This window comes from Piscibacillus halophilus (assembly GCF_900110685.1).
GTDB classification, from domain to species: Bacteria; Bacillota; Bacilli; order Bacillales; family Alkalibacillaceae; genus Piscibacillus; species Piscibacillus halophilus.
In genome coordinates this window covers 1-115,343 of the sequence record NZ_FOES01000006.1, presented here as the reverse complement: position 1 = coordinate 115,343, position 115,343 = coordinate 1, and the positions used below count along the sequence as shown (strand labels likewise).

Sequence of the window (115,343 nt, the reverse complement as noted above, 5' to 3'; positions counted from 1 at the left end):
TGAGGACTTTGCCGCATCATATTCCTCAACAAAATAAGGGAGTGAACTTAAAGTTTTTGGGTTTTCCAAGAAATAATGAGTCATAGCGACTAATCGTTCGCTTCGTTTCATCTCCGTTCACCTCAAAACCGAATATTCTTAGTAGACTATACCACGAATGAACGGTTAAATCCATACATTAGCGTAACATTCGGACTGCGTATACTTCCGAACAAAAACCGCGAAGACTATTATAAATCCGATCAGCTTTTTCTTCTTTAGCTACAAGTGAGAAAACAGTTGGTCCACTACCACTCATCAAAACACCGTCTCCCCCTGTTTTCTCCATCCTAGACTTTATTTGTAATACTTCTGGGTGCATGGATGTCGTGATTGGTTCTAAGACATTGCCTAATGTTGTACATAAAGTTTTGAAATCTTGTTGCTTTAATGCACTGATTGCCTCTTTGGTAGCAGGGTGTCTCATATCATCAAACTGTACTTTACTATAAACATCCTTTGTAGAAACACCAATATTAGGCTTAGCTAAAACCACCCAACACGGAGGCGGAGAAGGTAAAGGGGTTAATTTCTCACCACGTCCTGTTGCTAGAGCTGTCCCACCCATGACACAGAAGGGTACATCTGAGCCAATCTCAGCCCCTATTTCTTGCAATTCTTCTTGACTTAACTGAAGCCCAAACAAACGGCTTACACCTCGCAATGTAGCAGCTGCGTCACTGCTTCCACCTGCTAATCCAGCTGCGACAGGTATCTTTTTATCTAAATGAATTCGTACTCCCTCTTTGATGTTATATCGTTCTTTTATTAAAGTTGCTGCTTGATATGCTAAGTTACGGCGATCATTTGGAACAAATCGATTCTCTGATGCAATAACGACTTGATTTGAGTCCAATTTTTCAAAAGATAATCGGTCAGCTAAATCAATCGTCGTCATGAGCATTTCCACTTCATGATAGCCATCATTTCGTTTATGTAAAACATCTAAGGTTAAGTTGATTTTTGCCGGTGCTTTCTCATAGATCACCATGTCTCACCTGCCTACGCTTTTCTTTACGATTGTACCACAAGATTGTTGACTGTATAAGTAAAAAAGGATAGGTCATTACGACCTATCCTTTGTCATTTGCTCTTGTGCCATCTCTACAGCCCTTTTGACCATATTTCCGGCGTCGCGAGACTTAATGCCTCCCCATCCTTCTTGTTGCACCGTGTCGTAAAAACCTAACTCCTTTGCGATCTCTTCCTTCAAACGATCTGACATAACGCCACGTCGTCTTCCCATCGGTTGATTACAACTCCTTTTGTCGTTGTTTACGACACTCTTAGTGTATGTAATTGCTGAAAAAAGATGTTGGAAATGGATGGGGTTGGCTTATCTTTATGCCATCTTGGTGACTTCATCTGTGAAGGTAATTTCTACCGTCTCAGTTAACACATCTGTGTAACTATAAGACACTCTTTCAAAGTTGTGCTCTTCTTGGTCAAGCTCAACGATAAAGACTGAAGGGTATGTCTCCGCCAGAACGCCAGAACGTTCAATGGTTTTACGACGTCCTCCGTTTGCTTTTAACGTTAAACGCTCCCCAATTCTGTGATCTAAAACTTGCTTGATTTCCGCTAAGGTTTTTCCCATTAGACTCCACCTCACTATTGATAATCATACCACACCAATCGCCAAAAAGTCAAATAAAGTTAAATATTATATCAACTGGCATGTAAACATGTCAACATAAATTTTTATCTTTTTTAATTTTACCTAGAATTATTTAAACATACATTTTATTTCCAAAAAGTTTTAAAGTGTGGCTAATACAAAAAAACCAATCATTATATTCTATTCATCTTTTGACTTTTCGTTCGTAATTGGTAATTCTTTCATGTAAGGAAGTCCAACTCGAAATAGACCTCTTGTTTCAATTCCACCGATCCCTTTTTCTCGAGTAATCGTTTTACTTACAACATCATAAATGTTCACTTTTTCCATAAATGGGGTATATCCGGCTTTTGCCACTACATACACTGGATCTAGAGCATGAATGTTAATTCGTGTTGGTGAGCTCGCAAAGTTTGCCCCTGCTTTAATCAGGGATTCAAAATGTGATTGGCAAGCACCTGCAAAAATGACTAATTGATCTAGGCTAGGCTGAAACCTTCTTGCCTCGCGAACAGCTTCAACAAAATACTTGCTGTTGCGATAGGCTCTGATATCTTTTTCATCGCCTTTTTGTTTTGAATAAGAATCATGTCCAGTAATGACTAAAATATCTGGTTGCACCTTTTCCATTAACTCTTTAATTTTCTCTGGCATCTCTGATTCTTCAACATACATTCCATGAACCTGAAGGCCTAGTCGTTTATATAGTTGGATACATTTTTTAAGAAATAAGGAATCCCCATCAATATGAAGTACTTTCGGGCATAACCTAAACTGTGAAATGTTCTGTTCTTTCTCATGCGTTGGCTGTGCATAATCTCTAAATGAACGTAAATAATAATCTTGATGAAACATTCTGTATGATAAATCTTCATTTTGTTTCATTTCTTTACGACGTAAAAAATGGTCACTTTCGGTAACTTTTTTAAGGTCATCTAACGGTGCATCAACCTTTAAACGGAAATCCTCACCAAATAATATCGCATGCTCTTTGCTTATTTTTTGCACACGAAATAATAAATCATGTTCATATGAGTGTCTTGTAACGATATCGCCTATTTGCCAATTCATAAAAAATCCCCTTCTCAAATACCTTCTCTTATACGATATTGATCAAGGGGTTTAAATGTGCCTATTGGTTCAAGATCTTATAACAAACATTTGATAACTTCGCGAATTCCTCTATCGACAACGATTCTCCTCGTCTTTGTGGTTCAATTCCAGATTCCTCAAATATTTGCTCAAATTGTTTTTGACTTAAGCGATCTTTAAACTCTCGTTGTAAGTTATTTTTTATTGTTTTACGTCTTTGTCCGAAACTAGCTTGGACGACCTCGAAAAATAATGCTTCATCCTCAACATATATTAATGGTTCATCACGTTTTGTCAGTTGAAGAATCGCAGAATCTACATTCGGCTGAGGAATAAAACACGTCTTCGGGACATTCATGACAACTTTTGATTCAGTATAGTATTGTACAGCAATCGATAGCGACCCATAATTTTTGGTATTGGGTTCAGCCGCCATACGATCAGCTACTTCTTTTTGCATCATTACCGTCATTGAATGAATTGGAAGCTCATCTCGAAGTAATTTCATTAAGATTGGTGTCGTAATGTAATAAGGCAAATTAGCAACAACTTTAACCTGATAGCCTTCTTGATATTTTTCATGTAAAAATGTTTCTAAATCTGCTTCTAATATGTCTTGGTTAAAAACCGTAACGTTCGAATAAGGGGATAATGTATCGTCTAACACTTCCATTAATCGCTGATCAATCTCAAAAGCATACACGTGCTTCGCTTCATGTGCTAATTGCTCTGTTAACGCTCCGATACCAGGGCCGATTTCAATAGCAATCGTTTTCTCATCGACTCCTGCTTTAGCGACGATTTTTTTTAATACATTTGCGTCAACCAGGAAGTTTTGGCCTAAACTTTTCTTAAAACCAAGGCCATACTTCTCCATAATGGCTTTCGTTCGCGTAATCGTGGCGATAGGTTTGGTCAATTTGTTTCCTCCTCTATAATCTCTTCCATAGCTTTTTCAAATTCCTCTGGGTTTATTTGAAACATCGTAAGTCGTTTCCCTAGTTGTTTTCCGTTAGCATATCCGATATTTAGACGTTCACCTAATTTTTGACGGCGTTCTTTTGCTTTTGGACCACCAATTAACCCGTATTGAAGTAAATAAGTCTGCCAGTCTAGTGATTCCGATTGATCCACTAATTCATGAACTTGGCTTAAGGCAGCTTGGATGTCTTTCACACTTGCATGCTCAATCCCAAGTCCATTTTTCCCAATTGCCTTCTTTTTCGGTAAAAAAGCGTGTTTACAACCTGGCACATGTTCATCAATTAGTCGACGTAAACGCTCACCTGGGTAATCAGGATCCGTAAACACAATGACGCCTCTCTTTTCTTTAGCATGACGAATTTGCTTATATATATTTGCATTAATGGCTGAACCATTCGTTTCAATCGTATCAGCGTCAACTGCTAATTTTATTTTTGCCGTATCGTCTCGACCTTCAACGACAATGACTTCTTGTATTTTCATGTTTAAAACCTCTCTAAAACAAAAATAAAGGATAATCCTTAGTATAACAGGATTATCCTTAAAGATTAATTACTTACCGCTTCTGATGACTTTCACTTGAACACTGCGGTGTCCCCATCCATGCGCTTCACTTTCTGATGAGACAAGGATGTCGATTTTTTTACCTTGAACGGCGCCACCTGTATCTAATGCGATCGCTTTAAAACGATCGTTAGGTGTTCTAACTTCAACGATGGACCATAGTGGAATAACATTAGGATCTACAGCGATGACTCTCATACCATTGTGATAAATAGAGTCTTTAACATTCACACCGGTTGCGGTATAGCCTGAACAACCACTACAGTATGGTGAATATTTAGTAGATGTAAATGTCGTCCATTCACCTGAACTATTATCTGAACTGCTACTTGAGCTACTACTTGAACTACTGCTATTACTTGCTTGCTGTACAGGAGCTTTAGTACCTTTTGCCACAACGTGGTTAACACTTTCTTCTACGATTTCTTCATCAATTAACTCACGCGATACTTCTTCTCCGTTTTCTTTCGTCACTTCATAAGTTTCAACTTTTTTACCTTCTTGACCATACGTTAAAACTTTACTTTTTCCTTGTAAAAGATTTGAATCTTCTTTTGTTTCAGTTTCATAAGGAATTTCAATTTCATTTGAAACTTTTTCTTTTGTCACACGTACTATTTCTATAGAACGATTATTTTCGACACGATCGTCTAAGTCGGCATTTAGTCGGTCGTGTTCTTTTAATTCAATATCTAAATCTTTTAGCAAGTCACCAACCGTTTGGTTCGTCACCATGGCCGTCTTCTCTTTTCCGCCATCATTAACCGTGACCTTAAATGCTTTATCGATTGTGAAAGCAAGACCGTCTTTTATATCTGTATTTAAATCAACGGAAACTTCATCATGTTCTGAGAGGTTAATAGATTCATCCTCTAAGAACTGTTTGACGTTCTCTGTTGTTGTGTAATAGGTTTCAGTTTCGTCATTAATGGTAACCTTGACTTCATGGGCTTGAGTGTACTCAATGACCATTCCATCTGTTACTTTTTCATCTAGATCCACGGATAAATCATCATGTTTGGAAACGTCAATTCCTAATTCATCCATGACACCACTAACATCATTAGCTGTTGTTAACGTACTCATTTCTTCTCCGTTTTGAATAACTGATACTTCAGCTGTAACCGTCTCGAATGCTATGTAACTCACAGTTGCAACGAAAACAAAGACAGTTAACAAGGTTAGTAGAATTTTTTTGAAGCTAAATCGCTTCTTATTTGGGTTAGCACCCCACTTGACGCTCATATTCACGCCTCCTTTTAACTCGCATTTGATTATATGGGGGATTTTTATTAAAGTCAATCAACTTTCAAACTATCAGACTAGTAAACAAGCTCTATTCCCCATATGACAAGGATTCTAGGTAATATTAAGATTTTATTACAAGGTGTAAAGAAACTGAAAATTAAAAAACACGCGTATGGTTATAAAAGCATCTTGGCCAAACTCTGCCTCTTTTATACCTACGCGTGTAAATTTATTTTATGTCCATGTTTTATTTGATCGAGAAGACCTTTTTAGCATTTTCTGTCGTATACCTAGCAACTTCATCCAACGAAATACCCTTTAATTCGGCAATTTTTTCCGCGACTAATTTGACATAAGCTGGTTCATTACGTTTACCTCGATTCGGATGAGGAGCTAGGAATGGACAGTCCGTTTCGATAAGGAGACGGTCTAACGGGACTTCCTCTGCGACAATCTTTGGATCTGTCGCATTTTTAAACGTCACTGGGCCACCTAATGAAATATAGAATCCTAAATCCAAACATTCTTTTGCATGGTCTACTACATCGTTATAACAATGCATAATCCCGCCACATTCCTGTGCGTTTTCCTCTTTTAAAATGTGAACGATATCTTCCGTTGCTTCACGATTATGAATGATAATTGGCATGTTGACCTTTTTAGCTAACTGAATCTGTTTTCTAAAGACCTCTTTTTGTACATCGTGAGGTGACTTGTCCCAGTGATAATCGAGTCCCATTTCACCAATGGCTACTACTTTAGGATGACGGCATAATTCTTCAATCCATTTTAAGTCTTCGTCCGTCATATCGATGGCATCAACTGGGTGCCAACCGACCGCTGCATATATAAAATCATATTGTTCAGCAATTTCAATAGCAAGTGGAATGGTTTTCCGGTCAAAACCAACTACCACCATATGTTCAACACCCGTATCAAGCGCTCGTTGAATCACTTCATCACGATCTTCCATAAATTGATCGGCATTTAAATGGACATGTGTATCAAAAAGCATTTCGTTCACTCCTATTAATTGGGATTTCTTATCGACACGTTTATTTTTACTATCGTCATGTTTTCCGTTTCTATCGGCTCGTTTTTCATTTCTATCGACATGTTTTCCGATTTTATCGGCATGTTTTTCATTTCTATCGACATGATTTACGGTTCTATCGTCATGTACTAAAGAAAAGGGACGAATGACTCCGTCCCCTCAATAAAGTTATTTAATTTTCGATCCGTTTGGTAACGTCTGGTCAACAGAGGCTAACGATAAGTTACCGTCATTGTCTTCCCCTGCTAAAATCATCCCTTGAGATAACTCACCACGTAGTTTAACCGGTTTTAGGTTGGCAACTAGGACGACTTTTTGTCCTACCAAATCTTCTGGTTGATAGTGTTGAGCAATTCCTGAAACAACCTGTCGTTTTTCAGCTCCAACATCTAATTGTAGCTTAAGTAGTTTTTCCGCTTTTTTCACTTTTTCCGCTTTAACAACTTCTGCAACTCTTAGGTCTACTTTAAAGAAATCATCGATCGTAATTTCATCAGATTCCTCTTCTTGTTCTTCTTCAGGCTCAGGCTGTGTTTTTGCATGATTGCTCATCATATCTTTAATCGCTTGAATCTCTGTTTCATTATCTAAACGAGGGAAAATAGGTGTCCCTTTTTTCACGACTTCACCATTTGTAATGACACCAAAGTCTTTAAGGCTGTCCCAAGTTTGTAAGCTTTCATCTTGGATCCCGAGCTGATCAAAGATGTTCTTAGGAGTTGATGTTAAAAATGGTTGAAGCATAACCGCGATTTGTCGTAGAGATTCGACTAGATGTGCCATTACATTTCCTAAGCGGTCTTTCTTCGATTCATCCTTCGCTAATACCCAAGGTTCGTTTTCATCAATGTATTTATTGGTACGGCTAACAAACTGCCATAATGTTGAAAGTGCCACTGAGAACTGCATGTTTTCCATTGCTTCTTCTACCTCATCACGAGTTTGCTCAGCAAGCTGTTTTAAGTTCTGATCGTATTCCGTCTCATCCACTTCAATGGCAGGGATATGACCGTCAAAATATTTATTGATCATAGCGACCGTACGGTTCAGTAAGTTACCTAAATCGTTAGCTAAATCATAATTCGTACGCTCAACAAATGCTTCTGGTGTAAAAACACCATCAGAACCGAATGGAACTTCACGTAATAAATAATAACGTAAAGCATCTAATCCATAGCGATCAATTAAATCAACAGGGTCTACTACGTTCCCTTTCGATTTCGACATCTTACCATCTTTCATTAATAACCAACCGTGTGCGAACACTTTTTTCGGTAATGGTAAATCTAGTGCCATTAACATAATTGGCCAGTAAATCGTATGGAATCGCACGATTTCTTTACCGACTAAATGAACGTCTGCAGGCCAATATTTTTGGTAACTCTCATCGTGATCCGTATGATAACCAAGCGCTGTAATATAATTGGTTAATGCATCAATCCAAATATAAATAACATGCTTAGGGTCACCAGGTACTTTAATTCCCCAATCAACCGTTGTACGAGATACGGCTAAGTCTTCTAAGCCAGGACGAATAAAGTTATTTAACATTTCATTTTTACGTGACTCTGGTTGAATAAACTCAGGATTTTCATCGTAAAATTCAATTAGTCGATCGACATACTTACTCATTTTAAAGAAGTAAGACTCTTCTTTTACTTTTTCAACAGGTCGGCCACAATCCGGGCAGTTTCCATCTTCTAGTTGACGATCCGTAAAGAAGGACTCACATGGAGTACAGTACCAACCTTCATATTCATCTAGATAAATATCACCTTGTTTCACAAGACGATCAAAGATTTTTTCAACCACTTCTTTGTGACGATCTTGAGTGGTACGAATAAAATCATCATGAGAAATATCTAATTTATCCCATAGTTCTTGAATTCCGGCTACAATATTGTCAACGTATTGCTGTGGTGTTACACCATCTTCTTCCGCCTTACGCTGAATTTTCTGCCCATGCTCGTCTGTACCCGTTAGATACATGACATCAAAACCTCTTAAACGTTTATAGCGTGCCATCGCATCACCAGCGACAGTCGTATAAGCATGGCCGATGTGTAAATTTCCACTAGGGTAGTAGATTGGTGTGGTGATATAGAATGTATTCTTTTCTTTTGGCATGGAAGTTAACCTCCTTATTGAGTGGTAGTTTTTTGAAATGTTTTTGTTTTCTATTTTTTCAGATATTTGTTAAACTATTGAACAGATGCTAGATACTATTGTAACGATTTCAATTTATTATTTCCATAAGTAAGAAAAAATTCAACTGTTACTATCTGATTAAAGAGACAGAATATTATATTAAAATTTGGTAACAATGGAATTTACTTAATTGACTTCCAAAAACAACAATGGTAATCTATCATCGATAAGATAGCGAATTATGATCGAGAGGAGAGAAAAGAGTAATGAAATCGACTGGTATTGTCAGAAAAGTAGACGAGCTAGGACGTGTCGTCATCCCGATTGAACTTCGTCGTACACTAGATATTAATGTAAAAGACTCATTAGAAATTTACGTTGATGACGATAAAATAATCCTTAAAAAGTATAAGCCTTACATGGCGTGCGACATCACAGGGGAAATCGCCGACACCAATGAGCCAGTAGGCGATGGTAGCATCGTACTTAGTAAAGAAGGCGCTCAAAAACTCGTTGAAGAAATCCAAAAGAAATTCAACTTATAATGAAATGAACGATTAGGTTACAGTGAATGCTGTAACCTTTTTTAATACCTTCCTATTGATGATACTCTTGATAGACTTCTCTTTTCGCCTGCCCTCTCTCTTTAGAAACCATTTTAATCGCATCTTTCGGTGTTTTTCCTTGTTCTACATAATAGTCAACATGTTCCACTATAGTTAATTCCTGCCACCAAGCAGAAGATTCATCCTGAAACTCTAATTTTCCTTCTATAATGATGCAAAATTCCCCTCTTAACTCTGCATCATTGGATTTCATATATAGGTTGACCTCTTCCAGCGTGCCGTAAACATATTCCTCAAATTTTTTCGTTAACTCTCGGGCAATTGTTGTGTTTCGGTCATAGGAATACGTTTGATGAATGACATCAATAGTCTGTTTTATTCGATGAGGAGATTCATAAAAAATCAACGTATGATCCGTCTTCCCTAACTTGTTTAACACTTCTACCATGTCTTTCTTTTTTCTTGGCAAAAATCCATAAAACGTAAAGGTCTCTGAAGGAAGCCCTGACCCTACAAGTGCGGTTAATGCTGCGTTAGCGCCGGGTAAAACTGTTACTTTAAGCCCTTCTTCTCTTGCTCGTCTAACTAACTCAAAACCTGGATCCGATACAATCGGCATACCCGCATCACTGACTAAGGCGATCTTTTGTCCTTCTTTTAATTGTTGAATGATCCGATCTTCACGGTCGTACTTATTATGCTCATGATAACTAATGAGCGATTTTTCTATTTCAAAATAATGAAGTAGCTTCTTCGTTTGTCTTGTATCCTCACAAGCCACAGCATCGACCATTTGTAAAGTTTTTACCGCTCGGTAGGTCATATCATCCAAATTACCAATAGGGGTTGGTACGATATAAAGACTCGGTTCTTCCTGATCAAAGCTTTTTTGAATTTGAACCATGTAAACGGCTCCCTTCTTCCCCATATAATATCTTAGCCACCTCTTCTGTATAATTCCCATCATCATCATGAATATAAATAGGTGGCAATACCTTCATTTCAGGATGACCATCACGTATAAATTCTATTAATACAATGTTAGACTCTCGATCTCGTTTAGGATGAACAAATTGAACCCGTTTCGTTTCTAATCGATATTCCTTGGCAGACTCCATAATCTCTGCTAAGCGGTTAGGCCGGTGAACCATTGAGACTTTCCCGCCTGACTTTACCAACTCACTACAGGATTTCAAAACATCCTCCAGCGTACAATATATCTCATGTCGCGCAATGGCTAAATGTTCATTATTATTTCGTTTATCCAAATCTTCCGTCCTAAAATAAGGAGGATTACAAGTGACTAAATCATATCGGTGATAACCAATTTTTTTGGCTAGTCCTTTTAAATCTTCATTTAACACGTCTATTTGGTCTTCTAGTTCATTCAGTTGGACATTTCGTACTGCCATATCATATAAACGTTCTTGTATTTCCACGCCTGTCATCGGCACTTTTGACCGCTTCGATAAAAAAAGTGGTATGACACCGTTCCCTGTACATAAATCAATCAATTTACCTCTTGTCAATGGGAGGTAAGTGAAATGGGCTAATAACACGGCATCAATAGAAAACGCGAAGACAGATTGACTTTGAATAATTCGTCTTTTTTGATCTGCCAATAAATAATCGATTCGCTCATCGTCTCGTAACTCTACCATAGTTGCGTTCCTTCCATAATTGAATTTGTTTGTTGAAACCTTGGATAGATTTTGTTGATTTCAAAAAGGACATTTTTCAAGAAATTGATTATAAAAACGAAACACACCGTTCGTCATTGACGTCGGTGCGTTTCCCCAAAGTTTATGTCTGCGATCCTAACCAAAGAATTTTAAACAAAAGATACAATCCTCTTCTTCACGAGGTGTTCCAAAGTAGACATGACAAATATGAAAACCTTCCTCATAGATCCTCGCAAGATTATCATAACCTTCCCCAACTGACGCATCATCAGAGTCCTGATTAGATTCTGGTTTTGATAATTCTTGTTTAGCAGAATCAGGTGTTAAATCATCCAATCGCTGACGTAAATGATGATTTTCATGTGCCAACTGATGATTTTCCTCAACAAGCTGAACTAAATCTTTTTTTAGTGCCCCGAAGTCTTCTTGGAGATCTTGGAATCGTTTTTCTAATAATGAAAACCGGTCTAACATTTCTTTTTTGTTCAAAACATCCACCTCATTATTCTGTGGCTGGAACAGAAATAGCTCCTTCTTCTATCAGTTCATCTAATGTATATTCAACGACGCGTTCTAATTCGAACAGCTCAACTTGTACTAACTTCTCAAGCATATTAAGGCCTACAACTTTGCCTTGTCCGTTAGATGTGTTAATAACTTCGCCAATATCTGGTAGTTCACGTTTAGCTTCTTCATACTGATCATTTTCATACTTTAAGCAACACATTAAGCGTCCGCATAACCCTGAGATTTTAGCTGGATTTAAGGAAAGGTTTTGATCCTTCGCCATTTTAATTGAAACAGGTTCAAAATCACCTAGAAATGTTGAACAGCAAAGCATACGTCCACAAGGTCCAATTCCACCTAACATTTTAGCTTCATCTCGAACGCCAATTTGTCTTAACTCAATTCGCGTTTTAAAGATCGCGGCTAAATCTTTGACTAACTCGCGGAAATCAACACGTCCATCCGCTGTGAAATAAAAAATAATTTTATTTCGATCAAATGTATATTCAGCATCTACTAAGTTCATATCTAAGTCATGCTGTTTGATTTTTTCCTGACAAACTCGGAAAGCTTCTTCGGTTTTCTCTTTATTTTCGCTAACCGTCAATTTATCTTTGTCATCTGCTAATCGAATGACTTTTTTAAGTGGCAATACCACATCTTCCTCATCAACTTGCTTGTTCGCAATGACGACTTTACCGAATTCGACCCCTCTTACAGTCTCTACAATGACATAATCCTCTGTTGTCATTTGGACTTCACCTGGGTCGAAATAATATATTTTACCCGCTTTCTTAAAGCGAACACCTATCACTTCTACCAAAACGTTCACCTCACCTTTGTAACTGAAGGATTAAGTATTCCATTGCCAATGTCGGATGTACGTTTTGTGCTAGTTTTCGTTTTGTGTTTAATATTTCATATATAAGTGTTTTGGCTTCCGACAATGATACAACATAATGGAACTGCTCTAATCGCTCGAATTGATCGACTAGAACAATTGAATCTCGCTTATCTAAATGGAGCGAAATGATGTCTTGGAACCACATAAGCAGTAATTCCAAACCGTATTCTAACGACTCTCGCCCCTGAAAATGTTTTAAGTAAACTTGATGTAAAAAAAGGTATCCTTCTTCACTTGAATTCATAACCTTATCCATTAATTGTACCACTATTTTTCTTGCTTCGGCAAACCACTCGTCTCCATTCATTTCAATAGCTTGGTCTACATTTAACTTCATCGATGCAAATAATTTAGAAGTCGATTCAGGCAGTCCTTGATCGACTAATCGAGTATAAAGATGATGGTCTGACAAACTATGGAATTGGATCCTTTGACAACGTGATACGATCGTATCTAACATTTGCCCAATGTGTTCAGTCATTAAAATCGCAACCGTCTCTTGGCTCGGCTCTTCTAAAAATTTAAGCAAACGGTTGGCTGCATTTACAGTCATTTTTTCTGCTTGCCTAACCACATAAACTTTTTGATTGGATTCAAGACCGGTATATGTAAACTCTTTTTGTAAGTATTCAATTTGTTCTTTTTTAATCGACTGACCATCTGGCTCGATCCAATGTAGGTCAGGATGGTTGCCTGACTGGATTCGTTTACAAGATATGCATTCGTAACAAGGTTCAGCAGAATCAATTTGTTTGTTTTCACAAAAATATCGCATGGCAAACAAAAGACTGGCCTCGTGCTTGCCAGTCCCTGATGGCCCATGAAATAAATAGGCATGTGCGATTCGGTCCCTCGTAATGCTATTTTGTAACATTTTAACTGCGACCGGTTGAGAATCTTTTAGTTCAATCCATGACGTCATATGTGTTCATCCTATCTATCTTATACCTGTAAATTAAGCAAAAGACCCTTAATCTCCCCAATGACATCCAATATATCAATCGTTGACTTTTGTTCGTCTAACAGGTCATCCGTTAATTGAATGAGGTGTTCATCAACTTGCTTAATCAGTGTTAAGTTTCGATTGTCACCGTTCATACTCCAGCTTCTAGACTGTTCAAGAGAGAGACCATTTTGTACGGCCTCATCCATAAACTGACGAACCATTCGCTTATATTTGGCCAAATCTTGGAACGAACGGAATCGCGCAACTTTTTCACCCTGGGCTGTTAAATCTTTTAATAATTGTTGAAGCTGTGACTCTTGTAATTTTTGTTTTTCTGAACTAACTGTCTGCTGAAACGATGTGGTTGAACCTTTTCGTTGATGCGCCTGAACTTTTGTTGGATCGATGGTCGATTTAATATCTTGATTCACCTTCATAACTAGCGCACCTCTTTAAAAATGATGGAATGCATCGACTGGTAAGACGAAGACTGTTGCGCCACCAACTTCAACTTTCACTGGTTTTGGAATGTAAGAATCCGCATTTCCGCCCATTGGTGATATTGGGGCGACCATTTGTTCACGCTTGCTGCAGTTGTCACGAATAACTTCGAGAGCCGCATCGACGTAATCATCTTCCACCCCGATCATTAATGTCGTATTACCTTCCTTTAGAAAACCTCCACTAGATGCTAACTTCGTTGTTTTGAATTCTTTTTCAGTTAACGCATCTTGTAGACGATTCACGTCTTTATCTTGAACGACAGCAAGGATTAGTTTCATCCTTTTCCTCCTTCAAACGTCTTTTATATTATTATAACAAGTTGTCAGACGATTTAGCAGTAATTTAGATATGAAAATTTTTCTTTATTTAAGAAAGATAGCTTTGAATAAGTTTTAAGCACGCTTGTTGTACGTCTTCTTGAGGTTGTTGGGCATCTATGGCTTGAATACGATTCGGGAATTTTCCTTTTAAAATTTGATACGCTTCAGCTACTTTTTCATGGAATGATAATTTCTCTAAATCTAACCTATTCTGTTCTCTTCCTTTATTATCCGAAATTCGTTTAAGCCCTATTTCAGGATCCAACTCAAACAATACCGTCACATTCGGCATGCATTGTTCAATCGCAAATTCATTAATTTGATAAACTTCATCTATACCTAACCCTCGTGCATAGCCTTGATAAGCTAGACTACTATCGATAAAACGGTCGCATAACACGATCGTTCCTTTTTCTAAGGCTGGAAGCACCTTTTCAACTAAATGTTGCCGTCTAGCCGCTGCATAAAGTAAGGCTTCTGTTCGCCCGTCCATAGCTGTATGCTGTTTATTTAATATTACTTCACGTATTTTTTCTGAGATTTCAATCCCACCAGGTTCACGTGTATGGATGACGTCATAGCCTTGATGTTGTAACTGTTCATATATATATGATAAAACGGACGATTTCCCCGCCCCTTCGACTCCTTCAAATGTGACAAATAATCCACTCACTTCAATAACCCCTTATTCTGTTAAAATTTCTATACCTCGAAATAACCGATCCCCTGGATACTGAATATATTGACCTTTACTTAGAGTTTTTTGAATTGCATCCACGTGATATGGCTGAATCAGCTCACCTTTTAATAATACTGGAATTCCAGGCGGATACGGAATAACAGGATGAGCCGAAATCTCTCCCAGCGCTTTGTCCCAACTCACCCATTTCGATTTAAGATCCCTTAATTCTACATAACTTTTATCAAAAGCTTGTACGTTCGGTTGTTCCATTATTGTACCATGTTTAATGGGTTCCTTAAGATTAAATTCAAGATCTTTTAATTGAATCCAATCCATTGAGTTCGCTTGAGGCTGCAAACCCGCGACCAATAACAGTTGATTGTTTTGCACCATCTCAGGATAGACATATAAACGATGAAGAGCTGCCTCTAATTGTGTTATATCCATAACATCTGAGGTAATAGTGATTTTTAACGGATCATCGATTCCCTCTTTAACAGGGATCACATTTATACTTGGAACTTCATTTAAGGCAACTCTCATCTTATCAATATCTTTTATAATCGCCTGTACTTTTTCTTCATTTAAATGAGCTGCAAATTTTCTTGCGAGATCAAGCGACGCCATAATTGGATATGACGGGCTACTTGATTGTAACACTTGGAGGAAATATTTAACTGTTTCATATGAAACATGTCGATTTTTGATATGTAAAAATGACCCCATCGTCATCGCTGGTAACGTTTTATGAGCTGAATGGACCACGATATCTGCACCCGCTTCTATAGCGGACATCGGAAATTGATGACTTAACGGAAAATGTGCCCCGTGAGCTTCATCAACTAGCACGGGAACCTGATGACGGTGAGCCACTTCCATAATCGACGTTATATCATAAGTGGTCCCGAAATAATCCGGATAAGATAACACAATCGCTTTAGCCTCTGGGTACTCTTCAATTGCCTGTTCAATATAAGCCGACTCTAAATGTGAGTATCGTTGAGTTCGATTATCGTAACTTGGTGCCACAACTATAGGTTTTCCCCCAGCTAATTCTAGTGCGTTAAATATAGATTTATGACTATTGCGCTGAACAATGATTTGATCACCCGGTCCACATACACTTAAGATCATGGCCAAGTTTCCAACTGTCGTACCATTAACTAAAAAAAAGGTATAATCAGTTTGATAAAGGTCAGCTGCTAATTGTTCAGCCCGTTTAATCACCCCATCAGGTTGATGCAAATCATCTAAATCTGGAAGCTCAGTTAAATCGTAAGGCAGGATTTGACGAAAATTCTGCGCTGCTTCGTCGAAGACATGACCATTCTTATGCCCCGGGACGTGAAAAGAAGTTGGATTGTTTTTTATATGTTCAACTAATGCTTCATATAAAGGCGCTTGATTTTGATTCATACTCATTCTCCTCTAAAAACTTCACTACTATCTTATCACGGACATCAAAAAATGCCATGAACGACAGTAAATCTATGGGCATGTTGACTGGAATATTAACATTTTACTTTGAAAAGGAGAATAAAGCCTGTTAAGTAGATAATAAATCTTTAAATTTAGATAATAAACCTTAAAATATAGATAATAAAGTTTTGATTTTAGATAATAGTAATTGAAATATAGATAATAAAATCAATGAATTAGATAAAAAACTCCCGAAAATAGATAATAAATATTTCAACCAAAAAAAGAGCGTTATTAAACGCCCCTTAAATTTCTGTTTATTGTATTAGTAGATTCGAAACCTGACTTCTTTTTAATCGATCCACGTAATATTGGTAACGCTCATCGGTTGGATCTGTCTCTAACATCTCTTGTTCACAGCTTGTGCAAATAAAAGATATGAGTAAATAAATGCCGTCTTCTTTCCACTCTTCGCAAACCTTACATTGTTTCATAGATTTTTGTGCCAAGTTTCCCACCTCCATCAACTAGGATGGACAGGTGAATCTAGTTTTATACTTAAATCTATGAAAAAAATTATGATTCTTTTACAACAGGAATCAAGATGTCAAAGTGCTGATCATCAGGGTCTTGATCCGTCGGGTAATACTCATGCTTAATCGGCAAATACGGATCGTAGTAAGTTACACCAGCCTCTTTTAATGCTTGATACTCACTGTCATGAAGCCATTGATGTAGATTGTTATAAGTCTGTACGACATTTTCGCCTTTCTTATGCTTAGTATACATATACGTCCATTCTGGAACTTGAATCTCAACCATCCCATCTAGCACATTTTGATCGTCTGTTACTTCAAATACTGAGTAATGAGCAAAGCCATTTTCAACAACGTGATAGGATAAACCTAACTGTACATCACGATTGACTGCGTGTTCTAATTCATCCACCCGCTGACGCATTTGATGAATGACTTTTTTTAATTCAGGTACTTCTTGAAAAGTCCCTTCCCACTTCATTCCAACAGCACGATAGGCAGGACGCGTCACAATTCTCCAATCCGACAATGTATTCCACTCCTTAAATATAATTTATTCGCCCAAAACCGTCAAAACTCCTCTTGATTACCCATGCAATGATGACAAAAAAATAACCACAGATAATCTGTGGTTACATTACCTATGGAATAATCATTAGATGGATTAAAACTAACGCCCCTACTCCAAAGAGTCCTAAAAATCCCGCAATGGCGGATGTAATCAAATTAATTGGAATGTGTAATCCAAACATCGCCCCAAATACATTGGCAAAGAAGATAAACAATGCGCCAATGACCAGTTTGACAACACCTACTGACGTCCAGCGCACTATTTTAAATGGTGGGCCAAAGAAAAGTAATAATACCATAATCGCAACAATCGCTAAAATGATGACTATTGGATCCATACCGAATCTCCTTTCGCTTGTCCTACTTTAACGTATGCGTTTAATAGTTAAAGTAGAACTAGGAAAAGAGGATTTTTCTATAAATCGCGTCTTCCTTCTAACGCCTTAGATAACGTTACTTCATCTGCATACTCTAAATCTCCACCAACTGGTAAGCCGTGTGCGATTCGTGAGATGCGGATTCCTGAAGGTTTGACGAGACGGGAAATGTACATCGCCGTCGCTTCGCCTTCGACATTTGGGTTGGTCGCTAAAATTAACTCCTCAACTTCTTCATCTTTTAACCTTTCAATTAAGGAAGCCACATTAATGTCTTCCGGACCGATCCCATCCATTGGTGAAATCGCACCGTGAAGAACGTGATATTTACCTTGAAAATCTTTCATTTTCTCCATCGCGATAACATCTTTAGGATCTTGAACAACACAGATCAATGAACTGTCTCGCTCTGTATCATCACAGATTCTACAAGGGTCTGTATCCGTTATATGTCCACACACACTGCAATGCGTAAGTTCACGTTTGGCATTCACTAAGTTTTTAGCAAAATCCAACACATCGTCTTCTTTCATATTTAACACAAAAAAAGCCAGGCGAACTGCCGTCTTCGGCCCTATTCCTGGCAATTTAGTAAAACTGTCCACCAGTTTGGAGATAGGTTCAGGATAATACATGGTGCAAGCCTCCTAGAAACCTGGTATATTCATCCCTTGCGTGAATTGCCCCATTTTATCGTTTGTAGTTTCATCCACTTTACCTAATACATCATTCGTAGCCGCAATAATTAAATCTTGAAGCATATCGACATCATCGGGATCTACCACTTCTTCGTTTATTTCAATATCGGTGATTTCCTTTTTTCCATTTGCAACCACTTTAACCATACCGCCACCAGCTGTTGCTTCAAACGTCATTTCATGAAGTTCTTCTTGAGCCTTCATCATTTTCTTCTGCATTTTTTGCATTTGTTTCATCATATTGTTCATATTACCCATGCCTTTCATATTAAAACCCTCCTGTATATTTTAGAAGTTATTCTTTTATTTCTAACAACTCGTCTCCAACCAATTTTCTCGCTTCAGAAATAACTGGATCCTCTTCAGGTTCTGACTCCTGTTTCTCCTCAGCTTCTTCAGACGGCTGTTGTTGACTTAAAAAATCTTCTCGAATCGATTGCCACTCTGAATCTGGAATCGGAATAATCGTTAACCTTTTACCAATATATTCAGATAAGGCGTTTTCGATCATTTCTTGATTTTCTAGCACTAATGCACAATGAATTTCATATTTAAACGACAAAATTAATGACTTAGCAGATGCAGCCCTTGGCGTACTGTCTACTAACTTTGCCCGAGCTGGAGGGCTGGTCTTCTTTAACCCTTCCATAAAAGCTGCCCAATTGGACTTCACATTTTTAAGGTCATCTTTTGTCGCTTCAGATAATGTGTGACGAACTTTTTCATAAGGAACTTTATAGCGATTTCCACGTGATTGTGGTGCTCGACGCTTCGGAGTAGATGACTCTTGAGTTTGTACCTGCACTCCTTGTTCCTTCATTCGATTCAGTTCTTTTTCTAACTGAGAAATCTGTTGGACGAGTTCATTGGAAACAGAACCTTGTTCATTCGGAGAATCTTGTTTAGTTTGTAGCTCTTGAATATTTAATAATGCAATTTCTAGTAAAACTTTTGGACTGTTCGTCCACTTCATATCCTGTTGAGTACGATTGAGAAGGTCAATCGCTTGTTCTAACCATTGACTAGAGACCTGTTCAGCAACATGTTTGAACTTGTCATCAGGTATGGCTCGAACTAAAACATCTTCCATGTTCTCAGCACTTGAGTACATATATAAATCACGTAAAAAGTGAATGAAATCAAAAATAAAGCGGTTCGGATCTTTTCCTTCTTGCATGCTGGCTTCTAAATGATTAAGAGCTTTTTTCGCTTCACCATTTCGTAAGGATTCCACCATATCTAATAATCGATCTTGAGGAATTGATCCCGTTACAGCCAATACATCGTCCATTTGAATATAAGTGTCATCACTATAAGCAATAGCCTGATCTAATAAGCTTAAGGCATCTCGCATACCGCCTTCAGCCGTTAGCGCGACATGGATTAAAGCATGTTCATCATATTGAATGCCTTCTTCATCTAATATATGCTTAATTCTCTCGACAATCACCTGGTGTGTGATCCGTTTAAAATCAAACCGCTGACAACGTGATATAATCGTTAACGGAATTTTGTGTGGTTCTGTAGTAGCTAAAATAAAAATAACGTGCCTCGGCGGTTCTTCAAGCGTTTTTAATAACGCATTAAAAGCACCTTGAGACAGCATGTGAACCTCATCTATAATGTAAACTTTATAATCCACAGCACTTGGAGCATATTTAACCTTATCACGAATCTCTCGAATATCGTCCACACCATTATTTGATGCAGCATCAATTTCAATGATATCCGATATCGATCCGTCTTGAATACCTCTACACGCATCGCATTCTCCACAAGGTTCTTTCACTGGTGCTTTTTCACAGTTGATCGCTTTAGCAAAAATTTTCGCCGCACTAGTTTTACCAGTACCACGAGGTCCAGAAAACAAATAAGCATGTGCGACTTTCTGCTGTTCCATCGCATTTTGCAACGTTCGAGTTATATGTACTTGTCCGACGACATCTTCAAATTTCTGTGGTCGCCACACACGATATAGAGCCTGATATGCCATGGACAAACTTCTCCTTTAAGGTTTCTTCTTCATTATAACCGATACAGAAGTAGGATTTCAAAACTAATTGTATGAGGCCTTAAAGATTAAAATTATAATGTTGATTCTAAAGGTTTGTGGTAAAGGTTTAATGGTGAAAAAAGTGAAGAACGTAAAAAGAAGTATTAAAAGGTAGGTATATATATGTAACTGTGCACCTATCTTCGATGAAGTGACCCGTAAGCGTTACGTAAGATCACAGCTCAATCTAGGCGACCCTACGACACACGAGAATGACCGCTTACTGCTGCTTCCTTCCGGACCTGACAGGGTTTACGGGTTCTCGTTGCATAGGACCCAGATGTCAACACTGCTCACTTACGGCAGACCTTAAAATCACTTCACCTTGGATAGGGCTTCAGCCCCACTATAGCGGATTGTGGGTTACAGGGCACCGCTACCTCCCCACCTAGCACAGCAATTACAAGTATATTAGGTTTTTTAGTAAAATGCAATATGTAACTCATTCCATATTCTGTTAGCCATTATTCTTTTATAAAAATAACTTTTGTTTAGTCCTTATAATATAGGGTATAAGAGAATTATAGAGTAGTTCGGCCCATTTCTAGGACTTGCATTATAATTAAAAGTACGTTAAATTCGCAAAGGTACACTATTTAAATCCACACAGTTTAATCATAGGGTAAGAACATCTAATCATATTTAGATGTTTTTTTACGTCAAATATTGGGTTATGAGCTAGTTATTCTATTTTAAATATATGAAAGGGAGAGTTTTAGTTTTATGAGAGAAAAACCAAAAGGGTTAACTTCGTTTAATGCAGCGGTTAAAACACCTGCGTTTATCGTGTCATTAATAATCGCTGTGATTTTTTTAGCTTTCGGTGTTTTTCTAGATGATTTCGGAACTTACGTCGACAATACATTTGATTGGGTTGTCGAAAAGCTAGGTTGGTCATTCATTCTTGGTGGTAGTGTCTTCTTGATTTTAGCCATTTATTTAATGATCAGCCCGTTAGGTGAAATAAAGCTTGGTGATGATGATGAAAAACCAGCTTATTCAACACCAGCTTGGTTCGCCATGCTATTTAGTGCTGGTATGGGAATTGGCCTATTATTCTGGGGAGTTTCTGAGCCGATTAACCACTATATGTGGCCACCAAGTGGTGAAGCAGAAACCGCTGGAGCTGTTCACAAAGCGTTACAATATTCATTTTTCCATTGGGGACTTCACCCATGGGCTGTTTACGCCATTGTCGCAGCAGCATTAGCTTATTTCTCATATCGTAAAAACTTACCCATGTTACTAAGCTCAACACTTGAGCCAATTTTAGGACGTGACGGCATTAATGGTGGTTGGGGTAACACCATTAATATTATTGGTGTTATTTCCACTTTATTTGGTATTTCTACTTCACTCGGTTTAGGTGTTATGCAAATTGGTGGAGGTTTTGAAACATTATTCGGAATACCAAACGATACGGGGTTATGGTTAATCATCATTGCTGTCGTTACTGGACTTGCGATTCTTTCAACAACCTCCGGAATTGATAAAGGAATTAAATGGCTTAGCCAAACGAACCTTGGAGTGGCAGGGTTACTATTGTTATTCGTATTGATTCTTGGACCAACTTTATTTATCTTAGAAGCATTAACTCATTCAACAGGAACATATATTCAAAATATCTTCCAAATGTCATTTGGAATTGATGCAGCTGGTGAAGGAACAGAAGGTTGGTATGATGCATGGACAATCTTCTATTGGGCATGGTGGATTTCTTGGGCTCCATTCGTAGGTGCCTTTATTGCTCGTGTTTCTAGAGGACGTACAATTCGTAGCTTTACAATTGGTGTATTACTTGTCCCTACAGCTGTTAGTATCGTATGGTTCAGTGTATTTGGTGGTTCAGCACTATTCTTAGAACACTTCCAAAACAGCAGTATTTGGGAAGCTGTAAGCGTGGACGAAGCGCAAGGTTTCTTTGCATTACTTGATACCTTCCCATTATCAAATGTATTAATAGTTGTTGCGATGATTTCTTTAACCGTATTCTTTATAACATCTTCTGACTCTGGTACGTATGTCATTGGGATGTTAACTTCTAAAGGTAATGTTAATCCACCATTAGGATTACGTGTCATTTGGGGTCTTATTGAAGGTGGATTCGCGGCCGTATTACTTCTAGCTGGAGGTTTAGGTGCTTTACAAACCGCAGCTGTCGTAGGTGGTTTCCCATTCATGTTAATCATGTTCCTCATGGTTGGTTGCTTAATTTGGGCATTACACAAAGAACTCAGAGATGGTTCCTTACCTCAAGAACGTGCTAGGATCTACGCAGCATTAGAAGACTTAAGAGAAGAAAAGAAAATTCGCAAAGGCATAATTCAAGAGCAAAACCCTGATAAAAAAGAATAGTTATTAAAAAAGCTCTCACGATTAAACGTGGGAGCTTTATTTTTTCCGCAATTTTTTAAAAAAGTTTTTTAATAACATGGCGCAGTCTTCTTCTAACACACCTTGTTCAACGATTGCTTGATGATTAAACCTTGATTCATCTAATAAGTTCATTAAAGTGCCCGCACAACCGGCTTTAGGATCACTTGCCCCATAAACAACATGAGGTATACGAGATTGAACAATTGCTCCTGCGCACATTGGACATGGCTCTAGTGTGACATATAAAGTGCATTCTTCTAATCGCCAGCTACCAACTGCCTGGTTCGCTTTTTTGATAGCAATCATCTCTGCATGAGCATCACTTTGTTGTAATGTTTCCCGTTGGTTGTAGCCTCTTGCAATAATTTCCCCATTATGTACAATGACTGCACCAATTGGCACTTCATTGATTATCTCTGCCTTATTAGCTTCCTGTATGGCTTCTTTCATAAATTCTTCATGCATGGCTGTCACCTCTCATCATTAGTATCATACCATAATCATGAATGGCATAAGCCTAATTTTTACACATACAGTGTAGTTAGAGGATTAGAAAGGAGTGAACCGTTTTGTTAATCCATGTTGTGCAACCTGGGGATAGTATTTATGATATCTCCAATCGGTATGAGACCTCAGTCGATGAGTTGGTACAAATCAATGGCCTAGACCGTCCGGAAGATTTAGTTGTAGGCCAATCTTTAGTCATCCCTACTAATATTTACGTTGTTCAAAATGGGGATAGTCTATCCAGTATTGCCAATCGCTTTAACATGTCTTACGAACAACTAGCATTATACAATGAAATCAGCCCTGACTCCATTTTACAAATTGGTCAGGAGATCGAAATTCCTCAGCCTGAACGGATCGATATTACAAGCAACGCCTATGTAGAGCCAATCGGAGACAGTGTTAGCCCTACCCTTGAACAATCAGCAAGAGCTAGAGCTCCATACTTAACATACCTTTCCCCGTTTAGTTATGAAGTCAATCGCGACGGCACATTAAGACCACCATTACTAAATGACTTTCCTGCTATTGCAGCAGAGAATAATACAGCCCTTATGTTAACGGTGACCAATATTGAAGAAGGTGAGTTTAGCGAAGAGATTGGTCGTTTAATCGTAACCGATGAAAATGTACAGGACAAATTATTAGATGAAATCATTCAAACTGCCCAAGAAATCGGTTATCAAGATGTTCATTTTGATTTAGAATTTTTACCAGCAGATACTAGAGAAGATTATAATCAATTTTTACGAAAAGCTAAAGAGCGTTTAAGTGCTAATAATTTAATGCTCTCTACAGCTCTTGCACCTAAATCGAGTGCAGAACAAACGGGTCAATGGTATGAAGCACATGATTACCAAGCTCATGGAGAAATTGTTGATTTCGTCGTTCTAATGACATATGAATGGGGATATAGTTATGGGCCACCAATGGCCGTTTCACCTATTGAACCAGTAAGAGGGGTTGTCGAGTATGCATTGACGGTGATTCCACCTGAAAAAATTTTACTTGGGCAGAACTTATATGGTTATGATTGGACATTACCTTTTCAAGAAGGTGGAGACCCTGCAGAAGCATTAAGTCCAAACCAAGCCATCCAAAGAGCAAGAGAAAACAATCAAGATATTGAATTTGATCAGGAAGCTCAAGCCCCTTTCTTCTTTTACTGGGATGAAGATGGGAATCAACACGAAGTATGGTTCGAGGATGCCCGTTCCATTCAAGCTAAATTTGACCTTATTAGAGAACACGGATTATTAGGAATTAGCTATTGGAAGCTAGGTCTCGCTTTCCCACAAAATTGGTTTATGTTGAATGAACAATTCAACATCCGAAAAATTATATAAACCAAAAAAGCTTCTGTTTGTGCAGAAGCTTTTAACTTTAATAAGATATGATAACACTTCGGACCCTCTCAACTGATTGACGATATGCTTGTTCTAACCCCTTTTCTTCAACCTCTTCTTCCGTTAATTCCTTATAAGGAATGGACACTTTAAAAGGAGCTTTAAAGGGAAACGGCTTCAACTCAATAACCTCTTCATCAACCCAGTAGGCTGTGATCTTATTATTTAAACCTGAAAAACACTGCCTAAATCCTTCTCTGAACATAAAATTTTCTTCTTGTTTAGACACATTAGGCTTGTTTAAACAAATGTATAATGATAAATCATCGCAAAATTGAAGAAGTTTGAAATGAAAATCCATTATTTCCTCGTCAGATCCTATACCTAGCTGTTCTCTAATCTGATTTTGTCTGTCAATTTCCCGGGAAATGAATCGAGAAATGTCTGAGTCTGTCGTCTTTTCTTTAAAAAAAGACAGGAAATGAAGACTATTTAATAGTCCAGCATAGGGTGATAATTGTTCCACTTCATCAATGCCTTTTGTATATGCTTCCAACTTCGGTTTCTGCGGATAGTCCATAAATGAATGAGGTAACTTTTTATCAGCATTCCAAATAGGCGTTTGATCTAAAGGAATCCAAGCACGATCATGTTCACGAACCGCCAGTTGAACATCTTTAAAATATTCTGCTCCGATAAACAACTGATCCTCCCAATAAGGGACAAATTGACCGCTTAATATAGAATGGTTATGTTGGGTAAATAATTGATAACGACCATCATGAGCGGAGACAATCATCCAATCATCCTTTAACATGGCATTTTTAATATTGTATGTTAAAAAGCCCAATTTGATAGCAAAAGGCTCAAACATTAATGTTTGAGCCTTGTTGTCATTATGGTTACTTTTCTAACACTTTAAGTGATTCTTTGTTAAATGCAGGTATATCATCCGGCTGACGACTTGTAATTAATTGATCGTGGCATGATACCACCTCTTCGTCTTTGAAGTTAACACCGGCATTTTCCATATCTACACGTATTGATTTATACCCTGTCGCTGTACGACCATCTAACGTTTTTGCAGTAATTAGTAGTTGTGGTCCATGGCAAATAGCGAACACTGGTTTATCTTGCTCCATGAAGTGTTTGGCAAACCATACAAATCGTTCATCGCCACGTAAAATATCTGGTGAAAAACCACCCGGAATAAATAATGCATCAAACTCTTCAGGTTGAACTTCATCAATGCTTAAATCAATCTCAACTTCAGCTTCGCCTTGCTTACCTGTGACGATTTTACCTTTTTCCTTTTCAATCGTCACAACAGTGTGTCCTGCTTCACGATAAGCATTAGCAGGTTCCGTGTACTCACTATCTTCAAACATATCTGTTAATAAGCATGCAATCTTTTTACCCATGATGAATGCCTCCTTTAGACATATTTATAAGATTTACATTAATGTTCATTCCCTTTCATCATTAGTTTAAACATTTTATATTTTAGGTGCAAACCTTTGAAATGTTTGAGGTTTCTTTAACTTAAATCGTTCTTCTCCAGTTAAATCATTAATGATTTCCATATTACGTTGAACGGCCAAACCTAGGTTCGTAGCAGCTGTCCCATGAGAGTGTTCGAGATTGGTTACGATATAAAATTTGTTGGCTTTAGGCTCTTTAAAGGTCAATTCGTAGTTCCGCTTCACCTTAAATAAATGCTCGTCTTCCCAAACAATTTCATCTTCATATCGTTCTAAAAACCACTCTGGAATATTCGGTTTATATCCAGTCGCAACAATTACTTTTTCAGTTTGGTAAACAAACGCCGTTTCTTCTTGCCATTGTTGACATTTTAATAAATAACCTTGATCATGCTTCTCTATATTATTGACTTCCGTTAACGGCTGTATTGTTATTTTAGGATCTTCCTCGCCAACCGAATAATGATATAACATGTCATAAATACCATTTAATGTAGAAATGTCGATTCCATGACGTAGTGGATCCAGAGTGTCCAAAGCTTCTTTCCGTTTGTCTAATGGAAGCTGGTGAAAATAATCAATATAATCAGGTGAAAAGAATTCTTGTCCTATTTTAGCCGCTTCTAACTGGAAAATTCCTTCAGACCGTGTCAGCCAACTTAGATGAAACTCGTAATTTTCTCGTTCTTCTAATAAATCATAAAAAATTTCAGCTGCACTCTGACCAGACCCTACAATGGTGATATGATCTGATTTCATCAAAGCCTCTTTCTCATAAAGATAACGACTCGTATGAATAACATCTTCATTTGGAAATCCTTGCATATTATCTAATAAAAATGGTTCACTACCTGTTGCCATGACCACATGTTTGGCATAATACCTCTCTGTTTTATGAGTATCCATATCAAGAATGACTAGCTCATAATAAGCACCTTGATCATCTGAGTGATCCACCATATCGACTACTTTTTTTCCAAAATAAACACCGCTGATTTGGTCGGTTGCCCATTGTAAATAATCATTATATTCATTTCTAGGTACCTCTAATTTTTTAAAAAAGAAAAATTTATATAATCGATCATGTTCCTTTAAATAATTTAAATAACTGAAACGACTAGTTGGATCGGCAAAGGTCACTAAATCTGCCATAAAAGGGACTTGTAAATCTGTACCTTCAATTAACATGCCTGGATGCCATTCCATTTTGGGTGTCTGATCAAAAAATATACGGTCTATATCTTCCATATCTTCTGTTAAAGCCGCTAAACTTAAATTATAAGGTCCAACACCAATTCCTATAAAATCATAAATTTTCTGATCCAAAACGATCACCTACTTTAATTAACTTATTTATATTATGTACTTGATACCTCGTTTCTATCTTCCTTTTTCCATAACTGTTCAAAAATAACGGCTAACACGGTTCCTACTAACATTCCGTTACTAATCACCTGGCGAACCGTTCCTGGAAGTTGTGCAAAGCTTTCAGAAGGAATAAACATCAATCCTGATCCTAGTAATAGCGAAACTGTTATGATCGTTAAACGTCTCTGATCTAATTCTTCCGCCATTAAGTTCCTTAAGCCTAATCCCATTAATTGAACAAACGTCGCTAATAACGCTGCATTAGCAATTGGTGAAGGAATTCCGGCAAGAAACGAAATAATTGGTGGAAAGAAAGCGACTATAATAAGAAGCAATGAAGCCCACATAAAAGGACTTTTGCGTTTCTCTCCAGTTAATTGTATAAAGCCGGCTGATGAGGCAAGTGGCACCACCGCAACCCCTGAGAACACACCTGAGATGCCATGGTTTACACCTAACATAAAACTCCCTCGATTCATCTGACTCACGGTAAATCTAGCTTTTCCATCCATAACTTCAGTTGCAGCCGATAAGGATGCCACAATATTCGATAATAAAATAAGCCCTGTTAGAACTGCGACAGGCACAATACTCCAATCAAATTGAGGGGCGCCCCAAGCAAACCATTCTGGAATTGAAAGCCACGGTTGCGAGGATACGGTTTCTTTCGGCTGATCGATTAATAATTCAAAAAGGATCCAGCCTAATGCAATTCCTAACAACACCGCATAACTTTTAACCCAGCCATGAAAGAAGTTAGAAAACAACAAGACCGCTATAAAAGTGATTAATGCGATTGAAAAACCGCCCATTTGTGCTTGTTGTACCTGATCAGAAATACCAAACATACCTTGTAAAAAAGTGCCACTCAACTGAAAAGTCAGTAATGTTAAGAATACACCTGTCACTAACGGGGTAAAGTACGATATGACTTTTCCTGATAGTCTAAATACCCCAAATATCATTAATAAAACACCTGTTAAGATCATCGCCATCTCTAATAGTTGTAGCGCTTCAATTCCAGCAGCACCTGTTGAACCAATGCTTGCAGCAAACACTGCAAACGTACTAACCCATAATCCCGCGGGTCCATCGACAATCTGCAATTTATGACCTAACCAACCTTGTAAGAAACACGCCAATCCAATTATAAAGAAGGTCCGTTGCATAAGTAGCATAATTTCCATAGCTTCCATGTGAAAAATTGACCCAATGACAATTGGGATGGCCACCGCATTGGCGAGTAAAAATATAAACCATTGAATAATTGAGAACATAAGATCACTGCTTTCTTTGTATTATCTAGAAGTATAAAAATACAAACACCCTTCATAAAAAAGGGTGTTTAACGTTATTAAAATATAATTTCTAAGACAGTTAATATTATAATCCATCATGCGTTTCATCGGTAGGATAATGATCTAACGTTTCTAGTTCAACATCCAAAATCTCAGCATACCGACTTAAAAAATCAAAACCTTGCTCGTAAGCATGTAATGCTTCTTCATAACTTAAATCGGCCAGTTCATTTAGTTCTTCTATAGTTTGAGTTTTTTCATTTGCTTTATTGATTAATTCGTCTTTAAAATCAGTGTTCTGTTCCTTTTCTATTAACTCAGAGAGCTCTTCTAATTCTATTTCGTCTTCTTCTATAAGACTTAAATAATAGTAATAATCGATTTCCGCATAAATTCCTCGCTCTGCATGGTCAAAAAAACGTTCTTTGTATCGCATGGCTTGATCTAATTCCATTTTTGCCGCTGCAAAATCTTTATGTAATTCCAGATTAATCAATTCACTTCTAATCCTAGCTTGCTCGTCAATCAAATCCTCGATGATTTCCACATCATCTAATACCGAATAATCTCCACTAAACATAACATCAATTTCTTGATCAATGATTTCATTTTGATAGATCATACTATTTAATTGCCTAATGTTTGTATCTATTTGATCTAAATTCTTATTTATTTCCTCAATCTCTAGGTCGTTAACATCTTTTTTGACATTGCTTAAATCCACATCTCGATAATCTCGATTTAAACGGATTAATTGTTTCTCAAAATTATTCTCGCGAATTAATCCCTGATAGAATTCCATGATATATAGATGACTGGATGAATCCTTCATAGGCCCTACTTCTAGTTTTGACTTAAATTCTTCAACCGACTGCTTAAGGCTTTCATACTCTCTTTTATAGCTTTTGACCATTTCTTGTTGTTTTATATAGGCGTTATAGCTATAAACACTGATGGATATTAGAACAATGATCATCACGAATAACAAAAACTTCTTTTTCACCTTTGAATTCAAAAAACCACCTCTTATGATTAAACGCTAAAAACCCTGAAGCAATCAATGCTTCAGGGTTAGAAATGATTACTCTTCTAATGTAGATGTATCGCCTTCAGGTAGACCTAACTCACGAGCTTTAAGAAGACGACGCATAATCTTACCACTTCGCGTTTTTGGAATGGTATTCGTGACTTCAATTTCTCTAGGAGCCGCATGAGCTGCTAGACCAGTCTTAACAAACTGTCGAATGTCTTCTAGTAATTCTTCAGATTCCTCATATCCCTCATTTAATGAAATGAAAGCTTTTATGATTTCTCCACGTTCTGGGTCAGGCTTACCAATAACACCCGCTTCAGAAACTGCTTCATGTTCAATTAATTTACTCTCAACTTCAAATGGACCTACACGTTCACCAGACGTGTTAATCACATCATCTAAACGACCTTGGAACCAGAAATAACCATCTTCATCTCGGTATGCGCTATCACCTGATACATACCAGCCGTTTAAGAAATAGCTTTCATACTTTTCAGGTCTCTTCCAAATCGCGCGCATCATCGACGGCCAACCTTTTTTAATCGCTAGGTTACCCATACGATTTGGAGGTAACTCATTACCTTGGTCATCAACGATTGAAGCAACGACACCTGGAATCGGTTTACCCATTGATCCTGGACGAATATCCATAGAAGGGTAGTTACAAATTAACTGTGCCCCAGTCTCAGTCATCCACCATGTATCGTGAATACGACGGTCAAACGCTTTTAATCCCCAATGAATAACTTCAGGGTTTAACGGTTCACCAACACTTAAGATATGGCGAACAGAAGATAAGTCATATTTCTTCGCTACTTCTTCTCCAGCGCTCATTAATTTACGGAATGCGGTTGGTGCCGAATACCAAACGGTTACATTATAATTATCTAATGCTTCATACCAAGCATCTGGAGTAAAGCGTCCACCTACAATTACGTTTGTGACTCCATTTAACCATGGAGCAAAGATACCGTAACTCGTACCAGTTACCCAGCCTGGGTCAGCTGTACACCAGTATACATCGTCCTCTCGTAAATCTAGCACCCACTTACCAGTTTGATAGTGTTGAATCATGGCATTGTGAACGTGATAAACCCCTTTTGGTTTCCCGGTTGAACCAGATGTATAGTGAATCACCATTCCATCTTCTAAATCAACCCACTCAATGTCGAACTCATCACTAGCTTCTTTTATTTCCGCATGATAATCAATATAGCTATCATCTATATCCTTTGAATCCCCAACTAAAACGACTTTCTTTAAGTCAGGTAATTGATCTTGGGGAACACGGTATAATAAGTCAGGCGTCGTGATGAGCATCGTTGCTTCACTATCTTCCAAACGATCTTGGACGGCTTGCTCCATAAACGCTTCAAATAATGGCCCAGCAATCGCTCCAACTTTTAAGATTCCTAGAAAACTAGCATAGAATTCAGGAGATCTCGGCATGAATAAAAAGACACGGTCTCCCTTTTCAATCCCTTGATTCTTAAGGACATTTGCAAATTGGTTACTTTTCTTACTTAATTGTTCAAATGTTAACTTCTCTTCACGATCTGGCGCCACGTAATGAAGGGCAACTTGATCCTTTTTATTTGGATCATCTGCATATCGATCGATAGCTTCATAGGCAATATTGACTTTACCGGTTTCATACCATGAAAAAGCTTTTTTAGTTTCTTCCCAGTCAAAGTTCTCGTAAGTATGTTCATAGTTGTCCAAGTTGTGTTTGCCACTTGATGCTTGTAATTCTTTTACTTCTGCCATTTCTATCACCTCAACTATTTTTTATTAATTTACCTATTACATTAAAATGAATTTGTCAAATCAAAATTTTCTTATTATGTGAAAATTCTGTTACTAACTATTGTAAACGAGAAAGCGCTTTTTTTAAAGTGATAAAAATTCACCTTAAAATAATTTGCTAAAAATTGATTTTTTTTAGAAAATTTGATAGATTTATATACATTAAATTAAATATTTTTACATGTCATCATGAAGGGGGTTTGTCATTTGAAATTATATATGTCAGTAGATATGGAAGGAATAACAGGGTTACCAGATTATACTTTTGTCGACTCTCAGTTACATAATTATGAAAGAGCTAGGCGGATTATGACCGAGGAAGCTAACCACATTATTGAAACCGCTTTTAAATATGGTTGTGATTATTTTTTAGTTAATGATAGTCATTCAAAAATGAACAATTTGCTTGTTGATGAATTATTTGACGAAGCTGAACTCATTACGGGTGGGGTAAAGCCCCATTCGATGGTTGAAGGGTTAGATGAATCTTATCAAGGAGCTATTTTCTTAGGTTATCACGCAAGAGCTGGTCAACCAGGCGTGATGTCTCATTCGATGACATTCGGAGTGCGGAATTTTTACGTGAACGATGTCGCTGTTGGTGAACTTGGTCTAAACGCCTATGTAGCAGGTCACTACGAGGTTCCAGTTATTTTGGTAGGTGGAGATGATGGTGCAGCGAATGAAGCCGAACAATTAATACCAAATATTGTAACAGCTGCCGTTAAACAATCCATCACTAGACAAGCTGTCAAAACGCTAACACCGAAAAAATCCGGGGAATTATTAAGAGAAAAAACGATCGAAGCCATTGAAAATCTAGATCAAATTAAACCGTTAATCCCTCCGAAACAACCGACATTTAGAATCGAATTCAATAACTACGGTCAGGCAGAATGGGCTGCACTAATGCCTGGAACCGAAATTGAACCGAATAGTTGTGTGGTTAAATTCGAGGCTAAAGACATTTTAGAAGCATATCGTGCGATGCTAGTTATGACTGAACTTGCAATGCAATCGACTTTTAATTAAGGGGGGGCGGGCATTATGTTTAAATACATAATAAAACGATTTTTTATGGCGATTCTAACCATTTGGATTATCGCGACTCTTACATTCATTTTAATGATGTCCATTCCTGGTTCCCCGTTTAATGATGTATCTGATAAAACTTCAAATGAAGCGGTACAAGAAAACTTAGAAGCCCATTTCAATTTGGACCAACCACCGGTTATACAATATGTTTATTACTTAAAATCAATCGCAACGTTTGATTTTGGACCTTCGATTAAGAAGCCTAACGATACAGTTAATGAATTGCTAGGAAGAGGATTCCCTATATCATTTGAACTTGGGATCTTATCCATCATTGTTGCCTTAATATCTGGTATTGCTTTAGGCGTCTTAGCCGCTTTAAAACATAATAAGATCATCGATTATATGGCGATGACCATTGCTGTTTTAGGGATATCTATTCCAAACTTCGTACTGGCAACATTATTAATTCAACAACTAGCTGTTAACTTAAATATACTACCTGTTGCAACATGGAAGTCTCCAGCTCACATGGTTCTGCCTACGATTGCATTAGCCACAGGTCCAATGGCCATTATTGCTCGTTTAACTCGTTCGAGCATGCTTGAGGTCTTAACCCAGGATTATATTAAGATGGCACGAGCCAAAGGTTTATCCCCTTATAAAGTTATTATTAAGCACGCTCTTAAAAACGCTTTGATGCCTGTTGTAACCATATTAGGAACCTTGCTTGCAGGTGTTCTCACAGGCACATTTGTTATTGAAAAGATTTTTGCTATCCCAGGTATGGGACAATATTTTGTCCAAAGTATTAATGAACGTGATTACCCTGTCATTATGGGAACAACTGTTTTTTATAGTGCATTCTTAATTCTCATGCTATTTCTAGTTGATATCACTTACGGCATTTTAGATCCAAGAATCAAGATACACGATGAGAAAGGGGATTAATCATGGATAAACATACGATTAAACATTCCCAAAACAATCATATAAACCGTGAAGAGATCCCCGCTGAATGGTTTCAACCGCTTGATCAAACACAGTTAAATCAAGAAGAGGTTGTTCGTCCATCTTTATCTTACTGGCAAGATGCTTGGCTACGTTTAAAGAAAAACAAAATGGCCATGGGCGGGCTAGTATTTTTAATTTTATTAGGTTTTATGGCCATATTCGGGCCATACATGACACCTTATACAGTTAGTGAACAAAACTTAGCAATGCAAAACCAAGCACCGTCCCTCACCCATTGGTTTGGGACTGACGATTTAGGAAGAGATATGTTTACTAGAACATGGTATGGAGCTCGAATTTCACTTTTTGTGGGGTTAGTGGCTGCTTTAATCGATTTCTTTATCGGTGTCATTTACGGAGGCGTTTCAGGTTATAAAGGCGGACGTACCGACAATATTATGATGCGTATTGTTGAGATTTTATACGGTTTACCGTATTTATTAGTGGTAATTCTTCTATTAGTTGTATTAGGTCCAAGCCTATTTACCATCATTCTAGCTTTATCGATTACCGGCTGGGTTGGTATGGCAAGGATTGTCCGTGGACAAGTACTACAAATTAAGACATTTGAATTTGTTCATGCATCGAAATCTTTTGGTGCCAAAACAAGTCGGATCATACGAAAAAATTTATTACCAAACACGATGGGACCGATCATTGTACAAATGACCTTAACTGTTCCAACAGCCATTTTCGCAGAAGCGTTTCTCAGCTTTTTAGGCTTAGGTGTATCCAGTCCATATGCGAGCTGGGGAGTCATGGCCGATGATGCTTTAACAACGATACTTTCAGGACATTGGTGGCGCTTATTTTTCCCTGCTTTCTTCATTTCAGCAACCATGTTTGCTTTTAATGTGTTAGGTGATGGGTTACAAGATGCGCTTGATCCAAAACTGAGGAGGTGACACCAATGAATAAAATACTTGAAGTCAATGACCTTCACGTTTCCTTTTCTACATACGGAGGAGAAGTTAAAGCCGTCAGAGGCGTTTCATTTGACTTATATCAAGGAGAAACTCTTGCCATCGTTGGGGAATCTGGTTGTGGTAAAAGTGTAACAGCAAACAGCATTATACAATTAATCCCTAAACCCGCAGGCAAAATTAGTAATGGTCAAATCCTATTTAAGGATCAAGACATCACTCATTATACTGAACGTCAAATGAGAAACATTCGGGGTGTTGATATCTCGATGATTTTCCAAGACCCTATGACAGCGTTAAATCCAACATTAACAATTGGAGATCAATTGACTGAGGGAGTAAGGCAGCACGAAAATCTATCATTAAAGGATGCTAAAGAAAAAGCGATAGAAATGCTTAATCTTGTAGGTATTCCCAATCCTGAAGAACGATTGCAGCAATACCCTCACCAATTCAGCGGAGGAATGAGACAACGTATTGTCATTGCGATTGCTTTAATTTGTGAACCTGATCTACTCATTGCTGATGAGCCAACAACAGCCCTTGATGTAACCATTCAGGCTCAAATTTTAGAGCTTTTTGAAAAAATACAAGAAAAAACAAACGTCGCGATTATTCTCATCACTCACGACTTTGGCGTCGTAGCAAAAATCGCTGACCGAATTGCTGTTATGTATGCAGGAAAAATTATCGAAAGTGGCTTAAAAAAGGAAATTTTCTATAATCCTAAACATCCTTATACGAAAGGGTTACTTCATTCAATTCCTAGACTAGATCAAAAGAATGAAAAGCTAATCCCGATTGATGGAACACCACCAGATTTATTTTCACCACCAGTTGGATGTCCGTTTACAGCAAGATGTCCACATGCCATGGTGGCGTGTGAGAAGGTTTATCCTCTCCGTCATGAAGAAAGTCAATCCCATTACGTCGATTGCTGGCTCTATGACGAGAGAGTGAAACATATTACGAAAATTAATATAAAACCAAAGGAGGAGTACAAATGAACAGAAAGTGGTTATTAAGTCTATTAACCGTCCTATTAACCCTGTTACTCGTCGCTTGTACCACATCAACAGGCGATGAGGAAGGAACGAACGATGATGATAACAACACAGAAGAAAATGAAAACAATACTGATGAAAATAATGATGAAAAGAAGATTTTGTACCTTAACAATGATTCTGAACCAACATCTTTTGACCCACCAATTGGGTTCAATGCGGTATCATGGAATGCACTAAATAACTTATTAGAAGGATTAACCCGTTTAGATCAATCTCATGAGCCACAACCGGCCATGGCTGAGGACTGGGATGTTTCCGAGGATGGTTTGGAGTACACTTTCTACTTAAGAGAAGATGCAAACTGGTCTAATGGTGACCCTGTCACGGCCCAAGATTTTGTTTATGCTTGGCAGCACTTACTAGATCCTGAAACAGCTTCATCAGCCGCATTTTTAGGTTACTTTATCGAAAATGGAGAAGCTTATAACGCTGGAGAAGCAGATGCAGACGACGTAGGGGTTGAAGCAGTTGATGACAAGACCTTTAAAGTCACACTAGAAACTCCAACTGGATTTTTCTTAGATTTAGTTTCCAATCCTGCCTTTTTCCCTGTCAACCATCAAGTTGCAGAAGAAAACCCTGAATGGCATGCCGAAGCAGATACATTTGTTGCGAACGGTCCATTCCAATTAAAAGAATGGAATCATGACCAAGACATGGTTTTTGAAAAGAATCCTGAATATTGGGATGCTGACACGGTTCAACTAGACGAAATTCATTGGGCAATGGTCAATGATACTAATACTGAATATCAAATGTACCAAAATGAAGAATTGGATACTTCATCTATTCCATCTGACTTAGCTGATGAACTGTTAGATGGCGATGATGTAGCATATGAAGAACAAGCTGGCGTGCACTTTTATCGTTTTAACGTTACAGAAGAACCTTTCCAAAACAAAAAAATTAGAAAAGCGTTTGCTTTAGCTGTTAATCAAAAAGAAATTGTTGACTATATTACGAAAAACTTAGAAAAGCCAGCACATGGTTTTGTATCTTATGGATTTACGGATCCAAATGGAGAGGACTTCCGTGATGCTAATGGCGACTTAATTCAAACAGATACAGAACAGGCAAAACAATTATTAGAAGAAGGTATGGCCGAAGAAGGTTATGATGAGCTTCCTGAAATCACATTATCATACAATACAGATGATACGAACAAAGCGGTTGCTGAGTATTTACAGCAAGTTTATATCGATGTATTAGATGTTGAAGTAACATTAGAAAATACAGAATGGAATGTATTCTTACAAGACCAAAAAGACTTAAAACACCAGTTCTCTCGTAGTTCATTCCTAGCTGACTATGCAGACCCTTATAACTTCTTAGAAAGCTTTGTAACAGATTCATCTATGAACCGTACTGGCTGGTCAAATGAAGAATACGATCAATTAATTGAAAATGCAAGAAATGAAACGAATGAAGAACAACGATTTGAATATTTATATGAAGCAGAGAAACTTTTATTTGAAGAAATGCCACTTTTCCCTATTCACTTCTATAATCAAGTGAACCTAGAAAATTCTTCTGTAAGTGGCATTGTCCGTCACCCAGTTGGTTACTTAGAACTAAAATGGGCTGACAAAAACTAAATGATATAGGAAAAGGGGCATACATTGTTATGCCCTTTATCCTAATTAAAGGAGTCTAATATATGATTCTACCAAAGGCTATACAACCAGGAGATACTATTGGTGTTATTGCTCCTGCAAGTCCACCAAACTTATCTAATCTAAAAAAGGCCATTCCTTTTTTTGAGAACCTTGGATTAAAGGTTAAAGTAGGCAAGTATGTCGAAAAAGTGCATGGATATTTAGCCGGCACAGATGAACAACGCCTTGAAGATTTACATAACATGTTCCTTGACCAGGAAGTTGATGCCATTATTTGTGCAGGCGGAGGTTATGGCACTGGACGAATCGCAGCATCTATTAACTATGACATTATTAAAACTAACCCTAAAATATTCTGGGGGTATAGTGATATTACATACTTACATACAGCCATTAGGCAACAAACAGGTCTTGTCACTTTTCACGGGCCAATGTTAGCTTCCGATATTGGTAAAGATGACTTTCATCCACACTCTAAAGAGTCATTTAACCAATTGTCAGAGCCCGAAGAAATTATATACGATGAATCTTATTCAAAGCTAACGACCATTTGTGAAGGTGAAGCAGAAGGGCCAATTGTCGGTGGAAACTTATCTTTAATCGTTAACTCAATTGGTGGCGACTATGAGATTGATACAAGAGGAAAATTGCTTTTCATTGAAGATGTCGATGAACCACCATATCGCATTGATTCCTTTTTATCTCAACTGAAACATGCAGGTAAATTAGATGATGCAGTTGGTGTGATTGTGGGGGACTTTAATAATGCCAAACCAAAGAAAGACCGTCCTTCTTTAACCTTTGAAGAAGTACTGGATGACTATTTTAAACCACTAAATAAACCAGTATTAAGCGGATTTAACATTGGGCATTGTCAGCCACATTATGCTATTCCACTTGGGACTCAAGCTAAACTATGTACCCACACGAAGACATTAACAATTGAACCTGGCGTAATAGGAGGATCATCTTGAACATAAAGCAGATTGAGACATATCAAGTTAAAATTCCATTAAAGAAGCCATTTAAAACAGCACTAAGAACCGTTATTAATGCTGAAACCATTTACGTCAAAGTCACGTTAGAAGATGGCACCGTCGGCTATGGAGAAGCACCACCGACCCTAGTTATTACAGGTGATAGTCTTCAAAGCATTAAATACTGTATCGAAGAGGTTTTTAAACCGATTTTAATTGGCCAATCGATAAAACAAATTCACCGTCTACTCGAAAGCGTTCATCGCTCAATCGTTCGTAACACAAGTGCAAAAGCAGCAATGGATATGGCTTTGTTTGACTGTCTAGCCCAAGTTGCCAACCTTCCACTTTACCAATTTCTTGGTGGTTACCGCGATCAAATCGAAACCGATTTTACGGTGAGTGTCAATGAACCAGAAGAAATGGCCAATGATGCTCAAGACTATATTGATCAAGGTTTTTCCATTCTAAAAGTAAAAGTTGGTAAAGACGAAATTGAACAAGATCTTAAACGAATTCAGGCAATACGTGAGCAGATCGGACCTAACGCCACTATTCGTTTAGATGCCAATCAAGGCTGGTCGGTAAAAGAAGCTATTTATGCCATTCAAAAAATGGAGAAGCTCGGATTAGACATAGAATTAGTCGAACAACCCGTAAAAGCCGACGATATACGTGGTTTAAAAGAAGTTACAACTCAAACCAAAACACTCATTATGGCAGATGAAAGTGTTTTTTCACCTGATGATGCTAGAAAAGTCCTCGAAACCAGGAGTGCTGATTTAATTAATATTAAACTAATGAAATCAGGTGGAATCTACCATGCTTTAAAAATTAACCATATGGCCGAAACATATGGGATTCCATGCATGGTTGGAAGTATGATTGAGACGAAGCTTGGTATCACAGCAGCTGCACACTTTGCTGCTAGCCAACCTAACATTACACGATATGACTTTGACGCACCGTTAATGCTAAAAGATGAAGGCATTTCTGGTGGAGTCGATTACACCAAAAAAATCATTACACTTCCTAATACACCTGGATTAGGCGTTCATGGTATTAACAAAAAATATATTCTCTAATTGAAAGGATTATGTTCTATGAGTCAACAACCAAACACCTGGGTTTGTAATGTTGCTGTTGCAACCATCTGGACAAACCCTGAGTCACCAAGAGAAATTGATGCAGATGGTTTATCTCAACCTGTCCTTTTACAAAACTGGTATGACACACTTACTTCTAAACAGCGGTCAGACCTATGTTATGAAAATCGCGTCCAATCACAACTTTTATTTGGAGAAGAAGTCATCGTTGACCAAACAGATGGACAATGGGCGAAGATCATTGCTATTCATCAGCCATCTAAAAAGGATGATCGCGGTTATCCAGGTTGGGTTCCTCTTAAACAACTAAAATTAGTAAATCAACAAGAATGGGATAAATCATCCATCGCATTAGTAACTGCTAAACAATCTATTCTTTATGATTCAAGCAAATTACCGCTTATGGAGTTAAGTTATGCCACTTACCTACCCGTCATTGAACAGCAAGACGCTTGGATGAAAGTCCAAACGCCAGAGGGTGAAGGTTGGCTTAAGAGTAAGGACATAACCGTCTATCCAACGATGAAAGATGTCCCAACTGGTGATGGCAAAGCGATTGTTAAATGTGCAGAACAATTTTTAGAGCTTCCCTACTTTTGGGGTGGCATGAGTGCCTTTGGCTACGACTGTTCAGGTTTTAGTTACAACATGCACAAAATGAACGGCTACCAAATACCACGTGATGCATCGGACCAAGCCGTTAAAGGGACACAAGTTCCTTTTAATCAGTTAGAAATTGGTGACTTGCTATTTTTTGCTGATCAAGATGGTAAAGGAAAAGTCAATCATGTTGGGATTTATTATGGCGATGGAAAGATGATACATTCATCCATATCGAGTCCAGGAATTGAGATCCGTACACTTAAAGGATCTAAATATGAAAAAACTTTATGTGAGGCTAGACGGTACTTTCAGGGGGAATCTTCATGACGAATAACATACTACAAGTTGAAAATTTAAAAAAATACTTTAATGTAGGTCGAAACCAAACATTAAAAGCAGTTGATGATGTCACGTTCACCATTAAAGAAGGGGAAACATTTGGAGTGGTTGGTGAATCAGGATGTGGTAAATCTACTCTAGGAAGAACGATATTAACACTTTATAATCATACAGATGGGAACGTTCAATATGATGGGACTAATGTCCATGATATACCTGAAGAGGAACGCTTTAAGTTATTCCGACAAATGCAGATGATTTTCCAAGACCCTTATGCTTCTTTAAACCCCAGGTCAACCGTTAAGGAAATAATTTCGGAACCTATGGAAGTACACGGTCTATATAAGGACAAACATGTACGCTTAGAGAAAGTTTACGAACTACTAGAAGAAGTAGGCCTAAACCGTGATCACGCCAACAGATATCCACACGAATTTAGTGGCGGGCAACGTCAGCGTATTGGAATCGCTAGAGCTTTAGCATTAGAACCCAAATTTATAATCTGTGATGAGCCGATCTCCGCTTTAGATGTATCCGTTCAAGCACAAATTATAAATTTATTAGAACGGTTACAAGAAGAAAAAGGGCTTACGTACCTATTTATTGCGCACGATCTATCAATGGTCAGACATATTTCAGACCGCATTGCCGTTATGTATTTAGGACATATCGTTGAATTGACCGACAGTAAAACATTGTACGATGAGCCGCTTCATCCTTACACTAATGCTTTACTATCAGCAGTGCCAATTCCAGATCCAGATCTAGAAGAAAATCGTTCACGAGTTGTGTTAGAAGGGGAACTACCCAGTCCAATTAATCCACCTTCTGGTTGTGTGTTCAGAACACGTTGTCCATTAGCACAAGACATATGTGCCCAAAAGAAGCCAACTCTTACGGAAGTCGAAAATGGACGCCATGTCGCTTGTCATTTATATGACCCAGAGATTTACGATATGGACTCAACTGATTTAACTAAAATGCATAGCTAATTTAACAGTCGAATGTTGAGTTTTTACAACTCAGCGTTCGGCTTTCATTTTAAGTTAAGTCATTATTGTGGAATCTAGGTTGACGGCCATGACTGTTTCCACGTACACTTGCACTCATTTCACGTACACTTTCGCCCAGTTCACGTACACTTTGCCCCATTTCATGTACACTTTGCCCCATTTCATGTACATTTGCGCCCGGTTCACGTACATCTTCGCTCATTTCACGTACACTTACGCCCGGTTCACGTACACTTTCACGCTTTTGACAGACACATCAACGCATTTTACGCTACATTTCTTTTAATAAACAACAAAATATAAGAAAAATAATACGCTAATGGCGATCGTGAAAAGTGATACTAACCAAACGATCCTATTAGATGGCTGGAAGGTTTGCTCGTTAATTTGTCTCTTTTTAATTAAGTAACTATATGTCGCAAAAACAATAATGATTAATCCTAAAACAACTGAAAAAATACCGATGATTTGAGCAAATTGGTCCGCGGCTTGAGAGGTGTCATTTAATGAAAAATGAATATTAACAATTAAGAAGCCAATCCCCACCATCGCCAACGCTGTACGTATCCATGCCAAATACGTACGTTCATTAGCTAAATGCTGTTGTATGTATTTTGAATCAATGGTCTTCTCCATCGTGACCCACCTCTTTTACTATTTAATTTAACCTAAACCTGTACATTAAAAACTAAAAATAAAAAACTCACCTAATCTAGAGGTGAGCTCATCATGCTGCTATAAGAAATCTAACCAGATCTTAACCGCTGATGCTAAAATTAATACAGCGAGGATCAGATGTAGATATTTTGTATTTATTTTCTTACCTGCCTGGGCACCTAATGGTGAAGCAATTAAGCTTGCCACAATCATGATGATGGCAGGGACTAGTAACACTTGTCCTGTCATAATTTTACCCGCAGTAGAGCCAATAGATGATATAAATGTTATAGCTAGAGATGAAGCAATTGTCATTCGAGTAGGAATCTTAAGGACAATAAGCATAATCGGTACTAACACAAAGGCTCCTGCTGCACCAACAATGCCTGCTCCAATTCCGACTATGAATGCTAAACTGGATGCTAATGTTTTATTGAACGTCACTTGATCTAGCGCAACATCATCTAAGCCTTTCTTTGGCATAAACATCATCACAACAGCTATAGTGGCTAAAATCGCATAGACAAAGTTCACAGATCCTTCAGATAGAAACTTTGAACCAAAACCACCAATAAAGCTACCGATTAAAATACTAATACCCATATATAGGATAAGTGATTTATTTAAATAACCACCTTTACGGTAAGCCCATACACCACCAATTGTGGCAAAAAACACTTGAACTGCACTTATGCCTGATACTTCATGTGATGTAAAGGCTGCAAACCCTAATAATGGCGGTATATATAGCAACATAGGATACTTAACAATTGATCCGCCTATTCCGACCATTCCCGAAATAAATGATCCAAAGAATCCAATTAGAAATAATACTAATAAGAACAATAAACTATATTCCATAAGGACACCCCCTCTGGTATCTCATTCCATAAACTTCCAAAGTTCAAAAAATAATGAGGGAAATGAGGTTTAATACCTCATCCCTCTTAAATGAATTACTTTACCGCACAACGGTTAGGGCCAATTTCCATCTCACGTTTCTTTTCAGTTTCTGGTGAAATTTTACCCATGTTCGTTTCGCGGATCTCTTGGTACGCATTCGGCTGTGGAGGTAAGTTTTCTGTAACCATGCGCCGGAATTCCTGCTCATCTTCCACATTTAGTCCGTGGTTTTCTTGATACAGTTCACCAAGTTTTTTACCAACTGAACCATCCTCGTTTATTTCATCATTTGTCATATAATGTGCTGGTAACACAACTAATTCATCCGATAAGTCTTTATAACGTTTGTATAAAGTCTCGCGTAAATCGCCAACCCAGTCTTCTGCAAGACCTGCTAAGTCTGGGCGTCCAATTGAATCAACAAATAGAATATCGCCAGACATTAGATATTGATCGTCTACGATGAATGACGTCGAACCAATCGTGTGTCCTGGTGAATATAGAGCTTGGACACTGATTTTAGAAGAACCGATTTGTACATCTTCGCCATCTTCTAATGGTTTGTAGTCAAACTGTACTTCAGTTGCATCTTTTGGTGGTAACCAATACGTTGCACCTGTTTTTTCCGCAATTTCACGTCCACCAGAGATGTGGTCTGCGTGTAAGTGCGTATCGAATGCATGTGTGATCTTCGCACCTTTTTCTTCAGCAAAGTTGATGAACACATCTGCCATACGTACAGCGTCAATTGTTGCCGCTTCACCATCAGAGATGACCATGTAAGATAGGCAACCCTTACCTAGACGTACGAACTGGTATAGTTCACCGCCTTCTTTTAAGTCAGCGATTTTAATGGGCTCTAAGTGTTCACTCCACGCTTTCATACCGCCTTCAACTGAGTAAACATTGTCAAAACCAGCTTCAACCAATTGCTCTGCGACGAATTCAGAAGAACCACCTTTTGCACAAACAACTGCTACATCACGATCTGTTGGTACTTTATCTTGAATTGGTTCAATTCCTTCGATTAAATCGAAGTAAGGTACGTTTAGATACTCAAAGTTGTCTCCTTCCATTTTCCAATCTTCGAAAGCATCTTCATTACGAACATCTAATACGAATAAATCTTCTTTGTTCACAACACGTTTTGCAATTTCTTGTACATTCATTGTTTTAACTGACATCTTTTTATACCCCCTACGGTATTAATTTTGTGGTAATAAAAGAACTTGGAAGTGGACCAAGTCCTCACTTAATCATAATAAAATTTCCTTAATCCTTACTTACTTTCAACATCGCCATCCCATTCACTCATACCAGGGACAACATTGTAAACTTTATTAAAACCTTTTTCTCTTAATAGTTGCGCTGCCATGTCACTACGGTTTCCAGTACGACATACAACATAAATTTCATCATCTTGTTTTAGTTCACTAGCACGGTCTTCTAATTCACCAAATGGAATTGAAATCGCATTTGGAATATGACCAAACGCATACTCCGCAGATTCACGTACATCTAAAACTGTCACGTCACCTGAATCTAATTTTTGCTTTAAGTCATCGTTATTTACCTTCTGGTCATAAGAAGTTTCTTCTCCAGACTCACCTTCAGAAGCTTTGCGTACATAATGCTTTAAGACGTCACCTTCTTCAACAGTGCCTAAATACTGATGACCACTACGCTCCGCCCAAGCCTTTAAGTCAGCTTTAGAACCTTGGTCAGTCGCTTCGATTAGTAAAACCTTTCCTGGTTCTACATTGTCAATCTCTTTACGTGTTTTAACGATTGGCATTGGGCATGCAAGACCTTTCGCATCTAACACATGATCAGCATTAATATTAGTCATAGACGATCCCTCCATAATTATTTTTCAACTGGTCCTTCCCAGCTAAGCATTCCGCCTTCCATGTTCGTAACGTCATAGCCCTTAGTTTGTAAAAACTGTGTCGCTTGGCCACTACGTCCGCCAGAACGGCATACCATAATATATTCTTTGTTTTGATCTAATTCGTTTTCACGGAACTCAATTAAACCTAGTGGAATATTAACGGCACCAGGAATCTTACCTTCTTGAACTTCCTCTACTTCACGAACATCAATTAAGTTTAACTCTTCACCATTTGCTAGCTTTTCTTGTACTGTTTTCGAATCAATAGTTTTCATGTTGAGTACCTCCTTGATTAAATAAATAGGTTGATGGCGCCGTCTTCACCTTCAGCGATATAAGCAGCTACACCACCATATTCGATATCATCTAAAAGTTCTTCTTTTTTAAGACCTAATAAATCCATTGTCATCGTACAAGCAAGTAATGTAATGTCTTGCTCTTTTGCCATGTCGATTAAGTCTGGTAACGGCATCGCATTGTGCTTTTTCATAACACCTTTAATCATCTTAGGTCCCATACCTAAGAACTGCATTTTAGATAATGGCATGTTGTCTGCCCCACGAGGCATCATTTTACCAAACATTTTTTCCATAAATGATTTCTTTGGTTGTAGTTTTTCATCTTTACGTAACGCGTTTAACCCCCAGAATGTGTGAAAAATCGTTACGTCATGATCGTATGCAGCAGCACCGTTTGCAATAATATAAGCTGCCATAGCTTTATCGTACTCACCGCTGAATAAGATGATATTTGTCTTTTTGTTTTCAGCCATGTTAAATCTCCTCCCGATTGTTTTTTGAGGGAGGTAGCCTTTTAATGACTACCTCACAATTACTTATACCCGTATAGGTATTTAATAAACTAAAAAAATTAACCTTTTTTAATATAGAACGTAAATACGCCGTCATCCTCGTTCATGTCAACTAGCTCATGACCTGAAGACTTGCACCATGCTGTTAAGTCACTCTTAGCACCTGCGTCTGTAGCAACTACTTCTAAGATCTGACCGCTTTCGATGTCACCGATTGCTTTTTTAGTTTTTACAATTGGCATTGGGCATGCTAGACCTTTTGCATCTAAAGTTTTGTTAATATCCATGAAAAATTCCTCCTAAGAAATATTTTAGTATTTTTAATACCCTATGGGGTATATTAACTTATAAAAATTAATCCGTCAACAGTTTAAAATTATTTTTTTGTTAACGGCTTTTAACAAGCAGGTTAACCGCTTCTTTAACTTTATCTTCTGTTTCCTCACCATTTTCATTCGCTTCTTGAACACATTCGATGAGGTTGTTACTTACAACAACTCCAATTGTACGATCAATCGCTGTACGGCTTGCAGATAATTGGGTAATCACATCTTTACAATCTGCTCCTTCTTCCATCATGCGAAGGACACCTCGTAATTGACCTTCCAATCGTTTTACTCTATTCTTAACCTTTGCATCGTATTCCATCATGATTACCTCCTCTCACTTATTTACTATGATACAACGCAAAATTAATATTGTCATTTATGACGTTACATATACATCCTATACCCCTATAGGTATTTTGTCAAACATAAAAAAAACTGATACCGATAAAAATCGGCATCAGTTTTAGAATTAATCGTGGTTTCTAGATGCTGCTCCACCGCCACCGCCGCCACAGTTCCATTCTGATACTGGTAGAGATCTTACTGGGTCTAAGCATGCAATGGCCAAAAATTCACATAAATCTACAGTAATACAAACACCAGTTCGTTGGAAGTTTCTTATACTGTTTCCAGGGAAAAAGTCACAAACATCGTCACCGCCTGGTCCAGGTGTACTACCTCCTTCAGTAACAGGTAGTAGTAATTCTAATTCTGCACAGCAGTCCTTTTTCACCTTACTTACACGGAAGATTGGAGTTTCTAAACAGTTAAAGACAGTATCCATACCAACTTGGTTTGTTACAACGCTTTGCCCTATGAATGGACCGCAATCTCCTTTACAGTATAAGATAAATGGAACTGTGTCATTGTCACCGTTAGGTTGTGCGGTTGGAGATAATAAATCTTTAACCGATTGTTTACAACCTGTGTCACAACCACGATCGCGATCTGCTACCTCATCTTGTGCTGCTGCAATTTTAGCTACTGTTTTACAGACACACTTATTATTTTTACAATCAAGATCTTTTGTGAAGTCATCCTCAAACATTTAATTTCACCTCTCTTTTCTTTGTTCACTATAAAATATGTCAGATGATAAAAAGTGTATAGGTTAATGCTAGATATTTATGGAATTTTAAAATGTATGGAAAATCATCCAATTCAGAGTCGAAATTTGTTATCATGGAATAATAGAAAAGATATGTCATTGGAGGAGTCTATATGGGGGAATACCATGTACCTTTTATTGCTGTAGAGGGCCCTATTGGCGTCGGGAAAACCTCTTTATCCAATAAAATTGCACAGCACTTTTACTTCCATCTACTCAAAGAAATTGTTGAAGAAAACCCTTTTTTAGGTAAATTTTATGACAATATTGAGGAATGGAGTTTTCAGACGGAGATGTTTTTCTTATGCAATCGATATAAACAACTTGAAGATATAGAAAAACACTATTTAAAACAAGACAAACCCGTTGTGTCTGATTATCATATATACAAAAATATGATCTTCGCCAAGCGTACATTAAACGCTGATCAATTCTATAAATATGAACAAATTTTTCATATCTTAACGAATGACATGCCAAAACCGAATGTCATGATTTACTTACACGCGAGCTTGGATACCTTATTAGAGCGGATTCGAAAGCGCGGTAGAGAGGTTGAGAAAAATATTCAACCTGAATACTTAAAGCAATTATCAAAGGATTATGATCAGTTTATGAATGAATTTGAAGCTAATAATCCCGATATTCCAGTGATTCGTTTAAATGGAGACAACCTGGATTTTATCAAACATCAGGAAGATTTGGATCATATTTTATCAGTTGTTGAAAAGCATATTCATAAAGGAGAAGTAGTAACATGACTATTTATGACCAATACGGTATACCAAGCGATGCCGTCATTACCATCGCCGGAACGGTTGGGGTTGGAAAATCAACGATGACGAACGCCTTAGCCGATGCACTTGGCTTTCGTACATCTTTTGAAAAGGTTGATGGCAATCCTTATTTAGATAAATTTTATAAAGACTTTGAACGTTGGAGTTTCCACCTACAAGTATATTTCTTAGCAGAACGTTTTAAAGAGCAAAAAAGAATCTTTGAATACGGTGGGGGATTTGTTCAAGATCGTTCGATATACGAAGATACCGGCATATTTGCTAAAATGCACCGAGAAAAAGGTACGATGACGGAGACAGATTATAATACTTATAAGAGCCTATTTGATGCTATGGTGATGACACCATATTTCCCTCATCCGGATTTATTAATCTATCTAGAAGGTTCTTTTGATGATGTGGTTGATCGCCTTAAAAGTCGTGGTAGGAAAATGGAGCAGGATACGCCTATAGAATATTGGCGCGAAATGTATGACCGCTACGAAGATTGGGTTAATAATTTCAATACGTGCCCTGTCATGCGAATCAATATTAATGATTATGATCTATTTAATCCTGAGCAATCCATTGAGCCAATATTAGAACGCATTGGCCATTTCATTCAAACATCTCGAAATTATATTAAAGCGTAGTAAAAAGGCCTGTTCATAAAGTTGAACAGGCCTTTTTGTTTGTCTATTCATGTAATGCTCGTTGAATAAATGTCATAAATGGGTATGGATCCACACGTTCCCCATCTTTAATAATCTCATAATGGAGATGAACGCCTGTGCTTCTTCCTGTCGACCCCATTAACCCAATTAATTGCCCCTGCTTAACCTTATCTCCACGACTTACTAATATTCTAGACAAATGACTATAACGCGTTTGGTAGGAGTCACGATGATTGATAAGAATCGATTGACCGTATGATCCTTCATGTCCTGCTATTTCGACCACACCGTCGCCCGTCGCATAAATTTCTGTTCCTAAGGGTCCAGCTAAATCAATGCCACTGTGAAACGATTCAGTACTTGTAAAAGGGTCCGAACGATAACCAAATTCTGATGTCACAACATCAGTATCAGCAGGCCAATCAACTGGTGTTTGTTTTAAATCCTCTTTTACATTAGATATTTGTTTAACAGCTGTTTTATAACTAGCTACGAGTTGAGGAATCTCACCTTTTATTTCTGATAAGTCTCGTCCCGAAATAGGATCTAGAGTTGAAGATTTAACAATCCCAGACTTAGCAGACTCTGTATCGACTCCACCTTGTGGCCCATCTGAGTATTGAGCTATTCGTTCTGGATTCAACGTCGCGATTAAATCTAGAAATTCACTCTCTAATAAACGTAATTCGGCCAATTGATTTTCAATTACATGCCGATCTTCATCATATTGTTCTAGTTGTTGTTGCGTATCGCTCAAAGAAATCCTCAAAGCTTGATTTCTATCAGATAGAAGATTGATGAAATAAATCATCATTCCAACACTTAAAACGAATATGATCAGTATTATAGATAAACTACAAACCATTATTTTCGATAATGAATAATGTCGGATCTGTCTGTTATCAGACATAACCCATATACGCCAACTTTTTTGAGATTTCATAACTTCTCGTGCTCCCTGTGCACTTTTTAGCTTATTATTTGATATTTTTGTTATATTATCCAAAAAAGGGCATAAAAAAATGGCTACTTTTACGTAACCATTGTCATGTTTATGATATGTATGGCGGAGGAGGAGGGATTCGAACCCCCGCGGGCCGTGAAGCCCCTGGCGGTTTTCAAGACCGCTCCCTTCAGCCGGACTTGGGTACTCCTCCGTTTGAGCTGACAAAAATAAATATATCACACGAATCGACAGTTCGCAACATGTTAAGCTAATTTTTTTATTTTCTGTCTTTTTAACTTCATAATCCTAAATAAATGGACTGTAACCTTCTATAAATTAATAAAAAAACTGTCCCAAAGACTTTTGGGACAGCACAATAAAATATAGCTTCGTTATTTCTTTGACTCAATTCTCTCTTTATTACCCATGTAAGGACGTAAAACTTCAGGGATCGTGACAGACCCATCCGCTTCCTGATAATTTTCAAGAATAGCCGCTACTGTACGACCAACTGCAAGTCCAGATCCATTTAACGTATGAACAAATTCAGGCTTTCCCTTAGCTTCACGACGGAAGCGAATACCTGCACGTCTTGCTTGGAACGCTTCAAAATTTGAACAAGAAGAAATTTCACGGTAAGTATCATTACTTGGCATCCAAACTTCAATATCGTACTTTTTAGCTGCTGTAAATCCTAAGTCACCAGTACACATGCTCATAACACGATAAGGTAGTTTTAGAAGTTGAAGAATTTTCTCAGCATGTCCTGTTAATTCTTCTAAGGTATCATATGAATCTTCTGGCTTAACGACATGAACTAGTTCGACCTTATTAAACTGATGTTGACGAATTAACCCTCTTGTATCACGACCTGCAGACCCTGCTTCAGAACGGAAATTGGCACTATAAGCAGCGAATTTTTTCGGTAAATCATCCACTGATAAAATTTCATCGCGATGGAAGTTGGTCACAGGCACCTCAGCTGTTGGAATTAAATAATAATCCCAATCTTCTAGTTTAAACACATCTTCTGTAAATTTAGGGAATTGACCCGTCCCTTTTAAGCTTTCACTATTTACGATTTGTGGAGGCATCATTTCTTGATAACCATGTTCATCAACTTGATAATCCATCATAAAGTTTATCAGTGCGCGTTCTAATCTTGCACCTATACCTTTGTAAAATGCGAAACGACTTCCAGTGACTTTAGATGCTCGTTCAAAATCAACGATGTCTAAGTCTGTTGCGACATCCCAGTGAGGTTTTTCTTCAAAATCAAACTCACGAACATCCCCCCATTTACGTATTTCAACATTATCGTCTTCCGTTTCACCAACTGGAGTAGACTCATGAGGGATGTTTGGAATTGATAGCAATAGTTCGTTTAGCTTTTCCTCAACTTCTTTTAATTGATGGTCAATTTCTTTAATTCGATCTCCAACCTCACGCATTTCTTTTATGAGGTGATCCGCATCTTTTTTCTCTTTTTTCAGTTGCGAGATTTCTTTAGATACTTCATTTCGACGAGCTTTTAATTCTTCTGTCTCTTGAATGTATTGTCGTCTTTTTTGATCCCATTCTTGAAAATGATCCAGATCAGTTAAATCTTCGCCACGATGTGTTAGCTTTTCTTTTACTTCATCAAAATTTTGCCTTAAGTACTTTAAATCAAGCATGTTGATCCTCCTTTATGATTAATCCATTAAAAAAACTCGTCCCTGATGAAAGGGACGAGTTATATACCCGCGTTACCACCCTTGTTGAAGAAGCTGACACTTCTTCCAACTCGGAAGCTTTAACGGTGCTTGACCGGGATTAGCCTACTCGAAATCTTTCAGCTAACCTGCTCAGGGATGGATTCATAAACAGCTTATACTGGTTCACAGCGGCCACCAGCTCTCTGAAAAAAGCTTATTTATTACTAGTTCCCATCGATGCATTTCACTATTTGTATTATAATATAACCGTTTTTTTAATGGGCTGCAAGTTTTAACTTATATTTTTTTACCATTTCAATAAAATATTGGACTAAATGATGGTCGTCGGTTAACTCTGGATGAAATGCCGCTGCTAAATAATGCTTTTGTTGGGCAGCGACAATTTTTCCATCATAAGTCGCTAATACTTCTGTATCTTCTTTCACTTCTGCGATATAGGGTGCTCTAATAAAAACCGCTTCAAAATCGTCTGTTACACCTTTAATATTAAGCTTAGTCTCAAAGCTTTCTCGTTGTCTCCCAAAGGCATTGCGGGCGACCACCATATCCATTAATTTTAGATGTGCATCATCTTGACCTTGTATATTGGTTGCTAAAAGTATAAGACCTGCACAGGTTCCAAAAATCGGTTTGCCTGATTGACCAAATTGTTGTAAGGCTTCAAAAAAATCATAACGTTCAATCAAACGTCTCATCGTCGTACTTTCTCCACCAGGTAAAATCAGGCCGTCAACTTCTTGTAATTGTTCTTTCTTTTTGATGATTAACGCTTCATGGCCACAAGCTTCTATTGACTGCTTATGCTCTCTGAAAGCGCCTTGTAAGCCTAATACTCCAATTTTAAGCATGAGTATAACCCTTTCTATTCACTGCGATCTTGCATACGATCAGTATCTGTTAATGTCGACATTTCAATACCTGGCATAGCGGTACCTAACCCTTTAGATAATTTTCCAATTAATTCGTAATCATCATAATGGGTAGTCGCTTCTACAATCGATTTCGCAAATTTCTCAGGTTGATCAGATTTAAAGATTCCTGAACCTACGAATACTCCGTCTGCACCTAATTGCATCATTAAAGCTGCGTCTGCAGGTGTCGCAATTCCACCTGCTGCAAAGTTTACAACAGGGAGACGTCCACTCTCACGAATATCTAATAACACTTCATAAGAAGCACCGTTTTCTTTCGCATAGACCATTAGTTCATCTTCTGCCATATTCGATACTTCTTTGATTTGTTTTTGAACTTCACGCATATGACGAACGGCTTCCACGATATTGCCTGTTCCTGGTTCACCTTTCGTCCGTAACATAGATGCACCTTCACCAATTCGACGAACAGCTTCGCCTAAATTTCGGCATCCACATACAAATGGAACCGTGTAATCACGTTTATTGATGTGGTATAAATCATCTGCTGGTGTTAAAACTTCACTTTCATCAATGTAATCTACACCCATCGCTTCTAATACTCTCGCTTCTACAATATGACCGATACGGGCTTTTGCCATAACAGGAATAGAAACCGCATTCATGACTTCTTCAACAATGGTTGGATCAGCCATACGAGCTACTCCACCAGCAGCACGGATATCTGCTGGCACACGTTCTAACGCCATGACCGCTACTGCCCCTGCTTCTTCTGCAATTTTAGCTTGTTCTGCATTGACAACGTCCATAATAACGCCGCCTTTTTGCATTTCCGCCATGCCTCTTTTAACACGATCAGTACCGATATTACTCATTAAGAAACCCCCTAGAATTTTCTTTAATTAAATAACCCTTTAATGCTTTCAAATAGGTCAACGAAAAAATCTCCTACTGCTTGTAACATTAATACAAACCAGTTAGACTTTTCAACCCCATCCGATGTAACAAGCGGGACAGATACTTCTTCTCCATCAATTAAATGACCAAAATCTTCTTCTCCGTCATATGTTAAAACGACTTTTCCAACCTCAGTACCAGCTTCAAATGGCGCTTCGATTGTACCGTCCTCATTGAGCACGTCTTCATCAAATTCGTACACAACTGAATAATTTTCTTCTTCTCCATCTTTAATGATTTGTTGAAGATCTTCTCCTGCTTCTACTTGTACTGCTTTTTCTTTACCTTTTGCAACAGGTAAAGTTGATTCATCTTCAATTTGATGCCCTGCTTCAATTAAGGTAGCACTTTGAAAATTATTAAATCCATAATCTAATAATTTAGCTGTCTCTGTAAAACGTTTCTCAATACTATTGGTTCTCATAACAACAGAAATCAGGCGTTGTCCATCTCGTTCAGCTGTTCCTGTAAATGTATAACCAGCTAAATCTGTATGTCCTGTTTTAAGGCCATCAAGACCTTCATATGAAAACTGTTTAAAATTTTGACTGTCATGTTCTGGTAACATCCAGTTCCAGTTATCCATGGAATGTCCTTCAAATTTTTTATTCGGAATACTAGAAACATCTAATACTTCAGAGTAATCTTTAATTAAATGATAAGCTAATTTAGCTGTATCACGTGCTGACATTAGATTTTCACCTTCAGGATCTGTTCCTTCAGGATAGTTATCCCCTAATGATCCATTATTAAGACCTGTTGAGTTCACAAACTCATAATCTCTTAAGCCTAATTCCTCTGCTTTGGCGTTCATCATTTTTACAAATTCGCCTTCAGAACCTGCGATTAACTCAGCTAAAGCAATGGTTGTTGCATTATCAGAATAAATTACCATGGCGTCATATAAATCTTTTACAGTATAATCAACATTTTGACGAAGTCCTACACCTGAGAAATTATTATTAGCTGAAATACTATAAGCATAATCACTAATTTCAGTTGTTGTCTCCCAAGTAATATCACCATTATTAATGGCTTCTAATACTAAGTATTCCGTCATCATTTTCGTCATACTAGCAGGTGGTAATGAAATATCTGCTTCTTTAGCAAATAGCACTTCACCGGTTTCAAAATCAACTAAAATAGCTGATTCCGCTTCAACGTCAAACGAACTTGCCTGTGAAGCTAGAGGAGCTATATATAAAGAGCAAAATGCAAAAATAGCTATGATTGTCCATAATTTTAGTGTGTGATAACTTTTTTTCATGTGTGTCTTCCCCCATTAAATTTCTTTTACGTAATCATTATACATGATTTATAGGACGTTCTCATTGGTAATTTAGACAAATTAATTAAAATGCCATAAATGAGTCAGGATTCCTACTAAATCTACTAAAATTTGTTGTTACAACCAGTGTTTTCAACAGTAATAAAAAGGCTATTAACCAAAGGAATCCTTGGTTAATAGCCTTTCTAAGAATTTAAAATTTCCTCAATATATAAGTTTTGATTATGAAGTAAATGAATGATTTCTTCGCTTGATTCTTTTTTTACCATTGGTCGAGTAGGATGTTTATCATCAATAAACACGATTTCACCAATATCGTTATTCGTTAACCTTACTTTAGTTCCGTTTGAAAAATAAACAATAGATTGAACTAGTGCTTCTACCACTTTCATATCTAACTTTCCAAGTTGATCCTTCATCATCTCCTCAATCACTTTAAAAGGAGACTGTTTCTTACGGTAGTTTCTTTCAGAAGTCATAGCATGGAACATATCGCTAACAGCTATAATCTTAGCGTATGGATGTAATTTATCATTATGGATTCCTAATGGATATCCACTACCATCCAAGCGTTCATGATGCTGCAACACAGCCAATTTTATATTTTTACTTAAATAGGGTTCATGTTCAATCATTCTATAAGATAAAATAGGATGATTTTGAATTCTCTCATATTCAGCCTCTGACAACACATCATCTTTTTTATAAACATGGGACCCTTCTTTCACCATACCAGCATCACTTAGAAAAGCTGCTAAGGCTATTTGCATACGTTCTGATTTTTCATATTTAAGTTTATTAGCAATAAAAGCTGAGATGACTGCTATTGCGACCATGTGGTGATAATAATAATTTTGTTTTTCATTATAATGGTGTAATTCAAGAATACTTTTGATCGATTCTTCACCTTTTGCAACTAATGGTGAAATAAGTTGACGTATGTTATTTATATCTAATTGAGGGTGCTTTTCCCAGTTTTCAAACATTAACTTCGTTTCTTTTACAGCATGAACATAATAATCAAAAAATGCGTGACTTGACTGAGAGCGATCTTTAACCATCGTTTCTTCGTTCTCTACTTCATTAGGGTCCACTTCTTTAGCATCATAAGAATCTCCACTTACTAAGCGAGAAGCTACTTCAACATAAGGGACCTGAAAATCATTTAGTACTTTAATATGAATGGGTTCAATAACTGTATTTTTAGGTATAATTGGATAAACGGTTTTCCCCATCACATCTTTAATTAGTAGACAACCTGGAACTAAATCCTGTGGAAGAACTTTCATGTTATTCCCCTCTCCCCAAACTAAAGTTATATAAAGAAAACTCGCCTTAAAGACGAGTTTTCTTGATGCTAAATAACTGTTTTACTCTTCAGTTGTTTCATCTTCATTGGCTGATTCAGTTTCTATGTTCTCTTCGGATTCTTGGATCTCTTCATCTTCTTCAGGCTCTTCTTTTTCAACACGCGCCACGGTTGCAACTTCTTCTTGTTCTCCTAAACGAATCAGTTTAACACCTTGAGTGTTACGTCCTGTTTTTGAAATCGAGTCTGAAGACATTCTAATCAGAACTCCACTGGCCGTCATAAGGATGAGGTCTTCCTCACCTGTTACAGGTTTAACCGCTACAACATGGCCGTTTTTATCACTTAATTTACAAGTAATAATCCCTTTACCACCACGATTTTGAAGACGATACTCATCTTCTGGTGTTCGTTTACCATAACCTTTAGATGTAACCGTTAAGAGGTCAACATTTTTATTGATGATTTCCATCGATACAACTTCGTCACCTTCTTTTAAAGTGATTCCTTTAACACCTGAAGCTGTACGTCCCATCGAGCGAACATCACTCTCATGGAAGCGAATGAGCAATCCATTCTTCGTCGCAATCATCATATCTTTATCGCCATCGGTTAAACGAACAGAAATTAATTCATCATCTTCACGTAAATTAATAGCTCTTAATCCACCGCGTCTTATATTAGCAAAATTCTCTAACGATGTGCGTTTTGATAATCCATTTTTCGTTGTAAAGAAGAGGAACCAATCCGCATCGAACTCCTTGACGCTAATCACAGCATTGACCCACTCGTCCTTTTCAACTTGTAAGACGTTAACGATTGGAATCCCTTTGGCAGTACGGCTAAACTCAGGGATTTCATACCCTTTTGCTCGGTACACTTTACCCTTATTCGTAAAGAATAATAGTGTATCGTGGGTAGAGGTCGAAAGAAGATGTTCGACAAAGTCTTCATCATTCGTACCCATCCCCTGAATACCTCGACCGCCACGGCGTTGTGCACGGTAAGTGGCCGCTGGTAAACGTTTTATATAGCCTCGATGCGTTAAGCTGATAATGACCGTTTCTTCTGGAATTAAGTCTTCATCTTCAATGAAGTCTGTTCCACCAACTGTTATTTCAGTACGGCGTGTATCATTATACCTTTCTTTAATTTCGAGAAGCTCTTCTTTAATAATATCTAAAACTTTTTGTTCGTCTGCTAAAATAGCTTTTAACTCCGCAATTAATTCTTTAACTTCTTTGTAGTCGTTATCTATTTTTTCACGTTCTAAACCAGTTAAACGTTGCAAACGCATATCTAAAATGGCTTGCGCTTGCTTTTCAGATAATCCGAAGCGAGACATTAAGCCGTCACGTGCTTCATCTGTAGTTTGAGATTGGCGAATTAACTCAATGACTTCATCTAAATGATCAAGGGCAATCCTTAAACCTTCTAGAATATGAGCACGAGCTTCAGCTTTTTCAAGGTCATATTTAGTACGTCGAGTAATGATTTCTTTTTGGTGTTCTAAATAATATTCGAGTGTTTGTTTAATATTTAGAACTTGCGGTCTTCCGTTTACAAGAGCTAGCATGTTAATACCAAATGATGTTTGTAGTGATGTTTGTTTATATAAATTATTTAGAACCACATTGGCATTTGCATCACGACGTAATTCAATGACGATTCGTAACCCTTCACGGTCTGATTCGTCACGTAAGTCTGTAATACCTTCTATTTTCTTATCACGTACTAACTCTGCAATCTTCTCAATTAACCTAGCTTTATTAACTTGAAAAGGAATCTCAGTTACAATAATCGTTGTTTTACCATTCGATTTTTCAACAATGTCCGCTTTAGAGCGAATCGTAAGTGATCCTTTACCTGTCTCATAAGCTTGGCGGATACCACTTCTTCCTAAGATCATTCCACCAGTTGGAAAATCCGGACCATGTAAATAATAGGTCATTAAATCTTCTATGCTAATATCAGGATTTTCACTGACAGCTAATACCGCATCAATCACTTCCCCTAATTGATGTGGTGGAATATTAGTAGCCATACCAACCGCAATCCCTGAAGCGCCATTTACTAAAAGGTTCGGGAATTTCGCCGGTAGGACAACAGGTTCTTTCTCAGTGCCATCATAGTTATCATTATAATCTATTGTATTTTTATTAATATCACGAAGCAGTTCCATCGATATTTTCGACATTCTAGCTTCTGTATAACGCATCGCCGCAGCTGAATCACCATCGACAGAACCGAAGTTTCCGTGACCATCTACGAGCATATTACGGAAGTTAAAATCCTGTGCCATACGTACCATTGCTTCGTATACAGCAGAGTCACCGTGTGGGTGATACTTACCGATTACTTCACCAACAATACGTGCTGATTTCTTGTAAGCTTTATCCGCATGCATCCCTAAATCATGCATAGCATATAAAATACGTCTGTGTACAGGTTTTAAACCATCACGAACATCTGGTAGAGCACGTGAAACAATAACACTCATGGCATAATCTAAAAACGAAGTTCGCATTTCCTGGCTAATATTAATTTCTTCTACTTTTGGTCGTTGTTGATCCAACCGTCATTACCTCCCTAAATGGTAATGAGCGCAAAGCATACATTAATCATCATTTGCGCTCTTACCCTAACTTAGATATCTAAATTCTGAACGTATTGTGCATTCTGTTCGATAAAGTCACGTCGCGGTTCAACCTGATCTCCCATGAGCATTTCAAAGATTTCATCCGCATCCATCGCATCTTCTAAGTTAACTTGTAATAATGTTCTAGATTCCGGATTCATCGTTGTTTCCCATAACTGCTCTGGGTTCATCTCACCTAAACCTTTATAACGCTGAATATTTGGCTTCGGTGTAGCTGGAATTTCAGCTAAGATTTTGTCCATTTCTTTATCGTTATAAGCATAATAAATATTTTTACTTTGCTTTATTTGATATAAAGGTGGCTGTGCAATATAGACATATCCGCGCTCAATTAATGGACGCATATAACGGTAGAAGAAAGTTAATAATAACGTACGAATGTGAGCTCCATCGACATCCGCATCTGTCATAATGACAATTTTATGGTAACGAGCTTGCTCAATATCAAAGTCTTCTCCGATTCCTGTACCTAAGGCCGTAATCATCGCACGAATTTCATTATTAGATAAAATTTTATCTAAACGGGCTTTCTCTACGTTAATGATTTTACCTCTTAAAGGAAGGATCGCTTGAAAATGACGATCACGTCCCTGTTTAGCAGAACCTCCTGCAGAGTCACCCTCAACGATGTACATTTCACTAATAGCGGCATCTTTAGAGGCACAGTCGGCTAACTTTCCTGGTAAGCTAGAAACTTCTAAAGCACTTTTACGCCTTGTTACTTCTCGGGCTTTTTTAGCTGCAATTCGTGCTCGTGAAGCCATCAGACCTTTTTCTACAATCTGCTTAGCAATTTTAGGGTTTTCAATTAAGAACGTAGAAAATTTCTCAGAGAAAATTTGATCAGTAATTGTTCTAACTTCACTGTTTCCTAGCTTAGTTTTCGTTTGCCCTTCAAACTGGGGATCAGGATGTTTAACAGATATAATAGCCGTTAACCCCTCACGCACATCATCACCAATTAGGTTAGGGTCATTTTCTTTATATAAGTGATTTTTACGAGCATAATCATTAATCACACGGGTAAGAGCCGTTTTAAACCCACTTTCATGAGTTCCACCTTCTGCAGTGTGAATGTTGTTTGTAAACGAATAAATATTACTAGCAAACCCGTCGTTATACTGAATCGCAAATTCTACTGTAATATCATCTAATTCACTTTCACCATAAATCGGTTCATGTAATGTCTCACGCTTACGATTGAGGTGTTCAACGTATTCAGCAATTCCGCCTTCGTAATAGAAGTTTTCTGGCTCACTGTCTTCACGCTTATCCTCAATTGAAATTTTTAATTGTTTATTTAAATAAGCGAGTTCTCTTGTACGATGTAATAGTTGTTCGTATTCGAATTCTTGTGTTTCGGTGAAAATTTCTGGATCTGGTTTAAACGTTGTTTTGGTACCTGTAAGGTCAGTTTCTCCGATCACTTTTACCTCATCATCAGGAATTCCTCGTCTGTAACTTTGGTAATAAATCTTACCGTCACGATGAACGTACACCTCGCATTTTTCTGATAATGCATTAACAACTGAAGCCCCAACACCGTGCAATCCACCAGACACTTTATAAGTTCCGCTATCAAACTTACCGCCTGCGTGTAACACCGTCATAATGACTTCCAATGCTGGTTTGCCAGCTTTCTTATGCAAATCAACAGGAATTCCACGTCCATCATCTATTACGGTTATACTATTATCTTTTTCAATGATGATTTGAATATGATCACAGTAACCAGCTAATGCTTCATCAATACTGTTATCTACAATCTCCCAAACCAAATGGTGAAGACCTCTTCCACTCGTAGAACCGATATACATTCCCGGGCGTTTACGAACGGCTTCTAAACCTTCTAATACTTGTATCTGACTTGCACCATAATCGGTTTGTTCGTTTAAATTTTCTTCCATCGCCATGTTCTCACCTTCATTTTTTATTGAATTACTAGTATCGATCCTGACTAATCCTCAAGCTCATACGTATCTGTAATATCTTCCACCTTATCTAACTTGTAAGCTAGCTGAGCACGTCGATTTAACGTTGATACTGATAACGAACTAAAATATATATGATTAACGGTAATGACAATGGACTTAGCTTCTTCGTAAGAACTATCCGAGACATTACCTTTTTCTCGCTGCTTAAAAATCATCTCTTCAATAATCGATGAGGAGTGAAATAAATTATAATCAATTATAGAAACCACATCTTCAGATTGAATGACGTTCTCATCACCAATATGTATAAACATCGTTCATCCTCACCTTTCCTCAACTAAATAACCATTATGAATTGTAAATATTTCAGCTTGACTAATGGTATCATGGGCTATGCCATCTACACTTGTCGTTGTCACAAACGTCTGGACTTTCCCTTGAATGGTATTAAGTAAATGAGATTGTCTATAATCATCCAGCTCACTTAACACATCATCCAATAGAAGAATAGGATATTCTCCTACTTCTTCATAAATTAATTCAATTTCTGCTAGTTTAAGGGATAAAGCTGTTGTACGCTGCTGCCCCTGTGATCCAAATGTTTGTACATTTTTGTCGTTGACATAAAAAATTAAATCGTCTCGATGAGGTCCAACTAATGTTGTCCCTCTCTCGATTTCTTTCGATTCTATTTTGTTAAAATATTCCTCTAAAACTATTTTTATTTTTTCCGAATCCATATCTTCTGATACATCAACACTAGCATCGTAGTCAATATTTAACTGTTCATACCCTCTACTAATTCCTTCGTGAATAGGTTGAGCCCAATTACGGAGCTTTTGCAAAAATAAAAAACGCCTTTCTAGAATGATGGATGCATGATCAATCAATTGATCTGTATAAACTCTTAACATTGTAGGGTCAGCCTGTGGTTGACGTTGTAACTCTTTAAGTAAGGCGTTTCGCTCTTTTAATATTCGTTGATATTGACCTAAATGATAGATATAGATCGGCTGAGTTTGCCCAATTTCCATATCGAAAAACTTCCGCCGTTCTGAAGGGCTCCCTTTAACTAAATTAAGATCCTCTGGAGCGAACATCACGACATTCATCGCTCCAATGTATTCGCTCAGTCGTTTTTGTTCGATATGATTGAATTTAGCTTTTTTTCCTTTGTTTGAAAAAATCACTTCTAGAGGGAAGCTCTGATTCCGTTTAAAAACCCTTCCTTCTATTTTACCATACTCTGCATCCCATTGAATTAATTCTTTGTCTCTTGGTGTCCGATGAGATTTTGTAAAAGCTAATACATAGATCGCTTCCATTAGATTCGTTTTCCCTTGGGCATTTTCTCCAATAATGACATTAATTTTTTTGTCGAAGGAAACCGATAATTGATCGTAATTTCGGTAATGGGTAAGTGTAATTTCTTCGATATACATGAAGTGACTCCTCTGGATTTTCAACTTTACTACGTATTAATCATTAGATGTTGTTTGTCCAACTTGAAAAGTGCCGACACTCTCAATTTCGACAATGTCATTAACTTTAAGCTTTCGACCACGTCGATCATCTAATTCTCCGTTTACATACACATCAAATTCTTTAAGAAAAACTTTTGCCATACCGCCAGAATCAATGATATTTGCTAATTTTAAGAACTGTCCAAGTGTGATGTGATCGGTATCTATTTCGATAATTTCAGGCATTTTGTCACCTTCTTTTCCAACTTTCCGTCATATGTTTATTTTACTAAATTATTATCTTTAAGAAAAGCACCAGTAGACAAAGAACAGGACAGGGAAAGACTGAACCATCCTTTAGTTTTACCAATTGAAAAACTGATAATCATATACGTGTAACTTCACATGAACTTATCCACAAAAAGAAAAACTGAACGATGACTAAATCGATCGTTCAGTTCTTTTTTATTAACAATTTGGGTGAGCTAGTTGTTTATTAATTTTAATACGTTCTTACTGGAGTGATTAATTGTAAAATTTGTTCATCATCTTCTTCAGGGCGAATCACGAATGGACGCATTGCACCAGTAAAGTTAATCGATACTTGATCTGAATCAATAGCTTTTAATGCATCAATCATATATTTTGCATTAAACGAAATCTTTAAGTCTTCACCTTCGATAGAGTCCGTTTCTAATGTTTCCTCTACTTGTCCAACTTCTGGTGAGTGACTTGTAATCTGTAAAGTATTTTGACCTTTTGTAACTAGTTTAACGATATTATTACGATTATCTTTAGCTAAAAGACTAGCACGATCAATAGATTCAATTAATTCTTTTGAATCTACTTTGACGACTGTTTTGCTTTGATTTGGGATTAAGCGGGATGTTTCTGGATAATTCCCATCTAATAAACGAGATAAGAAGTATAAGTTCTTAGTTCTAAATAAAATTTGATTATCAGTCACACTTACTTGAATGGTTTCTTGTGTTTCATCTAGGATCTTGTTTAATTCACTTAAACTTTTACCTGGGATGACCACATTATTAAAGGTTAACTGTTCAGAGTCGTTCATCGTAATTTTTCTAGATGCTAGTCGGTGTGAATCGGTTGCGACTAATTCTAATAAGTCATTTTCTAGTTTTAAATGCACTCCGGTTAAAATGGGTCTTGTTTCAGAAACGGATACGGCAAAGTTCGTTTGGCGGATTAGCATTTTTAATAAATCGATTTGTAAGTCAAAACTATTATCCGTTTGTAAAACTGGAAGTTGTGGATATTCTTCAGCATCTTGACCGTTCAATTTAAATTCAGCATGTCCAGATTTGATTTGTAGATTTAGATCACTATCTACATTGATTTCGACTTGATGATCAGGTAGTTTACGAATAATCTCTGGTAAAAACTTAGCTTGAACAACAATTTGTCCTGGAACCATTTCATGGATATTAACAATTCCATCTTCTTCAACTGGAATGATGGATTCGATCGTAATATCTGAGTTACTTCCTGTTAATTTGACTCCTTGATCATTAGCCTCCAATTTAATTCCAGATAAAATGGGAATAGTCGTTTTTGAAGAAATAGCTTTCATGACATTTTGAATACTGTTCATTAACGGTTCACGTTCTATTAATATTTTCATAATGCCCTCCTAAAAACGGTAGTCATATATTTATTTATGTTTTATAAAATATCGTAATAATAGTAATAGGTCCTGTGAATTTGTGAATAACTCTATTTAACTTTCGTTTGCCAAGTTATTCACATGTGGATAAGCTGTTTATAAATGTGTACAACTTATCTACATGTTCACAACTTAATGAGATTTGATGGTTTCAATTAATTCATCAATTTCACGTTGAAGTTGTAAATCATTCGACATCATTTTAGAAATTTTTTCATGTGCGTGAATCACAGTAGTATGATCACGTCCTCCAAATTCCTCACCGATCTTAGGTAATGAGAAATCGGTTAACTCACGTGATAAATACATCGCAATTTGTCTTGGAAAAGCGATTGATTTAGTACGTTTCTTGGCTGCGAAATCTTCTATACGAACATGGTACTTTTCACCAATAACTTCTTGAATTCCCTTTATCGTAATTTCTTTAGGCTTACTATTTGGAATAATATCTTTTAAGGCATTAGCTGCTAAAGCCGCATCAATATCTTCATTAACTAAAGAAGAATAAGCGACTACTCTAATCAAGGCTCCTTCTAGTTCACGAATGTTGGTGTCGATTTGATTAGCGATATAAAGCATGACTTCATTAGGGATATCTAATCCATCGGCTTTTGCTTTTTTTCTAAGGATTGCAATACGAGTTTCTAAATCTGGTGGTGTAATATCTGTAATTAGGCCCCATTCAAAGCGAGAACGCAGTCGATCTTCTAAAGTTGGAATTTCTTTTGGTGGTCGATCACTGGATATGACAATTTGTTTGTTTTCCTCATGTAATGTATTAAACGTATGGAAAAATTCTTCTTGAGTTTGTTCTTTACCAGCTAAAAATTGAATATCATCTATTAACAGCACGTCTACATTACGATATTTGTTACGGAAGTCAATCGCTTTATTATCACGAATTGAATTAATAAACTCATTCGTAAATTTTTCAGAAGTTGTATAGACCACACTGGCAGAAGGATTATGCTCAAGAACATAATGGCCAATTGCATGCATTAAGTGTGTTTTACCTAAGCCAACTCCACCATAGATGAATAGGGGATTGTAGGCTTTTGCTGGTGCTTCTGCTACTGCTAGAGATGCAGCATGAGCAAAACGGTTTCCAGAACCAATGACGAATGTTTCAAACGTATATTTCGAGTTAAGCATCGTTTTAGAAGATTGGTGATCATTTTTTAATTGGTTCATTTTTTTAACCGGTTGTTTAAGAGGTTCATCCAGATCTTCTGTTTCTGGAATGATGAATTTAGGTTGTAATTCAGCTCCAGTAATGTCGTAAATTGTAGAAGAGATTAATTTAGAATAGCTGTTTTCTAGCCAATCTCTCGCAAATTCATTTGGAGCTGCGATAATAATTTGATCATTTTCTATATATTTAGCCTCAGTTGATTTCAACCAAGTATCAAAGCTAGGTTTACTGACTTTTTTCTCTATCTCAGCCAAAGCCTTTGTCCATATTTCAGATATATTCTCCAACTAGTTCACTCCCTTAGTTCTAAACTCCCTTTAGAGGCCAAAATAAAAAAACACACATGTGGATAATGATAGGCAGAGCTATCAAGGTATATGTACAAATATCGACAAAATCCACAAATATGTGCATAACAAGTTAAACAGGATGTGATTAACTATCCACAAACTATTCACAACCTGTGGAAAAACATATTAAGCAAAACCACTTATCCACTTGTTGAACAACATTATCATAGCAGAAAATGACTTTTAATTCAATGGTTTGAAAAACTTATCCACACCTGTAACAAAGCTGTATAAAAATATTGTCCACAAGTGTAGAATTTGTGGGTTATTTGTCGAAAAGGTGTGTGGATAATTAATAATCAAAAAGTAAGTGTTCATGAGGGTTGTGGATAAAAATATGTCTTGTGTTATAATGGAGTTTGGATTACAATGAAATATGCGTTGCTGATTTGACAACAAAGGTAACATTTTATATACTAATTTGGACTGTTTTTTGAAGGAATGAAAGACAACGTGTATAGATCTTCAGGAGGTGTTAATAATGAAACGCACATACCAACCAAATAAACGTAAAAGAAATAAAGTTCACGGATTCCGTGCTAGAATGAAAACGAAAAATGGACGTAATGTTCTAGCTCGTCGTCGTAAAAAAGGAAGAAAGAAACTTTCTGCTTAGGCCACTGAAACCATATCAGTGGTCTTTTTTCACTTTATAGATTCAATAAAGTTGTGTAATCCTATTGATATAGCTCGTAGAAGAATGGATGAAATGGTTATGAAGAAAGAATATCGAATTAAAAAGAATGAAGAGTTTCAAAAAATACTCACACATGGTCATTCATTTGCGAATCGTCAACTGGTTCTATATTTTTATGAAAAAAAGGACCAAGCTCACTTTCGTGTTGGCTTATCCGTTGGGAAAAAGATCGGGAATGCCGTTAAAAGAAATGAAGTGAAGCGATATTTAAGACATGCATTAATTGAATTAGAAGATGAAATTAAGCCGAATTTTGATTTAATTATTATTGCTAGAAAACCAACAAGTGATATGGGTTTTTTTGAAATAAAAAAGAGTTTAAGTCATGTTTTAAAACGATCTAACATGTTTCGTCAATAAATGATTGAATTTCTTATGGTAAAAGATATAGAAGAAGTGCTAAAATACTTAATAGAGTTTAATAAACCTTACAAACCATTATAATGTTAGTAGTTTGTCGATTTGTTAGGAGGAAATAGAGAGTGCGCAAAAAGATTATACTTGTTATAGCGTTAATAGGCATAGCGGTTTTTTTATCCGGTTGTATGGATGTAAACCAAGACCTTACTCAGGATACTAAAGAAGGGGTTTGGGAAGAGTTTTTTGTATGGCCGTTAATTACGTTAATTGAATTTATTGCAGAAGGTATTTTCAATCATGGATACGGATTAGCGATTATTATTGTGACTGTATTACTTCGTACATTAATCCTTCCATTAAATATTAAACAATTAAAATCATCTCAGGCAATGCAATTATTGCAGCCAGAGATTCAGAAGTTAAGAGAAAAATATTCTTCTAAAGACCAACAGACACAACAGAAATTACAGCAAGAAACGATGGCGTTATTCCAAAAACATGGTGTTAACCCATTGGCTGGATGTTTACCGATCATAGCACAAATGCCAATCTTAATTGCATTCTATCATGCGATTGTAAGATTCCCACCGATTAGAGAATATGATTTCTTATGGTTCTCATTAGGTGAACCAAGTATTATTCTGGCCATCATCACAATGGCAACGACTTTTATTCAGCAGAAAATTATGATGGCTGGGCAACCAGCTAGTGTGAACCCACAAATGCAAGTTATGTTATACTTATTACCATTAATGATTGGTGGTTTTGCATTATTCTTCCCATCAGCATTAGCACTTTACTGGGTAGTAGGTAACTTATTCATGATCGTTCAAACCATTTTTATTCGTCGTCCAATGATGAAACAATTTGAAGAACAACAAAAAAATGGGGGATCTAAAAAGTGAGAGAAATAACGGCTAGTGGTCAAACAGTTGAAGAAGCTAAAGAGAATGCGCTTCGTCAATTAGGCCTTACAGAAGATCAAGTTAACTTAGAAGTGATTGATGAGGGAAAAAAAGGTTTGTTAGGAATCTTTGGATCCAAACGTGCTTACGTTAAAGTCCAAGAAAAGATTGACTTAGCTAAAATTGGACAACAATTCTTACAAAGTGTTTCTCTTGAAATGGGAGTAGAGGTCGACGTGAAAGTTCATAACAATGACGATGAACTTGTATTTGAACTCGTTGGCGAAAAAATTGGTTTACTCATCGGTAAGAGAGGACAAACTTTAAATGCATTACAATACTTAACGCATTTAGCGGTGAATAAAGTAGATGCATCACAATATGTAACAGTTGTTGTAGACGCTGAGAATTATCGTGAAAGACGAAATGAAACGTTGCATCAATTAGCTGAAAAGTTGGCGAGTAAGGCCGTTCGAACAGGCGAAGATGTTAAAATTGAACCAATGCCTTCATTTGAGCGTAAAATCATTCATACAGCTTTACATGACCACGACAGCGTTACAACTCACTCAGAAGGAAAAGATCCTAATCGATATATCGTGATTAAACCGAATAAATAATGAATCAAAGGCCTTCCGTTAAGGGAGGTCTTTTTAAATGGAAGTGATCTTAGAAAGTTTATTATCTAATTTTTGAGTTTTATTATCCATTTTTGAAGTTTATTATCCAAATCCAAGAATTTATTATCTAAATTTCAAATTTTATTATCTATTTTTTAAATTTTATTATCTAAATAGAACATTTTATTAGAAATTACTCTTTATTATTATCTAATTGTCGTCACTAGATTTGTAACCAGTAGAAATGGTCCTTGAATCCTTGGTAGAAGGCGAGTAAAAGCTCATTTCTATGGAAATATTTAGCCGTATATTTAGCTTTTCTTTTTACTTGAAATATGTTATTGTTTTAAGTTAGGAAATTATGCAATCAATTTCCTGTAAAATAAGCCTTGAAAGGGGTGAAGGTTATGGAACAAGATACAATTGCTGCGATTTCAACGCCGATTGGAGAAGGTGCAATTGCCATTGTTAGATTAAGTGGGGATGATGCATTTTCAATTGCTAATCGAGTGTTTAAAGGTAAAGATTTAAATGAAGTGGATTCACACACAATTCACTACGGCAATATTATGGATCCAAAAACGGATGAGTTAGTCGAAGAAGTGATGATTACGGTTATGAAAGGTCCTAAAACCTTCACCCGTGAAGATATAATAGAAATTAACTGTCACGGTGGAATGGTTTCAGTTAACCGTGTTCTTCAATTAGTGTTAAGAGAGGGAGCTCGTCTAGCAGAGCCAGGAGAGTTTACAAAACGAGCTTTCTTAAATGGCCGTATCGATCTTTCTCAAGCTGAAGCGGTCATGGACCTTATCCGTGCTAAAACGGATCGAGCTATGAATGTCGCCCTCAAACAAATGGACGGTCGTTTATCTCAATTAATCCGACAATTACGTCAAGAATTGATTGAGACGGTTGCTCATGTTGAGGTGAATATAGATTATCCAGAGTATGATGATGTTGAAGAAATGACGCATGATATGTTGATTGAAAAAGCATCTCATGTTCAAAAAGAAGTTCAAAAGATTCTTCAAACAGCTAAACAAGGGAAAATATTAAGAGAAGGGATTGCAACGGCGATCATTGGTCGTCCAAACGTTGGAAAATCCTCTTTACTCAATAAATTAGCACATGAAAATAAAGCCATTGTAACGGAGATTCCAGGAACGACTCGTGACGTCATTGAGGAATACGTCAATGTGAGAGGTGTCCCATTACGTTTAATTGATACAGCGGGAATTCGTGAGACAGAAGATATCGTTGAAAAAATTGGGGTCGATCGTTCTCGCCAAGCTTTAAAAGAAGCAGACTTAATCTTACTAGTATTAAACGGTCATGAAGAGTTTACGAAAGAAGATGCTGAATTATTTGAAGCGGCAGAAGGAATGGACGTCATTGTTCTTGTGAATAAGACGGACTTAGAACAAAACATTGATATGAGTGCTGTAAAAGAAGCAGCTAATGGTGCTCCAGTCGTTACAACTTCACTTCTACAAGAACAAGGTGTAGATGAATTAGAAGAAGCGATTGCAAACACGTTTTTTGATGGTGAATTAGAATCAGCTGATTTAACGTATGTATCGAACGTTCGTCATATTCAGTTACTCGAACAAGCGGAATCAGCTTTAGATGATGCGTTAAATGGTATTGAATCAGGAATGCCATTAGATTTAGTTCAAATTGATATTACGAGAACGTGGGAGTTATTAGGAGAGATTATTGGAGATAATGTTCATGAATCATTAATCGATCAGTTATTCTCCCAATTCTGTCTCGGTAAATAAAACGTTGAAGATTAAAATTATAAGGAGGTAATAAAGATGTATAATGCAGGCCAATACGATGTCATTGTCATTGGTGCTGGTCACGCTGGCGTCGAAGCTGGATTAGCTTCAGCTAAACGCGGTGCCAAAACGTTAATGCTGACCCTTAACCTTGATTTAATTGCATTTATGCCATGTAACCCATCAGTCGGTGGACCAGCCAAAGGTGTCGTTGTACGTGAAATCGATGCTCTTGGTGGTCAAATGGGTAAAACAATAGATAAAACGCATATTCAAATGCGTCTTCTCAATACAAGTAAAGGTCCAGCTGTTCGTGCATTACGTGCACAAGCAGATAAAGTTCTTTACCAACAAGAAATGAAAAAAGTAATTGAAAACCAAGAAAACTTAACGCTTCGCCAAGGAATGGTGGATGAATTAATCGTTGAAGATGGTGTTGTAAAAGGAGTCCTTACTGAAACTAAAGCAGCTTACTACGCACCAACCGTGATTGTAACAACAGGTACGTTTATGCGAGGAAAAGTATTAATCGGAGACATTGAATACGAAAGTGGACCGAACAACCAACGTGCGACGGTTAAGCTGTCTGAACAACTAGAAGAGCTTGGCTTTGATATCGTTCGTTTTAAAACGGGAACACCACCACGTGTTAATAGTCATACGATTGATTATTCTAAAACAGAAATTCAACCAGGTGATGAAGAGCCACGTGCATTCTCTTACGAAACGACAGAGTATATTACAGATCAAATTCCTTGCTGGTTAACGTATACTGGTGAATTCACACACCAAATCATTGATGAGAACCTATCTCGTTCAGCGATGTATTCAGGTGCAGAACGCGGTACAGGGCCGAGATACTGCCCATCAATTGAAGATAAAATTGTACGTTTTAACGACAAACCACGTCACCAAATTTTCCTAGAACCAGAAGGCCGAAATACAGAAGAAGTATACGTTCAAGGTCTATCCACATCTCTACCTGAAGATGTTCAAAAGCGTCTACTTGAGACCATTCCAGGTCTTGAAAAAGCTGAAATGATGCGTGCAGGATATGCCATTGAATATGATGCCATTGTTCCAACTCAACTATGGCCAACACTGGAAACAAAGAAAGTCGAAGGACTATTCACAGCAGGTCAAATAAATGGAACATCTGGTTATGAGGAAGCTGCAGGTCAAGGTATTATGGCGGGTATTAATGCAGCTGCAAAAGCACTCGGCAAAGAATCATTAATTCTTGACCGTTCACAAGCATATATCGGTGTCTTAATTGATGACTTAGTTACAAAAGGAACAAACGAACCTTATCGTTTACTAACATCACGTGCTGAGTATCGTCTATTACTACGTCACGATAATGCTGACCTTCGTCTAACGGACCTTGGTTATCAATATGGTTTAATTCCTGAAGAACGTTATGAACGTTTTAATACGAAAAAACAATTAATTGAAGCTGAGGTTAAACGACTAAAATCTCATATCATTAAGCCGACTCAAGAGGTACAACAACTAATTGAAAAATTAGGCGGCTCACCACTTAAAGATGGTGTTAGAGCATCTGACTTACTTCGCCGTCCAGAAGTGAAGTATGATCATATTAAACAACTTGTACCGAGCGAGGAAGACCTTCCAAATGATGTAGAAGAACAGGTTGAAATTATCGTTAAGTATGAAGGGTATATCGAAAAATCCATGCAACAAGTTGAAAAAATGCGTAAGATGGAAAACAAACGTATTCCGGATCATATTGATTATGATGATATTCAAGGTATTGCTACTGAAGCGAAGGAAAAGCTAAAGAAAGTACGTCCATTATCAGTAGGGCAAGCCTCTCGTATTTCTGGGGTAAACCCATCAGATATTTCCATTTTATTAGTGTATATTGAACAAGGACTTCGATCAAAAGCTTCTAACGAATAGAGGATGTTTATGGATACAACAGTCTTTTATAATGAATTAAATAATCGTGGTATTCAACTAACAGACCAACAACTTAAACAGTTTGAGACTTATTATGAGGTTTTAGTTGACTGGAACCAAAAAATGAATTTAACAGCCATCACAAATCGAGAAGAAGTTTATTTAAAACACTTCTATGATTCGATTTCAGCTGCATTTTATTTCGATTTTAATCAAATCGATCAAGTGTGCGACGTTGGGGCTGGAGCGGGATTTCCTTCAATCCCGCTCAAAATTACATACCCACATTTAAATGTAACCATTGTCGATTCACTTCAAAAACGAATTACATTTTTGAACCATTTAGCCGATCAACTCAATTTATCAGGAGTAGCTTTTTATCATGATCGAGCTGAGACCTTTGGTAAGAATAAAAAGTTTAGAGAAACTTATGATGTCGTCATGGCTCGCGCTGTTGCAAGAACGTCTGTATTAAGTGAATTATGTTTACCACTAGTAAAAGTGGGCGGTCAATTTATCATGATGAAGGCTGCAAAATTTGAGGAAGAAAAAGAACAAGGTGAATTGGCTGTTAAAACGTTAGGTGGAGAATGGAATGACATTCATTCATTTAATTTACCAATTGAAAATAGTGAACGAAATATTGTAATCATCGATAAAAAACGCAAGACACCTAAGAAATACCCAAGAAAGCCTGGTACGCCAAATAAAGATCCAATTGAGTAAAAAACATTGTCGTATATTTAAGGATTTTGACGTAAAGTTAACTCTAGTATTCTATAAAATTCACTTCTACCAATGATAAGTTTATGGTAAAATAGGGATAGTGAATCACAACATATACTAGTCATACTAATGATAGAAATGTAATGTTTCACGTGAAACATTACATTTTTTAAGATGTAAAAATTACATAAACCATATGGATTCATTGAATTTTGAAGGTGGGTGCCTAAATGAGTTCGTTAAGTAAGTTATTCGGTAAGAGCGAACCGAAAAATGATTCAACCGAGGAAAACTATAACAACGAAATAGTTGAACTGCCGGTCAAAGATATTCAACCTAATCAGTATCAACCCCGCACTATTTTCGACGACAAAAAAATAGAAGAATTAGCTCAAACCATTCGAACACATGGGATGATTCAGCCAATTGTCGTAAGAAATCTTGAAGGTGAGTCAGGTTATGAACTCATCGCTGGTGAAAGAAGGTGGCGTGCTGTTCAAACCTTAGAGTGGGAGACGATTCCTGCGATTGTTAAGGATATGACAGACACGCAAACGGCTTCAGTTGCTTTAATTGAGAACCTCCAGCGTGAAGAGTTAACGGTTATTGAAGAGGCGATAGCTTATGACCAGTTATTACAAATACATGGGTTAACTCAAGAAGCACTTGCACAGCGCTTAGGTAAAAGCCAATCAACAATTGCAAACAAATTAAGATTACTTAAATTACCGAGTGTTGTTCAACAATCGATCCTAAATAAAGAGATTACGGAGAGACACGCTCGTGCTCTAATAGGTTTGAAAGATCCAGAAATACAAGAACAAGTATTAGCTATTATTATTGATAAACATTTAAATGTTAAACAAACTGAAGAACATGTCCAACAGATTTTAAACCCTGAAGAAAAACCGAAAAAGAAGAAAAAACCTCAGGTTAAAGGGGTTAATAAAGACGTAAGAATCGCTTTGAATACAATTAAACAGTCCTTGAGTATGGTTAAAGACACAGGTATGGATGTGGAAACAGAAGAAAGTGACTCAGATGATTTTTACGAAATTAAAATAAAAATACCAAAAAAATAGATAGAAGTAACTATGATTCCCATCTTAATTTCGAAGATGGGGCTTTTTTTCTACTATATTTATCTAACATTTCTATAGTTAACGTGATAAAATAATATTATTGAAAACTTTTAGATTGGGCAGGTGACATTATGGGGAAAGTCATTGCCATTGCAAATCAGAAAGGTGGAGTTGGTAAGACAACAACAGCTGTGAATCTCAGCGCATGCCTTGCAAATGAAGGTAATAAAGTCTTACTAATTGATATCGACCCACAAGGAAATGCAACAAGTGGCATTGGAATAAATAAAGGCGATATGTCCTCGTGTATATATGATGTTTTAATTGAAGAGGAAGATCCAAAAGCAGTATGTGTATCATCAAATATTCCTAATTTAGATGCAATTCCAGCTACGATTCAATTAGCTGGTTCAGAAATAGAGTTAGTCCCTACGATTTCGAGGGAGTTACGACTACGTAAATCACTAGAAAATATTCGGGAAGACTATGATTATATTATTATTGATTGTCCTCCTTCATTAGGATTGCTAACCTTAAACGCATTAACTGCAGCAGACAGTGTCATTATCCCTGTTCAGTGTGAATATTATGCGCTTGAAGGGTTAAGTCAGTTACTCAATACCGTTCGATTAGTTCAAAAACGTCTAAATCAAGACCTAACGATAGAAGGCGTTTTACTAACAATGTTAGATGCAAGAACAAACTTAGGTATTCAGGTGATTGAAGAAGTGAAAAAATACTTCCAAGATAAAGTGTTTAACGCAATTGTTCCAAGAAATATACGTCTTGGAGAGGCACCTAGTCATGGTGAACCGATCATTACATATGATCCGAAATCGAAAGGTGCAGAAATATATTCCGAGTTAGCGAAGGAAGTGATGGCAAATGGCCAGAGGGTTGGGTAAAGGTTTAGAAGAGCTTTTTGGAGTTGAAGAAGAAAGCGTACAAGAACTACCCATTGATCAAATACGTCCAAACCCTTACCAACCTAGAAAAAACTTCGAAGCTGATGCAATTGAAGAGCTGAAAGATTCGATCATGCAATACGGAATATTACAACCAATTATTGTCCGTAAAGCAATTAAAGGCTTTGAAATTGTAGTTGGGGAAAGACGTTTTCGTGCTTCAAAAGAAGGTGGATTAAAGACCATTCCAGCAGTTGTCCGCGAACTTACGGACGAACAAATGATGGAATTAGCTTTACTAGAAAACCTTCAACGTGAAGATTTAAGTCCAATGGAAGAAGCAGAAGCTTATGAACGATTAATTCACGAATTAAACATTAAACAAGACGAATTAGCCAAAAGGTTAGGGAAAAGTCGCCCGCACATTGCTAACATGATGCGCCTGTTATCACTCCCTGAAAAAATTCGAGCTATGATCAATAGTAAAGAATTAACGATGGGACATGGACGAGCCTTGTTAGCTCTTAAAGAAGAAGATGAGATGCTTCTTGTTGCTGATAAAATCCGAAAAGAACACCTTAACGTTCGCCAAGTTGAGAAACTTATTACTCAGCTTAATGAAAAGAAAAAGAAGAAAAAGAAAACGACGAAAAAAGATGTCTTTATTTCATCCAAAGAAGCAGAATTACGCGACTTCTTTGGGACGAGTGTGAACATCCAACAAGGTAAGAAAAAGGGTAAAATCGAAATCGAGTATTTTGATCAAAGTGATTTGAACCGAATACTTGAATTAATAACGAGTAAGTAGTGAACTCGCCGTCATGGCGAGTTTTCTTTACAATAAATAGCTTTAAAATGTTTCACGTGAAACATTTTATTTTACATACTTGAAAATTAAGTTAGGATGGTTCGTTTTGGCATTAACAGGGGTAATCGTTAACGGGGTTTGTATATTAATAGGGACGTTGTTAGGGTTATTTTTTACTAAGATTCCAGAAAGAATAAAAGACACGATTATGAGTGGTATTGGCTTAACTGTCATTTTAATTGGTTTATCGATGGCCTTTGCATCTGATCGGGTTATAGTCGTACTATTAAGCTTAGTTTCAGGGGCCATTATTGGTGAGGGGATCGATTTAGATGAAAAATTAAATCGTCTAGGATCCCACATAGAAGTAAAATTTAAAAAGCCAGGTCAAGAATCTCGAATTGCAGAAGGTTTTGTGACGGCTTCATTAATATTTGTGATAGGTGCGATGGCAGTCGTTGGAGCTTTAGATAGTGGTTTAAGAGGGGATCACGGTATCCTATTTACCAAGTCTATCATTGATGGGTTTGTCGCCTTAGTGTTAACGACGACGATGGGGTTTGGTGTTGTGTTCTCAGCTATACCAGTTGTGTTATATGAAGGTGGGATCGCACTTTTTGCAACACAAATTAATGAATGGTTACCAGAAAACATCTTAGATTTATTTATAGAAGATATGACAGCGACTGGTGGATTATTAATCTTTGCCATAGGGTTAAATTTACTCAAAATAACAGAAATAAGAGTTGCAAACCTTTTGCCAAGCCTTGTCACAGTTGGATTCGTTCTATATATTTATACGCAGATTCAAGGCTGGTTAACCTAATAAGGTAATGATTAGTCTCAAATTCCGATCAAAGGTGGAGAAAATTGTATGAATGGTTGGATCATTTATAATGGAGCATTAAAATTTAAAAAGTTCCACCTATTAGTTGAAAGCTTAGTAGCAGAATCGAAGAAGAAAGGGATTCAATTAGAAGCCATTCCTAATAGTGAACTATTGCCAATGTTTCATTCTGATGGCACACAAGGTTTAAAAAGTCTTAGGTCTCTTAATGAACCTGACTTTATCATTTTTTGGGATAAAGATATTTATTTAGCTAAGCATTTAGAAGCGATGGGGTATCGCTTATTTAATCGAAGAGTAGCGATTGAGAATTGTGATCATAAGGCTTACATGCACTTACAGATGGCTCAAGATACTATCCGAGTCCCTAAGACGATCGTTGGCCCTTTTACGTTCCATCAGCATGAGCTATCAGGTGAGTATATCGATTATATATTTGAAGAATTAGGCTCTGAAGTTATTTTAAAAGAAGTATTTGGTTCATTTGGTATGCAAGTATATAAATTTAATAACAAAGAAGATTTAATTCATAAAATGAAAGAATTAGATGGTCGGGATTTTATATTACAAGAACCAATTAAATCATCTTTTGGAAGAGATATTAGGGTGACGATTATTGGTAATCAAGTAATAGGCGGAATGAAAAGGGAGTTTGCCACCGATTTTCGTGCCAATATTACATTGGGCGGACGAGGAGAGTTAGTAGAGTTAACTGAAGAACAAGAGAAATTGGCGTTAAAAGCACATCGTTCATTAGGTTTAGACTTTAGTGGAGTTGATTTACTATTTGATGAGGATGATCGACCTATTGTCTGTGAGGTCAACTCAAATGTGAATTATTTAAGTTTTGAACAGGTGTCAGGAGTCAATGTCAGTCGTTTGCTATTAGATTATATTGTGGGTGAAATGCCATGAATGGATTATTGATTTATAATAAAGCAGATTATAAGAAGAATAGTGATTATGTCAAATGGATTCAAGATATGGCTGCTCAGTTTGGGATGAAAATAGAATTAGTCTTTAGTGACGATTTTTATCAGCATGGTTATGAAAAATATGATCAAATACAATTTGCTATAAACCGTACTCGAGACTATCATTTATCTTTAATACTAGAATTGAATCATGTAAGAGTCTTTAATCAATCAACAATCACTCTTCTTGGGAATAATAAATTGGCCGCCTATCGCCATGCTAAGGAGCAAAACATCAAGTATCCTCCAGTGCGATTAGATTGGACGAATCAGGATCAAATAATCTCTAAACCAGTTGATGGACATGGGGGAGAAGGGGTTCAAAGGTTAAGTGAATTAAAGGTTTCAGATTTTAAGAATCGTATACAACAAACCTTATTAACAAATTTAATGGGTGATATAAGGTTTTATGTGATTAATAATCAAATTATCCAGGCTATAATACGGAAAAATGATGGTGGATTATTGTTTAACTATAGTCAAAATAACACTTGTGAGATCTTTGAATACACCCATGAACATCACCAATTAGTTCATCAGTTTTTACATGGATTAAAAGCTGATTATGTGGGGGTAGATTTTTTCCTGACTGATGAAGGAGAGTTAATATTTAACGAGCTTGAAGATGTTGTTGGAAGTAGAATGTTAAGCGATTTAGGTATTAATAATACAACGGAACTATTCTTAACACATATTATGAATCAATTAAAAGGAGCCTAATAAAATCTATTGGGCTCCTTTTAATTTAAATATAGAGGATTGTTGTTTTAAATGAGTATCAGCGTAATACAAGGCTTGTGCAATTTGTTTAGCCATATGCATGACCACTGAAAGTCTTGTGTTTTGTAAAATACTGAACTCCATAAAACCACTTACATTGACATAACCTTTGATATACAAATCACCAATAGGTGGTAGGTCTTTTTTGACTGCTGCACCAGGCGAAAGAGAACCGATTCCAACATCGACCGTTTTAACTTTTGGCATGGTAGATAAAGCGGCATCGACTGCAATTATATAAGGGTGGTCATATTGGTTATGAATATTTAAAATTGTTTCTTCTAAGTTTTTGGCATGAACCGGCTCATCAATGGTTCCATAGACTTGAAGTTTCATAAGTGGCTTATAATTCAAATAGTGGCCAACGAGTGGACCTAGACTATCACCCGTAGATCGATCAGTGCCAATGCATAAAACGATAATAGGTTGATCATGAGGAACATTATTTTGAATAAAATGAAATAAGTTTTTAGCAAAAAGCTGCTCCTTTGTATGTAGATTCATAGAGTTTTGATTACAGTTAATAGAAGTCATACTTCATACCCCTTGTACATATTTTTACTAGTATATGGCGTATCGTTTAAAGATATACATAAGGGGTTGAAGGGATGCTTGGAGGATTAAAATGGATAGGGTTAATTGTGGCAACTATGATTGGTGCTGGATATGCCTCCGGTCGAGAAATTTGGGAGTTTTTTGGGCATGAAAGTGGACTAGCCATTTTATTATTTATGATGATGTTCATCATCAGTTGTATTGTTGTATTAACGATCAGTTATGAACTTAAAACAGAACATTACTTACCCGTTTTACAAACATTAGTTGGAAAGAAGTTCGCCAACTTCTATGATTGGGGCGTTCTACTATATTTATTTACGATGCTATTCGTCATGATCTCAGGTAGTGGTGCAACGGTTCATATCCTAGAATTGCCTTATTTCTTAGGTGTTATATTAATGATTGTGTTATTGTTAGCTGTTATTCCTTATGGTATGGATGGCATTGTATCGATTAATCGGTTTCTTTTACCTATGTTAATCATCGGCTTGGCCGTTGTTTTGATAATTTTTATATATCGAGAAAATGTACCATATATTTATAATCTGTATGAACAATCTAATTGGGCTTCAGCCATTCCATTTACGTCACTGAATGTTGTCCCACTCGTTGCGGTTATTGGAGCCATTGGGAAGGAAATTAAGACTAAGAAAGAAATATATGTGGCCAGTATCGGAAGTGGACTTATTTTAGGTGTGATCTCGTATCTATATAATATCAGTTTAATTCATGTATCGGATCAGTTATTCTTTTATGAAATTCCGTTGTTTGCGATTTTAAATGGTTATCCAATCCAGATGTTCTTTTTCATGTCTGTTTTGTTATGGTTCGCCATTTATACAACAGCGATTACGAGTTTATTTGGTCTTATTGCTCGCGTTAAAGAATATTTTAAGTGGAGTAAAGGCGTTGTTGGAGTATTAATTATTTGTGCTGCCGTTCCCTTTACGCTTGTTGGTTTCTCAAATTTGATTAGCTATTTATACCCCTTATATGGTCTTATAAATATTTACGTATTAGCCATGATTTTATTGTTTCCTATTATAAGACGAGCCAATCAAGGGAAAATTTGATAAAATAGAAGAGAAAACGGTCTAGAAAGAAAGGGATGGTGACTATGGTTGAGCAAAACTACGATTTAAATGATATCGTTGAGATGAAAAAACCCCATCCATGTGGTTCAAATGAGTGGAAAATCATTCGTATGGGAATGGATATTCGGATAAAATGCCAAGGATGCAATCATAGTGTTTTAGTACCTAGAAAAAAGTTTGAAAAAAAACTAAAAAAAATTATTAAAAAAGCAAGTTAAAAAATTGTTTCACGTGAAACAATTTTTGATTTTCTTCATGTTTTTTGAATAAACAGAGGCAAAAGTGCCTTTGTTTTTTTATTTTCTCTATAACTTGTGTTTTTATCTTCTAATATCTATAATTGTTATGGACTAATCTTGTTAGGTTGGGTACGGAATTGAAGGAGTGTAAATTATGTCATTAACTGCAGGAATCGTTGGGTTACCAAACGTCGGTAAATCAACGTTGTTTAACGCGATTACACAAGCTGGTGCACTATCAGCTAACTATCCATTCGCGACTATAGATCCTAATGTAGGAATTGTTGAGGTGCCGGATCATCGTTTGCAAAAGCTTACGGAAATGGTGAACCCGAAAAAAACAATTCCAACATCATTTGAATTCACAGATATTGCAGGAATTGTTGAAGGTGCGAGTAAGGGTGAAGGGTTAGGAAACCAGTTCTTATCTCACATTAGACAAGTCGATGCAATATGCCATGTGGTACGTTGCTTTGAAGACGAAAATATAACGCATGTGTCTGGTAGAGTGGATCCAATTTCAGACATTGAAACGATTAATTTAGAGTTAATTTTAGCGGACCTAGAGACCATTATGAAACGCTATGATAAAGTAGCGAAATTGGCTAAACAAAAAGTGAAAGATGCAGTATTTGAATTTGAAATTTTAGAGAAATTAAAAGAGGCTTTTGAAAACGAACAGCCTGCGCGTGCATTAGAGTTTACAAAAGAACAAGAAAAGTATGTGAAGCAGTTACATTTATTAACGATTAAGCCAATTTTATATGTGGCAAACGTTGGGGAAGACGAGTTGTTAGATGTTGATCACAATGAAAATGTCCAAAAAGTAAAAGACTATGCTGCAAACGAGGGAGCAGAAGTTATTGTCGTTTGTGCAAAAGTAGAATCCGAAATCGCCGAACTAGAAGGTGAAGAAAAAGAAGAGTTTCTACAAGAGTTAGGCATAGAGGAGTCAGGATTAGACCAGCTAATCAAAGCTTCATATAATATGTTAGGCTTGGCAACTTACTTTACGGCTGGTGAACAAGAAGTAAGAGCTTGGACATTCCGTAAAGGGATGACGGCGCCGCAAACAGCTGGAATTATCCATACAGATTTTGAGCGAGGATTTATTCGAGCTGAGACGGTATCCTATAATGATTTAGTAGAAGCTGGTTCGATGGCAAAGGCTAGAGATTTGGGTAAAGTTCGTTTAGAAGGAAAGGAATACATCGTTCAAGATGGCGATGTCATCCATTTCCGTTTTAACGTTTAATCATAAAGGGTCAAAAATAATAGTTGTTTGTTTGAAGGGTTTTTGATATAATACTTTATTGTGAGTAATTAGGTTTACTCCTTGCTCCATATAAAATATGGGGCCGTAAAGTCCAAGAGGAGGTGAAGACGGATGACTAAATACGAAATCATGTATATCATCCGCCCAGATATCGAAGAAGAAGCTCGCAAAGCTGAAATTGAGCGTCTTCACAACGTGTTAACGAATAATGGCGCGGAGATTACGAATGTTGATGAAATGGGTCAACGTCGTCTAGCATACGAAATTAACGATTACCGTGATGGTTACTATGTTGTTGTTAATTTTTCAGGCGACTCTGTAGCGGTTGATGAATTCAGTCGTAAAGCGAAGTTCTCAGACGATGTACTTCGTCATATGGCAATTCGCGAAGACGATCAATAAGGAGTGTTTGATGTGTTAAACAGAGTAGTATTAGTAGGAAGATTAACCAAAGACCCTGATTTACGTTACACCCCAAATGGAGTGGCTGTTGCGAACTTTACAGTAGCTGTCAATCGTCCTTTCTCTAATCAGCAAGGAAACCGTGAAGCAGACTTCATTAACTGTGTTATTTGGAGACGCCAAGCAGAAAACCTTGCGAATTATATGAAGAAGGGTAGCATGATCGGTGTTGATGGCCGCATTCAGACACGTAGTTTTGATGGGCAAGACGGAAAACGAGTTTTCATAACAGAAGTTGTGGCTGAAAGCGTTCAGTTTTTAGAGTCTAAAGGGTCATCTCAAGGTGGACAAAACATGCAAGGAAGTCCAGCTCCAAACACATCAAACCAAGGATCATCAAACCAAAATCAAAGTGGATTTGGACAGTCTCAACAAGAAGACAACAATCCATTTGAAAATAGCGGTGAACCGGTAGACTTATCAGATGACGATCTACCATTTTAATCAAACATTGTAATCAAAGGAGGGTTATCACATGGCACGTCGTGGACGTAAGCGTAGAAAAGTGTGTTACTTCAAATCGAATGGTATTACACACATCGACTATAAAGATGTTGATCTACTAAGACGTTTCGTTTCAGAACGTGGTAAAATTTTACCTCGTCGTGTAACAGGAACATCTGCTAAATATCAACGTAAATTAACTAAAGCAATTAAACGCGCTAGACAAATGGCTTTATTACCATATGTTAGCGAATAATGATATGTAAGAGGTAATGCTTAACGCATTGCCTCTTTTTTATATTAAGAAAATTTCCCCTGAGGCGGAGTAAGAAGTAAATGGAGAATCCTACACCCAAGCTTGAAAAGCAAAGACTTAAAATTATACACCTACACTTATTACATGTTCTGTTAAACCACTCTAAACAGTCCATCTTTCACCCATACAAATTAATTATTAATTAGTACCTTGCATTGTACAGTAGTTGGTGGTATATTTATTTTGCAGGTACTAATTTTATTTCAGTACTATATAATATATAGTAGTTAGAAAAATCGGAGGTTGTCTACCATGAATATCCAATTTAAAAAAGGAGCGCTAGAGTTATGTGTCCTTGCTTTGCTAAATAAGCAAGATCATTACGGCTATGAACTCGTTAAGAAAATATCAGATCGAATCGCAATATCTGAAGGATCTGTATACCCCTTATTGAGAAGACTGAAAAAGGAAGAATACTTTACGACTTATTTGCAAGAATCTCAAGAAGGACCATCACGTAAGTATTATCAGTTAACGGATAAAGGAAGAGATCATCTAAATGATTTGCTCAAGGAATGGGAGCATTTCTCTGAAGGGGTAAATCATATTATTGAGGAAGGTGTTAGTCATGAATAAGAAGGAATTTCTCACTAGTTTAGAAACTAGGCTAAAAAAGCTTTCTAACGAAGAAAGAGAAGATATATTACAGGACTTCAGTGAACACTTTGAAGTTGGAAAAGCGGAAGGTAAAACAGAAGAAGAAATCGCTCATTCACTAGGGTCACCTGGTCAAATTGGTAAAGAGATATTAGCTAGTTACTATGTCGATAAAGTTGAAACTTCATCATCAACAACGAATATATTTAAAGCGGTTTGGGCGGTCATTGGATTAAGCTTCTTTAATTTAGTTATTGTACTAGGGCCATTTATCGCTTTAGTAAGCTTGATTGTGGCAGGATGGGCAATAGGGGCATCATTTGTAGTTTCTCCGATTTTATTCTTAATTAATATAGCTGTATTCCCTGATGCTTTTATGTTATTTGATTTGTTTTTCTCTATAACATTATGTGGACTGGGGTTATTACTGATTGTCGGCATGCTATATGTGTCACGTATATCGATTAAAGGTTTTGTGAAGTATCTGAACTATAATGTAAATCTTGTTAAAGGTGGAATGAACTCATGAACATAAAGAGAGTGAAGGTGCTAGCTATTGTGTTAATAGTCGTAGGTGGAATCGGTAGTCTACTTACTTACCGCTTTTATGAACCAACTACTCTTGCTGTTACAAAGGAACTTGAAGACGCTCATATAAACACTATTGAAATAGATGCCAATAATGAAAAAGTAGAAATTATACCTACAACTGATCCTACCCCAAAGGTTGAATTAACAGGTAAAGAAAATGAGCACACTAAGAGTGAACTAATTGTAGAAGAAAATGACCAGACTCTATCGATTCAGACAGAGAATAAAATGAGAAAATGGTTTAACTTTAATTTCTTTCAATTATCACGAACATTAACTGTCTATTTACCTGAAAAAGAATATGAACGTTTAGAAGTGGATGTAAGGAATGGAAAGATCCAAGCGAATGATTTAGTGATCCATGATGTCAAGGTAACAAGTAATAATGGGAAAGTAGAGCTTGGAAATATCATTGCCGATTCTTATGATCTTAGAACTAGTAATGGAAAAATTGATCTTGAAAATCTTGATGGAGAATTGAAGGTGAAGGCAAATAACGGAAAAATATCCTTAGTTACAGAGGATCTAGATCGAAATATGGACTTAGAAACTCATAATGGAAAAATAGATATTCAAACTGAGAACGAGCCGACAAATGTTATTTTTGATACTTCTGTGAATAATGGTCGTGTGAAGCTATTTGGTGACGATGATTATAATAAAGTCATAGGTGATGGAGATAACATTATTAGATTACGTACGAATAATGGAAGTATTACTGTAACCCAATAATGAAATCTTAAAGGAGTGAACTTGAGCCAGTTCACTCCTTTATTTTTAGTTTAGGTTCTTTTTGGTAATAAATCTTTCTCTATAAGGTGTTCGAAATCAGCTCAGTTTTTCTTATGCTTTTCATATGATTGAACATAAATATGATGTAAAATAATAATATTAGGTGACATAGATTAGTTTTAAAGTTAGAGGTGCGAGTAAATCATGAATTCGTCAAGTGCAACTAAAGATGGTTTGATGTATGGAGCTATATATATAGTATTGTTATTTGCAACTTTTTTTGTACCCGTATTAAGTATTGTTATAATGTTCGTACTACCATTACCATTTATACTTTTTGCTTACAAATATGAGATTAAAACTACGATGATAATGTTTGTCTTAACTCTCTTGGTTAGCTCATTATTCTTATTTTATTTATCCATTCCAATTACGCTTTTTATGGCATTAGGTGGAATGGCGATTGGATATGCACTTAGACAGAAACGGACATCCTATGAAACATTAGCGTTGGGTACGGTAGGTTACTCAGTAGGTTTAGCTCTCGTTTATGTCTTAAGTCAATTCTTGTTCCAAGTGAATTGGTCTCAAGAGATACAAAATGCGGTTGATGAAAGCTTACAAACGTTTATGTCTTTATATGATCAAGTTGGTGAACTATCCGAACAAGAAATTGAGCTATATCGTGAACAGATGTATTTAATGGTTTATAAAATTCCAGCTGGTATTGTAATATTTGGGTTAGCTTTCGCCTGGATTACACAATGGATTAGTCACAAAATCATTCATAAAATAGAAGGACAATCCATTAAATTTCCACCGTTTAGAGAATTTACATTACCAACTTCTTTAATTTGGTATTATTTTATTGGAATTGTGTTAATGTTAATTTTTCCTTCACCGGAAGACTCATTATATTTAGTTGCGGAGAATTTATCGACTTTAGCTGGCGTGTTATTAGCAATCCAGGGTCTGTCATTTGTCTTTTTCTTTACGCACTATAAGAAGTGGCCAAGATTTATTCCAATAATTGTTATCGTGTTAATTGTCTTACAACCATTATTACTCCTTTATCCATTGAGAATATTAGGTATAATTGACTTAGGTTTGCAACTAAGAGATCGGCTAACGAAGAAAAAATAAGTCGATCGATTGGGAGATGAGTTCATTTATGAATGACGTTAAGGAACTAACGGAAAACAAGAGTATATGGCTGCTTTACGTATTGGCTGGTATATTAACAACTATTGTATTCTATTATCAGTGGTTAATTGGTACAGTGTTAGCAGTTGTATTAGCTGTGATTGTTTATTTCACATATAGGACAGAAACATTAAATAAGCAACGAACTGAAAATTATATATCTACATTATCTTATCGTGTCAAAAAGGTAGGAGAAGAGGCATTGCTGAACATGCCTTTTGGAATCCTCCTTTTTAATGAGGAAAATCAAATCGAATGGGCCAATCCATTTATTAATGATTTTTTTGATCCTGAACAATCATTGATCGGCGAATCATTAGAAGATTTATCTGAAAGTCTTGAAGTGGCAGTTAAAGATGGTGATGAAGAGAAGTGGATCACCCTAGGGGATAAACGTTTTCAAGCCATAATTAAATCTGAAGAACGTTTAATTTATCTGTTTGATCGAACAGAACAAATTGAGTTACAAAATCAATATGATAATGAACGTGCAGTATTAGGCGTGATCTTTTTAGATAACTATGAAGAGCTAACACAAGCGATGGATGATACATCTAAAAGCCATTTAAACTCAGAGGTGACATCCATTCTTAACAACTGGTCTAATGATTACGGGATCTATTTAAAACGAACCTCACAAGAGCGCTTTATTGCGGTTATGAATAAAGAAATCTTAACTCATCTTGAAAAATCTAAGTTTGAAATACTGGATGAAGTTAGAGAATTAATTTCAGATCAAAATGTTCCATTAACGTTAAGTATCGGGATAGGAAGAGGATCATCGGACCTGCCCGAACTTGGAGATTTAGCACAGTCTAGTCTCGACCTAGCATTAGGACGCGGTGGAGATCAAGTGGCCATCAAGGATGAAACAGGCCGCGTTAAATTCTATGGTGGGAAGACGAACCCAATGGAAAAACGAACCCGTGTGCGTGCACGCGTTATTTCTCATGCCTTAAGAGAATTAGTAAGAGAAAGTGAAAAAGTACTCATCATGGGTCACCAGACGCCTGACATGGACTCGATTGGATCGTCCATTGGAATTTTGAAATTGGCTCAACAAAATGGGAAAAAAGGGTACGTTGTTTTTGACCCAGATGGCGTCAATACAGGTGTACAACGCTTGATGGATCGAATTGGAGAAAATGAGTCACTTAGCGAGTGGTTCATTACACCTGACGATTCTTTAGACATCGTGACAAAGGATACATTAATTGTTGTAGTTGATACGCATAAACCATCAATGGTTATGGAAGAACGTTTGTTGAATAAGACAGAGCATATTGTCGTGATTGACCATCACCGAAGAGGTGAAGAGTTCATTGAACAGCCGACACTTGTTTATATGGAGCCTTATGCATCGTCAACGGCTGAACTCGTAACAGAACTCTTAGAGTATCAAGATGGACCGTTAAAACTCGATGTTTTAGAAGCTACTTCTTTACTAGCTGGTATCACAGTTGATACGAAGTCATTTACATTAAGAACTGGATCGCGCACATTTGATGCGGCATCCTATTTACGTTCTAAAGGCGCGGATACCGTACTTGTACAAAATTTATTAAAAGAAGATTTAGATGTTTATGTAAGGCGAAGCGAACTGGTTAAGAATGCGACCGTTTATCGTGAAGGTGTCGCTATTGCTAAAGGCTTAGAAGGTGAAGACTACGGAGCCATTATCATTGCTCAAGCGGCCGATACGTTATTGACCATGAGTAATGTCAAAGCATCATTTGTCATCGCGAAACGACAAGATGGTAAAATAGGGGTAAGTGCTCGTTCACTTGGAGAAATCAATGTTCAAGTGATTATGGAAAAAATGAACGGGGGTGGCCATTTAACCAATGCGGCCACACAGCTTGAAGATACCACTCTAGAACAAGTAGAAGAACAACTTAGAGGTATTATTGAGGAATACTTTGAAGGAGGGGACGAATCATGAAGGTCATTTTCATAAAAGATGTAAAAGGTAAAGGTAAAAAAGGGGAAGTTAAAAACGTCTCTGAAGGTTACGCACGTAACTACTTATTAAAAAATAATCTAGCTGTCGAAGCGACAAAAGGAAATTTAAAACAGCTAGAAGGTCAAAAACAGAAAGAGAAAGAAAAAGAGCAAGAAATTCTTCATGAAGCGAAGAAACTTAAAGATCAATTAGAGGATATGACAGTAGAGTTAACAGCTAAATCAGGAGATGGCGGTCGACTATTCGGCTCCGTTACAAGTAAACACATTGCAGATGAATTAAAGAAGAAGCATGATATTAAAATAGATAAACGAAAAATTGAATTGGATGAACCAATTCGTAACTTAGGCTTCACGAATGTTCCCGTAAAACTACATCCAGATGTAACAGCAACATTGAGAGTACATGTAAAAGAAGCTTAGTGGAATTGTTCCGCGTTGAAGGGGGAACCGGATGTGACAGATATGGTATTACAAGATCATACACCGCCACATAATATTGAGGCTGAACAGTCAGTGTTAGGGGCTATATTTTTACAGCCTAATGCCATTGTCTCAGCCTCTGAAATATTAGAGCCTGATGATTTTTACCGAGTTAATCATCAACGAATTTTTGAAGTGATGATTCGTTTAACAGATAAGGGTGAACCGATTGATTTAGTCACGGTCACAAATGAATTAAGAGAAATGGATGTATTAGAAGAAGTTGGGGGTGTCACTTATTTAACAGATTTAGCCGAATCTGTCCCAACCGCAGCTAATCTAGAATATTACGCTAAGATTGTGGAAGAAAAGTCAGTCCTTCGCCGTATTATATCGACAGCAACGGGAATTGTAACGAAGTCATATGAAGAAAAAGACGAACTCTCTGAAATCATTGATTATGCTGAGAAATCCATCCTAGATGTTTCTCAACAAAAAGCATCTGGTAAGTTTCGTAATATAAAAGATGTATTAATCAATGTATATGACAATATTGAACAGTTACATCACCAAAGTGAAGAAGTGACTGGAGTTCCAACAGGATTTAAGGATTTAGATCACATTACATCAGGTTTCCAAAAAAACGACTTAATTATAATCGCAGCTCGTCCTTCTGTTGGTAAGACAGCATTTGCCCTTAATATTGCACAAAACGTAGCTATACATGCACAAGAAAACTGTGCCATCTTCAGTCTAGAGATGGGAGCGGAGCAGTTGGTCATGCGTATGTTATGTGCAGAAGGGAACATTGATGCGCAACGATTAAGGACAGGCAGTCTTCAAGAAGAGGACTGGGGTAAATTAACCATGGCGATGGGAAGTTTATCGGATGCAGGAATCTACATCGACGATACACCAGGTGTTAAAATAAGCGAAATTCGTTCAAAATGCCGTCGTCTAAAGCAGGAATCTGGTTTAGGCATGGTATTAATTGATTATTTACAATTAATCCAGGGAAGCGGCTCTAGTCGTGAGAACAGACAACAAGAAGTATCTGAGATCTCGCGTCAGCTAAAAGCTTTAGCACGTGAATTAGAAGTTCCTGTTATAGCCTTATCGCAGTTATCACGTGGTGTGGAACAACGACAAGATAAACGCCCGATTATGTCTGATATTCGTGAATCAGGAAGTATCGAGCAGGATGCCGATATTATCGGTTTCTTATACAGAGACGACTACTATAATGATGATACAGAAAAAGAAAACATCATTGAAATCATTATTGCTAAACAAAGAAATGGTCCAATTGGGACAGTTGAATTAGCCTTTGTTAAAGAATATAACAAGTTCGTTGACTTAGATCGAAAATATAATGAAGCGGATATACCGCCAGCTTAAAAACTCCTCATTTTTGAGGAGTTTTTTTATATTATGAGAAAGTATAAACTTGGCGAAAGAAGTGCCTTATTTAGCGAAACCATCTATGAAATCGGCGAAACCTTTTTCAAGTTTGGCGAGAATCATAATTAAATTGGCGAGAGTTAATTAAAAATTAGCGAAACGTCTTTACAAATCGGCGAAACGAACCCCTCTGGTACATAAAGATTTCTTCTACTTTTTCTCCCGTTAAAACCGTCTCATCACTTACAGGTTTTCTTATATTAAAAAGGTGTTTGTATAAAAATAAGGGATTAATAAAGGATAATAGAGATCATGTATTAAAGGAAAACACGTATGAAAACACAAAAAGATATAATAATGTTCGTAAATTCATTGATTGCTATATCATTTACTGATAGAATATTTTTGTGCTTAAGTTATTTCTTAATATTTAGGAGGTCCTCATATGACAACAGCAGTAATAATCGGGACACAGTGGGGCGATGAAGGTAAAGGTAAAATTACAGACTTTCTCGCTAGACAAGCAAACGTCATCGCACGCTATCAAGGTGGAGACAATGCTGGTCATACAATCCAGTTTAAAAATGAAACATATAAATTACACTTGATTCCATCAGGTATTTTTAATTCTGATAAAGTATGTATTTTAGGTAATGGTATGGTTATTAACCCTAAAAAATTACTAGAAGAAATGAACTACGTTAAAGAAAACGGTATGTCTGTTGAACATTTAAGAATTAGCAGTCGTGCCCATGTAATCATGCCTTATCACATGGAGCTTGATCGATTACAAGAAGAGTCAAAAGGTAAAGAGAAGCAAATCGGTACGACGAAGAAAGGGATTGGCCCAGCATATTCGGATAAAATTAATCGAATGGGAATTAGAATGGCGGATCTATTAGAACCAGATACGTTAAAAGAGAAAATTGATCAACAAGTTGAAGAGAAAAACATTTGGTTTGAGAAGGTATATAATCAAGATCCAATAGATGCAGAGCAAGTTTTACAAGAGTATCTTGAATATGGAGAAGCTTTAAAGCCATATATCCTTGATACATCTTTAGAATTAGAAAAAGCAATTGAAAATCATCAACATATCCTTTTTGAGGGTGCTCAAGGGGTTATGTTAGATATAGATCAAGGAACATATCCTTATGTTACATCATCGAATACATCGGCGGCAGGTGTCGCGACAGGAAGTGGGATTGGTCCTAATAAAATTAATAAAGTTGTGGGTGTATCTAAGGCTTATACAACTCGTGTTGGTGATGGTCCATTTCCAACTGAATTACATGATGAAATTGGGGAACAAATCCGTCGAGTCGGTCATGAATATGGGACAACAACAGGTCGTGCAAGACGTGTGGGTTGGTTCGATACAGTGGTAGTGAATCATGCGAAACGAGTAAGTGGTTTAACGGATTTATCATTAAATTGCTTGGATGTATTAAGCGGTTTAGAGACATTGAAGATTTGTGTAGGTTACAAAGTGAATGGTGAAGTGATTCAATACTATCCAGCAAGCTCCAAAGAATTGAAGGATTGCCAGCCTATTTATGAAGAATTACCAGGGTGGAACGAGGATATAACACAAGTGAGAAGTTACGATGAACTTCCTGAAAACGCTCAGAAATACATTCAACGCATTGAAGAGCTTATTGGCGTTCGAGTATCCATCTTTTCTGTTGGTCCAGACCGTGAACAAACAATTGTTCAAAACGAAATTTATTCATAATATTAAGGTAAGATCAGCATCCCTTACAGTAAGAGATGCTGATCCTTTAATTATTAGAATAATTAAACTTTAAGCTTTTAAAAAGAAAAATTTAAAAGAAGCTTGTCAAAGAGACGACCTTTTGGTAATATTAACGCTGTCCGCAATTATTGGTCCGGTAGTTCAGTTGGTTAGAATGCCTGCCTGTCACGCAGGAGGTCGCGGGTTCGAGTCCCGTCCGGACCGCCATTTTTATTTTGCATGTAGCTTTGTGAGAACGTATATTTCTCTGAGTGAAATTTTCGCAATTTAATTTATCCATACTTGGCTCGGTAGCTCAGTCGGTAGAGCAACGGACTGAAAATCCGTGTGTCGGCGGTTCGATTCCGTCCCGAGCCACCATTTATTAACACAGTGATCCTGTGTTTTTTCTTTTATTGTCAGATTTCTACAATTTTATATTACAAAAGGATTACAAAAGGCTCATTAGTTCAGAATTTTCAAAAATAAAAAGTGTATATTTACGCTTTTAGTAGAATTATAATCATTATGATTTCAAGATTTTTCTAGATTCTATACAAGTTGTTTACAATATGTAAACAAAGGTTTATTTTAATTATTCTATTATGGTAGATTTATATGTATATACGAGAAGTGTGTCAGTTTTATACTATATATTAATAGATAGATTGTGGATTTTGGAGGATATTGTCGTGAAACAGTTAATGGGGAGATTTAAGGATAGCGTAAAGCGTTTTCGGAATGTATCTATTCTAAAGATGACGCTGCTTATAACTTGTTTAGGCATGGGAGTTGCTTTTGGAACTGTTTATGCCGATTCGTTAGACGAAAGTTTTGTAGAAGTACATCATGTTTATGTTGACTCTGAATATGTAGGAACAGTCAAGGATAAAGAAGAAGTTGAAAGTTTTATAGAAACTAAAGAAGAAGAAGCTGAAAGTGAATATGATGGTGTCGACTTAACGCCAGAACAAAAAGTGACTTACATTAGTGAAGTCGTTTTTACACCGAGTGATGAGGCAGACTTAGTACTTGACCAATTAGAAGATAACTTAACATTTAATGCTACAGCTATTAAGCTTCAAATGAAGGATCAAGTGATTGGTTATGTAAATGATTTAGAAACTGCGAATAAAGCCATTAATAATGTAGTCAATAAATATCTACCAGATGAATTGGATCAGGAGATTGAATTTCTAAAAATGGAAGATGACGAAATCGTATCTCCAATTTTAAGTCACCTCCCTTCAGGTGAAGCGAATCAGTCAGAAAGTGATGAAGAAGATGAAGAAGAACCGACACTCCGTTTAGAAGATGGATCAGTTGTTTTAGATATTGGATTGACCGAGAATATGATAGTTGTAAAAGAAGGGGTTGACCCTACTAAACTACTAACTGTAGAACAATTACAAAAGATGCTTGAACGCGGTACAAAAGGAGAAACAGTACATACCATTCAAGAGAGTGAGGTTCTAAGTCAAGTTGCATCAAAGTATGATTTGTCTTATGAAGAACTGCTTGATATGAACCCAGATTTAGATGAAGATTCAGTCGTACAGATTGGTCAAGAGGTTAAAGTCGAAGCAGATCAACCATTTATTAATGTCAGTTATACCGTAGAAAAATCAGAAGAAGAATCGATTAACTATAAGACGGTAACTAAGAATACGAAAACATTGGATAAAGGTGAATCTAAAGTTGACCAAGAAGGTAAAAAAGGTGTTAAGGAAATCACTTATCGTGTAACAACAAAGAATAATGAAGTGATTAAGAAAGAAAAGATTGACGAAGAAGTAATTAAAGAACCTCAAGATGAAATCATTCTAAAAGGTACTAGAGAAGTCCCATCAAAAGGAACGGGATCTTTAGCGAAACCAACTGTTGGTGGTTTTATTACGAGCCATATGGGGCCTCGTTGGGGTAGTTACCATAAAGGGATCGATATTTCAGGTGTAAGTAATCGAACAATCAAAGCAGCAGACAATGGTGTTGTAACGTTTGCAGGCAGTGATGGAGCATATGGAAATAAAATTATTATCGATCATAAAAACGGATTAAAAACCGTTTACGCTCATTTAAGTAGCATTAGTGTAAGCAATGGTCAAACAGTCAAACAAGGACAACAAATAGGTGTCATGGGAAGCACCGGTAGTTCCACTGGAACACACTTACACTTTGAAGTTATAAAAAATGGTTCACAGGTAAATCCAACTAATTATGTAAGTTACTAAAACCAAACCTCTAGCTTGAGTGAGCTAGAGGTTTTCTACTTCTTAAAATGAGAATGAGTCACAATATGAATAAAACATTGCTAAATAAGACATTTAACTTGTTTTGTTGTAGAATAATATTTAAGGTAAACTAACTGAATAAAGGTAGGTGTATACCGTAATGAGTTATAAAGTATTAGTAGTAGATGATGAAGAACCAATTGCGGATATTTTAAAATACAATCTAGAAAATGAAGGATATGAAGTAGTCGTTGCTAATGATGGCAATGAAGCGATTGAATTAACGAAAAAAGAAGAACCAGATATTATATTATTGGATATTATGCTACCAGAAAAAGACGGTATGGAAGTTTGTCGTGAAATTAGAAAAGACTTTCAAATGCCAATTATTATGTTAACTGCTAAAGATTCAGAAATTGATAAAGTATTAGGGCTTGAACTTGGAGCAGACGACTATGTGACCAAACCGTTTAGTAAACGTGAAGTCGCTGCAAGGGTGAAAGCTAATTTAAGACGTATGAGTGCGAGTGAACAAAATCAAAACACGTCTTCTACACCAAATATAAAAGTTGGTGCTCTTGAAATTAACCGTGAAAATTATTCAGTTACACGTAATGGAGAACTGATTGATCTAACTCACCGTGAGTTTGAATTACTCCTATACTTGGCCAAGCATTTAGAACAAGTGATGACACGTGAGCACTTATTAGAAACGGTCTGGGGCTATGACTATTATGGTGACGTTAGAACAGTAGACGTTACGATTCGCCGTTTAAGAGAGAAGATTGAAGAGAACCCAAGTAATCCAAATTGGATTGTGACTAGGAGAGGTGTCGGGTACTATATGAGGAACCCTGAACAGGAGTAGATAATTTATGCGTGCCTTTTGGGGATTTTTTAAATCCATTCAATTAAAAATGATCACCGTATACATCTTACTAATCTTAATTACGATTCAAGTTATAGGGACCTATTTTGCTCAACAATTAGAGGCAGAGCTTAAAGAAAACTTTACTGAGTCGATTAATGACCGTGTCGAGTTATTAACCTATAATTTGAGTCAAGCTTTCATGATGGATAGTGAAAGGCCAGAGGAAGCTCCTTCATTAGAGAGTGATGTTCAAACGATTATTAATGATTTTACATCTGATGAAATAAACGTTATCGAAGTCATCGACACAAATAACCACGTACTTGGAACGACCAACCCTTTAGAACGAGGGAATGTAGGGAAGAAAACAACCGAAACTCGAATTCAACAAGCGCTTTCTGGTAATACAGAAGAAAAGATCATGTATAACAGAGAAAATGGTCACCGTACTTTAGTTGTGTCATCTCCGATCTTTAAAAGTGAAAATTCAGATGAAATCGTAGGAGCTATAAGACTTGAAGCATCGTTAGAGAGTGTATACGGCCAGATGAATGAAATCATTCGGATTTTCGCAAATGGTACGGTTTTATCTATTACAGTTTCGGCTCTCCTAGGAATACTGGTTGCTAGAACGATTACTAAACCCATTACTGAAATGCGTAAACAAGCGAAGGTAATGGGGCAGGGTGACTATTCCCAAAAAGTTAATGTATATGGAACAGATGAAATTGGGCAACTAGCCGAAACGTTTAATGAATTAAATGATAAAATTAAAATAGCTCAAGCTTCAACAGAAGGTGAGAGGCGTAAATTAAGTTTAGTCTTAACAAATATGACTGATGGAGTCATTGCAACAGATCAAAATGGACAAGTCATTCTTATGAATCCACCAGCTGAACGATTATTAAAAATGAACCAAAGAACCGCTGAAGGGGCTTCATTAGTTGAGTTGATTGATATCGATGATGATGTCTCTGATATTAATGACTTAAAAGATATGAGAAGTACGATCTTGGATTTATCAGAAGGCGACCAATTATTATTAGTGCGAGCTAATTTTTCTGAAGTCCAAGATGAAAACAATGAAATGAGCGGTATTATTACAGTTCTTAGTGATGTGACTGAACAAGAAAAAATTGAACGAGAACGCCGAGACTTTGTTGCTAATGTATCACACGAACTGAGAACGCCACTAACAACAATGAGAAGCTATTTAGAAGCTTTAACTGAAGGAAACACGTGGAAAGATGAGAACATCGCCCCTAAATTCTTATCTGTCACACAAAATGAGACAGAACGTATGATTAGGCTTGTAAATGATTTACTCCAATTATCAAAAATGGATAACAAAGACTATCAGTTACACAAAGAACGAGTTAATTATACCGATTTTATTCACCATGTCGTGGATCGTTTTGAGTTAAATCTAAAAGAAGATATTACGATTACAAGAGATATTCCTAATCGGAATTACTATGTTTGGATTGATAAAGATAAAATCATTCAAGTACTAGATAATATTATTTCAAATGCTATTAAGTATTCTCCAGAAGGTGGAGAAATTATTGTTCAAGTAGTAGAAGAAAAACATCAGTTATTGACTAAAATCTCTGACGAAGGGGTAGGAATACCTGAAAAGAACTTAGATAAGATTTTTGACCGCTTTTATCGAGTAGATAAAGCGCGTTCAAGACAACTAGGTGGGACAGGTTTAGGCTTAGCCATAGCTAAAGAGTTAATAGAAGCACATGATGGAGAGGTTTGGGCTAATAGTAAAGAACATGAAGGCACAACGATTACATTTAGATTACCTCTCATGCAGAAGAAGCGGGGGCATCGTAAATGATTGAACAAATTAAATCGGTCGTCCTATTTCTGTTAGTCGCATCTAGTTTACTATTAACCTATGCCCTTTGGACTTATCAACCAGATTTTGAACCTATTGAACAAACAGAATATATAACTCAGTCAAAACTTGATGGAGAAGAAAAATCAGTCCGAGAAGTTGTTTTTCCTAATCAAATTATTATACACGACTACCAGACTCATAAACGATTAGAAAGTAAGCAAGATGAGAAGGATTTCTATGAGGAATTTTTAAATTGGGACTTTTCATCTCTTACCATACCGACTTCTAACCATTATGTGTTAGAACAATATATGCAACAAACCGAACTTGAACAATGGGAGAGTAAAAACCAGTACCAAAGTATTGAAATTCAATATCCTGTTAGTATTCCAATGGATATGATCAATTATATGTATTCTGTGAATACAGAAAATCAAAATTATTCTCAGTCATTTAATAAAGTATTCCTACATTTACAAGATAGCACAAAAGAAATAAAGGTTGCGTTTGTTTCAGATGAAGAAGGTGAAAGTGATGTACTTGTAGGAGAAATTCAGTCATCAAGTGCTTATCAGCGGTTGGAAGAACTTATTAATCAACAAGATGACATGGTATATTTAAAAGGGTTTGAATTTAAAGAGGGTCAAACCATCTATTTACCTACAGAAGAAATAGCAATGAATGGATATACATTGTTAACTGAAAGCTTCGATGCAGCCACAATGGTCAATGCATTGTTCCGAGACCCTTCAGTTGTACGTCAGACATTAACGAATGCACCCAATGTAAGAACTCATTATACAGACGGTTCAAGAGCTTTAAAAACGTATCAAATATTGAATAACGAAGCTGAACAAATGGAATTTATAAATCCTTTATCTAATGATTTGGAACAGTCGAATCCAACAGAAATGATACGTCGAAGCGTGAACTTGACCAATGTCCATTTAGGATGGACAAACGATTACCAATTAGACGAAATACAAAAACAACCTTCAAGCGCAGTATTATATAGAATGTATTATGATGGCTACCCAGTTTATCATGACAAGGGTGTCACTACCATGGAACAAGTGTGGGGAAACAATGAGTTGAATAAATTGAAACGGCCACTATTTAAGTTGATTGAGGATGAGGCCATTTCAGTTAAAGAAAATGTCTTACCTTCAGGCGATTCTATTTATCAAACGATAGAAAGTCTTAGTGAACGAATTACATTAAACTCGATCGAACAAGTTAAATTAGGTTATACGCTAAAGGCTAAAACATCTCCATCTTCTCAAGTTATAACGTTAGAACCTGAGTGGTATATCAAACTAGAAGGTTCTTGGCAACCAATGAGTCAATTTAATGATATGTTAATGAATCAAGGGGTTGAATAGATTGCAATGGGGCCAAATTAAAACCATATTCATTGTAAGCTTCCTAGTCTTAAATTTATTCCTAGTCCAGGAACTATTAGACAAAATAAATGCAAGTAACTACGATACACTTGAAAATAGGTCTACTTTTGAAGAACAACTAGCAGAACAAGAGATTACCTATGACTTGCCAGAAAGAGGTCAAAAAGAAGCTTATGTATCAGCGCAACGATATCAACTATCTGAAGAGGATTTAGACATATTACAAGGACTCCTAGACCATCAATTAATTGGGTTAACCTCAAACGGAGGCGATGTTGTATCATTAGATGATATACCTGATCAAGATGGTTACCAATCAAACTATGAGGTTATTACTGGTGAATTTTTAGCCCCATTAGATTTGGATCTTGAAGATGATTTTAAAGGTTCAATTGAAGAGATTAAATCTCAAGTATTGTATGGCGACTCTTTTCAGTACTGGAATTATTATGAAAAAGAGAATGTTTTGTTATTTTTCCAAAAGCAAAGTGATCGAACATTTTACTTCAACGATTCTGCAAGCCTCATTGTGGTTTTAAATGAAGAAGGAGATGCCATACAGTATAGGCAAACTTTCTTAGAAGAACTTGAGCATCGGTTAGAAGAACAAACGGTTATAGACCCAATTAATGCCATTCGGGAAGTTTGGACGAATACAACAGCTGGACTACCTTCTCAAAGTGAAGTGACTTTAGATATGGGGTATCAGACACTGGTTCCTCTAGATGATGGTGTACAAGTTTTTGTCCCTACATGGGAAGTCATTGTTAATAATGAGGATCATTTCTTTGTAAATGCAATGGAAGGTAAATACATCTCACATGATGGAGAACAATTTGTTGTAACCATGAAAGAAAGCTTAAAAAGAGAAATCGAAGAATTAAAATCGGAGTGAGATATAAATGACACTGCATTTTAGTGTATTAGCATCAGGGAGTACGGGGAACGCTTTCTATATTGGCACCAATAAAACTAAATTATTAGTTGATGCGGGTTTAAGTGGTAAAAAAATTGACCAATTACTCAGTGATGTGAATGTAAAAACTCAAGACTTAGACGGGATTTTGGTAACCCATGAACATAGTGATCATATTAAAGGGGTAGGAATCGTCGCAAGAAAGTACAACTTACCAGTTTATGCGAACCCTAAAACATGGGAAGCGATGGAGCCACATATCGGTAAGCTCCAAAATGAACAAAAATTTCACTTTGAAATGGAATCCGTAAAGACATTGGGTGATCTTGACATAGAAAGTTTTGGAGTTTCGCATGATGCTGCGGATCCAATGTTTTATATTTTTCACCATGAAGGTAAAAAAGTATCCATGTTAACAGATACAGGTTATGTATCCGAACGGATGAAGAAAACCGTTGAAAATTCCAATGCGATTTTATTTGAATCAAACCATGATGTCGGTATGTTGCAAATGGGTGGATATCCTTGGAACATTAAGCGTAGAATATTAAGTGATAAAGGACATGTTTCGAATGAAGATGCTGCTGTGGCGATGCTAGATGTTATTGGAGACCAGACGAAACATATTTACTTAGGACATTTAAGCCAAGATAATAATATGGTCGACTTAGCAAGAATGAGCGTTGAGCAGATTCTGAAGAAACATGATGTTGGCGTTGGAGAACAATTGACATTAGAAGATACGAGTCCAACTAAACCAACCGCTATGTGTTACGTTTAATTACTTGTTATGGTGAGGTGTCAAACATGGGATATTACGATGACCATATGAGAAGCACTAAGAAAAATCGTAAATGGTTAATGCCATCAGTCGTTGGTGCATTAATCGGAGCAGTTCTCATACTGTTAGCTTTACCTATTTTAGTTCAGGCAAATTGGTTACCCTATGATTTTACCGCTCAAGAAAATGAAGAAACACAAGAATCTACACCATCTGGAGATGAAGTGAATAAACAAGTCAATTTAGAGGTTAACTCGCAAATTACAGAAATTGTTGAAGATGTATCCGATACCGTGGTAGGGGTTGTCAACATTAAACAACAAAGTATCTTTGGACAATCCGAATCACAACAAGGTGGAGTTGGATCTGGTGTCGTCTATAAGAAGAACAATGATTCAGCCTTTATCGTGACGAATTATCATGTTATCCAAGGTGCCGATTCAGTTGAAGTCGTGTTTGCGGATGAAGAACAAGTTGAAGCAGAAATAATCGGTGGCGATGTTTATACAGATTTAGCCGTCTTAAAGGTCGACGGAGAACATGTCGAAAAGGTCATTGAGATGGGCAATTCTGAAAACCTCAAAGTGGGAGAACCAGTTTTAGCGATAGGAAATCCACTTGGTTTACAATTCGCCGGTACTGTGACTCAAGGGATTATCAGTGGTAAGGATCGGTTAATCCCACAAGATTTCGATCAAAATGGAAATGTAGACTGGCAAGCTGAAGTAATCCAGACGGACGCACCTATTAACCCAGGGAACTCTGGTGGAGCATTAGTGAATATGGATGGCCAATTAATTGGGATTAACTCCATGAAATATGCCTCCCCAGAACTAGAAGGGTTAGGATTTGCTATTCCAATCGATATCGCACGTCCTTTAATTGAGGATTTAGAAGAAGATGGAACAATTACACGCTCTTATATGGGTGTAGAGATCTTCTCACTATCTGATGTGGCACAATATCATTGGCAAAACACATTGAAATTACCAAGAGATGTTGAAGGCGGCGTCATAGTTGATGGAATAGATCGAATGTCACCAGCCGATCAAGCCGGCTTCCAACAATATGATGTCATCGTGAAGATGGGCGATACAGAAGTTCAAAATGTACTCGAATTAAGACAATACTTGTTTACAGAAACAAGCCCAGGTGATGAAGTCAAGGTTACATTTTATAGAGATGGTGAATTACAAGAAACAACGGTGAAATTAGTATCACAAGGTAATTAGAAGAAGCTCCGCTCGGGATAAAAACTGAGCGGAGTTTTATTTATAAGCAGTTATTCACATTATCGACAGACTTATTCACAAATTGTGAGTAATTATTTTTAAAAAATGCATATATAGTGTCAAGATAAAATATTTTAACTAAATATGACGCGAACATATGTTGATATGTTGATAAACCTGTGGATAAGTGATGGAATTGTAGATAAGTTAGCAGTTATTAAGATATAATAACGAAATACACACATCGTTTGTGGATAAATGGCACATAATTGTGGAAGGGTTCAAAAAGCAGGAGGGAAATAAAAGTGGATATTAAAATCATCTCAGTCGGAAAATTAAAGGAAAAATATTTAAAACAAGGAATCGAAGAGTATTTAAAACGGCTAAAACCCTACGCCAAAGTAAAAATTGAAGAGGTTCCAGATGAACATGCCCCCGAATACTTAAGCGAGGCTGAAAAAGAAGAGGTAAAAAACAAAGAAGGAGAGAAGATATTAACAAAGTTATCCACAGATACATATGTCATGACGTTAGAAATTGAAGGGAAACAACTTACATCAGAAGGTTTTGCGAAGAAATTAGACGACCTCGCGACCTATGGTAAAAGCAAAATCACCCTGATTATCGGTGGATCATTAGGATTAAGTGATGAAGTAAAGAGTCGAAGTGATTTTTCGATCTCATTTAGTAAAATGACTTATCCACATCAGTTAATGAGACTCATCTTGTTAGAGCAGATCTATCGCGGGTTTAAAATTAATCGGAATGAACCGTACCACAAGTAAATAAGGTTCTAAAAACCCATAAAATATTAGTAAATTTCAAAAACACCATTACTTTTTCCTCCCAATTTATATTATGATAATATGTACTTTTCAAAATATGGAAGTTTCAGCGGTGGTGTTTAAACTTATTTAGAAGTTAGTAAGGTTACACCCTAAAACGTTTTAAATTTCCAAGTCTTCATGTTTAGTGCAGTGTATAAGTGGAAAATGAAATATATAACTTCATGATAAGGAGGAGTTTAGTTGAAATCGTTAGAGGAAGCACTTAAACATAAAGTAGGTCTTGGAACCGCGCCATTAGGGAATATGTTCAGAGACGTTCCCGAAGAGGAAGCACAAAAAACCATACAAACCGCCTGGGATCAAGGAATTCGCTATTTTGATACTGCACTTTTTATGGAGCAGGTTTAGCGGAAATGCGTTTAGGAGAGGCATTATCAGCGTATAATCGTGATGATTATTTCATAGGGACGAAAGTTGGGCGTTATATTACCGATGAAAAAGAAGATAAAGAAGGCATATTTAAGTATGGTCGTCAAAATAAAGTCATAACGGATTATACAGAGGAAGCCACCATGAAATCTATTGAACAAAGTTTAGAACGGTTAAAAACCGACCGCTTGGATATGGTCTTCGTTCATGATGTTTCCCCTGATTTTCATGGAGATGAATGGGTTACAAAGTTTGATGAGGCTAGAAATGGCGCCTTTCGTGTCTTAAGTCGCCTTCGTGAAGAAGGGGTGATTAAATCATGGGGACTTGGTGTCAATACAACCGAACCTATTGAACTAGTGATGGACTTGGAAGAAGCTCAACCTGATGTCTGCTTATCTGCCACTCAATACACGCTTTTACAGCATGAGCATGCCTTAGAGCGTATGCTGCCAAAAGCTGAGGAAAAAGGTGTAGATATCATTGTAGGAGGTCCATTTAATTCTGGTGTGTTACTTGGAGGAGATCATTTTAACTATGCTAAAGCTGGTGCTGATATATTAAATAAAGTAAAGCAGTTAAAAGAAATTGCAGAATATCATAATGTAAGCTTGAAAGCAGCAGCCTTACAATTTTCAACTGCTCATCCAGCAGTAAAAGCTGTTATTCCAGGTTCAACACGTCCAGAACACAATGCAGAAGATGTAGAGATGATGAATAAAGATATCCCACAATCCTTTTGGAGTGAATTAGTGGACAAAGGATTTATTTCTCAGCGAGCACCATTGCCAACTAGATAACGAAGGTTTTTCAAGAATAGTTAAACACTTATCAAAAATCGGGTGCATTAATGAAATATAAATGCACCCGTTGTATTTGTTTTTGAAAAGCTATGGTCGCACTATTATTTTCTCTTGCAGTCGTTTTCCTCGTCAAAGAAAAAAATGAACACTCTAAAGATACGATAATTAAATAATATGCGAAATAAAAATATAACTATTTCAAAACAATACGTATTGGGTTAAGCTAGGGTTAAAGAAAATGGTCGTGATAGGAGAAAAGGGAACAATGAATCATATCTATTCTGAAATAGATGACGTGATCGAATACATTCAAAAGAATATTGATGATCCGCTCTCACTTTCCCATTTAGCAGATTATGCGAGATATAGTCCTTATCATTTTTCGCGTATTTTTAAACAAAGGACGGGTCTGTCACCTCATCATTACGTATCTTCATTAAAACTTCAAAGAGCAAAAGACTTATTATTGAACACCGATTTAACGGTTCGTGATATTGGAATGGAAATTGGTCAGCAAAGCTTAGGCACCTTTACGACTCGATTCACCGAACGAGTCGGTATGTCACCTTCCCAATTCAGAAAGTCCCCTTTGCACGTCAACAAGTATATGAAGTCTTTAAAAACTCAGACCCATTTATCACGGCGTTCAATAATTGCACCCCACTTTAATAGAGTAGAAGGAACTGTTGAAGCGGAAATGCCCTTTCATGGTATTATTTTAGTTGGATTATTTACCCAACCGATTCCTGCTGGTCTTCCTCAATATGGCACCATCCTCACCTCGTTAGGAGACTTTACCTTCATAAATGTTCGTCCAAGCACTTATTACTTAATGGCAACAGCCATTACTTGGGAGATGAGATCGAATGAGATCCTCGTGCCCAACCAAACCTTACGTGCAAAAGCGGATACTCCAATTACAGTTAATTCAAAGATAGAAATACCCAAACAAAACCTTAGCCTTCGTGGACCACACCTTGATGACCCTCCAATTCTAGTTTCTTTACCACTACTCATGAAAAACTTTCTAAATCGGAAACATTAGCAATTTTTAAGAAATATCACACTGATTAACGTGCTAGAATATGGAAAACCTGACTTTACTAAGCCTTTTTCATAAATGGAGGCTATCAGTAAAATTTTTATGGAGGGATTCATGTATGGGTCAAATCAATCTATCGGAGCTTGTGGAAAACTATTTTAACGCGTATGAAACAACGGAAAGGGGGGCATTGGAGGAGTTGTTAAGTGATGACTTCAGGTTCAATAGCCCGGTCGATGACAAAATTAATCGTGAGACTTACTTTGAAAGGTGCTGGCCAAGTTGTCATGACATACAGGAATACCATATTCAAAACCTATTGACAGATGGAGATGAAGTCGTCATTCGTTATGAATGTGTTCTAAAGTCTGGTGCCACTTTTCAAAATATGGAACACTTTTTGTTTATAGACGGGAAAATAAGCGAAATCACGGTCTATTTTGGCTTCAATTATAGGGATGATGCGGTTATAAATGAGAAAGTAAAGAGTTTAAATAAGGCATTCGTGACAGGTGATACGGATTATATCGTTGAAAATTTAGCTGAAGATATTCAGTGGAATTTTGTGGGGGAGGGCGTAATAGAAGGAAAAGAAGCAGCCAGTAATATGCTTGAGCCGATGCGTGGGGTTGTTGCTGAAGAACATACGATTGAAAATATCATTGTACAGGGGAACACTGCGATGATCGAGGGGACGATGAAAACCCCAAGCGAGAATGATGAAGAAAAGGTGTATGCATTTTGTGATGTCTATACCTTTGATCAGTCGAGTGATGCCAACATTAAAAAATTATCAGCCTATTTGCTTGAATTAACGAGTGAGGAATAAGAGATTAAGTTACTTAGTCTATTGAACGAAAGGAGAAAAGATGATTACGAAAGGAATTCAAATAACGATTTTTGTTAGAGATCAGGAAAAAGCTAAAACGTTTTATACGGAAAAATTGGGGTTTGTTGTATGTGATGAAGAGGAATTTGCACCAGGATGGAATTATCTGACTGTTGCCCCTCAGAGAGAAAATGAGATGAAACTAGAGTTGGTCCAAGCAGAAACACGTGAAGAGAAACAATTGATAGGAAAACAGGCAGCCGTTACTGTACTAAAAGCGTTTTTTAACGAATCATTTACGATTCCTAATCCGGTTGAAGCGAGTTCTGATGGGACATCATTATTACCTTACAGTGGAACTTCGTTGACAATAGGAGGGGAATTGAACAAACTAGCGACTAACATTGCGCATGGACGTGATACAGCCGGTGTCCACTGGCGGTTTGATGGAGTTGAAGGATTGAAACTAGGTGAGCGAGTAGCCATTGAAATTTTTAGGAATTATCAAGAGACTTATAATGAAAAGTTTGAAGGGTTCTCTTTAACTAGATTTGATGGTACAAAAATAACGATTTAATGAAAATAATCTAGACCTCAGCTCTCATTTAAGTTTATTCGAGAGTTGAGGTCTTATTTTTAATGCATTTTAATTGTAACGTCTTTAGTGATGGAACGAATCGATCCAATCAAAATGAGAGCGATGAGAACAATAACCGGAATCGCAATATTTCTTGGTAAATCGATGAATGAATAGTTTTCAAGTACAGGTAAATTTAGTGTGTTTCTTACCAATACGTTCACAAGTGTTAAGACAGCTAATGTCATGGCAATAAACCCTAAACCAATGACCGTATGATAACGGTAAAATGCAGCACCAATCAACCAACCAGCTAGATAATACATTAAGATGTTTAAACTAAAAATTCCAAGCGATAAAATGAGATTATTTTCAGGATTAACGTAAGGAGTTAAAATTAAAAACTGAATGATATCTCCAACCAAGTTACCATCGTTTGTCATGGCATCTAAATTTGGTTCTTTAAAGGTAAGACTTGATATACTTTGTAGTATTAATTGTGTTAATGCAGATATCCCCCAGGCTAAGAATGGAAGAATGATCGCTAAACCAATGGAAGCCAAGGTCGCTCCTTTAAAATAATCTTTCCTAGTCACACCATTTTCAACATAGTATGGAAGAAAGTGAATGGCTATAATGCCAATGACAAATGTAAATATGTTGGCTATTATAAAAAATGCACTATAGTACTGGTCAGTATTGTTGCCGAAAAATAGCTTAAAGATTTGTACAATTAACAAAACACCTAAAACACCAAAAGCCCACATTAATTGGATAACAAACATATCTAACGTTACTTTTAGGTAGTTGCGATGATTCTTCATTCGTTTTCCTCCTCTGTTAAGTGGACAAATAAATCATGAAGAGAGATTGGTGATACATCAAGACCTTTATCCACTGCGGCTTGTTTTTGATCGTCATGAAGTTCTCCGTATATCGTTACTGATTTCATTCCACCCAGTTGTTTTACATTAATTTGACGCATGTTTTTCACAAAATCATCAACGATTTCTGTATTTCCAGTAATAGATGCCCCTTTTGATATAAGGGAATGGAAATCTTCTTGAAGAAGAACCTTTCCTTTGTTTAATAAAATGACTTCATCAAATAAATATTCCATTTCAGATACAAGGTGAGTCGAGAGAATCATCATTCTTGGGTAATCCTGTTGATCTTTTAATAATTCTTTATAAAATATATCTCTAGATGGAGCGTCCATACCTAAATAGACCTCATCAAATATCGTGACAGGTGTTCTGCTTGCTAACCCGATGATGACATTAAGAGCTGATTGCATTCCTTTAGAAAATTCTTTGATGGGTTTCTTTTTTTGGAGCTTAAATTTCTCTATGAGCTCTTCAGCATAGCTCATATCAAAATTGGGACGATACCTCTCTATGCCTTCGAGGAAATTTATTATATCTTCTGCCTCATTCTTATAGCTTTTGTCATATAAAAAAGTTATGTGCTGCATGATGTTGGCATTCTCAAATGGATCTTCACCATCAACGGTAATGGCTCCCTTAGAAGGCTTATTAAATGAAGCAAGAATGGATAAAAGAGACGTTTTTCCAGCTCCATTTCTACCAAGCAGGCCATATATTTTATTTTCATTTAACTCAAATGATACATCTTCCAAAGCAGTATGGTTGCCATAGTTTAAATTTAGATTTTCAACTTTAATGTTCATGGTGCTCACCTCTTTTTACTTTTTTAATTAAACGAATAATGTCACTTTCCTCAATTTCCAATTTGTCAGCTTCTTGAACCAATTTAACAATATAATCCTCTACAAATGTGGCTTTTCGTTTTTCAATCAATTTTTCTCTGGCTCCTACAGCAACAAACATTCCAATCCCTCTCTTCTTATAAAGGATCCCTTCATCCACTAATGAATTAATTCCTTTCGATACGGTGGCGTGATTAATCTTATAAAATTCAACCAACTGATTGGTTGAAGGTGCCTGCTCCTCTTCTTTTAGTTGATGATTAAGAATTTGGTCTTCGATTAATTCGCGAACCTGGATATAAATAGGTTTATCTTGAACAAATGGACCTCTCATGTTATCTCCCACTATCCTTTGTTTTGTTAAACACTTATATGGTTATATACTCATGTGTATAACCGTAACAGTAAAAATGAAATTAGTCAATATAGATATACTGAAAATGTTAAAATGGGCGGATGGATTCCATCTTAGATAGTCACATTACGGGAGTTGTTCAAGCTTAATGACAAGTAGATTGTATATTGAGGTTAAAAGGTTAAAAGAAGATTCCTAACTTGATTAGAAGAAATGTATGTATCCTTGAAGATCCATGATAGTCATATTTAGACAAAACTTTACAGGACCTTTACAAAATATTCCCTTTTTTTCATTTATAATTTTATCAGATACATATAATTATAAAATTCGGGGGAGTTTATTTTGAGTAATGGGGTCATTCATAAAGCAAAAAATCATATCAAGAATGTGAGTAAAAGAGTTTTACAAAGGTTAAATTTAAGTACTCGTTTGTTATTAATTTTTCTCATTCTATTTATATCATCTATTGTGATTGTTGGGGTTAGTTCTTATATCAAAGCGAAAGATCTAACGATGGAATCTATTGAAAATAGGTTAGTAAGAGAAGTAGAATTGATGGATTATATCATACAAAACCTGAAGTTTGTTTATGTTAGTGATGAAGATTATTTTATGCAGCAGATAGAAGTAAATGTACGTGAACAGAAAAATAAACTTGAAGAAGAAGGGATTAAGTCAGATTTTTTATATATAAGAAATGGTGAAATATTCCCTTTTGAGACAAGTGAAGAGTCACTACCTTTAATCGATGATGAGATGATAAGTCATATATCTACATCTCAAAATGGGGTTTTACATAAGAGAATTGATAACGAGGATTATACAATTGTCTATCAGGATATGGAGGAAATTAACGGTACATACGTTATGCTAATTCCTACAAATTCATATATGGCTGATGTCAATCAGATGGGGTACTTTACATTATTCGTTATTTTGATTAGTACGTTCATATTTACAATCTTAATCATTCTATTCGTTAGAGCTATAACCAAGCCACTTAATGCGTTACGTAAAAAAATGCTAGAAGCGCGCGACGGTAATTTAAAGCCTTCTGAAGAAATCAATACAACCATACCAGAAATCATTTCATTACATAATAGTTATAATGCTATGATTGAACAGATGCGAGATATTCTTTTTGAACTCAAGAGTACAACTGTAGAGTTAGAAACGAAAGGAAAGGACTTAAAGGATTCCTCAAAGTATAATCTTGAGTCAAGTCGTCAACTAATTTCGACGATTGATATTGTTAAGCAAGGTGCTGAACAAACAGCTAGTAGTTCAGATCAGAATGTCGAGAGTTTTAGAACAATGAAAGATCAAATTGAAGTAATGATGAAGAACATGAAAAACGTCTATAGCAGTTCAGAAAATATGAATCTCTCCTCAAGACATGGTGAGAAAAATACGATTGAATTAATTTCTATGATCCATACCTTTGAAAAGGACTTTGACCAATTAACTCAAACGATTAAGGGTGTTAAAGAGTATTCATTTTCTATTACAAAACTTGTTGAGTTAGTAAGGGGAATCGCGGAGGAAACTAAACTTTTAGCATTAAATGCCACTATAGAAGCAGCGCGAGCAGGTGAGTCTGGGAAAGGATTTGCCGTAGTAGCCAGTGAAGTACGAAAATTAGCCGAACAATCAGCAAACGCTACAGAAGAAATATCCCAAACGATCACGAGTATGGAAAGCGTTACAGTAGGAGCAACAAAAGAGTTTGAACAAATGCTTGAGAAAATCAACAGAACTCTATCAACAGCAAATAAGTCTAAACACTCTATTGATGAACTGATGCAAGAAATATCTGAAGTGAGCTATAAATTAGAAGGGATGCATGATGAACTAAAAGGTTTAGAAGGGATTTTACCAGATCTTGAATTAGCAGCAGATAGCTTTTCAACCGTTTCACAGCAAACTTTAGAAAGTGCTGAGGAAATGTTGACGGTTAGTGAAGAACAAGTAAAGCACTTGGAAAGAACTGACGAGATTGGTTTAAATCTTAATCATTTATCAAATTCACTTTCTAAACTTACCAAGCAATTTAAACTTTAATAAGAAAAGACCGTTCAAAGGTATAAAATTCTACCTTTTGTTACGGTCTTCTCTTAATCTATTAATGTGAATAGAACTTAATTTTCTATAGGGATAAAGCCTGAATGATCTGTTTGATAACCAATTGTGTCTGGCATAGGAATCTCAGCCCAACGTTCAGGATCAGCGTCATATACTTCATCAGTTGCCAAACCATGTAGTAGCTCTTGTAGACCTAAAACATTCTGCTTAATGTTATGACCACGAGCTCGCTGTCCTAAATTTCCGTCTCTCGTATTTCCAGATGTTTCAAAGAAAATGGCTGGGTGACTATGGTGGTCCTCATTTAGGTTATCATAGTTAAGACCAAGCATCATAGCTGATACCACACCACCGTGAATATCAATTTCAGAGAACCCATTAGAGCTATTACCGACTGTGTATCGATCAATATTTGTATAGCCATAATCCTTTAAAGAATCATACACATGTACTTGTGCTTGACGAGTTACATCCTCATATAAACCATCCTTAATGTTTGGAAGTGTAGGTCCACCTGGAGCTAATGAAACACCTAGTGACATCGTAATCGCTTCTTCTGTTTCAGGGTCAGTTTTTAAGCCTTGGTGGTGAATGTCAATTCCAAAGTCTGGCTGTACGTCTGCCCAGTAGCTATACCAAGCTTTAGATTCCACAGCTTCAAATCCTTCTTCTGTCCAGTCACGGTTTAAGTCAATCCGATCCCCACTCTCACTTAATTCGGTATGACGGATATTCATTTCACTTCCATCAGGGTTATACATAGGGATGACATAAAGGGTTAATTCATCTAATACTTTTTGGTATTTAGGTGATTGGTTTTGTACGTACATTTTTAGGAGTTTTAAGGTAGATTCAGTTCCATACGGCTCATTACCATGAATTCTTCCTTGAATCCATACTTTTTCTGGACCATTTCCGATCTTAGCGACGTATAAGTCACGATTCTGCTCACTTTGACTATTTTCGTAGCCTAATTCATCTAACGTGAATACTTCTAATTCACCTTTGCTCCGTTTTTCAAGGGATTTTAACTCATCAATCATTTCATCATACGTCACAATACTAGAAATGTTCGTATTCCCTTCAGTGGATGGATGATTTTTCTTGGCTAGTACAGGAGAAGAAAAGACGGTTAATAACATACTAACACTCACTAATAAAATCAATACTTTCCGCAATTAAATACCTCCTAGTCAATTTTTAGCTATACGATTTGTAGGGGTGAATCTATCCTTCACCTTCAAAATGTATTGCTAATAAGTATAATTCAATACACGGTGAAAAAAACACCCCCAAATCGTCCTAATTTTATTGTTAAAATAATAAGGAATCTAGGCTATATGCAGAAAGTTCAGATAATTAATTATACCTAGAATTAAGAGGAAGGATAAGATGAATTTTAGTAATAGTAAGTGTCCATCAAAAAATCATCGATGTGACTTGATGGACACTTAACAAGAATTATTCTTTGGTTGTCTTTTGCGTAGCTAATGTTACAACGATTAATACAATAAACGCCGCAGGGACTGAAATAACCGCACTATTTAAGTCAAAAGGTTTATCAAGTATAATTTCCCATACTAACGTTGTGATCACACCCACAACCATGGAAGAAATACCTCCGATCGCATTGACGCGTTTCCAGAAGAATACAGCTAAAATCGCTGGTGTAATACCTGCACCATATACGGTGTAAGCATACATTTGAACTTCTAAGACAGTTGGGAAAAATTGAATTAATAAATAGGCTAATACACCAAGGATGACAATAAACATTTTTGTCATTCTTAATTGTTTTTGGTCTGATGCTTGTTTATTAATGTATTTTCCATAAATATCATACGTCAGATTTGTCGCTGCAGATAGTAAATAGGAGTTCCCCGTTGTAATGATAAATGCAGCGGCTGCAGCCAGAAGGATGCCTCCGATGGCTATAGGCATGGCAAGGGTTGTTGCCATCAATGCCATTCCTGGATCAATATCAGGGAATAGAGAGCGAGATGCAAAGGCAATAAGTGAAATGGCTGGTGAAATGATCAGCATGATGATTAGCCATCCAAGTTGAGCCTTCCTCGATGACGCATCCCCTTTTGATGATGCTATACGTTGATACATGTTTTGGTCACCAAGTAATAAAAATAAAGAAGGTAGTAGGTAACCCATCAACTGTATGTTTGTGAGTCCTCCTGTTGCAGTCAAATGAGATTCAGGGACATTTTCAACAATCGAATCCCAGCCACCAGCAACTGAAAAGATGATGGGTACGGTAATTATTAATCCCCCAACCATTAAAAACCCACTTAACGCATCTGTTTGGGAGACCGATTTAAGACCACCAATCATCGCAAGAAATATGATTAAAGCAGCAGCTATGATGGTCCCCACCTCTACACTCATTCCTGTTGTAAGATTAAGGATAAATCCAAAACCTTTCATTTGATACGAAACAATTCCAACATACGCTAAAAGGACAATAACACTGGCTAGGTTACGAGCAGAGACACCGTATTTTTCTTCGAGAATACCTGAAATTGTATATTTTCCAAATGCTCTGATCTTAGGCGCTGCTATGTAAAGTGTCAGAATACCAATTAAAGTAGGAATCATTAACATAAGAGAAGGGAGAATACCAAAACTATAAGCTACAGACGTTTCTCCTCCAGATATGCTTCCGCTTCCAGTCCAAGTAGCTAGCAAAGTACCCATTAAGACAAAAGGTCCTAAGCTTTTTCCTGCCAAGATAAAGTCTGTACTGTTTGATACTTTCTTTGACATATAAATCCCTAGTCCGATCATGATGACAGCATAGATCCCGATAAACCATAATAATTGGGGATTTGCTTGTAGTTCCATTATATAACCACTCCTGTTTTTGGACTATGTTGTAGGGCTAACCTAATACGTATTGTGCATAATCCTGATTAATTATTTCCTTTTTTAATATATCAAAAATAAAAATAACATAAAAATACCTCTGAATTTGATTTGGTACATCAACTCCCATCCTGGCTTGATTAATCTTTAATTTGTTCCCTAAAATCATAACAACTTAAACACGAACACTTGTTCTTGTTTAAAAAATCATGTATACTTAAATTATAAAAATTGAAAGGGGACATCATATCATGTTGAAACCAATGGAAGCAGCTTATTTAGCAGGTATGATTGACGGCGACGGAACGATTTCATTTAAAAATATAGATTCAATAGAACATCAGAATCCTGTGATAACGATTAGTTCTTCTGATTTAAAAATGCTAGTTTATATTCAATCCATGTTAAATGGAAGCTTATCAAGTAAGAAAATAACCATTACCGGAAGCATTACATATTTATATTCACTTGAGATTAAGATGAATGAATCGGTATATGGAGCTTTAAAACAAATTCAAAAACTTCTTCAATCTCATATTAAAATTCAAGAAGTTGAGAGAGTTTTAGATCAATATAAGCCAGAAAGTCGAGCTATTTTGCCACCAAACAAAACTCCTAGAGATATGTTAGTTTTAAAGAAAGCCTATTAAATAAACCAAAGCATGAGTTTCCAAATCAGAAACTTTTGCTTTGGTTTATGCCACTTAATTTAAATGTGTTAATGGGGCTGAAAAGACTCGTATGGAATCACAAACAACCCGTCATTTTCTAGCCATTCGGCAAAAAGGACATCATCAACTTTGGTTATATTTTGGGCTATTAACTGACCCTTTAACCACCTTTCATCTTTGTTAATGTCTTTTAAATGTTTTTGAATTAATTCGCCATCTTTTATTAGTGTGATGGGAAGATAAACAGGTTGAGGTGGCATATTAAAGTCTTCTTGAGTTGTTTTTTGATACTGTGATTTTTTTAATACACTAATTGAGCCATTAAGTTCAATCAGAGCATAAGCAACTTCACGAATAGAAAAAATTTCGCTTTGACGAAGTAAGCTTTGTAACTGATTGAGATTCATACGACTTTTTTTAAGCTCATTAAAGTCGATTTGACCATTATGAATTACCATCGATGGCTTCCCTTCAAACCGTCCTCTTAATATAAGAGATTTTTGAGCAATATATTCAAGTAAAAATAATAAACTTCCCCATATAAAGATCGTAAACAAAATATAGTAGATCGGCACCGTTTCTTCGTAAATGGCATTCCCTAACAATTCACTTAAGACAACAGCCGAGATAAAGTGAAATGGTGTAAATTGGTCTATTAGTTTATGCCCTATAATTCTAATTAATAGAAATAGAATAAAGAAACCTATGACTAATTTGATTGATATTTGGATCAATTCCACTGCCTATTCCTCCCTAAATCTCAAAGAACCGATCAAACTATAACACTATTATTCTTTCCTAAATCTATTAGATGTATTCCTCCGAATATAAACAAGTAATAAGGATAGAAGATGTAACTTCATTAAAAAGCTGTCCCAAAGTCATAAAAATGACTAAAAAGGACAGCTTTATATTGGTGGAAACACTTCTTATGCAAGACCTGATCATCTTGTGCACTTTACAACTCATAAACAATTTTTTATTACAGCAAGATTTGGAAAGTCATACTTAAGCCAAAGTGATATTTTATGATTATCAAGTATTAAGTAAGGGATGAAGGGAGTAGAAAGCATTGATGCGAACTTAAATTTCTGAATCAATGGGTAACTTTTTGATAGGTGCATAAATGTGATAAGCGGAATCAAGGTTGTGAATGTGATCAAAAGACTGGATGAGTTCAATATCTGAATTCTCGGTTTCTAGTTTTGAGATTTTTAAAAATCTTGCATAGTCTGTTTTGAATACATCTCCTATATCAAGTAAATCACCAAAGTATTTGAACTTAGCGCAAAAAAATTGTGGTAAATCGACGGTAAAATAATAGGGTTTGTTTATTTTTAAATCAATGGGAACTCCAAATAGAACCTTGAAACGGGTGGAATTGGGTTGACAATTTGAATAGATGACATAACAAGGACCACTGATGGTTTCATCAATACTATTCTGTAACATTTTAGAGTGAGAGCGAATTTTCGTCTTATAGTCTTCTGTTGCTAAATCAACCTCAAAAGCTATGCCACATACTTTGATCGTTTCGAATTCTGTCAAAGTAAAATCAGTGACAATATCACCATTGATATTTTTAATCGGTCTTTGAACGACAGAAGGAATGGGTTCTTGAGCGATGACGATTTCTTTTAACCTTAGGGAACTTGGAGTTATACCGTATTGACGTTTGAAAGCACGGGTAAATGATGACGGGGTTCCGAAGTTTAATTGATAAGCAATATCTGTTAGAGATACGTGATTGTTTTGAATTAATTGTAGGGATGCATTCAATCTTCTGGAAAGTATGTAATGGTTTAATGAACAACCCATCATGGCGGAGAACAGTCTATGAAAATAATATTTAGACATATTAGAGTAGTTTTTTGCTTTTTAAGACGCGACTAATCCCAAGACTGTTAGCTCTCTTTGGTATGGTCACAGCTATTATGGTATTAATAGCTGGTTCACTAGATATGTTTGGTATAGTTGAACCTTTATCTACAGTAAAAGGACTTATAGCTTTACCAGTAGGTGTCTATGAGATGAGTTTGGCCATCTGGTTAATTGTGAAAGGATTTAATATGTCAATGCTAAATAAATTAAGAACAAGCTAAAAAAGGTATAAAAAAGTGTCTGAACTTTATAATAGGGGTTCAGACACTTTAATCTTCTGTTATTTTTTATTAACTGAAGCGCCATAAATGCTATCAACAGCACTTTGTAAGTTTTGATTAAACTCTTCATCCGTTTGTTCTACATTTAGGTCACTGACTAATGCGCGTGAGAAACTTGCGATTAATCCATCATTTTCTTTTAATTTTTCGTTGGCTTCTTCACGAGAATAGCCTCCTGAGAGTGCTACCACACGAACCACATTAGGGTGATCGATTAATTCCTTATAAAGGTTAGCTTTTGATGGAATCGTTAGTTTTAACATGACATGTTGTTCAGTTGATAATTCGTTTAGGTGCTTTAGAATTTCCTCTTTTAAGATGTCTTCGCATGTTTCCTTATCTTGACTGTTGATGTTTACTTCCGGTTCGATGATAGGTACAAGGCCAGCTTCGATAATTCTTTTAGCAATCTCGAATTGTTGATCGACTACGGCTTTAATACCTTCCTTATTTGCTTCATGAATGACTGAGCGCATTTTGGTTCCGAAAATATGATGTTCATTGGCACGACGTAACGTTTCATCAAGGTCATGAATTGGCTTCATCATTTGAACACCTTGTTCTTGCTCTGCAAGACCTTTATCAACTTTAAGGAATGGCACAATCCCTTTTTCTGAGAGGTAGTCTGCTGTATATTTTCCTTCAACTTCTCGGTCCATCGTTTGCTCGAATAGAATGGCACCGATAATTTGGTCTGAGTTGAACGCTGGAGACGTCATGATTCGAGTTCTCATTTTGTGAACAAGGTCAAACATTTCGTCCTCGTTTGAATAAGCATCTTCTGTTACGCCATATGCTGCTAAAGCTTTTGGTGTACTGCCGCCGCTTTGGTCAAGTGCTGCGATAAATCCATCTTGGTTCTTCATTTGGTTTAAGTGTTTTTCGTTCATAATGTTCACCTCATATCAATATTTAATCTATAGTTTATCTTAACATTTGAATCTTATTTAAGTGAAATAAAGGCTAGAAAGTGTTTTATTATTAAAGAAAAAGGTTCTAAGTCAAATGTTGGGGTGAGCATACGCTCACTCCTAATTTAATTGATACGAACCCTTAAATTCTTATATTGATGATGCAATAACACCTTTAATCTAAAACGATCAAACCGTTTAAAGCCAAAGGCATTACGCTTAATCACTTTGGTTTGATTATTAATCCCTTCAACATACCCATTATGTAAATCAAATGCGAAGCTGTTCATGATTTGCTTTTGCCAATTTTGAAAGGTCGATATCGACCTTTCAAATTCTACAACTCCCGATGCCTTCACAAGGTCGTAATAACGATATAATTCTTCTTTAATCTCTTTAAGTTTATCTGACCCACCAG

General features: G+C 36.7%; 120 protein-coding genes, 3 tRNA genes, 1 other RNA gene, 1 pseudogene and 1 other annotated feature (1 of these 126 running past the window's edge). Of the genes and pseudogenes, 58 read left to right on the top strand and 67 right to left on the bottom strand.

The window, feature by feature from the left end; translation table 11 throughout:
- The 10 genes from purR to metG all read right to left on the bottom strand — a co-directional run.
- On the bottom strand, nt 1-111 hold the beginning of the coding sequence (gene purR / locus BMY57_RS05225; protein ID WP_091772972.1) for a pur operon repressor. It extends 705 nt beyond the left edge of the window; 111 of the gene's 816 nt are visible here — the first part of the coding sequence; the start codon lies at nt 109-111; the stop codon falls past the left edge of the window.
- Between the two features lie 67 nt (nt 112-178).
- Complete coding sequence (gene ispE, locus BMY57_RS05220; protein ID WP_091772971.1) at nt 179-1,030, bottom strand: 4-(cytidine 5'-diphospho)-2-C-methyl-D-erythritol kinase; 852 nt, start codon at nt 1,028-1,030, stop codon at nt 179-181.
- 75 nt (nt 1,031-1,105) lie between these two features.
- Nucleotides 1,106-1,285 carry a small, acid-soluble spore protein, alpha/beta type gene (locus BMY57_RS05215; protein WP_091772970.1) on the bottom strand — a complete coding sequence of 60 codons (180 nt, stop codon included), beginning with the start codon at nt 1,283-1,285 and terminating at the stop codon, nt 1,106-1,108.
- 96 nt (nt 1,286-1,381) lie between these two features.
- Nucleotides 1,382-1,636, bottom strand: a complete 255-nt coding sequence (gene veg, locus BMY57_RS05210; protein WP_054754934.1) for a biofilm formation stimulator Veg — start codon at nt 1,634-1,636, stop codon at nt 1,382-1,384.
- Between the two features lie 201 nt (nt 1,637-1,837).
- Complete coding sequence (gene yabG, locus BMY57_RS05205; RefSeq protein WP_091772969.1) at nt 1,838-2,728, bottom strand: sporulation peptidase YabG; 891 nt, start codon at nt 2,726-2,728, stop codon at nt 1,838-1,840.
- A gap of 61 nt (nt 2,729-2,789) precedes the next feature.
- The gene (gene rsmA / locus BMY57_RS05200; protein ID WP_091772968.1) at nt 2,790-3,668 is read right to left on the bottom strand and encodes a 16S rRNA (adenine(1518)-N(6)/adenine(1519)-N(6))-dimethyltransferase RsmA; all 879 of its coding nucleotides are present in this window, start codon (nt 3,666-3,668) and stop codon (nt 2,790-2,792) included.
- Nucleotides 3,665-4,216 (bottom strand): ribonuclease M5, encoded by a 552-nt coding sequence (rnmV, locus tag BMY57_RS05195; protein ID WP_091772967.1) that lies wholly within the window; start codon nt 4,214-4,216, stop codon nt 3,665-3,667. The genes rsmA and rnmV overlap by 4 nt, the downstream gene beginning before the upstream one ends.
- A gap of 69 nt (nt 4,217-4,285) precedes the next feature.
- Complete coding sequence (locus BMY57_RS05190) at nt 4,286-5,542, bottom strand: 3D domain-containing protein (protein WP_091772966.1); 1,257 nt, start codon at nt 5,540-5,542, stop codon at nt 4,286-4,288.
- A 250-nt stretch (nt 5,543-5,792) separates the two neighbouring features.
- The gene (locus BMY57_RS05185; protein WP_091772965.1) at nt 5,793-6,560 is read right to left on the bottom strand and encodes a TatD family hydrolase; all 768 of its coding nucleotides are present in this window, start codon (nt 6,558-6,560) and stop codon (nt 5,793-5,795) included.
- A 207-nt stretch (nt 6,561-6,767) separates the two neighbouring features.
- Complete coding sequence (gene metG, locus BMY57_RS05180; protein ID WP_091772964.1) at nt 6,768-8,726, bottom strand: methionine--tRNA ligase; 1,959 nt, start codon at nt 8,724-8,726, stop codon at nt 6,768-6,770.
- 287 nt (nt 8,727-9,013) lie between these two features.
- Between metG and abrB the strand changes: the two genes are divergently transcribed.
- The gene (abrB, locus tag BMY57_RS05175) at nt 9,014-9,292 is read left to right on the top strand and encodes a transition state genes transcriptional regulator AbrB (RefSeq protein WP_091772963.1); all 279 of its coding nucleotides are present in this window, start codon (nt 9,014-9,016) and stop codon (nt 9,290-9,292) included.
- A gap of 52 nt (nt 9,293-9,344) precedes the next feature.
- On the opposite strand, the gene rsmI is transcribed toward abrB, so the two are convergent.
- From rsmI to ffs, 16 genes are all read right to left on the bottom strand, one after another.
- Nucleotides 9,345-10,217, bottom strand: a complete 873-nt coding sequence (rsmI, locus tag BMY57_RS05170) for a 16S rRNA (cytidine(1402)-2'-O)-methyltransferase (protein WP_091772962.1) — start codon at nt 10,215-10,217, stop codon at nt 9,345-9,347.
- Nucleotides 10,192-10,974: a tRNA1(Val) (adenine(37)-N6)-methyltransferase gene (locus BMY57_RS05165; protein WP_091772961.1), complete on the bottom strand. Its 783-nt coding sequence runs from the start codon at nt 10,972-10,974 to the stop codon at nt 10,192-10,194. Before BMY57_RS05165 ends, rsmI begins: the two co-directional genes overlap by 26 nt.
- 156 nt (nt 10,975-11,130) lie before the next feature.
- Nucleotides 11,131-11,469: a DNA replication initiation control protein YabA gene (gene yabA, locus BMY57_RS05160; protein WP_423809562.1), complete on the bottom strand. Its 339-nt coding sequence runs from the start codon at nt 11,467-11,469 to the stop codon at nt 11,131-11,133.
- A 28-nt stretch (nt 11,470-11,497) separates the two neighbouring features.
- The gene (locus BMY57_RS05155; RefSeq protein WP_091772959.1) at nt 11,498-12,325 is read right to left on the bottom strand and encodes a PSP1 domain-containing protein; all 828 of its coding nucleotides are present in this window, start codon (nt 12,323-12,325) and stop codon (nt 11,498-11,500) included.
- A 10-nt stretch (nt 12,326-12,335) separates the two neighbouring features.
- Complete coding sequence (gene holB / locus BMY57_RS05150) at nt 12,336-13,328, bottom strand: DNA polymerase III subunit delta' (protein ID WP_091772958.1); 993 nt, start codon at nt 13,326-13,328, stop codon at nt 12,336-12,338.
- A gap of 20 nt (nt 13,329-13,348) precedes the next feature.
- Nucleotides 13,349-13,789 (bottom strand): YaaR family protein, encoded by a 441-nt coding sequence (locus BMY57_RS05145; RefSeq protein ID WP_091772957.1) that lies wholly within the window; start codon nt 13,787-13,789, stop codon nt 13,349-13,351.
- 15 nt (nt 13,790-13,804) lie between these two features.
- The gene (gene darA, locus BMY57_RS05140) at nt 13,805-14,134 is read right to left on the bottom strand and encodes a cyclic di-AMP receptor DarA (RefSeq protein ID WP_091772956.1); all 330 of its coding nucleotides are present in this window, start codon (nt 14,132-14,134) and stop codon (nt 13,805-13,807) included.
- A gap of 88 nt (nt 14,135-14,222) precedes the next feature.
- Nucleotides 14,223-14,849: a dTMP kinase gene (tmk, locus tag BMY57_RS05135; protein ID WP_091772955.1), complete on the bottom strand. Its 627-nt coding sequence runs from the start codon at nt 14,847-14,849 to the stop codon at nt 14,223-14,225.
- A 12-nt stretch (nt 14,850-14,861) separates the two neighbouring features.
- Nucleotides 14,862-16,274 carry an aminotransferase class I/II-fold pyridoxal phosphate-dependent enzyme gene (locus BMY57_RS05130; protein ID WP_177176332.1) on the bottom strand — a complete coding sequence of 471 codons (1,413 nt, stop codon included), beginning with the start codon at nt 16,272-16,274 and terminating at the stop codon, nt 14,862-14,864.
- A 320-nt stretch (nt 16,275-16,594) separates the two neighbouring features.
- On the bottom strand, nt 16,595-16,786 hold the full coding sequence (locus BMY57_RS05125) for a sigma factor G inhibitor Gin (protein WP_246247492.1): 192 nt from the start codon (nt 16,784-16,786) through the stop codon (nt 16,595-16,597).
- Nucleotides 16,787-16,853: 67 nt separating this feature from the next.
- Nucleotides 16,854-17,342 carry a GyrI-like domain-containing protein gene (locus BMY57_RS05120; RefSeq protein WP_091772952.1) on the bottom strand — a complete coding sequence of 163 codons (489 nt, stop codon included), beginning with the start codon at nt 17,340-17,342 and terminating at the stop codon, nt 16,854-16,856.
- Nucleotides 17,343-17,454: 112 nt separating this feature from the next.
- A complete protein-coding gene (locus BMY57_RS05115) occupies nt 17,455-17,721 on the bottom strand; it encodes a pro-sigmaK processing inhibitor BofA family protein (RefSeq protein ID WP_091772951.1) in 267 nt (88 codons plus the stop codon).
- Nucleotides 17,722-17,798: 77 nt separating this feature from the next.
- Nucleotides 17,799-18,395, bottom strand: a complete 597-nt coding sequence (gene recR / locus BMY57_RS05110; RefSeq protein WP_091772950.1) for a recombination mediator RecR — start codon at nt 18,393-18,395, stop codon at nt 17,799-17,801.
- A 12-nt stretch (nt 18,396-18,407) separates the two neighbouring features.
- On the bottom strand, nt 18,408-18,725 hold the full coding sequence (locus BMY57_RS05105; RefSeq protein WP_091772949.1) for a YbaB/EbfC family nucleoid-associated protein: 318 nt from the start codon (nt 18,723-18,725) through the stop codon (nt 18,408-18,410).
- A gap of 28 nt (nt 18,726-18,753) precedes the next feature.
- Nucleotides 18,754-20,451 carry a DNA polymerase III subunit gamma/tau gene (dnaX, locus tag BMY57_RS05100; RefSeq protein ID WP_091772948.1) on the bottom strand — a complete coding sequence of 566 codons (1,698 nt, stop codon included), beginning with the start codon at nt 20,449-20,451 and terminating at the stop codon, nt 18,754-18,756.
- Between the two features lie 189 nt (nt 20,452-20,640).
- An RNA gene (gene ffs, locus BMY57_RS05095) (signal recognition particle sRNA large type) lies at nt 20,641-20,908 on the bottom strand.
- 326 nt (nt 20,909-21,234) lie between these two features.
- Between ffs and BMY57_RS05090 the strand changes: the two genes are divergently transcribed.
- Complete coding sequence (locus tag BMY57_RS05090; protein WP_091772947.1) at nt 21,235-22,866, top strand: BCCT family transporter; 1,632 nt, start codon at nt 21,235-21,237, stop codon at nt 22,864-22,866.
- Nucleotides 22,867-22,902: 36 nt separating this feature from the next.
- On the opposite strand, the gene tadA is transcribed toward BMY57_RS05090, so the two are convergent.
- A complete protein-coding gene (gene tadA, locus BMY57_RS05085) occupies nt 22,903-23,352 on the bottom strand; it encodes a tRNA adenosine(34) deaminase TadA (RefSeq protein ID WP_091772946.1) in 450 nt (149 codons plus the stop codon).
- Between the two features lie 104 nt (nt 23,353-23,456).
- Here tadA and BMY57_RS05080 point away from each other — a divergent pair, with 104 nt between their 5' ends.
- Nucleotides 23,457-24,740, top strand: coding sequence for a glycoside hydrolase family 18 protein (locus tag BMY57_RS05080; RefSeq protein WP_091772945.1), 1,284 nt, complete (start codon nt 23,457-23,459; stop codon nt 24,738-24,740).
- Between the two features lie 37 nt (nt 24,741-24,777).
- On the opposite strand, the gene BMY57_RS05075 is transcribed toward BMY57_RS05080, so the two are convergent.
- The 6 genes from BMY57_RS05075 to acsA form a co-directional block, all read right to left on the bottom strand.
- A complete protein-coding gene (locus BMY57_RS05075; RefSeq protein WP_177176331.1) occupies nt 24,778-25,539 on the bottom strand; it encodes a DUF3891 family protein in 762 nt (253 codons plus the stop codon).
- A gap of 103 nt (nt 25,540-25,642) precedes the next feature.
- Complete coding sequence (locus tag BMY57_RS05070) at nt 25,643-26,161, bottom strand: type 1 glutamine amidotransferase domain-containing protein (RefSeq protein ID WP_091772943.1); 519 nt, start codon at nt 26,159-26,161, stop codon at nt 25,643-25,645.
- Nucleotides 26,162-26,236: 75 nt separating this feature from the next.
- A complete protein-coding gene (locus BMY57_RS05065; protein ID WP_091772942.1) occupies nt 26,237-27,547 on the bottom strand; it encodes a lysine N(6)-hydroxylase/L-ornithine N(5)-oxygenase family protein in 1,311 nt (436 codons plus the stop codon).
- A gap of 32 nt (nt 27,548-27,579) precedes the next feature.
- A complete protein-coding gene (locus BMY57_RS05060) occupies nt 27,580-28,866 on the bottom strand; it encodes a purine/pyrimidine permease (protein WP_091772941.1) in 1,287 nt (428 codons plus the stop codon).
- A gap of 106 nt (nt 28,867-28,972) precedes the next feature.
- Nucleotides 28,973-29,902: a hypothetical protein gene (locus BMY57_RS05055; RefSeq protein ID WP_091772940.1), complete on the bottom strand. Its 930-nt coding sequence runs from the start codon at nt 29,900-29,902 to the stop codon at nt 28,973-28,975.
- A 66-nt stretch (nt 29,903-29,968) separates the two neighbouring features.
- Entirely contained in the window at nt 29,969-31,687 is a 1,719-nt protein-coding gene (gene acsA, locus BMY57_RS05050) for an acetate--CoA ligase (RefSeq protein ID WP_091772939.1), read from the bottom strand.
- A 246-nt stretch (nt 31,688-31,933) separates the two neighbouring features.
- Here acsA and dppA point away from each other — a divergent pair, with 246 nt between their 5' ends.
- The 9 genes from dppA to BMY57_RS05005 all read left to right on the top strand — a co-directional run bounded on the left by dppA (nt 31,934) and on the right by BMY57_RS05005 (nt 41,398).
- The gene (gene dppA, locus BMY57_RS05045; protein WP_091772938.1) at nt 31,934-32,758 is read left to right on the top strand and encodes a D-aminopeptidase DppA; all 825 of its coding nucleotides are present in this window, start codon (nt 31,934-31,936) and stop codon (nt 32,756-32,758) included.
- A 15-nt stretch (nt 32,759-32,773) separates the two neighbouring features.
- Complete coding sequence (locus BMY57_RS05040) at nt 32,774-33,712, top strand: ABC transporter permease (protein WP_091772937.1); 939 nt, start codon at nt 32,774-32,776, stop codon at nt 33,710-33,712.
- Nucleotides 33,713-33,714: 2 nt separating this feature from the next.
- The gene (locus BMY57_RS05035) at nt 33,715-34,680 is read left to right on the top strand and encodes an ABC transporter permease (RefSeq protein ID WP_091772936.1); all 966 of its coding nucleotides are present in this window, start codon (nt 33,715-33,717) and stop codon (nt 34,678-34,680) included.
- Between the two features lie 5 nt (nt 34,681-34,685).
- A complete protein-coding gene (locus BMY57_RS05030; RefSeq protein WP_091772935.1) occupies nt 34,686-35,705 on the top strand; it encodes an ABC transporter ATP-binding protein in 1,020 nt (339 codons plus the stop codon).
- Nucleotides 35,702-37,360, top strand: a complete 1,659-nt coding sequence (locus BMY57_RS05025) for a peptide ABC transporter substrate-binding protein (RefSeq protein WP_091772934.1) — start codon at nt 35,702-35,704, stop codon at nt 37,358-37,360. The genes BMY57_RS05030 and BMY57_RS05025 overlap by 4 nt, the downstream gene beginning before the upstream one ends.
- A gap of 62 nt (nt 37,361-37,422) precedes the next feature.
- Complete coding sequence (locus BMY57_RS05020; protein WP_091772933.1) at nt 37,423-38,355, top strand: S66 peptidase family protein; 933 nt, start codon at nt 37,423-37,425, stop codon at nt 38,353-38,355.
- On the top strand, nt 38,352-39,443 hold the full coding sequence (locus BMY57_RS05015; protein ID WP_091772932.1) for a mandelate racemase/muconate lactonizing enzyme family protein: 1,092 nt from the start codon (nt 38,352-38,354) through the stop codon (nt 39,441-39,443). The genes BMY57_RS05020 and BMY57_RS05015 overlap by 4 nt, the downstream gene beginning before the upstream one ends.
- Nucleotides 39,444-39,461: 18 nt before the next feature.
- Entirely contained in the window at nt 39,462-40,394 is a 933-nt protein-coding gene (locus BMY57_RS05010; protein WP_091772931.1) for a C40 family peptidase, read from the top strand.
- Nucleotides 40,391-41,398 carry an ABC transporter ATP-binding protein gene (locus tag BMY57_RS05005; RefSeq protein WP_091772930.1) on the top strand — a complete coding sequence of 336 codons (1,008 nt, stop codon included), beginning with the start codon at nt 40,391-40,393 and terminating at the stop codon, nt 41,396-41,398. The genes BMY57_RS05010 and BMY57_RS05005 overlap by 4 nt, the downstream gene beginning before the upstream one ends.
- A gap of 49 nt (nt 41,399-41,447) precedes the next feature.
- Here BMY57_RS05005 and BMY57_RS16030 read toward each other — a convergent pair whose 3' ends face one another.
- From BMY57_RS16030 to BMY57_RS04960, 10 genes are all read right to left on the bottom strand, one after another.
- Nucleotides 41,448-41,621 carry a hypothetical protein gene (locus BMY57_RS16030; protein WP_177176330.1) on the bottom strand — a complete coding sequence of 58 codons (174 nt, stop codon included), beginning with the start codon at nt 41,619-41,621 and terminating at the stop codon, nt 41,448-41,450.
- An 80-nt stretch (nt 41,622-41,701) separates the two neighbouring features.
- Nucleotides 41,702-42,055 (bottom strand): YidH family protein, encoded by a 354-nt coding sequence (locus BMY57_RS05000; RefSeq protein WP_091772929.1) that lies wholly within the window; start codon nt 42,053-42,055, stop codon nt 41,702-41,704.
- 99 nt (nt 42,056-42,154) lie between these two features.
- Nucleotides 42,155-42,937, bottom strand: coding sequence for a sulfite exporter TauE/SafE family protein (locus tag BMY57_RS04995; RefSeq protein WP_091772928.1), 783 nt, complete (start codon nt 42,935-42,937; stop codon nt 42,155-42,157).
- Nucleotides 42,938-43,032: 95 nt separating this feature from the next.
- Nucleotides 43,033-44,163, bottom strand: a complete 1,131-nt coding sequence (locus BMY57_RS04990) for an MBL fold metallo-hydrolase (protein WP_091772927.1) — start codon at nt 44,161-44,163, stop codon at nt 43,033-43,035.
- Nucleotides 44,164-44,258: 95 nt separating this feature from the next.
- Nucleotides 44,259-44,828 (bottom strand): sulfurtransferase TusA family protein, encoded by a 570-nt coding sequence (locus BMY57_RS04985; protein WP_091772926.1) that lies wholly within the window; start codon nt 44,826-44,828, stop codon nt 44,259-44,261.
- A 17-nt stretch (nt 44,829-44,845) separates the two neighbouring features.
- On the bottom strand, nt 44,846-45,145 hold the full coding sequence (locus BMY57_RS04980; RefSeq protein WP_091772925.1) for a rhodanese-like domain-containing protein: 300 nt from the start codon (nt 45,143-45,145) through the stop codon (nt 44,846-44,848).
- Nucleotides 45,146-45,162: 17 nt separating this feature from the next.
- Entirely contained in the window at nt 45,163-45,642 is a 480-nt protein-coding gene (locus BMY57_RS04975; protein WP_091772924.1) for a DsrE/DsrF/DrsH-like family protein, read from the bottom strand.
- Nucleotides 45,643-45,740: 98 nt separating this feature from the next.
- Nucleotides 45,741-45,968, bottom strand: coding sequence for a sulfurtransferase TusA family protein (locus BMY57_RS04970; protein WP_091772923.1), 228 nt, complete (start codon nt 45,966-45,968; stop codon nt 45,741-45,743).
- Between the two features lie 100 nt (nt 45,969-46,068).
- Complete coding sequence (locus BMY57_RS04965) at nt 46,069-46,329, bottom strand: metal-sensitive transcriptional regulator (protein ID WP_091772922.1); 261 nt, start codon at nt 46,327-46,329, stop codon at nt 46,069-46,071.
- Nucleotides 46,330-46,479: 150 nt separating this feature from the next.
- Nucleotides 46,480-47,058 (bottom strand): CotY/CotZ family spore coat protein, encoded by a 579-nt coding sequence (locus BMY57_RS04960; RefSeq protein ID WP_091772921.1) that lies wholly within the window; start codon nt 47,056-47,058, stop codon nt 46,480-46,482.
- A gap of 173 nt (nt 47,059-47,231) precedes the next feature.
- Between BMY57_RS04960 and BMY57_RS04955 the strand changes: the two genes are divergently transcribed.
- Together BMY57_RS04955 and BMY57_RS04950 are read left to right on the top strand one after the other, a co-directional pair.
- On the top strand, nt 47,232-47,879 hold the full coding sequence (locus tag BMY57_RS04955; RefSeq protein ID WP_091772920.1) for a deoxynucleoside kinase: 648 nt from the start codon (nt 47,232-47,234) through the stop codon (nt 47,877-47,879).
- Nucleotides 47,876-48,547, top strand: a complete 672-nt coding sequence (locus tag BMY57_RS04950) for a deoxynucleoside kinase (RefSeq protein ID WP_091772919.1) — start codon at nt 47,876-47,878, stop codon at nt 48,545-48,547. The genes BMY57_RS04955 and BMY57_RS04950 overlap by 4 nt, the downstream gene beginning before the upstream one ends.
- A 43-nt stretch (nt 48,548-48,590) precedes the next feature.
- Here BMY57_RS04950 and BMY57_RS04945 read toward each other — a convergent pair whose 3' ends face one another.
- The 14 genes from BMY57_RS04945 to dnaA form a co-directional block, all read right to left on the bottom strand.
- Nucleotides 48,591-49,325, bottom strand: a complete 735-nt coding sequence (locus BMY57_RS04945; RefSeq protein WP_175615095.1) for a M23 family metallopeptidase — start codon at nt 49,323-49,325, stop codon at nt 48,591-48,593.
- Nucleotides 49,326-49,632: 307 nt separating this feature from the next.
- Nucleotides 49,633-49,725 (bottom strand) — tRNA-Ser (locus BMY57_RS04940).
- A gap of 181 nt (nt 49,726-49,906) precedes the next feature.
- Complete coding sequence (gene serS, locus BMY57_RS04935) at nt 49,907-51,190, bottom strand: serine--tRNA ligase (protein ID WP_091772917.1); 1,284 nt, start codon at nt 51,188-51,190, stop codon at nt 49,907-49,909.
- Between the two features lie 47 nt (nt 51,191-51,237).
- Nucleotides 51,238-51,458, bottom strand: a binding site (T-box leader).
- A gap of 28 nt (nt 51,459-51,486) precedes the next feature.
- On the bottom strand, nt 51,487-52,080 hold the full coding sequence (pdxT, locus tag BMY57_RS04930; protein WP_091772916.1) for a pyridoxal 5'-phosphate synthase glutaminase subunit PdxT: 594 nt from the start codon (nt 52,078-52,080) through the stop codon (nt 51,487-51,489).
- Nucleotides 52,081-52,094: 14 nt separating this feature from the next.
- Nucleotides 52,095-52,979 carry a pyridoxal 5'-phosphate synthase lyase subunit PdxS gene (pdxS, locus tag BMY57_RS04925; protein ID WP_091772915.1) on the bottom strand — a complete coding sequence of 295 codons (885 nt, stop codon included), beginning with the start codon at nt 52,977-52,979 and terminating at the stop codon, nt 52,095-52,097.
- Nucleotides 52,980-53,002: 23 nt separating this feature from the next.
- Complete coding sequence (locus BMY57_RS04920; RefSeq protein WP_091772914.1) at nt 53,003-54,328, bottom strand: D-alanyl-D-alanine carboxypeptidase family protein; 1,326 nt, start codon at nt 54,326-54,328, stop codon at nt 53,003-53,005.
- A 206-nt stretch (nt 54,329-54,534) separates the two neighbouring features.
- Nucleotides 54,535-55,638: an HD-GYP domain-containing protein gene (locus tag BMY57_RS04915; RefSeq protein ID WP_091772913.1), complete on the bottom strand. Its 1,104-nt coding sequence runs from the start codon at nt 55,636-55,638 to the stop codon at nt 54,535-54,537.
- Between the two features lie 81 nt (nt 55,639-55,719).
- The gene (gene gyrA / locus BMY57_RS04910; protein ID WP_439895782.1) at nt 55,720-58,185 is read right to left on the bottom strand and encodes a DNA gyrase subunit A; all 2,466 of its coding nucleotides are present in this window, start codon (nt 58,183-58,185) and stop codon (nt 55,720-55,722) included.
- Between the two features lie 119 nt (nt 58,186-58,304).
- Complete coding sequence (gyrB, locus tag BMY57_RS04905; protein WP_091772977.1) at nt 58,305-60,224, bottom strand: DNA topoisomerase (ATP-hydrolyzing) subunit B; 1,920 nt, start codon at nt 60,222-60,224, stop codon at nt 58,305-58,307.
- 50 nt (nt 60,225-60,274) lie between these two features.
- Nucleotides 60,275-60,565 (bottom strand): extracellular matrix regulator RemB, encoded by a 291-nt coding sequence (gene remB / locus BMY57_RS04900; protein ID WP_091772911.1) that lies wholly within the window; start codon nt 60,563-60,565, stop codon nt 60,275-60,277.
- 9 nt (nt 60,566-60,574) lie between these two features.
- Nucleotides 60,575-61,693 (bottom strand): DNA replication/repair protein RecF, encoded by a 1,119-nt coding sequence (recF, locus tag BMY57_RS04895; RefSeq protein WP_091772910.1) that lies wholly within the window; start codon nt 61,691-61,693, stop codon nt 60,575-60,577.
- 36 nt (nt 61,694-61,729) lie between these two features.
- Nucleotides 61,730-61,960, bottom strand: a complete 231-nt coding sequence (gene yaaA / locus BMY57_RS04890; protein WP_091772909.1) for a S4 domain-containing protein YaaA — start codon at nt 61,958-61,960, stop codon at nt 61,730-61,732.
- 256 nt (nt 61,961-62,216) lie between these two features.
- A complete protein-coding gene (gene dnaN / locus BMY57_RS04885) occupies nt 62,217-63,359 on the bottom strand; it encodes a DNA polymerase III subunit beta (protein WP_091772908.1) in 1,143 nt (380 codons plus the stop codon).
- Nucleotides 63,360-63,533: 174 nt separating this feature from the next.
- Entirely contained in the window at nt 63,534-64,880 is a 1,347-nt protein-coding gene (gene dnaA, locus BMY57_RS04880; RefSeq protein ID WP_091772907.1) for a chromosomal replication initiator protein DnaA, read from the bottom strand.
- A 544-nt stretch (nt 64,881-65,424) separates the two neighbouring features.
- Between dnaA and rpmH the strand changes: the two genes are divergently transcribed.
- From rpmH to BMY57_RS04815, 13 genes are all read left to right on the top strand, one after another.
- A complete protein-coding gene (rpmH, locus tag BMY57_RS04875) occupies nt 65,425-65,559 on the top strand; it encodes a 50S ribosomal protein L34 (protein ID WP_091772906.1) in 135 nt (44 codons plus the stop codon).
- A gap of 99 nt (nt 65,560-65,658) precedes the next feature.
- Nucleotides 65,659-66,000, top strand: coding sequence for a ribonuclease P protein component (gene rnpA, locus BMY57_RS04870; protein ID WP_091772976.1), 342 nt, complete (start codon nt 65,659-65,661; stop codon nt 65,998-66,000).
- 122 nt (nt 66,001-66,122) lie between these two features.
- Nucleotides 66,123-66,905, top strand: coding sequence for a membrane protein insertase YidC (gene yidC / locus BMY57_RS04865; RefSeq protein ID WP_091772905.1), 783 nt, complete (start codon nt 66,123-66,125; stop codon nt 66,903-66,905).
- Nucleotides 66,902-67,525, top strand: a complete 624-nt coding sequence (gene jag / locus BMY57_RS04860) for an RNA-binding cell elongation regulator Jag/EloR (RefSeq protein ID WP_091772904.1) — start codon at nt 66,902-66,904, stop codon at nt 67,523-67,525. Before yidC ends, jag begins: the two co-directional genes overlap by 4 nt.
- 407 nt (nt 67,526-67,932) lie before the next feature.
- The gene (mnmE, locus tag BMY57_RS04855) at nt 67,933-69,309 is read left to right on the top strand and encodes a tRNA uridine-5-carboxymethylaminomethyl(34) synthesis GTPase MnmE (RefSeq protein ID WP_091772903.1); all 1,377 of its coding nucleotides are present in this window, start codon (nt 67,933-67,935) and stop codon (nt 69,307-69,309) included.
- Between the two features lie 36 nt (nt 69,310-69,345).
- A complete protein-coding gene (gene mnmG / locus BMY57_RS04850; RefSeq protein WP_091772902.1) occupies nt 69,346-71,232 on the top strand; it encodes a tRNA uridine-5-carboxymethylaminomethyl(34) synthesis enzyme MnmG in 1,887 nt (628 codons plus the stop codon).
- Between the two features lie 9 nt (nt 71,233-71,241).
- Nucleotides 71,242-71,958 (top strand): 16S rRNA (guanine(527)-N(7))-methyltransferase RsmG, encoded by a 717-nt coding sequence (rsmG, locus tag BMY57_RS04845; protein ID WP_091772901.1) that lies wholly within the window; start codon nt 71,242-71,244, stop codon nt 71,956-71,958.
- Between the two features lie 230 nt (nt 71,959-72,188).
- Nucleotides 72,189-73,040 carry a nucleoid occlusion protein gene (noc, locus tag BMY57_RS04840; protein WP_091772900.1) on the top strand — a complete coding sequence of 284 codons (852 nt, stop codon included), beginning with the start codon at nt 72,189-72,191 and terminating at the stop codon, nt 73,038-73,040.
- 131 nt (nt 73,041-73,171) lie between these two features.
- Entirely contained in the window at nt 73,172-73,945 is a 774-nt protein-coding gene (locus BMY57_RS04835; RefSeq protein ID WP_091772899.1) for a ParA family protein, read from the top strand.
- A complete protein-coding gene (locus BMY57_RS04830; RefSeq protein ID WP_091772898.1) occupies nt 73,926-74,753 on the top strand; it encodes a ParB/RepB/Spo0J family partition protein in 828 nt (275 codons plus the stop codon). Before BMY57_RS04835 ends, BMY57_RS04830 begins: the two co-directional genes overlap by 20 nt.
- Before the next feature lie 106 nt (nt 74,754-74,859).
- The gene (locus tag BMY57_RS04825; protein WP_091772897.1) at nt 74,860-75,579 is read left to right on the top strand and encodes a DUF554 domain-containing protein; all 720 of its coding nucleotides are present in this window, start codon (nt 74,860-74,862) and stop codon (nt 75,577-75,579) included.
- A gap of 48 nt (nt 75,580-75,627) precedes the next feature.
- Nucleotides 75,628-76,515 carry an ATP-grasp domain-containing protein gene (locus tag BMY57_RS04820; RefSeq protein WP_091772896.1) on the top strand — a complete coding sequence of 296 codons (888 nt, stop codon included), beginning with the start codon at nt 75,628-75,630 and terminating at the stop codon, nt 76,513-76,515.
- On the top strand, nt 76,512-77,294 hold the full coding sequence (locus BMY57_RS04815) for an ATP-grasp domain-containing protein (RefSeq protein WP_091772895.1): 783 nt from the start codon (nt 76,512-76,514) through the stop codon (nt 77,292-77,294). Before BMY57_RS04820 ends, BMY57_RS04815 begins: the two co-directional genes overlap by 4 nt.
- A gap of 6 nt (nt 77,295-77,300) precedes the next feature.
- On the opposite strand, the gene yyaC is transcribed toward BMY57_RS04815, so the two are convergent.
- On the bottom strand, nt 77,301-77,888 hold the full coding sequence (gene yyaC, locus BMY57_RS04810) for a spore protease YyaC (protein WP_091772894.1): 588 nt from the start codon (nt 77,886-77,888) through the stop codon (nt 77,301-77,303).
- Nucleotides 77,889-77,962: 74 nt separating this feature from the next.
- Here yyaC and BMY57_RS04805 point away from each other — a divergent pair, with 74 nt between their 5' ends.
- The 28 genes and pseudogenes from BMY57_RS04805 to BMY57_RS04670 all read left to right on the top strand — a co-directional run bounded on the left by BMY57_RS04805 (nt 77,963) and on the right by BMY57_RS04670 (nt 104,138).
- On the top strand, nt 77,963-78,985 hold the full coding sequence (locus BMY57_RS04805; RefSeq protein WP_091772893.1) for a YkvI family membrane protein: 1,023 nt from the start codon (nt 77,963-77,965) through the stop codon (nt 78,983-78,985).
- Nucleotides 78,986-79,029: 44 nt separating this feature from the next.
- Nucleotides 79,030-79,224 (top strand): DUF951 domain-containing protein, encoded by a 195-nt coding sequence (locus BMY57_RS04800; RefSeq protein ID WP_091772892.1) that lies wholly within the window; start codon nt 79,030-79,032, stop codon nt 79,222-79,224.
- Between the two features lie 175 nt (nt 79,225-79,399).
- Nucleotides 79,400-80,500, top strand: a complete 1,101-nt coding sequence (gene ychF, locus BMY57_RS04795; protein WP_091772891.1) for a redox-regulated ATPase YchF — start codon at nt 79,400-79,402, stop codon at nt 80,498-80,500.
- A 132-nt stretch (nt 80,501-80,632) separates the two neighbouring features.
- Nucleotides 80,633-80,923, top strand: coding sequence for a 30S ribosomal protein S6 (gene rpsF, locus BMY57_RS04790; RefSeq protein ID WP_091772890.1), 291 nt, complete (start codon nt 80,633-80,635; stop codon nt 80,921-80,923).
- Nucleotides 80,924-80,935: 12 nt separating this feature from the next.
- Complete coding sequence (gene ssb, locus BMY57_RS04785) at nt 80,936-81,427, top strand: single-stranded DNA-binding protein (RefSeq protein WP_091772889.1); 492 nt, start codon at nt 80,936-80,938, stop codon at nt 81,425-81,427.
- A gap of 31 nt (nt 81,428-81,458) precedes the next feature.
- Nucleotides 81,459-81,683: a 30S ribosomal protein S18 gene (gene rpsR, locus BMY57_RS04780; RefSeq protein WP_091772888.1), complete on the top strand. Its 225-nt coding sequence runs from the start codon at nt 81,459-81,461 to the stop codon at nt 81,681-81,683.
- Between the two features lie 312 nt (nt 81,684-81,995).
- Nucleotides 81,996-82,319 carry a PadR family transcriptional regulator gene (locus BMY57_RS04775; RefSeq protein WP_091772887.1) on the top strand — a complete coding sequence of 108 codons (324 nt, stop codon included), beginning with the start codon at nt 81,996-81,998 and terminating at the stop codon, nt 82,317-82,319.
- The gene (locus tag BMY57_RS04770) at nt 82,312-82,869 is read left to right on the top strand and encodes an HAAS signaling domain-containing protein (RefSeq protein ID WP_091772886.1); all 558 of its coding nucleotides are present in this window, start codon (nt 82,312-82,314) and stop codon (nt 82,867-82,869) included. The genes BMY57_RS04775 and BMY57_RS04770 overlap by 8 nt, the downstream gene beginning before the upstream one ends.
- Nucleotides 82,866-83,663 carry a DUF4097 family beta strand repeat-containing protein gene (locus BMY57_RS04765; RefSeq protein ID WP_091772885.1) on the top strand — a complete coding sequence of 266 codons (798 nt, stop codon included), beginning with the start codon at nt 82,866-82,868 and terminating at the stop codon, nt 83,661-83,663. Before BMY57_RS04770 ends, BMY57_RS04765 begins: the two co-directional genes overlap by 4 nt.
- A 204-nt stretch (nt 83,664-83,867) precedes the next feature.
- Nucleotides 83,868-84,806 (top strand): YybS family protein, encoded by a 939-nt coding sequence (locus BMY57_RS04760; RefSeq protein ID WP_091772884.1) that lies wholly within the window; start codon nt 83,868-83,870, stop codon nt 84,804-84,806.
- 28 nt (nt 84,807-84,834) lie between these two features.
- Nucleotides 84,835-86,808, top strand: a complete 1,974-nt coding sequence (locus tag BMY57_RS04755; RefSeq protein ID WP_091772883.1) for a DHH family phosphoesterase — start codon at nt 84,835-84,837, stop codon at nt 86,806-86,808.
- A complete protein-coding gene (gene rplI, locus BMY57_RS04750; RefSeq protein WP_091772882.1) occupies nt 86,805-87,251 on the top strand; it encodes a 50S ribosomal protein L9 in 447 nt (148 codons plus the stop codon). Before BMY57_RS04755 ends, rplI begins: the two co-directional genes overlap by 4 nt.
- A 42-nt stretch (nt 87,252-87,293) precedes the next feature.
- Nucleotides 87,294-88,649, top strand: coding sequence for a replicative DNA helicase (gene dnaB, locus BMY57_RS04745; protein ID WP_091772975.1), 1,356 nt, complete (start codon nt 87,294-87,296; stop codon nt 88,647-88,649).
- A 448-nt stretch (nt 88,650-89,097) separates the two neighbouring features.
- On the top strand, nt 89,098-90,387 hold the full coding sequence (locus tag BMY57_RS04740; protein ID WP_091772881.1) for an adenylosuccinate synthase: 1,290 nt from the start codon (nt 89,098-89,100) through the stop codon (nt 90,385-90,387).
- Nucleotides 90,388-90,538: 151 nt separating this feature from the next.
- Nucleotides 90,539-90,615: transfer RNA gene (locus BMY57_RS04735), tRNA-Asp, on the top strand.
- Between the two features lie 77 nt (nt 90,616-90,692).
- Nucleotides 90,693-90,768 (top strand) — tRNA-Phe (locus tag BMY57_RS04730).
- A 311-nt stretch (nt 90,769-91,079) separates the two neighbouring features.
- Complete coding sequence (locus BMY57_RS04725) at nt 91,080-92,618, top strand: peptidoglycan DD-metalloendopeptidase family protein (RefSeq protein WP_175615169.1); 1,539 nt, start codon at nt 91,080-91,082, stop codon at nt 92,616-92,618.
- Between the two features lie 160 nt (nt 92,619-92,778).
- Complete coding sequence (gene yycF / locus BMY57_RS04720; protein WP_091772879.1) at nt 92,779-93,486, top strand: response regulator YycF; 708 nt, start codon at nt 92,779-92,781, stop codon at nt 93,484-93,486.
- A gap of 7 nt (nt 93,487-93,493) precedes the next feature.
- Nucleotides 93,494-95,335: a cell wall metabolism sensor histidine kinase WalK gene (gene walK / locus BMY57_RS04715; RefSeq protein WP_091772878.1), complete on the top strand. Its 1,842-nt coding sequence runs from the start codon at nt 93,494-93,496 to the stop codon at nt 95,333-95,335.
- Nucleotides 95,332-96,720 (top strand): YycH family regulatory protein, encoded by a 1,389-nt coding sequence (locus tag BMY57_RS04710; protein WP_091772877.1) that lies wholly within the window; start codon nt 95,332-95,334, stop codon nt 96,718-96,720. Before walK ends, BMY57_RS04710 begins: the two co-directional genes overlap by 4 nt.
- 1 nt (nt 96,721) lies before the next feature.
- Complete coding sequence (locus BMY57_RS04705; RefSeq protein ID WP_175615170.1) at nt 96,722-97,636, top strand: two-component system regulatory protein YycI; 915 nt, start codon at nt 96,722-96,724, stop codon at nt 97,634-97,636.
- A gap of 7 nt (nt 97,637-97,643) precedes the next feature.
- Nucleotides 97,644-98,438: an MBL fold metallo-hydrolase gene (locus BMY57_RS04700; protein ID WP_091772875.1), complete on the top strand. Its 795-nt coding sequence runs from the start codon at nt 97,644-97,646 to the stop codon at nt 98,436-98,438.
- 26 nt (nt 98,439-98,464) lie between these two features.
- On the top strand, nt 98,465-99,670 hold the full coding sequence (locus tag BMY57_RS04695) for a S1C family serine protease (RefSeq protein WP_091772874.1): 1,206 nt from the start codon (nt 98,465-98,467) through the stop codon (nt 99,668-99,670).
- 305 nt (nt 99,671-99,975) lie between these two features.
- Nucleotides 99,976-100,455, top strand: coding sequence for a 23S rRNA (pseudouridine(1915)-N(3))-methyltransferase RlmH (gene rlmH / locus BMY57_RS04690; RefSeq protein ID WP_091772873.1), 480 nt, complete (start codon nt 99,976-99,978; stop codon nt 100,453-100,455).
- Nucleotides 100,456-100,698: 243 nt separating this feature from the next.
- A pseudogene (locus BMY57_RS04685) lies at nt 100,699-101,687 on the top strand (aldo/keto reductase).
- Nucleotides 101,688-101,955: 268 nt separating this feature from the next.
- On the top strand, nt 101,956-102,735 hold the full coding sequence (locus BMY57_RS04680) for a helix-turn-helix domain-containing protein (protein ID WP_091772872.1): 780 nt from the start codon (nt 101,956-101,958) through the stop codon (nt 102,733-102,735).
- A gap of 115 nt (nt 102,736-102,850) precedes the next feature.
- The gene (locus BMY57_RS04675) at nt 102,851-103,561 is read left to right on the top strand and encodes a nuclear transport factor 2 family protein (protein ID WP_175615174.1); all 711 of its coding nucleotides are present in this window, start codon (nt 102,851-102,853) and stop codon (nt 103,559-103,561) included.
- Nucleotides 103,562-103,601: 40 nt separating this feature from the next.
- Nucleotides 103,602-104,138 (top strand): VOC family protein, encoded by a 537-nt coding sequence (locus BMY57_RS04670; RefSeq protein ID WP_091772870.1) that lies wholly within the window; start codon nt 103,602-103,604, stop codon nt 104,136-104,138.
- A 59-nt stretch (nt 104,139-104,197) separates the two neighbouring features.
- Here BMY57_RS04670 and BMY57_RS04665 read toward each other — a convergent pair whose 3' ends face one another.
- From BMY57_RS04665 to BMY57_RS04655, 3 genes are read right to left on the bottom strand one after another with little or no spacing between them, the layout of a single operon-like run.
- Entirely contained in the window at nt 104,198-104,962 is a 765-nt protein-coding gene (locus BMY57_RS04665; protein ID WP_091772869.1) for a hypothetical protein, read from the bottom strand.
- The gene (locus tag BMY57_RS04660; RefSeq protein WP_091772868.1) at nt 104,959-105,828 is read right to left on the bottom strand and encodes an ATP-binding cassette domain-containing protein; all 870 of its coding nucleotides are present in this window, start codon (nt 105,826-105,828) and stop codon (nt 104,959-104,961) included. Before BMY57_RS04660 ends, BMY57_RS04665 begins: the two co-directional genes overlap by 4 nt.
- On the bottom strand, nt 105,818-106,201 hold the full coding sequence (locus BMY57_RS04655) for a GntR family transcriptional regulator (protein ID WP_091772867.1): 384 nt from the start codon (nt 106,199-106,201) through the stop codon (nt 105,818-105,820). Before BMY57_RS04655 ends, BMY57_RS04660 begins: the two co-directional genes overlap by 11 nt.
- 366 nt (nt 106,202-106,567) lie before the next feature.
- Between BMY57_RS04655 and BMY57_RS04650 the strand changes: the two genes are divergently transcribed.
- Nucleotides 106,568-108,286: a methyl-accepting chemotaxis protein gene (locus BMY57_RS04650; RefSeq protein WP_256205249.1), complete on the top strand. Its 1,719-nt coding sequence runs from the start codon at nt 106,568-106,570 to the stop codon at nt 108,284-108,286.
- 77 nt (nt 108,287-108,363) lie between these two features.
- Here BMY57_RS04650 and BMY57_RS04645 read toward each other — a convergent pair whose 3' ends face one another.
- On the bottom strand, nt 108,364-109,485 hold the full coding sequence (locus BMY57_RS04645) for a M14 family zinc carboxypeptidase (protein WP_217703272.1): 1,122 nt from the start codon (nt 109,483-109,485) through the stop codon (nt 108,364-108,366).
- Nucleotides 109,486-109,768: 283 nt separating this feature from the next.
- Nucleotides 109,769-111,160: a sodium:solute symporter family protein gene (locus BMY57_RS04640; RefSeq protein ID WP_091772866.1), complete on the bottom strand. Its 1,392-nt coding sequence runs from the start codon at nt 111,158-111,160 to the stop codon at nt 109,769-109,771.
- A gap of 272 nt (nt 111,161-111,432) precedes the next feature.
- Between BMY57_RS04640 and BMY57_RS04635 the strand changes: the two genes are divergently transcribed.
- The gene (locus tag BMY57_RS04635) at nt 111,433-111,831 is read left to right on the top strand and encodes an LAGLIDADG family homing endonuclease (protein WP_091772865.1); all 399 of its coding nucleotides are present in this window, start codon (nt 111,433-111,435) and stop codon (nt 111,829-111,831) included.
- Nucleotides 111,832-111,899: 68 nt separating this feature from the next.
- Here BMY57_RS04635 and BMY57_RS04630 read toward each other — a convergent pair whose 3' ends face one another.
- Nucleotides 111,900-112,592, bottom strand: coding sequence for a DUF421 domain-containing protein (locus BMY57_RS04630; protein WP_091772864.1), 693 nt, complete (start codon nt 112,590-112,592; stop codon nt 111,900-111,902).
- Nucleotides 112,593-112,935: 343 nt separating this feature from the next.
- Nucleotides 112,936-113,709 (bottom strand): helix-turn-helix domain-containing protein, encoded by a 774-nt coding sequence (locus BMY57_RS04625; RefSeq protein WP_091772863.1) that lies wholly within the window; start codon nt 113,707-113,709, stop codon nt 112,936-112,938.
- Between the two features lie 14 nt (nt 113,710-113,723).
- Here BMY57_RS04625 and BMY57_RS04620 point away from each other — a divergent pair, with 14 nt between their 5' ends.
- Nucleotides 113,724-113,954, top strand: coding sequence for a DUF4386 family protein (locus BMY57_RS04620; protein ID WP_091772862.1), 231 nt, complete (start codon nt 113,724-113,726; stop codon nt 113,952-113,954).
- Between the two features lie 59 nt (nt 113,955-114,013).
- Here BMY57_RS04620 and BMY57_RS04615 read toward each other — a convergent pair whose 3' ends face one another.
- Together BMY57_RS04615 and BMY57_RS04610 are read right to left on the bottom strand one after the other, a co-directional pair.
- Nucleotides 114,014-114,904, bottom strand: a complete 891-nt coding sequence (locus BMY57_RS04615) for a fructose bisphosphate aldolase (RefSeq protein WP_091772861.1) — start codon at nt 114,902-114,904, stop codon at nt 114,014-114,016.
- Between the two features lie 146 nt (nt 114,905-115,050).
- The coding region (locus BMY57_RS04610) for a transposase (protein ID WP_143063785.1) at nt 115,051-115,343 on the bottom strand (293 nt) is incomplete at its 5' end.

Excerpts from the sequence above, each read along its gene's own strand:
- BMY57_RS05040 (WP_091772937.1), top strand. The coding sequence starts at position 32,774 with ATGTTTAAATACATAATAAAACGATTTTTTATGGCGATTCTAACCATT.
- yycF (WP_091772879.1), top strand. The coding sequence starts at position 92,779 with ATGAGTTATAAAGTATTAGTAGTAGATGATGAAGAACCAATTGCGGAT.
- BMY57_RS04975 (WP_091772924.1), bottom strand. The coding sequence starts at position 45,642 with ATGGCTGAAAACAAAAAGACAAATATCATCTTATTCAGCGGTGAGTAC.
- BMY57_RS04615 (WP_091772861.1), bottom strand. The coding sequence starts at position 114,904 with ATGAACGAAAAACACTTAAACCAAATGAAGAACCAAGATGGATTTATC.
- BMY57_RS04805 (WP_091772893.1), top strand. The coding sequence starts at position 77,963 with ATGCTTGGAGGATTAAAATGGATAGGGTTAATTGTGGCAACTATGATT.
- BMY57_RS05115 (WP_091772951.1), bottom strand. The coding sequence starts at position 17,721 with ATGGATCCAATAGTCATCATTTTAGCGATTGTTGCGATTATGGTATTA.
- walK (WP_091772878.1), top strand. The coding sequence starts at position 93,494 with ATGCGTGCCTTTTGGGGATTTTTTAAATCCATTCAATTAAAAATGATC.
- BMY57_RS04655 (WP_091772867.1), bottom strand. The coding sequence starts at position 106,201 with ATGAGAGGTCCATTTGTTCAAGATAAACCTATTTATATCCAGGTTCGC.
- BMY57_RS04770 (WP_091772886.1), top strand. The coding sequence starts at position 82,312 with ATGAATAAGAAGGAATTTCTCACTAGTTTAGAAACTAGGCTAAAAAAG.
- BMY57_RS04740 (WP_091772881.1), top strand. The coding sequence starts at position 89,098 with ATGACAACAGCAGTAATAATCGGGACACAGTGGGGCGATGAAGGTAAA.
- rpsF (WP_091772890.1), top strand. The coding sequence starts at position 80,633 with ATGACTAAATACGAAATCATGTATATCATCCGCCCAGATATCGAAGAA.
- BMY57_RS04960 (WP_091772921.1), bottom strand. The coding sequence starts at position 47,058 with ATGTTTGAGGATGACTTCACAAAAGATCTTGATTGTAAAAATAATAAG.
- pdxS (WP_091772915.1), bottom strand. The coding sequence starts at position 52,979 with ATGAGTAATATCGGTACTGATCGTGTTAAAAGAGGCATGGCGGAAATG.
- BMY57_RS05060 (WP_091772941.1), bottom strand. The coding sequence starts at position 28,866 with ATGTTCTCAATTATTCAATGGTTTATATTTTTACTCGCCAATGCGGTG.
- BMY57_RS04700 (WP_091772875.1), top strand. The coding sequence starts at position 97,644 with ATGACACTGCATTTTAGTGTATTAGCATCAGGGAGTACGGGGAACGCT.
- gyrB (WP_091772977.1), bottom strand. The coding sequence starts at position 60,224 with ATGGAAGAAAATTTAAACGAACAAACCGATTATGGTGCAAGTCAGATA.
- mnmE (WP_091772903.1), top strand. The coding sequence starts at position 67,933 with ATGGAACAAGATACAATTGCTGCGATTTCAACGCCGATTGGAGAAGGT.
- BMY57_RS04830 (WP_091772898.1), top strand. The coding sequence starts at position 73,926 with ATGGCCAGAGGGTTGGGTAAAGGTTTAGAAGAGCTTTTTGGAGTTGAA.
- BMY57_RS05105 (WP_091772949.1), bottom strand. The coding sequence starts at position 18,725 with ATGAAAGGCATGGGTAATATGAACAATATGATGAAACAAATGCAAAAA.
- gyrA (WP_439895782.1), bottom strand. The coding sequence starts at position 58,185 with ATGCGAACTTCGTTTTTAGATTATGCCATGAGTGTTATTGTTTCACGT.
- mnmG (WP_091772902.1), top strand. The coding sequence starts at position 69,346 with ATGTATAATGCAGGCCAATACGATGTCATTGTCATTGGTGCTGGTCAC.
- BMY57_RS04695 (WP_091772874.1), top strand. The coding sequence starts at position 98,465 with ATGGGATATTACGATGACCATATGAGAAGCACTAAGAAAAATCGTAAA.
- BMY57_RS04635 (WP_091772865.1), top strand. The coding sequence starts at position 111,433 with ATGTTGAAACCAATGGAAGCAGCTTATTTAGCAGGTATGATTGACGGC.
- BMY57_RS04640 (WP_091772866.1), bottom strand. The coding sequence starts at position 111,160 with ATGGAACTACAAGCAAATCCCCAATTATTATGGTTTATCGGGATCTAT.
- BMY57_RS05215 (WP_091772970.1), bottom strand. The coding sequence starts at position 1,285 with ATGGGAAGACGACGTGGCGTTATGTCAGATCGTTTGAAGGAAGAGATC.
- noc (WP_091772900.1), top strand. The coding sequence starts at position 72,189 with ATGAGTTCGTTAAGTAAGTTATTCGGTAAGAGCGAACCGAAAAATGAT.
- BMY57_RS05090 (WP_091772947.1), top strand. The coding sequence starts at position 21,235 with ATGAGAGAAAAACCAAAAGGGTTAACTTCGTTTAATGCAGCGGTTAAA.
- acsA (WP_091772939.1), bottom strand. The coding sequence starts at position 31,687 with ATGGCAGAAGTAAAAGAATTACAAGCATCAAGTGGCAAACACAACTTG.
- BMY57_RS05000 (WP_091772929.1), bottom strand. The coding sequence starts at position 42,055 with ATGGAGAAGACCATTGATTCAAAATACATACAACAGCATTTAGCTAAT.
- BMY57_RS04955 (WP_091772920.1), top strand. The coding sequence starts at position 47,232 with ATGGGGGAATACCATGTACCTTTTATTGCTGTAGAGGGCCCTATTGGC.
- dnaN (WP_091772908.1), bottom strand. The coding sequence starts at position 63,359 with ATGAAAATATTAATAGAACGTGAACCGTTAATGAACAGTATTCAAAAT.
- abrB (WP_091772963.1), top strand. The coding sequence starts at position 9,014 with ATGAAATCGACTGGTATTGTCAGAAAAGTAGACGAGCTAGGACGTGTC.
- BMY57_RS05025 (WP_091772934.1), top strand. The coding sequence starts at position 35,702 with ATGAACAGAAAGTGGTTATTAAGTCTATTAACCGTCCTATTAACCCTG.
- BMY57_RS05130 (WP_177176332.1), bottom strand. The coding sequence starts at position 16,274 with ATGAATCAAAATCAAGCGCCTTTATATGAAGCATTAGTTGAACATATA.
- BMY57_RS04815 (WP_091772895.1), top strand. The coding sequence starts at position 76,512 with ATGAATGGATTATTGATTTATAATAAAGCAGATTATAAGAAGAATAGT.
- rsmI (WP_091772962.1), bottom strand. The coding sequence starts at position 10,217 with ATGGTTCAAATTCAAAAAAGCTTTGATCAGGAAGAACCGAGTCTTTAT.
- BMY57_RS05030 (WP_091772935.1), top strand. The coding sequence starts at position 34,686 with ATGAATAAAATACTTGAAGTCAATGACCTTCACGTTTCCTTTTCTACA.
- rsmG (WP_091772901.1), top strand. The coding sequence starts at position 71,242 with ATGGATACAACAGTCTTTTATAATGAATTAAATAATCGTGGTATTCAA.
- recR (WP_091772950.1), bottom strand. The coding sequence starts at position 18,395 with ATGTATTATCCTGAACCTATCTCCAAACTGGTGGACAGTTTTACTAAA.
- ychF (WP_091772891.1), top strand. The coding sequence starts at position 79,400 with ATGTCATTAACTGCAGGAATCGTTGGGTTACCAAACGTCGGTAAATCA.
- ispE (WP_091772971.1), bottom strand. The coding sequence starts at position 1,030 with ATGGTGATCTATGAGAAAGCACCGGCAAAAATCAACTTAACCTTAGAT.
- BMY57_RS05075 (WP_177176331.1), bottom strand. The coding sequence starts at position 25,539 with ATGATTGTCTCCGCTCATGATGGTCGTTATCAATTATTTACCCAACAT.
- BMY57_RS04985 (WP_091772926.1), bottom strand. The coding sequence starts at position 44,828 with ATGACTAATATTAATGCTGATCATGTGTTAGATGCGAAAGGTCTTGCA.
- dnaB (WP_091772975.1), top strand. The coding sequence starts at position 87,294 with ATGGTATTACAAGATCATACACCGCCACATAATATTGAGGCTGAACAG.
- BMY57_RS04980 (WP_091772925.1), bottom strand. The coding sequence starts at position 45,145 with ATGAAAACTATTGATTCGAAAACAGTACAAGAAAAGCTAGCAAATGGT.
- BMY57_RS04680 (WP_091772872.1), top strand. The coding sequence starts at position 101,956 with ATGAATCATATCTATTCTGAAATAGATGACGTGATCGAATACATTCAA.
- recF (WP_091772910.1), bottom strand. The coding sequence starts at position 61,693 with ATGTATATCGAAGAAATTACACTTACCCATTACCGAAATTACGATCAA.
- BMY57_RS04625 (WP_091772863.1), bottom strand. The coding sequence starts at position 113,709 with ATGTCTAAATATTATTTTCATAGACTGTTCTCCGCCATGATGGGTTGT.
- tadA (WP_091772946.1), bottom strand. The coding sequence starts at position 23,352 with ATGCATGAAGAATTTATGAAAGAAGCCATACAGGAAGCTAATAAGGCA.
- serS (WP_091772917.1), bottom strand. The coding sequence starts at position 51,190 with ATGCTTGATTTAAAGTACTTAAGGCAAAATTTTGATGAAGTAAAAGAA.
- yaaA (WP_091772909.1), bottom strand. The coding sequence starts at position 61,960 with ATGCCTGAAATTATCGAAATAGATACCGATCACATCACACTTGGACAG.
- yabG (WP_091772969.1), bottom strand. The coding sequence starts at position 2,728 with ATGAATTGGCAAATAGGCGATATCGTTACAAGACACTCATATGAACAT.
- BMY57_RS04965 (WP_091772922.1), bottom strand. The coding sequence starts at position 46,329 with ATGGAATACGATGCAAAGGTTAAGAATAGAGTAAAACGATTGGAAGGT.
- BMY57_RS04915 (WP_091772913.1), bottom strand. The coding sequence starts at position 55,638 with ATGAAAGTTCTTCCACAGGATTTAGTTCCAGGTTGTCTACTAATTAAA.
- BMY57_RS05145 (WP_091772957.1), bottom strand. The coding sequence starts at position 13,789 with ATGAAGGTGAATCAAGATATTAAATCGACCATCGATCCAACAAAAGTT.
- BMY57_RS04995 (WP_091772928.1), bottom strand. The coding sequence starts at position 42,937 with ATGGAATATAGTTTATTGTTCTTATTAGTATTATTTCTAATTGGATTC.
- BMY57_RS04675 (WP_175615174.1), top strand. The coding sequence starts at position 102,851 with ATGGGTCAAATCAATCTATCGGAGCTTGTGGAAAACTATTTTAACGCG.
- dnaX (WP_091772948.1), bottom strand. The coding sequence starts at position 20,451 with ATGGCATATCAGGCTCTATATCGTGTGTGGCGACCACAGAAATTTGAA.
- rnmV (WP_091772967.1), bottom strand. The coding sequence starts at position 4,216 with ATGAAAATACAAGAAGTCATTGTCGTTGAAGGTCGAGACGATACGGCA.
- rplI (WP_091772882.1), top strand. The coding sequence starts at position 86,805 with ATGAAGGTCATTTTCATAAAAGATGTAAAAGGTAAAGGTAAAAAAGGG.
- rnpA (WP_091772976.1), top strand. The coding sequence starts at position 65,659 with ATGAAGAAAGAATATCGAATTAAAAAGAATGAAGAGTTTCAAAAAATA.
- BMY57_RS05005 (WP_091772930.1), top strand. The coding sequence starts at position 40,391 with ATGACGAATAACATACTACAAGTTGAAAATTTAAAAAAATACTTTAAT.
- veg (WP_054754934.1), bottom strand. The coding sequence starts at position 1,636 with ATGGGAAAAACCTTAGCGGAAATCAAGCAAGTTTTAGATCACAGAATT.
- remB (WP_091772911.1), bottom strand. The coding sequence starts at position 60,565 with ATGTTTATACATATTGGTGATGAGAACGTCATTCAATCTGAAGATGTG.
- BMY57_RS04760 (WP_091772884.1), top strand. The coding sequence starts at position 83,868 with ATGAATTCGTCAAGTGCAACTAAAGATGGTTTGATGTATGGAGCTATA.
- BMY57_RS05020 (WP_091772933.1), top strand. The coding sequence starts at position 37,423 with ATGATTCTACCAAAGGCTATACAACCAGGAGATACTATTGGTGTTATT.
- yabA (WP_423809562.1), bottom strand. The coding sequence starts at position 11,469 with ATGTTAGACCGGTTTTCATTATTAGAAAAACGATTCCAAGATCTCCAA.
- yyaC (WP_091772894.1), bottom strand. The coding sequence starts at position 77,888 with ATGACTTCTATTAACTGTAATCAAAACTCTATGAATCTACATACAAAG.
- BMY57_RS04920 (WP_091772914.1), bottom strand. The coding sequence starts at position 54,328 with ATGAAAAAAAGTTATCACACACTAAAATTATGGACAATCATAGCTATT.
- BMY57_RS05070 (WP_091772943.1), bottom strand. The coding sequence starts at position 26,161 with ATGGGTAAAAAGATTGCATGCTTATTAACAGATATGTTTGAAGATAGT.
- BMY57_RS04800 (WP_091772892.1), top strand. The coding sequence starts at position 79,030 with ATGGTTGAGCAAAACTACGATTTAAATGATATCGTTGAGATGAAAAAA.
- BMY57_RS04820 (WP_091772896.1), top strand. The coding sequence starts at position 75,628 with ATGAATGGTTGGATCATTTATAATGGAGCATTAAAATTTAAAAAGTTC.
- pdxT (WP_091772916.1), bottom strand. The coding sequence starts at position 52,080 with ATGCTTAAAATTGGAGTATTAGGCTTACAAGGCGCTTTCAGAGAGCAT.
- BMY57_RS04835 (WP_091772899.1), top strand. The coding sequence starts at position 73,172 with ATGGGGAAAGTCATTGCCATTGCAAATCAGAAAGGTGGAGTTGGTAAG.
- BMY57_RS04755 (WP_091772883.1), top strand. The coding sequence starts at position 84,835 with ATGAATGACGTTAAGGAACTAACGGAAAACAAGAGTATATGGCTGCTT.
- rpsR (WP_091772888.1), top strand. The coding sequence starts at position 81,459 with ATGGCACGTCGTGGACGTAAGCGTAGAAAAGTGTGTTACTTCAAATCG.
- BMY57_RS05190 (WP_091772966.1), bottom strand. The coding sequence starts at position 5,542 with ATGAGCGTCAAGTGGGGTGCTAACCCAAATAAGAAGCGATTTAGCTTC.
- BMY57_RS05010 (WP_091772931.1), top strand. The coding sequence starts at position 39,462 with ATGAGTCAACAACCAAACACCTGGGTTTGTAATGTTGCTGTTGCAACC.
- BMY57_RS04710 (WP_091772877.1), top strand. The coding sequence starts at position 95,332 with ATGATTGAACAAATTAAATCGGTCGTCCTATTTCTGTTAGTCGCATCT.
- BMY57_RS16030 (WP_177176330.1), bottom strand. The coding sequence starts at position 41,621 with ATGAGCGAAGATGTACGTGAACCGGGCGCAAATGTACATGAAATGGGG.
- BMY57_RS04970 (WP_091772923.1), bottom strand. The coding sequence starts at position 45,968 with ATGGATATTAACAAAACTTTAGATGCAAAAGGTCTAGCATGCCCAATG.
- BMY57_RS04670 (WP_091772870.1), top strand. The coding sequence starts at position 103,602 with ATGATTACGAAAGGAATTCAAATAACGATTTTTGTTAGAGATCAGGAA.
- BMY57_RS04660 (WP_091772868.1), bottom strand. The coding sequence starts at position 105,828 with ATGAACATTAAAGTTGAAAATCTAAATTTAAACTATGGCAACCATACT.
- BMY57_RS04990 (WP_091772927.1), bottom strand. The coding sequence starts at position 44,163 with ATGTCAGTTAAAACAATGAATGTACAAGAAATTGCAAAACGTGTTGTG.
- BMY57_RS05035 (WP_091772936.1), top strand. The coding sequence starts at position 33,715 with ATGGATAAACATACGATTAAACATTCCCAAAACAATCATATAAACCGT.
- holB (WP_091772958.1), bottom strand. The coding sequence starts at position 13,328 with ATGACGTCATGGATTGAACTAAAAGATTCTCAACCGGTCGCAGTTAAA.
- BMY57_RS05185 (WP_091772965.1), bottom strand. The coding sequence starts at position 6,560 with ATGCTTTTTGATACACATGTCCATTTAAATGCCGATCAATTTATGGAA.
- BMY57_RS05165 (WP_091772961.1), bottom strand. The coding sequence starts at position 10,974 with ATGGTAGAGTTACGAGACGATGAGCGAATCGATTATTTATTGGCAGAT.
- rpmH (WP_091772906.1), top strand. The coding sequence starts at position 65,425 with ATGAAACGCACATACCAACCAAATAAACGTAAAAGAAATAAAGTTCAC.
- BMY57_RS04765 (WP_091772885.1), top strand. The coding sequence starts at position 82,866 with ATGAACATAAAGAGAGTGAAGGTGCTAGCTATTGTGTTAATAGTCGTA.
- BMY57_RS04950 (WP_091772919.1), top strand. The coding sequence starts at position 47,876 with ATGACTATTTATGACCAATACGGTATACCAAGCGATGCCGTCATTACC.
- BMY57_RS04775 (WP_091772887.1), top strand. The coding sequence starts at position 81,996 with ATGAATATCCAATTTAAAAAAGGAGCGCTAGAGTTATGTGTCCTTGCT.
- BMY57_RS04665 (WP_091772869.1), bottom strand. The coding sequence starts at position 104,962 with ATGAAGAATCATCGCAACTACCTAAAAGTAACGTTAGATATGTTTGTT.
- metG (WP_091772964.1), bottom strand. The coding sequence starts at position 8,726 with ATGCCAAAAGAAAAGAATACATTCTATATCACCACACCAATCTACTAC.
- darA (WP_091772956.1), bottom strand. The coding sequence starts at position 14,134 with ATGAAACTAATCCTTGCTGTCGTTCAAGATAAAGACGTGAATCGTCTA.